Below are 99,945 nucleotides of genomic sequence, written 5' to 3'. Positions count from 1 at the left end.
AGTTACGGCGGTCATAGCGTGGGGGAAACGCCCGGTCCCATTCCGAACCCGGAAGCTAAGGCCCACAGCGCCGATGGTACTGCACTCGTGAGGGTGTGGGAGAGTAGGACACCGCCGGACAACCATTCAAAGGACCAGGCCCCGCACACCGTGCGGGGCCTGACCCCTTTAACACCCCACAACCACAACCAACCACCACCCTCCCACACCCCCTCGACGCCCTGCGGGAAAACGCCGCACGGCTAGGCTGAAACTATGACAGATCTTTTTTCTCATGCGGCCCCGACAGCTGGACCGCAGTCTCCTACGCAGGCTGTTATCTGCTGTGACGTGACAGTGCCGGTGGGTTTGAATGACGCCTTTCAAGGTTTCACCGACAACATTCATCTGTGGTGGCCGGTGGATGATTGCAGTGAATTTGGTGCGGAGTCCCACGTCGGATTCGATGACGGGGAGCTTTTGGAGGAATCCGTCAAAGGAGAGGAATGTCTCTGGGCCCGCGTCAGCGAATGGACCCCGCCGTCGTCGATCGGACTTGCCTGGCTTGTGGACCTCGCTCCGCTAAGCGCAGGCCGAGTAGGTATTACTTTTGACTCGCTGCCCGATGGAACGACTGTGGTCAGGCTTAGCCAGCAGGCATCAGTGCCACACAGTGCCGCAGGAGAAGCGGTTCCTGACGCCAGAGACAGTGATTCAGTGACGTGGAAACAGCTCCTGCAGCGGTACGCACGCTTCATGGGCTCGCGGCCGGACCTCGACTAGAATAGGTTATAGGGTCACTGGACCCGGAGGATTTGTGCGCATCTAGTAGATCAATAGTGAAGAGCGGCTGTTACTGTGCCAGTTGGTCAGCTCATGAACAGAGGAGTCCGGCATGGCTGAATTTAACGGCAGCAATCGTGGAGACAAGTCAGCCGGCGGGCGGTCCGGCGACGGCAATCGCGGCGGACATGCCGCCCGTGGCGAGATGAATCAGCGTCACGACGGCGGGGATACGCCGCGCGGGGCAACACCGTTCAGGGGAACCAGCAACTCCGGAGGCGAGCCGCGCGGCTTCCGATCCCGCGAAAATGGCGCCCCGCAGGATCGTCCGTACGGTGATCGTCCGTCGCGTGAGGGGGATCGTAAGCCCCATGGTGATCGTGCTCCGCGCAGTGACCGGCCCTCAAGTGAGCGTCCGTATGGTGATCGTCCGTCGCGTGAGGGGGATCGTAAGCCCTATGGTGATCGTGCTCCGCGCAGTGACCGGCCCTCGACTGAGCGTCCGTATGGTGATCGTCCGTCGCGTGAGGGGGATCGTAAGCCCTATGGTGACCGTGCTCCGCGCAGTGACCGGCCCTCAAGTGAGCGTCCCTATGGTGACCGGTCCGCACCGCGAAAGGAATGGCAGCCGCGCGGGGCGGGTTCACCGCGGAGTGACAGGCCCTCGACAGACCGATCCTACGGCGACCGTGGTGCCCGTGTGGAACGGCCCATGCCAAGCCACAATGCGCGCGATCTGAGGAGTTCTAATCGTCCCGATCGGGACCGTTCACCACAAATTGATGACGACGTGACCGGTACCGAGCTGGACAAGGTGACGCGTGCGCAACTGCGGACGTTGGAGGAAAAGAGTGGTGAGTGGGTGTCGCGCCATCTGGTGATGGCCGGCAGGCTAATGGACACGGATCCGGAATTGTCCTTCCAGCATGCTTTAGCCGCGAGTCGCCGCGGTGGCCGGCTGGCCGCGGTTCGGGAGGCAGTCGGATTGACCGCGTATGCCGCCGGACACTACGGCGAGGCCCTGCGGGAATTCCGCACCTACCGGCGGATCAGCGGGTCCAATGAGCATCTACCGGTGATGGCGGACTGCGAACGCGGGATGGGCAGACCAGACAGGGCTTTGGACTTGATCCGGTCAGAGGACGCGCAAACACTCGACACCGCGGGAAAGGTGGAATTGGCGATCGTAGCGTCCGGTGCGAGAGCGGATTTGGGGGAGCGGGAGGCAGCCGTGGCGGCGTTGGAGATTCCGCAGTTGGATATGAACCGCGCGTTTTCCTTCAGCCCCCGTTTGTTCCGCGCCTACGCGGACGCGCTGGACGCAGTGGGCCGCAGCACCGAGGCGGCCACCTGGCTGGGCCAGGCCGTTAAGGCCGAATCTGCGCTGGGGATAGACGACGACGCCGATCCGTTCATCGTCGACCTCGCCGAAGAGGACGAAGAGGAAGAACGCAAGCCGCGAAAGAAGCAGGACACCTCGATGTTCAATGCCGACGGCGAAGCGATCGTGCCCGAGCCGAAGGTGCCGGTAAAGCGCACACCCGCAGTGCCCGTCGAAATCGACGACGCCGAATCGGATTACTTCGAGTCCGACGACGCCGAATCGGACGAGTTCAGCGCCGATGACGCTGAGCCGGAAGGCACCGAAGCGGATGACGGAAATTCCACCGACGCCGGCTCTACGGACGAGCACGGTAACGACACCGAAAGTGACGACGAAAATGCCGTCCGGGATGCTGGCGCGATCACATCCGGCGGCAGCGCAGCCAACGGCGAAGGAGCTCCGCTGCATGACTGAACAGGCTCTGGTTGCACACTTTGATGCCGTGTTGGCGGACCTGGACGGTGTGGTCTATCTGGGGCCACATGCGATCCCCGGCGCGACCGATTCGCTGAAGCGGCTGGCGGACTTCGGCGTGGGGTTGGCCTATGTGACGAATAATGCGTCCCGTACGCCCGCCGCCGTCGCCTCCCATTTACGTGATTTAGGCGCCCCGGCCGAGGATCATCAGGTCGTCAGCTCGGCTCAGGCGGGGGCGGCATTGCTTGCGGAGAAGTATCCACCCGGTACCAAGGTGCTCGTTACCGGAAGCAAGGCGTTGGCCCGTGAGGTGGAGCTGGTGGGCATGGTGCCGGTGCGTTCGGCGCAGGAGGGTGCCGTCGTCGTCATTCAGGGATTTGAACCGGCCTTGAGCTGGAAAGAACTCGCCGAAGCCTCTTATGCCATCGCTGATGGCGCTGCCTGGGTGGCCACCAATACTGATATGACCATCCCGCAACCGGGCGGAATTGCGCCCGGGAATGGCACCTTGGTGGCTGCCGTCCAGACCGCCACGGGGAAGGAGCCGCTGGTGGCCGGAAAGCCGGAGGCGCTGCTGTTCCACACTGCGGCGGACAGGATTGGATCCACACATCCGTTAGTGGTCGGCGATCGGCTGGATACTGACATTCTGGGCGGCAATAACGCAGGCATGGCGACCGCCGTCGTATTGACCGGCGTTGATACGTTTATGACGATCCTTGCCGCGCGGACAGCCGAACGTCCCCGCTTTCTGCTGGCCACCTTGGCAGAGCTCTTCGAGTCATATCCGGAAATCCTGCGCGAGGGTACAGTCTTCAGCTGCGGTAAGGCGTCGGCGTCGGCCGCCGACGGTACGGTGACGATAACGGGAGCGCAGGAGGACACCGACAGCTGGCGCTGTGCTTGCGCGGCGTGGTGGAATGCACAGCCGCACGCCACTGTGGCCAAGGCTCCCGAGCTGCGCTGGCATAGTGGATCAAAAGGCTAGAGACAGTGGCCGAAATTGACGCCGATTCCAACGCTCAGCTGCGCTGGCCGGAAAAAGTCACGAAAACCACCGATCCGGCGGTAGATGCCGTTATCTCCCCGCTGGCCGGGCTGTCCCGGTTGCCAACGGCCGAACACGTTGTGGTCTACGACTCCATTCACGGGAAACTCAGGCAGGAACTTGATGCCGGGCCCGACGGCGACGCAGAATTTCCGGGCGGCACAAAGGAAGGCGGCGCTTGACTGTGGCACGGCTGGATCAGGAGCTGGTGCGCCGCGGGCTGGCGCGTTCGAGGACCCAGGCGGCGGCACTGATCGCTGCCGGCCTGGTCAGTTCCGGCGGCACCGCGTTGGTCAAAGCAGCAGTTCGGGTCTCACCGGATCGGGACCTGGTCGTCGAAGAAAACGAGGTTCCTGACTATGTTTCCCGGGCCGGGCACAAACTTGCCGGCGCTTTGGCGGCGTTCCCCGGCATCACTGTGGCGGGAAAGCGTTGCCTTGACGCCGGCGCTTCGACGGGCGGTTTTACCGACGTGTTGTTGCGCTGCGGGGCGTCGATGGTGGTGGCGGTGGACGTGGGGCACGATCAGTTGGTGCCGGCGCTGCGGGAGCACCCGCGTGTGCAGGTGCATGAGGGCCTGAATATCCGTTATCTCCAGGCGTCGGAGGTGGGGGGCCCGGTGGAACTGATTGTCTGTGATTTGTCCTTTATTTCCCTCACCCTCGTCATGGTTCCCCTGGCCTTGGCCGCAGCAGAAGGGGCCGATCTGCTGCTGATGGTCAAGCCGCAGTTTGAGGTGGGCCGGGAACGGTTGAGCCGGACCGGTGTTGTCGGTTCCGAACAGGAGCGACGGCGGGCGGTGGGCCAGGTTGCTGCAGCTGCGGCTGCCGCCGGGCTGGTGCTGCACGGTTTGGTAGTCAGCCCGCTCCCCGGGCAGGATGGCAATGTGGAATATTTCCTGTGGGCGGTCCGCCCCGTTGCCTCTGCGGTGCCTAAGATCGAGGAGCAGCAGGCGAACGTCCAGCAGCTGCTGGCGGAAGTCTGGCCTCCTACCACGAACAGCTGACCGGAAAGCGAAGCGATATGAGCAGGCGAGTGCTGATCCTGGCCCACACTGGGCGTGAGGAGGCGATGGCCGCTGCCCTTGAGGTCTGTCTGCAGTTGCAGGCATCCGGGCTGATTCCGGTGATGTCGCAAAATGAAATTGCGGACATGTCGTCCCATTTGGGTCTGATCGATGTGCACATTGAGATCCTCGACGTCGACGTCGCGCTGGCCGGGATTGAGCTTGTGATGGTCCTGGGCGGCGACGGCACCATTCTCCGTGCTGCTGAGGAGGTCCGTGGAGAGGATTTACCCCTGCTGGGAGTGAATCTGGGGCACGTCGGGTTTTTGGCCGAGAGCGAGCGTGCGGAGCTGGCCCGGACGGTGGAGTGGGTGGTCCAGCGCGAATATGTGGTTGAAGAGCGGATGACCATCGATGTCACCGTTTGGGCCCAGGGCCGGAAGATTCTGCATACATGGGCGTTGAATGAAGTGGCCATTGAAAAGGGAAACCGCGAACGAATGATCGAGGTTGTGACCGAGGTGGATGGCCGTCCCTTGAGCTCCTTTGGCTGCGACGGCGTGGTTATGGCCACCCCGACGGGATCCACGGCCTACGCGTTTTCCGCTGGCGGTCCCGTCGTCTGGCCGGAGGTCGAAGCACTTTTGATGGTCCCGATCAGTGCCCATGCGCTGTTTGCCAAGCCTCTGGTGGTCTCACCGAACTCGAAGCTTGCCGTCGAGGTCCTGACCCGTACCGAAGCGCACGGGGTGATGTGGTGCGACGGCCGGCGGACCATCGACCTTCCGCCCGGATCGCGGATTGAAGTGACCCGTTCGGACCGCCCCGTCCGGCTTGCCCGGATCTACCAGACGCCCTTCTCCGCGCGGCTGGTGCGCAAATTCGAACTTCCTATCGAAGGCTGGCGCGGCCGTCCCGGTGAGGAAGCCGCCGCGCGTACCTCGCAAATGCCAATCGTCAGCAGCCCGAAACCGAGGGCGCCGGTCCTGATGCAGCCGCGCAATCTTGGATCCGTGGGCAGCCAGCCGGAAAGTGGCCGGCCGTGGAATCACGAACGAAGTGCCGCCGACCGCACCGAGGCGCCCGGACCGCCCGGAGGAGCTCCAACACACCATGAGTGAAGCCATATGATCGAGGAAATTCGCATCCGGGACCTGGGCGTCATTGCCGAAGCGACGCTGCCGCTGGGCCCGGGGCTAAGTGTTGTCAGCGGCGAGACCGGCGCGGGCAAAACCATGGTGGTCACCGCCGTCGGCCTGTTGTTGGGTGCGCGCTCCGACGCCGGCGCCGTTCGTACCGGCGCAAAGTCAGCCTCTGCGGAGGCATCCGTCCGGCTGCCGCTCGGACACCGGGCCCTGGCGCGCGCGCTGGAAGCCGGCGCAGACATTGACGAGTTCGATGCCGGCGGCACGGGCAGCGGCGGCGAATCCGGCACCAGCGGCCAGGGGGGCAGCGGCGGATCTGATAGCGATGCCGGAAAGGCCTTTGCCGGTCTGGTGCTGGCCCGAACCGTCGGCGCAGACGGCCGCAGCCGCGCCCATGTGGGAGGCCGGCTGGCGCCGGTTGGCGTGCTTACCGAGCTGGGCGAACAGCTGGTCGCGGTGCACGGGCAATCGGACCAGATCCGGCTCAAGAGCAACGCAGCCCAACGCGATGCCCTGGACAGGTTTGCCGGGGATTTCCAGAAGACTTTTGCCGCCGGGCTGGAGCAGTACCGGACCTTGTTCCGCCGCTGGCAGCATGCTCAGACGGAGCTTGAGGAACTGCGGCACAACGGCAGGGAGCGGCTCCGGGAGGCCGAGGCCCTGCGGCTGGCCCTGGCGGAGATTGACGAGGTGGACCCGCAGGCCGGCGAGGACGACGTGCTGAAGGCGGAGTCCATCAAGCTGGCCAATCTGGAGGAACTGCGGCTCGCTTCGCAGCAGGCACGCGAGGCGCTGATCACGGACGATTTCGGCGCCGGCGCGGATGCCACCACCCTGGTCGATACGGCCAAACGATTGCTGGAGGGGGTCGCGGACCATGACGAGGAACTTGGATCGGCCGCCGCACGACTGACCGAAGCAGGCATCATTCTGGCGGACATTGCCCGTGACCTGGCGGGCTATTCCACATCCTTGGATTCAGACGGTCCGGGCAGGCTCGCCGAAGTGGAGGACCGCAGGGGCGCTCTCGCCGTGCTGGTGCGCAAGTACGCTCCATCCGTGGACGGCGTCTTGACCTGGGCCGAAGAATCACGCGTCCGGCTGGACGAACTGCAGGACGATTCCGGCCGGATCGAGGCGCTGGAGACGGAGGTGGCGGCGGCCGCGGTGGAGCTGGCGGCTCTCTCCGCACGGCTGACGGCATCGCGGACCAAGGCTGCAGCTGAATTGTCCCGCCGGGTCAGCGCCGAGCTGACGGCCCTTGCCATGCCTGACGCCAAACTCGTAATCGATATTTCCGCTGCGTCCGCACCGGGAATCAACGGTGCGGACGAGATCGTCTTCCTGCTGCAGCCGCACACGGGCGCAGCACCCCGGCCGCTGGGCAAGGGCGCCTCCGGCGGCGAACTGTCGCGGGTGATGCTGGCCATCGAGGTCGTGCTCGCTGCGGTGGACCCGGTGCCCACCTTTGTGTTCGACGAGGTCGACGCCGGGGTGGGCGGCAAGGCAGCCGTGGAGATCGGCCGCCGGCTGGCCATGCTGGCCAAGCATGTGCAGGTGCTGGTTGTTACGCATCTGCCGCAGGTTGCTGCCTTCGCAGATCAGCACATCCGGGTCATTAAGACCTCCGGGGGCGGGTTCACGTCCAGCGACGTAACCCTGCTCGACGACGCCGGCCGGGTCCGGGAGCTGGCCCGGATGCTGGCGGGGCAGGAAGATTCCGCCACGGCCCAGGCCCATGCCCGCGAACTGCTGGATGAGGCGCGCAGCGGCCGCTGAACCCATGGCCAACGGTGGCGGCTTCCCGTTCCCGGTGCGGAAACTTTCATCCTGTCGGTGAGCGGCCGTAGGATCATGGCATGACGGATTCCACGAAGGACAAGCTGGTTCTGGTCACCGGAGCCACCGGATATGTAGGCGGAAGGTTGGTGCCCCGGCTGCTCGCCGAGGGATACAAGGTGCGGGTCCTGGTGCGCTCGCCGCAAAAGCTGGATTCGGTGCCGTGGCGCGCAGATGTGGAGGTTGTCCAGGGAAACCTGACGTCGGAGGCGGACACCGCCGCGGCGTGTAAGGGCGTGCATACGCTGTTCTACCTGGTTCACGCGATGGGCTCGGGACCCGATTTTGTTAAGCAGGAATTGGAGACAGCACGTACGGTAGCGGCGGCTGCAGAGTCGGCAGATGTTAACCGCATTGTGTACCTCGGTGGACTGCACCCGGGGACCGGAAAATTATCCCCCCATATGCGGTCCCGCAGCGAGGTCGGCAAAACACTGCTCGCCGGTGCGGTACCGGCTGTGGTGTTCCAGGCAGGTGTGGTGATCGGATCGGGTTCGGCCTCGTTTGAAATGATCCGCCACCTCACGGACAACCTCCCTGCAATGCCGTCACCGAGCTGGGTGCAGAACCGCATTGAGCCCATTGCGATCCGGGATGTGCTGCATTATCTCGTGGCTGCTCCGGGCATGCCTTCCGGGATTAACCGGACGTTTGATATTGGCTCCCGGGAAGTGCTGACCTATGGAGCATTGATGTATGGCTATGCTCATGAAGCGGGGTTGAGCCGGCGCTACATCTATGCACTGCCGCTGCCGGCGCCGACGCTGGCCGGCTGGTGGGTGGCGCTGGTCACGCCCATTCCCCACTCCATGGCGGTTCCGCTGGTCGGATCCCTGCAGCACGAGGCCATTGCGCAGGAGCAGGACATCGACACATTCATCCCGTTGCCGTCGGATGGCCTCACGCGCTACCGCAAGGCCGTGCAGCTTGCACTGGGCAAACTCGCCAGTGATGAGGTCGTAACGAGCTGGGCCAGTGCCACCAACAGTCCGCCTTCGGATCCATTGCCCAGCGACCCCGATTGGGCGGGCCGCACCTTCTTCGTCGACCAGCGGGAGAAACCGACAGCGGTGGCACCACAGTATGTTTGGCGGGTCATTGAGGGTATCGGCGGGCAGAACGGCTGGTACTCGCTCCCCGCCGCGTGGGCCATCCGCGGTGTGTGGGACAAGCTGGTCGGCGGAGCCGGGCTGAACCGTGGACGTCGGAACGCACAGCGGCTTTTTGTCGGGGACGCCGTGGACTGGTGGCGGGTGGAGAAGATCGAGGACGGAAGGATGCTGCTGCTGCACGCGGAGATGCGCGTCCCCGGCGAGGCCTGGCTTGAATTTACCGCGGAGCCCGACGGCGCCGGGACCGTTTACCGGCAACGGGCCATTTATTTTCCGGCCGGACTGGCTGGAAAACTGTATTGGTGGGCGATTTTGCCGTTCCATGGTTTCATTTTTCCCTCGATGGCCAAGAACATCATCGGCCGGGCCGCCGATCTGGAACGGGAGGACAAACAGGTGGGAGCGGAACCGGAACAGCAGCCAGATCGGGTGCCGGGAAATGGTCACGGCCAGGACGCAAGCGCGGGCGGTGCGGCCGCAGCCGGGAGTCAAAGATGCTAGGCTCGAACCCCGTGGTGCATCGATCAAATTCCCGGTCCAGTGGTCAGTCCAAGACGACCAAACATATCTTCGTCACCGGTGGTGTGGCGTCTTCCCTGGGGAAGGGGCTGTCGGCCTCCAGCCTCGGTCATCTGCTGCGGGCCCGCGGGCTTTCGGTCACGATGCAGAAGCTCGATCCCTATCTGAACGTGGATCCCGGGACGATGAATCCCTTTCAGCACGGCGAAGTTTTCGTCACCGATGACGGTGCGGAAACGGACCTCGATATTGGCCACTATGAGCGTTTCCTGGACGAAAGTCTTGAAGGTTCGGCGAACGTGACCACCGGGCAGATCTACTCGACGGTGATCGCCAAGGAGCGCCGTGGTGAGTACCTGGGGGATACCGTCCAGGTCATCCCGCATATCACCGATGAGATCAAGCGCCGGATGCGCTTGGCTGCGGACGGCGGAAACGCACCGGATGTGATTATCACCGAAATCGGCGGCACCGTCGGGGACATCGAGTCCCAACCGTTCCTCGAATCGGCCCGGCAGGTCCGCCAGGATGTCGGCCGCAATAACGTTTTCTTCCTGCACGTTTCACTGGTGCCGTATATCGGGCCGTCGCAGGAGCTCAAGACCAAGCCCACGCAGCATTCCGTGGCAGCACTGCGGTCCCTGGGTATCCAGCCGGACGCGATCATTTTGCGTTCGGACCGTGAGCTGCCCGATTCCATGCGGGAGAAGATCGGCCGCGCCTGCGACGTTGATGTTGACGCCGTGATCGGCTGCCCGGACGCGGCCAGCATTTACGACATCCCCAAGACCCTGCACTCGCAAGGACTGGATTCCTATATCGTCCGGGCACTGGACCTGCCGTTCAAGGACGTGGACTGGACCAAGTGGGACGCGCTGCTGGAAGTGGTCCACAACCCGGCCCATGACGTCGAAATTGCCTTGGTAGGTAAGTATATTGACCTACCCGATGCCTACCTTTCCGTCACGGAGGCACTACGTGCCGGCGGCTTTGCAAACCAGACGCGGGTGAAAATCCGCTGGGTCCCTTCGGACATTTGTGCCACTCCCGCGGGAGCTGCGAAGGCGCTCGATGGCGTTGACGCCATCTGTGTTCCGGGTGGCTTTGGAATCCGCGGCCTGGAAGGGAAACTGGGTGCGCTGACCTTTGCGCGCGAAACACAGCTGCCTTCCCTGGGTCTCTGCCTGGGCCTGCAGTGCATGGTGATCGAATACGCCCGCAATGTGGTGGGCCTGGACGGGGCATCATCGAGCGAGTTCGAGCCGGACTCCAAATATCCGGTGATCGCGACCATGGAAGAGCAGCTGGACATCGTGGAAGGCCGGGGAGACCTGGGCGGAACCATGCGCCTGGGTCTGTATGAGGCCAAGCTGGACGAGGGCTCGGTCATCGCGCAGACCTACGGCAAGACCACCGTCAGCGAACGTCACCGTCACCGTTACGAGGTGAACAACAAATACCGCGACCAGATTGCGGCCAAGGGACTGGTGTTCTCCGGGACCTCACCGGATGGCAAGCTGGTTGAATTTGTGGAACTGCCCCGGGACGTGCACCCGTACTATGTTGCCACTCAGGCGCACCCCGAACTGAGCTCGCGCCCCACCCGCCCGCATCCGCTGTTCGCAGGCCTGGTGGCCGCTGCACTGGAACGCCAGCGCTCCACCCGGCTGCTCGAGGTCTGAGCATGATGGTCAATCCGGACGGTGCACTGGGTAGAACCGTGGACGATGGCGAGGACCTCGCGGACTCGCTGAGCCCGCGTGAACTTGTGTCTTCCGAAACGGTCTACCGCGGCCGGATCTGGGATGTAGTCAGTGATACTTTCGTTTTACAGGATGCCGGAAAGCAGCTGACGCGGGACTACATTACCCATCCCGGGGCAGTGGCTGTGCTGGTGATGAATACTGCCGGTGAAGTCTTGATGATCAGCCAATACCGGCATCCGGTGGGGATGACCCTGTGGGAGATCCCGGCCGGGCTCCTGGACGTTTCCGGCGAGGACCACGTTGCCGCCGCTGCCCGTGAGCTGGCCGAGGAAGCGGATTTGGTCGCTTCCGCGTGGCTGGTCCTGGCGGATGTTTTCAATTCGCCCGGTTCCTCCAGCGAAGCGATCAGGATTTATCTTGCTCGGGGGCTCACCGAAGTCGACGCGGGGAGCCGGCACACCCGCACCGAGGAGGAAGCGGAGATACGTTTCGCCTGGGTCCCGCTGGAGGACGCCGTCGCCGCGGTCCTGGACGGTTCCCTGCATAACCCCTCTGCCGTTGTCGGCATTCTCGCCGCAGCCGCCGCACGCGCCAGCGGTTTTTCCACGCTGCGTCCGGCTGATGCTCCCTGGCCGGCGCATCCGGACCAGCGCCAGTAACGTGAATCCACTCCCGCCGGCGTTGGAGCGGGCCGTGACCGACTACCTGCAGCATGTGGGCGTTGAGCGCGGTCTGGCGCCCAATACTCTCAGCGCCTACCGTCGGGATCTGGGAAGGTATCAGCGTTTCCTAACTGCATCCGGGGTGCAGGCACCGGGGGAGATTACCCGGCACCATGTCACGGGCTTCTCGCTGACCATTGCCGAGGGCACGGACGGCTCCGCAGCGCTGGGCGTTCGGTCTGCGGCGCGGACCATCGTCGCCGTCCGGGGCCTGCATAAATTCTGGGCGCTGGAAGGGATGACGGCGACGGATCCTGCCGCGGATGTACACCCGCCAATGGCGGGCCGGCGCCTGCCAAAGGCTATCAGCGTTGCCGAGGTCACCCGATTGCTTGAGGCCGCCGGAGCGGACACTGCCACCGGATTGCGGGACCGCGCATTGCTGGAGTTCCTCTACTCCACCGGTTCCCGGATCAGCGAGGCCGTAGGACTGGACGTGGACGACGTCGCGGTCGATGCGGGTAACGGCGGCGACGAATTGTCCGCGCTGGCTGGTGCGCCCGCGGTGGTGCGGCTCTTTGGCAAGGGCTCCAAGGAACGCATGGTGCCGCTGGGTTCCTACGGCGCGCGGGCCGTGCAGGCTTACTTGGTGCGCGGCCGGCCCCTGCTCGCGGCCAAGGGCAAGGGCAGCCCGGCGCTGTTCCTCAATGCCCGGGGCGGGCGAATCAGCAGGCAAAGTGCGTGGACCATTCTGAAGGTAGCGGCTGGGAAGGCGGACATTAGTGCCGACGTCTCACCGCACACTTTGCGGCATTCCTTCGCCACGCATCTGCTGGAGGGCGGGGCCGATGTACGCGTTGTCCAGGAACTGTTAGGCCACGCGTCGGTGACCACGACGCAGGTCTACACGCTGGTGACAGTGGAAACGCTGCGGGAGGTCTACGCCGCCGCGCACCCGCGGGCCCTGGGGTAACGTGGCTCTTCGAATCGACTGAGCCGTAGATGCTCCTTTGAGGCTCCTAAAGGACACCTGCGGCTCAGTTGATGAGCCGCAGGAGACGTAGGCTGGGACGATGACTGCTGCCGACGTAACCCTGTGCTTCCTGCTCCGTGATGTGGATGGGCGCCGGAATGTGCTGCTGGGGCTGAAAAAGATCGGCTTCGGCACCGGTAAAGTGGTGGGAATTGGCGGTCATCTGGAGCCCGGAGAGAGCGCCGCACAGGCGATCTGCCGCGAGGTGGCCGAAGAAGTACATGTTCACGTCGAGGAATCCAACCTACTCTATGCCGGGACGGTGGACTTTGTTTTCCCCGCAAAACCTGAGTGGGATATGCACACCACGGTGTTTCTCAGCAGGCAATGGGAGGGCGAGCCCACCGAAAGCTCAGAGATCGCCCCGCAGTGGTATCCGATCAGCGCACTGCCGCGCGAGTTGATGTGGGCTGACTCCCTCCGGTGGCTGCCGCCCATGTTGGCCGGGGAACGGCTGGCGGTGCGGGTAGTGCTCAATACGGACAACGAAACCGTGGCCGACTACCTGGCTGAGCCCGTGGTTTGACCGGTCGTCAGCCAGGGGCACCGTCAGCGGCTCTTGGCCACCGTCAGCAGCACGCAGGCCGCTTCGATGGCATGCAATGAATGCCTGGCCTCCGGCACGATCAGCAGGTCTCCGGGTGAGCCCTCCCACGTTGTCCCGCCGGATGCCAGCTCAACCCGGCCGCTGAGAACATAAACGGTGGCTTCGCCCGGATTATCGTGGTCATCGAGCCGCTGCCCCGTATCCAAGGCGATGACTGTCTGGCGCAGAATGTGCTCATGACCCCCGTAGACGGTCTTGGCGCTCCGACCGCTGGAGGATGCCTGCGCCGCGGCGAGCTGTTCTCTGGCCAGGGCCTTGAGTGAGGATTTTTCCATGCTGGTGCTCCAACTTCTAGTGGTTTTCAGGGGAACTGGTTTCTCAGGGCAGCTGGCGTTCGTCCACGCCGTTGTATTCGCTCAACGGACGGATCAGTGAATTCGCCTCCAGCTGCTCCATGACATGCGCGGTCCAGCCGGTGATGCGGCTGGCCACGAATAGTGGGGTGAACATCTCCGTGTCGAATCCCATCAGGTGATAGACCGGCCCGGTCGGGTAGTCCAGGTTCGGCTTGATGTTCTTTTCCTTGGCCATGGCCGCTTCCATGGCAGCATAAAGCTCACCCAGATCAGGTCGGTTGTAGTGTTCCACCATTTTGTCCAGCGAGGTCTTCATGGTGGGAACGCGGGAATCACCATTCTTATAGACACGGTGTCCAAAACCCATGATCTTCTTTTTGTTGGCCAGTGCGTCCTCGAGCCACTTTTGCGTCGCTTCGGTGACATCGCCGCCGTCGGGCAGGGCCTTGATGATCTCGTCAAAGGTGTGCATAACGGCCTCATTCGCGCCGCCGTGCAACGGACCCTTAAGCGCACCGATGGCTCCTGTCACGGCGGAATGCAGGTCCGCCAAGGTGGAAGCAATCACTCGGGCCGTGAAGGTGGAGGCATTGAAGGAGTGCTCCGCATAGAGGATCATCGAGACATTAAACGCCTCCACCACCTCCGGTGCGGCCTCCTCACCGAAGGTCATGTACAGGAAATTGGCGGAGTAACTCAGGTCCCCGCGGGCGGGCACTTCTTCCAGCGAGCGACGGCGACGCTGGTCATAGGCGACGACGGCGGGCATGGCCGCGAGCAGGTCAATGCCCTTCTTGAGGTTGGCTTCGCGGGAGTTGTCCGCCGCCTGCGGATGTGTGGCGCCGAGGATGCTCGCGGCGGTCCGGCAGACGTCCATCGGGTGCGTTGTGGTGGGCAGCAAATCAATGGCTTCCTTGACGATCCGCTCGAGCCCCCGACCGTCACGTTCGGCCTTCTCAAACTCGGCCAGCTGGTCCGCCGTCGGCAGTTCGCCGTACCACAGCAGGTAGGCGACCTGTTCGAAGCTGCATCTGGCTGCCAGCTCCTGGACGGGATAGCCGCGGTACAGCAGCGAGTTGGTCTCCGAGTTGACCTTGGAGATCTTCGTGGTGTCCGCCACCACGCCCGCAAGACCCTTGTGGATGGTGGTTTCAGATGTCGGTGTCATAGCCGTCCTTAGTGCTTGCCGGGTATCTGGAAGTTGAAGACTGAAGTATCGAAGTGATTGTAGGATTCATAATCCACCAATTCATACAAACGCGCACGAGTGAGCATCTGACCAACGGCGGATTCCTGCGTTCCGTTGGCTTTGATGGCATCCAGCGTCCGCTCCGCCGCGCCCATGGCGCTGCGCAGCAGGGTCACCGGGTAGATGACCATATTTACGCCCACGGCGGCCAGCTGATCCACGGTGAAAAGTTCACTCTTGCCAAACTCGGTCATGTTAGCCAGGACCGGCACGTCCACCGCCGCCCTGATGGCAGCGAATTCCGTGAGGTCTTTCATTGCCTCGGGGAAGATGGCGTCCGCGCCGGCATCCACGAGCGCCCGTGCGCGGTCCTGCGCAGCCTTCAGCCCGTCCACTGCACGGACGTCCGTGCGGGCCATGATCAGGAAGTTCGGATCCCGGCGGGCGTCGGCGGCGGCGCGGATCCGCTTGCTGGCCGTGTCAAGGTCGACGACGTTCTTGCCGTCCAGATGACCGCACCTTTTGGGATTGAACTGGTCTTCGATATGGCAGCCGGTCAGACCGGCGTTCTCCAGTTCCTGGATGCTGCGGGCGACGTTCATCGGTTCGCCGAAACCGGTATCGGCATCCACAATGCACGGCAGGTCCGTCATCCGGGCGATTTGCCCTGCACGGACGGCAACTTCGGTAAGGGTAGTCAGGCCGATATCCGGCAGACCCAAATCATTGGCGAGTACCGCGCCGGAGATGTAGACGCCGTCGAAGCCTTTTTCCTGGATGAGCCGCGCGGAGAGCGGGTTGAACGCGCCGGGGTATTGCTGAAGGGTGCCTGAGGACAGCCCGGCCCGAAAGGCAACGCGTTTCTGCTCGGGTGTGGTGGCGGAATACAGCATTAGAAGAGTCCCTTCGGTGTATTCGCCAGGTTGATGACACCGGCTGAGGCCCGGATGTTCAGGCCATCCAATTCTCCGGCGCCCAATTCGGGTAGTCGCTGGACGGTGTCCAGGAACCGGGTAATTTCCGCCTCGTCCACCAGCCGCTGGCCGTTTTCCCCGGCAGCCAGCGTGCGGAGTTTGTTGATGTACTGCGCACGGGCGAAGGGCCGCGCACCCAGCGGGTGGGCGTCGGCAACGGCGATCTGGTCGGTGATGGTCCGGCCGTCCGTAAGCGTGATTTCCACCGAGCCGCCAAAGGCCTTTTCCTGCGGGTCCAAGGAGTGGTAGCGCCGGGTCCATTCCGGGTCCTCTGCCGTGCTGACCTTGTGCCACAATTCCACCGTATCGGCACGACCGGCTCGCTCCGGGGCATAGGAATTCACATGGTGCCAGGCACCATCCTGCAGGGCAACGGTGAAAATATACGGAATGGAATGGTCCAGCGTCTCGCGGGACGCCGTGGGGTCATACTTCTGCGGATCATTGGCCCCGGAGCCGATCACAAAGTGTGTGTGGTGGCTGGTGTGGATGACAATTTTCTGCACCAGGTCATTCACCCTCGCCGGATCTGCCAGCTCCGGGTACTCGCCGTGCAGCTTCCGCGCCAGGTCAATCAAGGCCTGTGCCTGATATTCCGCGGAGTGTTCCTTGGTGTAAGTGTCCAGAATGGCCAGTTTCGCTTCACCCTCGGCCGGCAGCGGGACCTGGTAGGAAGCGTCCGGGCCGTCCAGCAGCCAGGCGATGACGCCGTCTTCGCCCTCGTAGATCGGGGTGGGGGACGTCTGCCCGCGCATCGCACGGTCCACCGCTTCAATGGCCATTTTTCCGGCAAACGCCGGTGCATAGGCCTTCCAGGTGGAGATTTCGCCCTTGCGCGACTGGCGCGTCGCCGTCGTCGTGTGCAGTGCCTGGCCCACCGCCTGGAAAATCGTTTCCGCATCCAGTCCGAGCAGCGTGCCGATGCCTGCCGCTGCGGACGGTCCGAGGTGGGCCACGTGATCAATTTTGTGTTCATGCAGGCAGATTGATTTCACCAGATCCACCTGAATCTCATAACCGGTGGCGATGCCTCGGATCAGATCCGCGCCGCTGCTGCCGACGTGCTGGCCCACGGCAAGGATCGGGGGGATATTGTCCCCGGGGTGGGAATATTCCGCGGCCAGAAACGTGTCGTGGTAGTCCAGCTCGCGCACTGCGACGCCATTGGCCCAGGCCGCCCACTCGGGGGAGACGCGGTCCGCAATACCATAAATGCAGGAGCCCTTACCGTTGCTGCTTGGTCCATGTGTCAGCGCCTGCGCCCGGGCTGCAACAATGGGGGCACGGTTCAGCGAGGCCACGGCCACGGAGGCGTTGTCGATGATTCGGTTGATGACCATGTCGGTGACTTCATCGGTGACTGCGACCGGATCCGCTGCCACCTTGGCGATCTTACAGGCGAGCTGTTCTTCGCGGGGGAGGTTTTCCTCGCTTTTATGGACGCGGACGTGATGGGTGAGCACCATGATTTCCTCTCGGGTTTGCCGGCTGCCGGCCGATTAGTGGTTGTTAGGGCGTGTTCGTTGAAAGTAGATGGTCGAGGCTGTTGTCCAAATGGACGGTGGTGGCGGCACTGGCGACTCCGGCATTACCTTTCGCGATCGCCGCCGCGATGGTGGCGTGTTCCTTGGCCGCCTCCAGCAGTCGTGCCGGGTTGTCCTGCGAGAGCCGACGGACCCGGACCAGGTGCACACGGAGGTTTCTGAGCGCCTGCGCCAGGTAACTATTGTCGACGGCGGCATCGATCGCGGCGTCGAGGCGCCCCACCAGTTCGTAGTACGCAGCGCGGGAGGGATCCGCTTCGTTCAGCAGTCCAGACGCGCCTACGAGTTCCTGATGCAATTGCCGGAATACGTCGCGGTCGCCGCGCTCGCAGGCAAGTTCGGCGGCTCGGCACTCCAGCGCGGCACGAAGTTCAAAGAGTTCCCGCACATCGGCCAGGGAAATATTGCTGACAACCACACCCCGGCCCCGCTGTGCCGCCGTCAGTCCCTCCGCCGTGAGCCTGGCCAAAGCTTCCCGCAGTGGCGTCCGGGAAACGCCCAGCCGTTCGGACTGCTCGACCTCGGCCAGCACGGATCCGGGCGGGAGACGCCATTCGACGATGTCGGATCGAAGGGCAGCATAAGCACGGTCGCTGGCGCGCATGTTGCCTCCTTGCCTGCGTTTACCTGATTAGCCCCGGCGGGCCGATGTTCTCGACCACGGCCAACCTTTTGATCAAGTGTATACAAAGACCGGTGAAAAAGAGCGCTGAAAGCAAATAATTTCTCAAATCTTAATTTTATGTATACATAACCATTGCTTTGCGATACGGCTTGCGGCTACTATGACAGACATCACAGCTTCGTGAATGGGAGAGTTGCCATGACAGAAGAGAGCTACAGGGCCGTTTATGCGCGCAGTCTGCAAGATCCGGAAGGGTTTTGGCTTGGCGCTGCCCAGGCCATCGATTGGGACAAGGAACCGTCGCGCGCGCTGGACAGTTCCGCCGCACCCGTCACCACTTGGTTTCCGGGCGCCCGGCTGAATACCTCATTCAATGCCTTGGATCGCCACGTGTTGGCTGGCCGTGGGGAGCAGGATGCGCTGATCTATGACTCGGCCATGCTCGGCATCAAACGGCACTACAGCTACGCGGAGCTGACTGATCTGGTGGCCCGCTTCGCCTCGGTGTTGCGTTCACAGGGTGTCGGGAAGGGTGATCGGGTAGTTATTTACCTGCCGATGATCCCCGAAGCCGTCATCGCGATGTTGGCAACGGCCCGCCTGGGCGCGGTGCACTCGGTCGTCTTCGGTGGCTTTGCCGCCGCCGAACTGGCGGCCCGTATTGCCGATGCCAAGCCGGCCGTCGTTGTGACCGCATCCGGAGGGTTGGAACCGAGCCGGAAAATTGAGTACCTGCCTGCCGTGGCGGAGGCCCTGCGGCTGGCGGACGCGGACCATACGCCCGTTATCGTCAAGGCGCGGGACGGCTTCGAGGCGGCCGTCGGCGGCCGCGGGACCGAATACGAGACCTGGCTCGACTGGGATGCCGAGCTGCGCGGTGCCGGGCGCGCGGAACCGGTGCCGGTCGCGGCTTCGGATCCGCTGTACATCCTGTACACCTCGGGAACCACCGGTGCGCCTAAGGGAGTTGTCCGCGACAACGGCGGCCATGCTACGGCGCTGATGTGGACCATGACCAACCTTTACAACATTCATCCCGGCGACGTGATGTGGACCGCCTCCGATGTGGGCTGGGTTGTCGGCCACTCCTACATCGTCTACGGACCACTGCTGGCCGGCGCCACCACCGTGCTTTACGAGGGTAAACCCGTCGGCACGCCGGACGCCGGAGCCTTCTGGCGCGTGGTCAGCGACCACCGGGTCCGAGTGCTCTTTACGGCGCCCACCGCGCTGCGGGCTATCCGCAAGGTGGATCCGGAAGCCACCGAACTGGCAAAATACGACGTCTCTTCCCTGACGACGCTTTTTGCGGCTGGGGAGCGGCTGGATCCGGAAACGTATCACTGGGCCGAAAGGGTGCTGAACGTTCCCGTGGTGGATCACTGGTGGCAGACCGAGACGGGCTGGGCCATCTGCGGCAATCCGCGCGGGCTTGAACCGCTGCCAATCAAGGCCGGTTCGCCGTCGATCCCGATGCCGGGGTTTGATCTGCGCATCGTCGACGGCATGGGCGATCCGGTACCGCCAGGCACCGAGGGGAACATTGTGCTCGGCCTGCCGCTTCCGCCCGGCACCCTAATGACGTTGTGGGGCAGTGACGAACGCTATGTCTCCTCTTATCTGAACGCTTTCCCGGGATATTACACAACTGGTGATTCCGGCTATGTGGACGCGGACGGATACGTCTTCGTGATGGGTCGTACCGATGATGTGATCAATGTGGCCGGTCACCGGCTCTCCACGGGCGCCATTGAACAGGTTCTGGCCCAGCACCCGGCAGTGGCCGAATGCGCCGTCATCGGGCTCGTCGACGCGCTCAAAGGTCAGCGGGCCAGCGCCTATGTTGTGCTCAAATCCGGCGCCGAGATGGACCAAGAGCAGCTGGTGAAGGAGTTGGTGGCACTGGTCCGCAGAAAAATCGGCCCGGTAGCGGACTTCAAGCAGGCGGTGGTGGTCGACTCGCTGCCCAAAACGCGGTCCGGGAAGATCCTGCGCAAGACCATGCGCCAGATCGCTGACGGCGAAGACTATAGTGTCCCATCGACAATTGAGGATGCCGGCGTCATTGACTCGCTGCTGCCTATTCTCCGTCCGGTACAACCGGGTTGATCCGGCCACACCTGGACATTGCCGCGCGCGGCCGGATAGCCGAAGGGGCTCGAATAGATGGAATAAGCGCAGGAAAGGCCCGGTTAGCCCACATATGAGAGCCATTACCTTTAGCAGCTATGGAAACCCCGACATTCTGGAACTGACGGACCAGCCGATGCCCAAGGTAGGCCCGGGCATGGTGTTGGTCAAGGTCAAAAGTGCTTCTGTGAATCCGGTGGATTGGAAGGTTCTCGCTGGCGGCCTTGACGCCATGATGGACATCCAATTTCCTGCCACTACCGGCTGGGATGTCGCTGGAGTGGTGGAGTCCGTCGGAGTTGACGCCCCGGAGTTCAAGACAGGTGATGAGGTGATTGCCTACGGCCGCAAGGACTACCTGCACGGGGGCAGCTTTGCTGACTACATCGCCCTGCCGGTGCGCGTGCTGGCACACAAACCGCAAGCCCTGAGCTGGGAGCAGGCCGGCGGGCTGCCACTGACGGGGCTGACGGCCTTCCAGGTACTTAACCGGCTCGAATTGGCAGCGGGGGAAACCATACTCATCCACGGCGGCTCCGGCGGTGTCGGCTCAGTGGCCATCCAGCTGGCGGCGCACCGCGGCGCACGGGTCATTGCCACGGCGTCGGAAAAGAACCATGATTACCTGCGTTCCCTCGGCGCCGAACCGGTCAGTTACGGGGACGGTCTTACCGAGCAGTTCCGTGCGCTGGCTCCCGATGGTGCCGACGTCGTTGTGGACTTTGTCGGCGGCGTCATGGATGTGACGCTGGCGGTGCTTAAATCCGGCGGCCGGCACGCATCCATCGCCGATCCCGAAGCCGAGCAGCACGGCGGAACCTGGATGTGGGTGCGTCCAGACGGGGATGACCTGCAGGCGCTCGCCGACCTTGCCGACGCGGGCAAACTCACGGTGGAGATTGCGAAGACGTTCCCGCTGGAGCAGGCGGCGGACGCCTACCGGCTCAGCATGGAGGGCCACACGCGCGGAAAAATCATAGTCAACATCAGCTAAACAGTTGGCTAACTCCGCCAGAGATATTCATTTTCGGGCCTGCCCGGCGTCCCGTAACGGGCTCTGCGGCGCACGGTCTGCTGATCCGCCAGATACTCCAAGTAGCGTCGGGCGGTGACGCGCGATACGCCCAATTGATCCATAACTTCGGACGCTGAAATCGGACCGGCGTGGGCTTTCAGCAGGACGACGACGGCGGTCAGTGTGCTCTCGGACAGGCCTTTAGGGAGTGCAGCCGCCGTGGGTGCCCGTAAACTCGCAAACGCCAGATCGACGTCGGTTTGTGAGGCATGAGCGGTCGGAGAGGCCAGCTGCTGCCGGAAGTCACGGTAGTTAACAAGCTTTTCCGCAAACATCGCATAACTGAACGGCTTGATGAGGTATCGGACCACGCCGCTTGAGATGGCAGTCCGGACCACTTTTAGATCCCGCACGGCGGTGATGGCGATAATGTCCACGGTCAGCCCCGCCGAGCGGACGCGACGGGCAATATCGAGCCCGTGCAGGTCGGGAAGATTCATGTCCAGCAGCATGAGATCGATCGGCGCGCCGGCCTCGGCGCCCTGCTGCAGGGCACGCAGCGCAGACTGACCGTCGTTGACGATGCCGCCGACAGAAAAACCGCCGACCCGTTGCAGATAGATGGCGTGCGCGTCAGCGGCAATCGGTTCGTCATCGACCACGAGGACGCGGATGGGCTGCGGGTCAACGCTCATCCGCGCTCACCGACGGGGTGTTCGCTAAAAGGGCGTCCGCCAACGGGGTGTTCGCCAACGGGCGCAAAAGAGTCCGGGTCCGGGGCTAAGGGAAGAACGACGGTGAATACAGCACCGGCTGTCCCGTCGGCACCGGCTGTCCCTGCTGCTCCTGCCGTGTCAGGCACGCCTGCGCGTCCGGCAATGATCAGCTGCCCGCCCAGGCGCTGGACCGTCTGCCGGACCAGCGCCAGCCCGATTCCGCGACCGGCGCCGCCGGACTGCTTGGTACTGAAACCCTTGGCGAGGATGCCGGCGGTCTGTACCGGATCCAGACCAGGCCCGCTGTCGGAGACCTCCAGCTGCAGTCCGTCCACGGTAGGCCCGAGGTGGAGGGCAACCCAGCGCGGCTCTTCCCCTTCAGCCGCCGCATCCATCGCATTGTCCAGCAGGTTACCCAGAATTGTGACGGCGTCGTGTGCGCGCAGACCGGAAAACCGGGTTCGCGTTTCGGTGCTGACCCGCAGCTCAATCCCACGTTCGTTGGCCTGGGCGATCTTGCCCATTAACAGGGCGCTGAGCACCGGCTCGTCCGCCGCATTCAGAACCTCGTCCGCGAGCCGCTGGCTTAACTGCAGATCCGCCGTGGCAAATTCCAGCGCTTGATCCGTCCGGCCCAGCTCCAGTAACGACACCAGCGTGTGGATTCGATTCGCATGCTCATGGGTCTGTGCGCGCAGCGCATCCGTTAGCGTCTGGGTCGAACGGAGCTCGTCGCCAAGCTCGGCGATGACGGTGTGGTCCTGCACCGTGGTCACGGTCCCGATGCTGGGCGCGCCGGAACCGGCGGATGTCCCGGATCCGGGAGCGCGTGCCGGTTCCTGGCTGACCACCAGCAGGCGCTCCTGCGTCAGGTGCAGCTCGTCTTTGGCCGTCCGTCCGCTATGAAGCAGTTCCGCCAGCGAGGGTGGCAAATCCAGTTCCGCCAGTCTTGGGGCCTGCCCGTTCCCGCCGGGCGCCGCAATCCCCAGCAGCTGCGCTGCCTGGTCGTTGTACATCACCAGTTCGCCCTGGTGATCCGTCAACACCAGCCCGTCACGGACCGAGTGCAGCACGGATTCGTAATAAACAAAAAGCTGTCCGAGCCGTTCGGGCCCCCATCCCAGAGTGACCTTGCGCAGATAGCGCCCGAGCAGCCAGGAAATCAATGAGCCGCCCAGCAGCAGGGCTGCGGCGATACCGATGACGGCCGGGAGTCTTGCCTCCAGCGCAACCTCCACGGTGGGAACGGTCACCCCGGATGCCACCAGTGCGCGGATCTTCCCGGTTGAGTCCTTGACCGGGACTATTGCGCGCACGGAGGGGCCCAGAGTCCCGGTGGTCACTTCCGTATACGTATTTCCGGCAAGCGCCTGATCGATCGAGCCGATGTAGCGACGGCCGATTTCTGCCGGGTCCGGATGGGTCCAGCGGGTGCGGTCCGGTGCCATGATGGTGACGAAATCCACCCCTGCGTCGGCCATTACCCGTAGCGCGTAGGGCTGCAGCAATCCGGCCGGATCGGCCGAATCGGCGGCCGTGAGGACCAGTGGGTTGTCTGCCACCGTTCCTGCTATGGACACCATTCGCTCCCGTGCCTGGCTGTATGACTGGTTGCGTGCTTCGGTGAACAGCAGCACGCCCAGCACCGCGGTGAGCAGCAGCACAAAAAGGACGTGCGCGGTAAAGAGCCGGCGTGCAAGGCTCCAACTACGGATCATGAGTATTGACTCCTCCCGGTGCGGGCACCTGCGCGGCTGACAACTGACAAATCGGAAACTGACATATTGAAAGCTGCCGGGATAAAAACTGTGAACAATATGAACGCAACGGTGATCACAATCACATCAGCGGCCATGCTGGTCAAGACGCGGTGCACACACCGCCCCTCAAGACTAGCTAAAGGAACACGCGATGAGCTCACGGCAGGAACATTCGTCTCGAGCAGGATCAGCTAGACCTGCGGTCCGCCGCAAGGGACTCGACAGGACCCACTGGTTGTACATTGCCGTCGTCGTTGCGGTGATCCTGGGCGTCGTTGTCGGATTGGTCTTCCCGGGCAAAACCGGCGTGGCGGCCCAGCTGAAGCCGCTGGGCGACGCTTTCATCGCATTGATCAAAATGATGATCGCGCCGATTATCTTCTGCACCATTGTGCTCGGGATTGGCTCGATAGCCAAGGCCGCAACGGTCGGCAAGGTGGGCGGCCTGGCACTGATCTACTTCATGGTGATGTCCACCTTCGCCCTGGCTATTGGCTTGTTGGTCGGAAACATCATCCAGCCCGGTGCCGGCCTGCACCTGCAGGATGCCGTCTACAAGGCACCCGCGGAAAGTGCTTCCAGCACCGAATTCCTGCTGGGTATCATTCCCACCTCGCTGCTTTCATCACTGACCGGCACTAACATTCTGCAGACGCTGCTGGTGGCGCTGCTGGTTGGGTTTGCGCTGCAGAAAATGGGCAAAGCAGGGAAGCCGATCCTCACCGGAATCGCGCATATCCAGGCCGTGGTGTTCCGCATTCTGATCATGGTCATGTGGCTGGCCCCGGTAGGCGCCTTCGGTGCCATTGCCGCCGTCGTCGGACTGACCGGCTGGCAGGCGGTGCTGAGCCTGCTGTCCCTGATGGGTGCGTTCTACCTGACCTGCGCAATCTTCATCGTGTTCATCCTGGGGACCATCCTAAAGCTCGCCACCGGCGTGAACATTTTCAAGCTGATGCGGTACCTGGGCCGGGAATACCTGCTGATCGTTTCCACCTCCTCCTCCGAGGTGGCGCTGCCAAGGCTGATCGCCAAGATGGAGCACCTGGGCGTTTCCAAGCCGGTTGTGGGCATCACCGTACCCACCGGCTACTCCTTCAATCTGGACGGCACAGCTATTTACCTCACCATGTCCGCGTTGTTCATCGCTTCGGCGATGGGTAAGCCGCTGGACATCGGTTCGCAGATCGGGCTGCTGGTTTTCATGATTATTGCGTCCAAGGGTGCGGCCGGGGTCAGTGGCGCCGGACTTGCCACGCTGGCCGGCGGGCTGGCCTCGCACCGGCCTGATCTGGTCGGCGGCGTCTCGTTCATCGTCGGCATTGACCGGTTTATGTCCGAGGCGCGTGCCCTGACAAACTTCACCGGCAACGCGGTGGCCACGGTGCTGATGGGCACCTGGGTCAAGGAAATCGACCGGGGCCGCGTTGACCGGGTCCTGGATCGGCTTGAGCCGTTCGATGAAGCGACAATGATTGCGCACGAGGACGGGGTACGGCAGCCTGCGCAGGTGGCGGAAGCCGCTGTGGAGCCCCTTCAGGAAGTCCCAGCGGGAGGGTCGCTGGCGCACAAAGAAAAAGTCGGCGTCTAGCGGATCGAGCGTGCGGTTCGGGCCCATGTTCGCGGGAGAACGTGGGCCTCAACTGTTGATCGGGGCCGACGGCGGCAACTGGCTATCACCGGACAGCAGGGTTTTCGCGGACCCGTACCGCGGGACGACGGTCCGGCGCCGGGCCCCGTTGCCCTCCTGGTACTCCAGGGTGCTGACGCCGACGCCGTAAAGGCCGCTCAGCTGGGCGGCGGTCAATAATTCCGCGGCACTCCCGGCCACTACGCCGTCCCGGTGCATCAGGACCACAGAATCGGCCAGGTACAGCGCATGATCCGGCTCGTGGGTACTGAGCAAAAGGGCCATCCCGTCCGCTTTCAAATCCCGCAGCAGGGTCAGCACACGCACCTGGTTCTTGAGGTCCAATCCGGTGGATGGTTCATCCAGGACAAGCAGCGGGCAGCCCGTGGCGATGGCGCGGGCAATGAAGACCAGCTGCTGTTCGCCTCCGCTGAGTGTGGGAAAGAGCCGGTCTGCCAGGTCCGCGATACCGACCCGCTCCATGGCCCGCAGCGCTGCGAACCGATCGGCCGCACCCGGGGAACGAAAAATGCGGACCTGGCGCGCCCTGCCCATGAGCACCATATCCAGCGCACGGTAGGCGAAGGAGCTGCTGTGGGCCTGCGGTACATAGCCCACCGTTTCCAGCCTGGTGATGGTGCCCTCGGTAGGCGCCAGAAGCCCGGCCGCACAGCGGACCAGCGTGGTCTTGCCGCTGCCGTTGGGCCCCAGGACCGCCGTCGCGGTACCCGCCGACACCCGGAAACTGACATCGCGGAAAATGTGTTCGGCCGCCCGGTATCCATAGGCAACGTGGTCCAGCTCAAGCACTGTCCCAAATCCTGTCCCGGTTATGGCGCAGCAACAAAAAGAAAACCGGCGCACCGATCAGTGCGGTCAGCACACCTAACGGGATCTCCCCGGCTGTGGCGGTGCGCGCCACAGTGTCTACTGCGATGAGGTAGCACCCGCCCAGCGCAAAGCACACCGGCAGCAGCACCCGGTGGTCGGGCCCCACCCACATGCGGGCCAGGTGCGGGATGACCAGTCCCACCCAGCTGATCACTCCGCTGACGGCCACCGCGCCGGCCACGATGAGTGCGACGGCGATCAGGACCACCACACGTAAGGTGCGGGGCCGCAGACCCAGTGCGGCGGCATCCTCATCACCGAGGGACAGCACATTGATCCGCCAGCGCAGGGCCAACAGCACACCGGTCCCGGCCAGAATCGGGATAACGGCGATCAGGACCTTTGCATAATTCGCCGTCGCTACACTTCCCAGCAGCCAGAAGACGATCGCAGGCAAGGTGGTGAACGGATCGGCGATGTAGGTGATCAGTGCCACCAGCGCGGAGAAGAACGATCCCACGACGACGCCGCCGAGCACGATCATGAGCATCGGTGTGCCGCCGCGACCGGAGGTAATCAGGAAGAGCAGGCCAAGCGCCGCTAACCCGAAGGCAAAGGATCCGCTCACCAGCACCAGGGAGCCCAGGCCAAACAGCAGGGCCAGTGCACCGCCAAAGGACGCCCCGGCCGATACGCCGATGATTTCCGGGCTGACCAGCGGATTACGAAAGATGGCCTGCAGCGCGGCGCCGCCAATGGCAAGGCCGCCGCCCACCAGCAGCGCCAGCAGAACCCGGGGGAGCCGGACCAAGAGCACTACGGTTTCTTCGGAACTGTTCATGGGCGTATCCAGCGGAAGTACCCGGGAGGCAAGGATCTGTACTACATGCCAGAACGGTACGTGGTAGCGGCCTACCGTCAGCGCGAGCACTGCCAAGGCGAGCAGCAAAAGTGCCGTGCCTGCCATCGGGCCGATTATCCGCGGAACAGACCGTACTGCCGGTGCACCGAGTCTCTTAGGCCTCAGCTCCCGGACCTCACGCGCCACGGAACTGTTCGTAGTCAGCTGACTGGCTGTTCACGCTCATCCACAACATGGTGTCTATTTCCGCCGAATCGGGAGCCCGGCCATACAGGAAGCGGTAATAGTCCGGGATGGCACCGCGCAGCGGGGAAGGGACCTGGCCTGGAAAGCTGATGTCCGTGAGCCACTGCCACATGAGCGGCGATTCCTGGCCCGGTGGGTCCCAGCGGTATCCGCCGAGGGGAACCTTATAGACCCTCCGATGACGCACCGCCGCAACGTTCTGCCAGACCGGGTCTGAATAGAGATCCTGAGGCAGGGCGCCATCGAAGTTGCCCAGCAGGATGACCTCGGGATTCCATGCCAGGACCTGCTCCACGTCCACGCCCACCATGCCGGAGCCCTTGACTCCGGTATCCGCGGTGGCGGGATTGCTGCCGCCCACCAGTTTGATATAGAAATCGTTGTAGCTCCCGTTCGCGGCTACCTTGAGACCTCCCGTGAAGCGGTTGAAATACAGAATCCCCGGTCCTGGGCGCGACCGGCCGGACGCCAGAGCCCGGATCCTGGTGAGCTCATGGTCGCTGCGGGATTTCATCGCACTGGCCCGCTCCGGCTTGCCCAGCATTTCCGAGAACAGGGTGACCCAGGTGTCAACGTCCGACTGTTGTCCGGTGTTGGTCAAGCCAAGAACCTTCAGCCCGGCGTTCTCCAGTGGTTCGGTGAGTTGGGAATCGCTCCACTGCACCACGACATCCGGGTTCAGCGCCCGGATGCTTTCCACATTCGGGGTAAAGTCCGCCGTGGCAATCTCGTGCGGGACCTTCAAGGCATTCGGAAATAATTTGCCCATGGTGCCGTCCCGCATGGCCAGCCACGAGGCATTATGCATCCCGCTCAGATGGTCAGCGCTCTGATCAACGGCGACCAGCAAAGACGCGGCGGGCATCGGAATGGTCACCACGCTGGTAACAGGCCTGTCGAACGTCAATGTCCTGCCCCGCTGGTCGGTGACACTGATGCGTTGGGCCAACGCCGGAGTGCTGCTTCGCGCAGTGGTGCCTTCCGGGGCCGCAGCGCTGTTATCCCCGCACGAGGACAGAAGAACCGCGCCGCCGCCGAGCATCATCATGGACAGAACCGAACGGCGGCTCATGTCGGGGTTGCTCACGGGCTGGCCTCCTTATGGGAAAGATCAGCAAAGTATGTTCTCTTCGATTGCTCACAGCATCCGCCCGAACGGCAGGGCTGTCAACGGCACTGCGAGATCTTCTCCGGCTCCGGCTCCGGTACTGATCCTTGTGGGCTGCGGGTGGTGGTGCTAGCGTCAAAATCACCTGTTGTGGAGCGAGGCCAAATCATGGTTATTAACGGTGCCCAGCTGTTTGTCCGTTACGCGTATCCGCCCAATTCGCGGGGTAGTTGCGGGCCCGAAGACAGCGATGCCCTTCTGCACTATGGTCAGTCCGGAGTGACGGACCGGGGATTGAAGGAGCTGGCAAAAGGATTCGCCGGCGCGTGGCCGTATCTTGAACTGATCGCCGGGGCCACCAAAATAGCCGATCCACTGGATTACCGGGTGGTGGAGGCCTACTGGGTCGGTAACACGCTGCTGGACACTGTCGGCGTGCGGAACATCGGCAACTCGATGGAGGACCGCTTCCGGGCCCGGACGGGAATGCAGTTCCCGCATCTGGTCGAGGGGGTGCTTGCCGGCGGGGTGCCGCACCACAGTTTCCACGTCTTCGAGATCTATCCATGGCTGGGGCTGCTCCGCGATGACCGCAGATACCCGACAGCGCTGAACGTGCTGGACCAGTGCCGGATCCGCTGGGGCGAGGTGTTGGCCGTGACCGGGGATGAGGCATTGGTGCGCTCGCAGCCGCTGGTCTGGGACGGTGCGGTGCTCAGCCTGGGCCCGGCAATCGTGGAGACCGCCAAGCATGCCGTTGCGGGCACCGGCTTTGTCACCGATCTGGCCGTCGGCGATGCGGTCTCGCTGCACTGGGATTGGGTCTGCGACAGGCTCACCCCGCTGCAGCTGCAGCGGCTGCAGCACTTTACCGTCCGGCATCTGAAGATCGCCAACACCGGCGTCGAACACCGCGGCACTGCCGTAGCGCTGGAACATTAGCCTGGGGCTGACGCGTCCTCGTCCGGACCGGAACCCATGAGTTTCAGGCCCCCCATCGCCTGCTCGGCGCCGGCAGCGTCCACCCGCTCCAACGCGAAGCCCATGTGGATAATCACCCAGCTTCCGGCCTTCAACGGGCCCTCATCCAGCAGGCCGATGTTGATTTTCCGCCGTACACCGGCGACGTCCACCAGAGCCAGCTGATCACCGTAGCCGGCGAGCAGCTCAATCACCCGGCCAGGGATTCCCAGGCACATGATCCATTTCTCCTTATCGCTGGAAGACGTTCAGTAATTTCCTCGATTAGCTGCCCGATTGCGCTCAGCGCTTCCGGGATGGCGGCTGCCACGGCAGCGGAAAGTCCGATTCCTTCCGCCAAGTCACCGGGCACGCAACCCACAACAAATGTCAGGGGAACACCGCCGCCCAGTGACGTCAGCCTGTCCAGCACAGCCACCGGGTCCATTCCGTGCGGGTCCAGGGCCGCTGGCCCGCCGCCGTGATTGTTCTGCAGATCCTCGGAGCGGACCTGCAGAACACGGATGGCTCCGTACGTTTCCGCCGCCGGACTTGAACTCCCGGATCCGTTGCCGCCACTTGCCCGCCGTGCCGGCACGGTGTCGACCAGGATCAGGGCATCCACGCCGTCAAGCAGATCATAGGCCAGATGCATTCCGCGGATGCCATAGTCCACCGCACGGACGCCGGGCAGGAGCATCGCCGCATCTGTTGCCATCAGACGCGCGACCTCCGGACCGAACCCGTCATCGCGCAGGAACATATTGCCGACTCCGGCCACGAGTATGCAGGCGGGGGCAGGATCGATGCCGCTCACATCCGGCTGATTTTCACGTAGCGGACAATGTCCGGAATCGAGCGCACCATCACCGCGATTCCTGTCAGGGCGGTCAGTGCCAGCATCACGGCGGACAGCTTTCCCAGGGTTTTCATGTTCAGGTTTCCTTTCCATTTCCCGTAGCGGGTACCGGGTCGAGAGGCTCCAGCTCGTCCGGAGAGAAGTAGAGGTACCGTCCGTACCACTCCTGCAGTTCCGCGGCCGGATCCGCTTCAATGACGACCGCGACGTGAGTGCTGCCGTCGACGTCGAAATGAACGCCAGTGACGCGCGCGCTCTGCCCGGCCGAAAACAGGTCCTGCGCATCCGCCCGGCGGCGCGGCATGACCACAACGCGGCTGCCCCTGGCAACGGGCACCCCTTTGATCACGACAGCGTCGGTTTCCGGCCTGACACTGGAATCTGCCGCAGGATCCCACCAGGGAGCCTCCGTGAGGGGACTATCGCCGAGGGCCGGGAACGCAGGGGTAAGGGCAGCGCCGTCCCGGGGTCCGCCCAGGATTCCTGCCCCCCGTTCGAAATCAGGCTCAAGTGCTACCTCCGCATGGGGGTTGCGGAGGATGCCATGCAGGGCCTGCAATTGGTCATCGCTCATAGCCTCGCAGCGGTCAATGATCGCCGCAGCCCGCGGATCCGTGGCCCTTGCCTCGGCTTTTTCATCCTCGGTGAGCGTCAGCACCCGCAGCGTGAGGATCTCATCAATTTCGGTTGAATCGTAGAGCGCCACCGAGCTTTCCGGCGCCACAGCGGGATGGTCATAAAGAATGATCGGGGAGATCAGCAGAACGTCGCTTTGCCCCTCTGGCCCGGCCAGGACGGGCCAGCAGCGGTGCTGGCTGCAGGCTGCCGCTGCGGCACGTGCGTTCTCCGGCGGGTCCAGCAGCGAGATGAAGTCCGCGTCCTGCACGCTCAGCAACAGGTGCGTGCCGATGAACGACAGCGCGATTGCTTCCTGCTTCTGAACCGTTCGGCCCGCTGCGGTATTTACCGCACTCACCCGAAGGCGCAGCAGCCCGGAGACGGATTCGCCGCCGTCGGCAGAGTCGTGGAGAGCGCTGGCGCCCAGCCGGACTTCGCCCAAAAGGGGCTGCCGTCTGCGCACGAGCCGTCCTGCCGCCGCCCCTGCCGCATCGTAGAGCAGCTCGGTCTCTTCGGCGCCGGGAACCCGGACGGCCGTTATTAATCCACCGGCCAGTTGATCGAGCGTGAACGGGCCCAGGGTGATCTCCTGTTCGGTCGCCTCGTCCCATGTCAGCCATCGTGCAGCGCCGATCTGCAGCGCAGGCACCGGGCTGAAGGTCCCGTCGTCGAACTTTTCACAGGTCCGGGACTGCAGCTGCAGGAAACGCAGATGCACCTCCAGCCGGGCATCCGGGCCGGAACGCAGCAGGGTGTCCGCGAACATGGTTGACTCTTCGCCTGCTCCCGCGGCGGCCGCACCGGGCGGGCCCAGGATGCCGAACTGCCAGCGTGACTGATTTTTCTGCGACGAGGCACGATAGGGATAGAGGAGGTAGCCCTCGTAAAGGACCGCATCCGCGATGGCCCTGGCCAGGCTTAGGGTCGGATTCATCATCGGACCGGGTCACCGGCCGCCGCCAGTAATCCTTCGACAGCCGCTTCCCAGGTGGTCAGTCCGAGACTTGATTTATAGTGTGCCAGCGCTTTGATGACATCCCGGTCAAGCCGGAGCCAGCCGCTGTTGGGGAAATGCTGGTCCATTAGTTCGGTCCAGGTAGCAACCGGCAGTTGGAACGACGCCTCGCGGTCCCACGGCACCGGTTCGACGCCGAACCCGGTGACTCCTTTGGTGAAGACGGTTCCGGAGAACAGCAGTTCCACCGGAATGCTGCGCTCACGGAGCGCATGCAGGTATTTCGCCGCGGCGACCTCGAAATCGAACGTACAGGGAAGGGCGAGATCCACCGTGGTCGTACCGCGGAAGCCCTGCACCGTGGTGCTGCACTGCATCCAGAGGAAGGGCTTCAGCGTCGAGGGCCAGCGCACGCGGGTGCCGAAGAGATCCAGGAGACCGGCTTCCTCCTCCGGAGTGTAGCCCCGGCGCTGCGGCTGAATCCGCACCTGGCAGCGCAACGCTATCGCGTGGATGGCCGTACCCGTGGATTCTGTGAGGCACAGCCGGGCAGTCAGCTGTGGGGAGGCGGCGTAGCGTTCGGGAATAATGTCCACAATGCTGAAGCCAAGTTCCGTCATGGCCAGGGCCCGCTTCCGGTCCGGGCCGCTGAAGAGGAGGTGCCGACGTAGGGCCTGCTGCGATTGACTACCCGCTCAAAGAAAGCGGCTAGTTGGGCACGCGCGTCCTGGCCGCCGTCGAAGCCCCGCCAGACTTTGCGCAGCTGACCGACCAGTTCGTAACAGGCATCAATCGGTACCAGATGGCAATCGGCCTGCAGACGCTCCCGCCCAGGAGCACGGATCAGCAAAGCCTCCGTGTCCGGCACGGCAGTGCCAACGGCAGGGTTGCGTGCCAGCACCGGTTCCCACGCACCCAGCGGCAGCTCCGACTCGGTGGCACCGGCGGGGCCGGGATAAAACGCCACGGTCCGCGCCATCCGGGAATTGGTGAAGAAGAATGCCAGCCCAACTGGTATCTCCAGTTCATCCCACACCCCGGTCCCCAGCTCGAATGCCGGAAAGGAGAGGTAACGCTCGGGCACGGAACGGTACCGCAGGTGTGCCGTTGAATCGGTAAAGAGCAAATAGCACGGGCGGCAGGTGCACATCAGGGCGCGGCTTTCCACATCCACCACGTGCTGGTGCTTTTCTGCAAGAGGCTCAGCGCACATCTCGCAGCGCTCGCCGTCGGCCGCGGCGGAACGGCTGACAGCGATGCGCCGGAGCATGGCTACCGGCCCCGCGGCCGAGGTGCTGCCTGTTCGGGGGGTCATGAAACAGTCCCGACGGGAATGGCAACGGAAATCACGCCGCCGCGCACGAGCAAGGGAAGCGGATCCAGATGCAGTGACTTGTCTTCCAGGCACGCACCGGCCAGCCGTACATCAAAATGGGCCCGGCAGGTGGGGCAGCGCAGCAGACCGCCACCGGTCGGGGCCGCGAGGGCGCGCTGCAATGACGCCCCCGCCATAGACTTCGCGCACCGCGGACAGTAGTCCAGGTAAGCGAAAATATCCTCGCCGATCCGGCAGGTCAGCAGCCGGGCCCCGCCGACCAGGAAGCCTGCCACCTCGCCTGGCTGAAGTCCGCCAAGCTCCGCCGCTGGCTCCCAGGACCCACCCGCTGGGCCGGGAACAGCGGGTTTGGCCTGCTGATCCCGATCAGTTTGCTGATCCAGGCGCAGCCGCAGCGCATTCACGGGAATGACTGCTGCGGAATGGATCGGCTCCTGCTCCACCACCTGGATGGATGTCACCTCGGGGGCCGCCGTTTCAATGGCATCCTCGACGGCGAGCTTGAGAGTGACGGACGATGACGGGCAGCCATGGCAGCTCCCCAATAAACGCAAACTCACGATCCCGTTCGCGCTGATGCCCAGCAGCTCGACGTCGCCGCCATGGGAGCCAAGGTACGGCCGCACACTATCGAGTGCGGCGGCGACTCTGGTCGGCACGTCCTGTGGATGCAGGCCGTGGACCAGCAGCAAACCGGAGATCAGCTCGTCCTTGACCAGGGCCTCCAAGGTGCCATTGGTGCCACCTCCCCGGGCCGAAATAACGCCGAGCATGCGCTCCAGTCCGGCACCGTAGAGGTCCGTGACCTGCCGGACCAGCTCCTCGGCACGCTCACGGGCCACCGCACCGTTGGAGGACAGCGCATCCAGCAGTGTTCCGATCCGTGTCCCCGAATTCCGCAGCTGGTCGGCGCCGGATCCGGCCGCTGCTGCCTGCTGCGCTGCTGCCCACGGCGCAGCAGCTACAGGCGCAGCAGCTACAGGCGCAGCGGCCCCGCTTTCCTCCAGCAAACCGTTCTGCGCGTTCATGGCGGGTTATTCTCCGGTGAGTGACTGCGTGGGGGAGTGCAGCATATCCAACGTTTTACCCTCGCCCAGATACATGTGCACGCCGCAGGGCAAACAGGGATCAAAACTGCGGACCGTGCGCATAATATCGATCCCCTTGAAATGCTCCCGGTCGTTTTCTTCGAAGATGGGCTGCCCCTGCACGGCGTCCTCGTAGGGTCCGGGAGTTCCGGAGGCGTCACGTGGGCTGGCATTCCACGGGGTTGGCGGATACGGATGGTAGTTGGCGATCTTGCCGTCGCGGATCACCATATGGTGTGAAAGAACGCCGCGGACCGCTTCGGTAAAGCCACAACTGACCGCCTCGTCCGGGACCTCAAACGATTCCCAGGTCTTGGTCCGTCCGGCCCGGATTTCCTCGAGCGCCTTCTCCGCGAAATGCAGGGCCGCTGCCGCCGCATAGGCCTGGAAATAGGTGCGGGCCCGGTTGCGTTCGATCGTATTGCTCCACTGCGGAATCTTCCATTCGAGTGAGACTGGTCCCTTGAGGGCCGTCTTGGGCAGGTTGATCTCCACGCTGTGTCCGGTGGATTTGACGTAGTCGATATCGACCAGTCCGGCCAGTGCCGTCGACCAGAGCCGCGCCAGCGGGCCGCCGCCGGTATCCAGCGCCAGATTGTCCTGTCCGTCAAACCAGCGCGGCGACATCACCCAGCTGTATTTGTCCGCGAGATCACGCTTTTGCGGGCGGGGATTGGTGTGCTGGTTCCACGGATGACGGCGGTCCACCGGGTTCCCGAGCGGGTCGTTCGTGACGAACATTTCCTGATCGTTCCAGTCCTCGTAGTAGGAGGAGCCCAGCATGATCCGGATGCCGAGGTTGATCCGCACCAGATCTGTGGTCACTAGTTTTCCGTCGACGACGACGCCCGGGGTGACGAACATCTTCCGGCCCCAGTCGGTCATGTCCTTATAGGCGAAGTTGCAGAATTCCGGATCCTGGAAGGAGCCCCAACACCCCAGCAGCGTCCGCCGCAGCCCGACCTGCTCATAGCCCGGTAGCGCGTCGTAGAAGAAATCGAAGAGATCATCGTGCATGGGCACGACCTTCTTCATGAACTCCACATAACGCATCAGCCGCGTGAGGTAATCCGTCATCAGCTGGATCGTGGCGACGGTGCCGACCCCGCCGGGATAAAGCGTGGAGGGGTGCACATGGCGACCCTCCATCAGGCAGAACATCTCCCGGGTGAGCCGGCTGACCTGCAGCGCTTCGCGGTAGAACTCGCCGGTAAAAGGATTCAGCGAACGCATGATGTCCGCGATGGTCCGGTAGCCGTGTTCGCCTTCATGCGGGGCCCGGGTGTTTTCCGCCCTGGCCAGTACCGCCGGGTTGGTCTCGGAGACCATTTTCTCGCAGTAGTCCACGCCCACCAGATTCTCCTGGAAGATATTGTGATCGAACATGTACTCCGCGGCTTCACCGAGATTGACGATCCATTCGCCCAAATGCGGTGGCTTCACCCCGTAGGCCATGTTTTGCGCATAACAGGAACACGTGGCGTGATTGTCGCCGCAGATCCCGCAGATCCGGCTGGTGATGAAGTGCGCGTCGCGCGGGTCCTTGCCGCGCATGAAGATCGAGTAGCCGCGGAAAATCGAGGAAGTGCTGTTGCACTGCACCACCTCTTTGTTTTTGAAATCTATTTTGGTATAGATGCCAAGGCTGCCGACAATCCGGGTGATGGGATCCCACGCCATCTCCACCAGTGAGTCGTCTGCGGCGTTGCCCGATGCGGGTAACGGAATCGTGGAGGTCATTGCCTTGCCTCTTTCTCGTGCCGTTCTTACCAGGTGCGGGTGGCGCCGGTGAGCAGTTCGGGGCCGGTCCTGCGCCAGCGTGGTTCCTTGTCGAGGGTGTTCATGGTGATGTGCCGCAGCGTCCGCACGGCAGCGCCGTAGGGCCGCACGGCATTCGTGGAGAGAATGCTGCCCGGAGGCTCATCCATGAACGGCATGAACTTATCGGGGAATCCCGGCATGGTGCAGCCGATGCAGATACCTCCAACGTTCGGGCACCCGCCAATTCCATTCATCCAGCCGCGCTTGGGCACATTGCATTTAACCACCGGGCCCCAACATCCCAGTTTCACAATGCACTTCGGGGAGCCGTATTCGGTGGCGAAATCGCCCTGCTCGTAGTACCCCGCCCGGTCGCATCCCTCATGCACCGTCTGGCCGAAAAGCCACGTCGGCCGCAGCGCGTCGTCCAATGGAATCATGGGTGCCTGCCCGGTCGCCTGATAGAGCAGGTAGGTGATGGTTTCGGAGAGATTGTCCGGTTGGATCGGGCAGCCCGGAACACAGACAATCGGTATTCCGGCCTTGGACCTCCAGTCATATCCGAGGTAATCGGGAACGCCCATCGCACCGGTGGGATTGCCGGCCATGGCATGGATACCGCCATAGGCCGCGCAGGTTCCGGCGGCAATAATCGCAGTTGCCTTCGGTGCAAGCCGGTCCAGCCACTCGCTTGTCGTGATGGGCTGCCCCGTTTCCAGATCGTTGCCGAACCCCGACCAGTATCCGCCGGCGTCATGCAATTTCTCGTTGGGAATGGAACCCTCAACCACGAGGACAAAAGGCTCCAGTTCCCCACGGTCCGCCCTCCGGAACCACTCGAGGAAGTCATCTGCTCCCTCCTGCGGGCCGCATTCAAAATCAATGAGCGGCCAATGCATGGCAACCTGCGGCAGACCGGGCAGGGCACCGAGCGCTATTTCCTCTACGCTGGGCTGCGTAGCCGCGGTCAGCGACACCGAGTCGCCGTCGCAGCTGAGGCCCGCGTTGATCCACAGGACATGAATAAGGGTTTCTTCGGCTTTAATCGAAGCTTCTGTAGGCATCGTTGCCTCCTTTGGGAGTCCTGCTCACCGAGCCGGGCCCATTATGCGTTTGTCTACACCTGCGACGCGGACGTCATCGGATGCGGTTGGGCGCCCGCGTGCGACGCCGGCGTTTGAGTGTTCTTGATCAGCCAGTCGTACCAGCTGTCCAGACCAGCACCGCCCGTGGCGGAAATGGCGAGCATCTCGACGTGCGGATTCAGCTGTCGTGCCTGGCGGAAGCATTCATCCACGTCGAATTCAACATAAGGGAGCAGATCCGACTTATTGATAATCACCAGATCTGCGGCCATAAACATGTGCGGATACTTTTGCGGCTTATCATCACCTTCCGTGACCGAAATAATCACTACCTTGGCTGTTTCTCCGAGATCAAAAAGTGCCGGACAGACCAGATTCCCGACATTTTCAATGAAGAGCGTTGATCCCGGATCCGGGTTCAGGGCATCGAGCCCCCGTCGGAGCATATCGGCGTCCAAATGGCAGCCGGCTCCGGTATTAATCTGAACAGCTGGACGCCCGGCCCTTCTAATGCGGTCGGCATCCAGCGACGTCTCCTGGTCACCTTCGATGACCGCGATGCTCAGCCTTTCTCCCAGCTCTTCAATGGTGCGGACCAGCAAAGTCGTCTTGCCTGCTCCGGGGGAACTCATCACATTGAATGCCTGGATGGCACGCCCGGCCAGCCAACCCCGGTTTCGCGCGGCCGACAGGTCGTTCCTGGCGAGCAGACTCTGCTCCAGCGTGATAGTGGTCACCGGAGTATGGCTGTGCTCCTGACCGCCGTCGTGCGCGCCGTCGTGCGAGTGCGCCTGGCCACCGCCGTGGTCGTGATCGTGCGGGTGCTGGCGGCCGTCGTCGTCGTGCTCATGTTCGTGCTGGTGCCCGTCGTGGTGTTCACCGTCGTGTAGATGCCGATGCTGATCTCCGTGGACCGGCTCCGGAACGGCAACACTGCCGTCAACGCTTGACACCCGGACTCCGCCGTCGTCGCTGCAACCGCAGGTGGAGCACATTTTTTACCCCACTTCCACGGACGCAAGCATCAGCTCGCGGCCGCCTGTGATTTCGACGTCGGCGCTGCCGCAGGTGCACAGCGGGATCGTATCCGGGAGAATGAAACTCTGCCGGCACGTGTGACAGGTGGCCCGGCCCGCCGGCTCGTCGATGCGCAGATCGGCTCCGGCCAGCGGTGTTCCCTCGGCCAGCAGCTGGAAACAGAACCGCAAGGCATCCGGCAGAACACCACTTAGCCGTCCGATCCGCAGATTGACGCCGGTGACAGTGCGATCGCCGGTGCAGTCAAGCACCGCGTCGACCAGGCTTTGGGTAATAGAGAGTTCGTGCATGGGCTATGCCACCTCGTGAGATCAATGTAGGCTTACCGCCCGTGATCCGCAAGAGGTCGCGGGCGGTCAAGATCCGGCGCTGTCCGCTGCTCCCGGACGCTGCATCTCCGTGGTCCACTTTTCTTCGATCCGGCCAAACTTCCAGATGCCGACGGCGATGATCCAGGCGAGCACGAAAATGGCCACAATAGCGTAACCGACGTTGTTCAGATCCAAACCACCGATGGCCGCCAGCGGACCGGTCCGGATCCCGGTTTTGTCCACAAGGATCGAGATGAGCTCGATGGAACCAATAATCAGGGCCACGGCCACAGAGAGTCCGGTGATCACGAGGTTGTAGTAGATCTTTCGGACGGGCTTGGAGAACGCCCACCCGTACGCGAAGTTCATAAAGCATCCGTCCAGCGCGTCGAGCAGACTCATTCCGGCGGCGAAGAGCACCGGCAGGGTCAGAATGGCGTACCAGGGCAGCGAAAACGCAGCCGCACCGCCGGCCAGCACCAGTAGGGAGACCTCCGTGGCCGTATCGAAACCCAGGCCGAAGAGCAGACCGACGACGTACATCTGCCAGGGACGGGTGACTAGCCGGTTCACGCTGCCGAACAGCCGGTTCATCAGGCCGCGCTTGTTCAGCTGTTCCTCCAGCGCCGGCTCGTCGAGCTGGCCGTGCCGCATCCCGCGGAAGATTTTCACAATGCCCAGCAGGATCACCAGGTTGATGATTCCGATGATGTAGAGAAAGATTCCTGAGACACCGGTCCCGATAAGTGCCAGCACCGCGGGCACGGTGGAGGAATCGCTCTCCATCTGGGCCGCCAAAGCCCGCACGCCCATGGCCAGCAGCAGACAAAGGCCGAAGACGATGCTGGAATGCCCCAGGGAGAACCAGAACCCGACGGATAGCGGCCTTTTCCCGTCGTTCATCAACTTGCGGGTGGTGTTGTCAATGGCGGCAATGTGATCGGCGTCGAAGGCATGCCGCAGGCCCAGGGTATAGGCGGTGATGCCCAGGCCGAGCCCGAAAACGGCGGCCGGCCCCGTCTGCAGATGTTCCGGTTCCACTATGCCCGCCAATACGCCCCATCCCACCAGGTGCAGGAAGGCCACGAAACCAGCCATTGCGGCGATCGACGCCCATTCCCGGGGAGTCAGGGCCCGCCGGATACGACCGATCCGGGACCCTGCAGCCCGTTCCATGGTGCTCATCTGCGTGTTTTCATCAGGTGGCCAAACCAAGCGCCGGCCGGTTGATGATGCTGCGTTCGAACATGCTGCAACTGTGCTCCTGCCACGGGTCAAGGCGCAATGCTCTTTGCCGAGAACTTGGCGACGTTGCTGGTGTAACAACGACGCATCATCGACGTTGCCATCGGCATGAAGCCAAGAAGCGTCGGTGTCAGTGCCCATCTGTTGCCCCCCGGGTGCCGGGGATAGAGTGAAATGCGCACACCCGGCATCGAGGGAACGAGTTTTACATGAGTCAGCAGCAAGCCCGGCAACAACCTGCGGACAAGGAGGGATCCCGCGCACTGGTCTACGCGGTCAGTATTATTGCGGCGCTGGGCGGTCTGCTCTTCGGCTACGACACCGGCGTCATTTCCGGTGCGCTGCTGTTCATCGGCGACGAATTCCACCTGGATCCGCTTTCCGAGGGCGTCGTGGTGAGCTCGCTGCTGATCGGCGCCATGGTCGGCGCCATCGCGTGCGGACCGCTGGCGGACAAAATCGGCCGTCGTTTATGCATCACCGGGGCTGCAGCGGTCTTTGCCATCGGCGCCATCGTGGCGGCGCTTTCCCCGAACGTGGAAACGCTCATCACCGCCCGCGTGATCCTGGGCATCGCCGTGGGCGCCGCCTCCGTCCTGGTGCCGCTGTTCATTGCCGAGGCGGCGCCACCGGCCATCCGAGGCAAGCTGGTTTCGTTTAACCAACTGATGATCACCATTGGCATCCTGGTCGCATACCTGACGAACGCGGCCTTCGCCTACGACGGCGGCTGGCGCTGGATGTTCGGCCTGGCACTGATTCCGTCGGCTGCATTGGGCATCGGCATGCTGTTCCTGCCGGAAACTCCGCGCTGGCTAGTGGAAAAAGGCCGGATCGAGGAGGCCAAGGCCGTGCTGCTGCGGCTGCGCGGTCCCCGCATTGCGGCCGCGGAGCTGGGGGATATCCGACGGACCAAATCCGAGCAACAGCATAAGTCCACGCTCCGTGACCTGGCCAAACCCTGGGTGCGCCCGGCGCTCATCGCCGGCATCGGTGTCTCGGTGATCGGCCAGGCCAGCGGCATCAACACCGTTATCTACTATGCTCCCACGATCTTCAATGCCACGGGTCTGGGGCCATCAGCGGCCATTCTGGCAACCGCCGGAGTGGGAGCCGTGAACGTGGTGATGACGCTGGTAGGGATGTCTCTGGTGGACAGGGTGGGCCGTCGGCTGCTGCTGATGATCGGCTTTGCCATCATGACGTTAAGCCTTCTGGTTTTGGGACTGGTTTTGCTGCCGGATCCGCTGCCGGCCTCCGCGGGCTGGATCGCCATCATCTGCGTGGCCGTCTACATCGCCGCTTTCGCGGTGAGCGTCGGCGTCGTCGTCTTTGTCCTGCCATCGGAGCTGTACCCGCTAAGCATCAGAGGCTCGGCGATGAGTACCACCTTGCTGTGCAACTGGGGGATGAACTTCATCGTTTCGCTGACGTTCCTGTCCCTGTTCCACAGTCTCGGGAAATCTCCGGTGTTCTGGCTGTACGCGGTGATCTGTGCCCTGGGCTGGTTCTTCGCCGTTAAGCTGGTACCCGAAACGAAAGGCCGCAGCCTGGAGGAAATCGAGAGCTGGCTGCGCAGCAGGGAAAAAACCGCGCCCTAAAAACGGCAGCGCACTAATGAAGACCCCGACCCCGACCCCGGCTGGCCGGCACTGGTGGCGCCAAGAGGGGCATAGCGGTGCCACCAATGCTGACCGGTGGGGGCGTGCGAACGTACTTCAGTTCCCGGCAGGCGCCTGGGCGTCTGCGAGGGCGTTCTTGTCCGACTGCAGCTGCTCCTGGAAGCGCGCGTACCGTGCCAGGTGACCGGGCCGGCGCCGGATAATCAACCACGCCACAGCCAGGAGCGCAAACCAGATGGGTGTCACCAGCAGAGCCTGCAGCGTATCCGCCTGCTGCGTCAGGGCCCAGATTATGAACGCGAAGAAGGCCAGCACCACGTAGCACATGACAACACCGCCGGGCATCTTAAATTTGGACGCGGTATGCAGGTGCGGCCGCCGTTTGCGGAAGACCAGATAACTGAGAAGGATGATGGTCCAGACGAACATGAACAGCAGGGCCGAGATGGTCGTCACTACCGTGAACGCCTCGATGATGGATTGACCCGCGTAAAGCAGCGCCACCCCAGCGAGCAGGAACATGCAGGAGAAGATGAGGGCGTTGGCCGGCACATGGTTGCGGGTGAGTCTGCCGAACTTCCGCGGGGCGTCCCCCTCCTGCGCAAGCCCGAACACCATCCGCGACGTGGAGTAGATACCGGAATTTGCCGATGAGGCCGCACTGGTAAGGACCACGAAGTTGATCATACCTGCGGCAATGAGCAGTCCCGCCAGCGAAAACATGGCCACGAACGGGCTCTTGTCCGCCGTAATTTCCCGCCACGGTGTCACCGAGATAATGACAATCAGCGCCACGACATAGAAGAGCATGACGCGGACCGGAATGGAGTTAATGGCCTTGGGCAGATTCTTTTCCGGGTCCTTGGCCTCGGCTGCGGTGGTGCCCACCAGTTCAATGCCGACAAAGGCAAACACGGCAATCTGGAACCCTGCCACAAAACCCATCGGCCCGGTGGGGAAGAGACCACCGTCGCTCCACAGATTCGTAAAGCCGGCCTGCTCACCGCTGGGCGCGTGGAAAGCGGTGAAGATCATTACCAGACCCACGATGATCAACGTGACGATGGCGACGATCTTGACCAGAGCGAACCAGAATTCCGTCTCCCCGAAGGCTTTAACCGTAGGGAGATTCAGCCCCAGCAACACAGCGATGGCGGCAAGCGCCGGAATCCACAGTGGAACAGCGGGCCACCAAAACCGCACGTAACCGGCGATCGCTATGATGTCCGCGATGCCCGTGACAATCCAGCAGAACCAGTATGTCCAGCCGGTGAAGAATCCCACCCACGGGCCGAGCAGATCAGCCGAGAAATCGCTGAAGGACTTGTATTTGAGGTTGGAGAGCAGCAGTTCCCCCATGGCGCGCATGACGAAAAAGAGCATGAAGCCAATAATCATATAGACGAAAATGACCGAGGGGCCCGCAAGGCTGATGGTTTTCCCGGACCCCATGAACAGGCCGGTGCCGATAGCGCCGCCGATGGCGATCAGTTGGATGTGCCGGTTGGACAATGAGCGGGTCAGATGCGGGCCTTCCGCGGCCGGCTCTGGGGTGCGGACCGGCGGTTGAACCGTCGTGCTTTCAGACATGGAACTTCCCTTGAAAATGGATAAAGCGCGCCAAAAAGGGCGGCGGTGGCGGGGCTTGCCCGGAGTTGATGTTGCCGCTTTGGCCGCGGCTGCCTGGGTTTTCAGTGTGCTGTCGCTCACGCAATAAAGTCAAACGCGCACCGCTTTGCGAGCCGCACTGCATCCGGTAGACTGGTGAGCCGAATCACCACAATTTAATAGCCTTTGAACTGCGGCGGGAGAGTCCTGCCGGTGTAACACCCAGCAGGCGCCGTAGGAGCAAATCCTCCCCAGGAATCTCTCAGGCACCTGTACCGCTGCGGCAAGGCAACTCTGGAAAGCAGTCAGGCGAAAGCCCCGGCTCACCGACGGTGCAAGCGGAAGATTCCCGCGGAAACTCTCAGGTCCAATACAGAGCGGGGAGGAACTCGGTCCGCATCCGGCGTCTTTTGGCGTCGGCCAACCTTGGAGTTCCTCATGACGGTTCAGTCTTCGCCCACCAATTTCGCCGACCGCCACATTGGCGCGCGCCGGCAATCCGACATCAACACGATGCTCAAAGCCATCGGGTACGACAGCCTCGAGGGCCTGGTGGATGTGGCGCTGCCGGAGAGCATCCGGGCGCCAAAGCCGCTCGCTCTGCAGCCGGCCATGACCGAGGCACAAACGCTCGCCGCGCTGCGCGGGATTGCGGGCAAGAATAAGACCGCCGTACAGATGATTGGCCAGGGCTACTACGACACACTGACCCCTGCAGTGATTCGCCGCAATATTCTGGAAAACCCGGCCTGGTACACCGCCTACACGCCGTACCAGCCGGAGATCTCGCAGGGCCGGCTGGAGGCTCTGCTGAATTTCCAGACCATGGTCGCTGATCTCACCGCGCTGCCTGTGGCAAACGCGTCGTTGCTCGACGAAGCCACCGCTGTGGCCGAGGCGGTGCTGCTGATGCGCCGGGCCAATAAGGCACCGGGTGCCGGAGCCGGCAAAACGGTGCTGGATGCGGACCTGCTGCCGCAGACGCTGGCCATCGTGCTGGGCCGCGCACAGGCTCTGGATTTCGAGGTTGAGGTAGCAGACCTGTCGGCCGGATTGCCGGCGGGTGCCATCAACGGGATCGTGCTGCAGCAGCCGGGTGTCTCCGGTCGCGTTTTCGATCACGCCCCGGTCATCGCCGCCGCGAAGGAACGTGGTGCCATGGTCACCGTCGCCGCTGACCTGCTGGCTTTGACCCTGATTGTTGCGCCGGGGGAGCAGGGTGCAGACATCGCCGTCGGTACGGCCCAGCGTTTTGGCGTTCCGCTGTTTTACGGTGGACCGCACGCGGCATACATGGCGGTCCGCAAGGGTCTGGAGCGTTCGCTTCCGGGTCGCCTCGTGGGCGTATCCAAGGACGACGCCGGTCTGCCGGCCTACCGCTTGGCGCTGCAGACCCGCGAGCAGCACATCCGCAGGGAAAAGGCGACCTCCAACATCTGCACTGCGCAGGCTCTGCTGGCCATCGTCGCAAGCATGTATGCGGTTTATCATGGCCCGGACGGCCTGAAAGCGATTGCCGAGCGCGCCCACGCCCACGCCCGCACCTTGGCTGCGGCGCTGACGTCCGCCGGCCTGGAACTGGTCAGCGGGTCATTCTTCGACACGCTCACCGTCCGCGTCCCAGGCAAAGCGGCAGAAATCATTGCCGACGCGGAGGGCCGCGGCATCAATCTGCGCGTCATTGATGCGGACACCGTGGGCGTCTCGACGGATGAAACGACGACGGCGGACACCATCGCCGCGGTAGTGGCCGCCTTCGGCGCCACTGCAACAGCCACAACCGAAACCGGAGCCGACGCCGGAACCAACGACGGCACCGCAGAGCCTGGCTTCGAGCTGCCCGCCGACGTCGTCCGTTCCTCCGGTTACCTGACCCACCCCGTTTTCCACAGCCACCGTTCCGAAACCGCGCTGCTGCGCTACATGCGTCGGCTCAGCGACCGGGACCTGGCGCTGGACCGCACCATGATCCCGCTGGGTTCGTGCACCATGAAGCTGAACGCGACGGTGGAGATGGAGCCCATTTCGTGGCCGGAATTCGCCTCCATCCACCCGTTCGCGCCCGATTCGCAGACCGAGGGCTGGCGGGAGCTGATCGCCGATCTGGAACAGAACCTGGCGGAGATCACCGGCTACGATCAGGTTTCGATTCAGCCCAACGCCGGCTCCCAGGGCGAACTCGCAGGCCTGCTCGCCATCCGGGGCTACCATCGGTCCCGCGGGGATGAGCAGCGCCGCATTTGCCTGATTCCGGCCTCCGCGCACGGCACCAACGCGGCCTCAGCTGTGCTCGCCGGAATGAAGGTCGTCGTCGTCGCCACCGCTCCCGACGGCAGCATCGACCATGCGGACCTGCAGGGCAAAATCGACGCCAACAAGGATACGCTGGCGGCGATCATGATCACCTACCCGTCCACGCACGGGGTATTTGACGACGACGTCCGGCTGGTCTGCGACGCTGTACACGCCGCGGGCGGCCAGGTCTACATCGACGGCGCCAACCTTAACGCTCTTGTGGGACTGGCGCAGCCAGGCCAGTTCGGCGGCGACGTCTCGCACCTGAATCTGCACAAGACGTTCTGCATTCCGCACGGCGGCGGCGGTCCCGGTGTTGGACCGGTGGCGGCCAAGGCGCACCTGGCACCCTTCATGCCCGGCGACGCCGCAGCCGCCCTGGATTCTGCGCAGAGCGGGTTGAACGGCGCTGGCAGCGCTGATTCCGCAAGTGCGGGGGTGCCGATCTCGGCGTCCCGCTTTGGCTCCGCCGGTGTGCTGCCGATCTCGTGGGCCTATGTGAAGCTGATGGGCGGGGACGGTCTGACCGAGGCGACCAAGTCGGCGCTGCTGGCGGCGAACTATGTGGCATCCCGGCTGAACGAGCACTTTCCGATTCTTTATACCGGCACCGGCGGCCTAGTGGCGCACGAATGCATCCTGGATCTGCGGGAGCTGACCGCCCGTACCGGCGTGAGCGCCGAAGATGTGGCCAAACGCCTGATTGACTACGGTTTCCATGCGCCCACCCTCGCCTTCCCCGTTGCCGGAACCCTGATGGTCGAGCCCACCGAGTCGGAGGATCTGGCCGAAATGGACCGATTCATCGATGCGATGATCGCCGTCAAGGGTGAGATTGATCAGGTGGCCGCCGGTGATTTCACCGCGGAGGAAAGTCCTTTGCGCAAGGCTCCGCACACAGCGGCCGCTGTTGTTACCAGCAACTGGGACCGCCGCTATAGCCGCGAGCAGGCCGCCTTCCCGCTGGCTTCGCTCCGGACGGATAAATACTTCCCGCCGGTCGGCCGGATTGACGGCGCCAATGGCGACCGCAACCTGATCTGCTCCTGCCCGCCGATCGAAGCGTTCGAAGACGCACCCGCCGCGTCGGTGGAAAAGTCCAACACAGCGGTCCCCGCTGCAGCAGCCACTTCCACACAGAACCGGTGACCGTCATGACTGAACCAACTGTTTCGCGGCACACCGCACTCTACGCCGAGCATGCAAAGCTGGGCGCGTCCTTTACCGACTTTGGCGGCTGGCAGATGCCGCTCAAATACAGCAGCGAACTTGCCGAGCACCACGCCGTGCGGAAATCGGCCGGGCTCTTTGATCTCTCCCACATGGGCGAAGTCCAGGTTACCGGCCCGGATACCGGAGCGTTTCTGGATTTTGCCCTGGTGGGGAAGCTCTCCGCCGTTGTGGACGGGAAGGCCAAATACTCGCTGATCTGCAATGCCGATGGCGGCATCATTGACGATCTGATCAGCTACCGCCGTTCCGCGGACAACTACCTGGTGGTGCCGAACGCGGGGAACGCCGAGGTGGTGGCCCGGGAACTGGCACAGCGCTCGGCCGGATTCGACGTCCTCGTGCAGGACCAGTCCGCAGCGACCTCACTGATTGCATTGCAGGGCCCGGACGCCGAGGCGATTCTGTTGACACTGGTCCCGGCCGAACAAGCCGATACCGTGCGCGGTCTTAAGTACTATGCCAGCACCAACGTGCAGGTACAGGCAGGTGGCGGCACAGAAGGCGGCAGCGGCCTCATGGATGTACTTCTTGCCCGCACCGGCTACACCGGCGAGGATGGCTTCGAGCTGTACATTCCCAATGCCCAGGCCCCGGCATTGTGGAAGGCACTGCTCGCGGCCGGCGGCGAAAAGCTGATTCCGGCCGGCCTCGCCTGCCGTGATTCGCTGCGTCTGGAGGCCGGAATGCCGCTCTACGGCAACGAGCTCAGTATCGACGGTGACCCGTATTCGGCCGGCCTCGGACCGGTCGTCGCGCTCTCCAAGGAATCGGACTTTGTCGGCCGCCCGGCGCTGGAGGCAAAGAAAGCCAGCGGCGCCGGTAAAACCACCGGGCGCAGGCTGGTCGGGCTGCAGGGAATGGGCCGCCGCGCGGGACGCTCGCATTACCCCGTCACACTGGACGGGGCCGTCGTCGGAGAAGTCACGTCCGGAGCCCTGAGCCCCACGCTCGGCTACCCGGTGGCTCTGGCCTATGTCGACGTCGAACACATAATGCCCGGCACCGAGCTGAGCGTGGATCTGCGCGGCAAAGCCGAACCCTTCAAAGTTGTGGACCTGCCCTTCTACAAGCGGGAAAAGTAAACCATCGCCGGCGGGCCCGGTTCTGCCGTAGCTGCGCACTTTTAGCGAAAGAAGACATCATGAGCAAGGTAGTACCAGGGCTGCAGTACTCCGCAGAACACGAATGGATTGCGCGCAATGGATCAGCGCACGCCACGGTCGGCGTGAGCGCCGTGGCCACAGACGCACTCGGAGACATCGTCTACGTCGACCTGCCCGAGGTTGGCGCCACCATCACCGCGGGCGAGCCGTGTGGTGAAATTGAATCCACTAAATCCGTCTCGGAACTGTTCGCGCCCGTCAGCGGGGAGATCACGGAAGTCAATAGCGCCGTCATCGACGATCCCGCGCTGGTCAATGGAGACCCGTACGGCCTCGGCTGGCTTTTCAAGGTGGACGTCAGCGCCGACGGCCCGCTGCTGAGCGCCGAGGACTACGCAGCAGCCAACGGCGGCGCGTTGTGAGCGCGCCAGCCGGAGCCGAGCCAATTACGGCGTCCCTGTCCCCGGCCGTCGTGGAAATGATCGCCGTCGAAAACCACCCGGCAGAACTCCTGGCCTAGGCCCACGGGCCAGACCCGCACGCATGTTTATCCCGCAATAGATAAGGACCAGTCATGGCAGTAGGAGTTTTCGACCTATTCTCGGTCGGCATCGGACCTTCCAGTTCACACACAGTAGGCCCGATGCGGGCAGCGGCTGTTTTCGCCGCCGAACTCGCATCGCAGGGCATCGTCGATGCTGTCACGGGTTTGCGGGTGGACCTCTACGGTTCGCTGGCGGCAACCGGCAGGGGACACGGAACCATGACAGCGGTTTTGCTGGGGTTGGAGGGCCGGGAGCCTGAACTCATCCTCCCGCAGGAAGTTCAGGACCGATTGGCCTTCTTTGAGAGCAACGGCGAGTTGGACCTCTGCGGAGCGAAGACGCTCAGCTACCGCGTGGAAGATATGATTCTGCACCCGCTGACCGTGCTCGAAAGACACACCAACGGCATGAAGTTCCAGGTCACCGATCAGGCCGGCGGTGTGCTCCACGAAGCCACCTTCTTCTCCGTTGGCGGCGGCTTCATTGTCCGCGAGGGAGAGCAAGACGCAGCGCAGCAGGAGCTGGCGGATTCCAAGCAGCAGCTACCGTACCCGTTTCGCACGGCAGCTGGACTACTCCAGCACTGCACCGCATCGGGGATGGGCATCAGCGGCGTTATGTTCGCCAATGAGTTGGTCAGCCGCTCCAAATCGGAGGTCCGCGATGGCCTGCTTCACATTCGCGACGTGATGGAGGAATCCAAAAACTCCAGCCTACAGCGCACAGGTTTGCTGCCCGGCGGACTCAAGGTCCGCCGTCGGGCACCCGACTGGCACGCCAGACTGCGGCTCGAAGACACGGACAGGGACCCGAAGTTCTGGCAGGAGTGGGTTAACCTGGTGGCCTTGGCCGTGAACGAGGAAAACGCTTCCGGTGGGCGGGTCGTCACCGCACCCACCAACGGCGCGGCGGGGATTATTCCGGCCGTCATGTTCTATGCAACCCATTACACCGACGGTATGCGTGACGGCACGCAGGAAGCCAAGGACGACGTAGTAGTGAAGTTCCTGCTTACCGCCGGCGCCATCGGGGTGCTGTACAAGGAACAGGCCTCAATCTCGGGAGCCGAAGTGGGGTGCCAGGGCGAGGTCGGCTCGGCATCCTCAATGGCTGCCGGCGCACTTGCCGAGGTCATGGGCGGGACACCTGAGCAGGTCGAAAATGCTGCCGAAATTGCGATGGAACATAACCTTGGTTTGACCTGTGATCCAATTGGCGGACTGGTCCAGGTTCCCTGCATAGAGCGCAACGCCATCGCCGCCGCGAAAGCAATCAACGCCGCCAAGATGGCCCTGTGGGGGGACGGACAGCATCGTGTTTCGTTGGATGAAGTCATCATAACCATGCGCGAAACGGGCAAAGACATGAGTTCGAAGTATAAGGAAACGGCAATGGGTGGTCTGGCGGTCAACGTCGTCGAATGCTGAGCTGACCCGTCGCACGTAAGCTCTGCTTCCCGGGGCGCCCCGAGGGCGGGGCCCTGGTTCGCAGTGCGGGCGGTTAGCGGGTGGCTTTGGGGCGGATGGTGTAGGTCTGGGCGCAGTGTGCTGTACAGGTGCGGATGCCGTTTTCCGGTTTGGACCTGGCACGCGGGGAACACGGTACGCGGTGAAGTCAGCGGCTCGTCATGGACGGGGTTTTCTCAGGTTGTATGACAAGCAGCCACCGGCGTTGACCATTTTCGGCGGCAACCGTAGCGTGGGGAATAGCCCAGCGGGTCTGAGGAATGCTGACCCGGCGCGGCTGGGTGTCGCCGGGAGTGGTTGAGCATGCAGGGATGGTTCGGATGGCTTGGTGCCGGCGGATATGAGTTCTCCCGCCAGGTGCTGCAGCGCGGAATCGCCGCGATCTTCGTTATCGCGTTTCTCTGCGCAGTGGCCCAGTTCCCTGCTCTGCTCGGTGAGCACGGCCTGCTGCCGGCTCCGAAGTTTCTGGCCCGCGCTCCCCGCCGCAGCTATCCGTCACTTTTCCACTGGCGCTACTCGGATAACCTGCTCCTCGTCGTTGCCTGGACGGGGGCCGTCCTGGCCTTTGCGCTGGTCCTTGGGCTGCCGCAGGCCGGCCCGCCGTGGGTACCGCTGGTGGTTTTCCTCTTCATCTGGGCGATGTATCTGTCGATCGTCAGCATTGGCCAGACGTTCTACGGCTTCGGCTGGGAGAGCTTGCTGCTGGAGTCGGGGTTCATCGCAGCCTTCCTCGGTTCGGACTCCGTTGCCCCGCCGGTGACCATCCTTTGGCTGCTGAGGTGGCTGGTCTTTCGGCTGGAGTTCGGTGCCGGCATGATCAAAATCCGGGGCGACACGGCATGGCGCGACCTGACTGCGCTCTATTACCACCACCAGACGCAGCCGATGCCTAATCCGCTGAGCAGATACTTCCATCACCTCCCCAAGCCGCTGCACCGCTTTGAAGTCGTGGGGAACCACTTCGCCCAGCTGATCGTGCCGTTTTTCCTCTTCGCCCCGCAGCCGCTGGCCAACATCGCCGCAGCGATCATTGTTCTCACCCAGGCGTGGCTGGTCCTGTCCGGGAATTTTGCCTGGCTCAATGTGCTCACCATGCTCCTGGCTTTCTCCGCGATCAGCAACGACGCGGTGCGCCTGGTCATTCCGGCGGTTCCGGCGGGGGCGGTCGAGTCCGCGCAACTGCCCGCCTGGTTCGCCGTCGTCGTACTGGCAGCGACAGCGTGGCTGATCGTACTCAGCTACAAGCCGCTCCGCAATCTTTTTTCGCGTCACCAGCTAATGAACGCCAGTTTTAACCGCTGGCATCTGGTGAACGCCTATGGCGCGTTCGGCAGCATTACCCGGGAACGGCATGAGGTGGTTGTGGAGGGGACGGACGACGACGATCCGGCTCAGGCGCGCTGGCGGGAGTATGAGTTTCGAGGCAAACCGGGGGATCCGCAGCGCCGGCCGCGTCAATACGCGCCCTATCATCTGCGTCTGGGCTGGATGCTGTGGTTCATGGCGTTGGGCTCGCCAAGCGATCACTGGTTTGTTCCCTTGCTCGGCAAATTGTTGGTGGCGGACCGCAGGACACTGAAACTGCTGCGCAGCGATCCCTTTGACGGTACGGCTCCGCGCTGGATCCGCGTGCGGTTGTTCTCCTACCGCTTCTCCACGCGGGTGGAGCGAAAGGCCACGGGGCTGGAGTGGATCAGGGAGCCCGCAGCCATACTGGTGGCGCCGGTGTCCCTGCGCAGAAGTTAATCCCTGCCGGGCACTCGGGCTGCCGTCTGGTGCTCCGGTTCATGCTCTGCCACACCCCTAACGCCCACTGCGCCCGCCCCTGCGCAGTGGGCGGCTGGCTTGGTGTGCACGGGCCGCGGCGGCTGGATGTCCATATTGGGGTGTGGCCAGCAGCCGGTTGGCTGCCGGCCACACCTAGAGCGTCACTTGTTGTTCGCCCTCGGCGCCCCGATGCCGGGATCGATCTGGTGCGGACCGGCGGCCGAAGGCCGGACATCAAAGTCGAAGATCGACGTCGGAATGTAGACGGTGGAACACGAGTTGGGAATATCGACGACGCCGGAGAGCCTGCCTTCGATCGGCGCGGCACCGAGCATCAGATAAACCTGCTCGGGGCTATAACCGAATTTCGTCAGGTAATCGATGGCGTGCAGACATGCCCGCTGGTAGGAGAGGTGGGAGTCCAGGTACTTCTGTTCACCATCTAGGGTGACGGAGGTTCCCGAGAACGCCAGCCACTGGCTGAATTGCGGCTCCACATTGCCCGGCAGGAAGATCGCATTTTCACTCACGCCATAGGTGTCCATTCCACCCTTGATAATGTCCACCCTCAGGTCGATAAACCCGCCCATCTCGATGGCACCGCAGAACGTGATCTCGCCGTCGCCCTGGGAGAAGTGCAGATCCCCGACCGACAAGTTCGCGCCGTCAACAAAGACCGGGTAGAAGATCCGGGAGCCCTTGGACAGGTTCTTGATGTCCTGGTTGCCGCCGTTTTCCCGCGGGGGAGCGGTACGGGCAGCCTCCCCGGCAACCCTGTCAAAGTCCGCGGATGGCAGGCTGCCGAGCACCGCGTGCCCCGCTTCCGGGGGAAGCGCCAGTGGCGGCATTCGGTTCGGATCAGTGGCGATCAAATCACCCTCGCGTTTGTTCCACTTCGCCAGCAGCGCCGCTGATGGCGCGGTACCCATCAGACCGGGGTGAATCAGGCCCGGGAAGGAAACATGGGGTACATGCCGTGAGGTGGCGATCTGGCCATTGAAGTCCCAGATTGCCTTATAGGCATCCGGGAACTGATCCACCAGGAAGCTGCCGCCGTTGTTTTTGGCAAAAATACCGGTGTATCCCCACCCCTGGCCGGCCAGGGCGCCGGTGTCTTCCTGCGGAATCGGCCCAACATCGAGGATGTCCACAATCAGGAGGTCGCCGGGCTTGGCGCCCTCGACGGCGAACGGCCCGCTGAGCTTATGCACCGTCAGCAACGGTGCGTTGAGCATATCCTCGGCGGAGTCATCGTTGACGATTGCACCGTCAAACCATTCCCGGCAATCCACCCGGAATGACTGGCCCGGTTTGACCGTGGCTACCGGCGGAATTTCAGGGTGCCATCTGTTATGGCCGATCTTCTCCTGGTCTTCGAACTTCTTACTGGAATCCAGTGGAAACAGTACTTCGGGCATTTCATCTCCTGTGACTCGTTGCTGCGTACGTTACGGGCGCGGCAGTTTCTGATGCAATGGATTAGATGTAATACGACCAGTGGTACGGGAAGGGGATCCGGGCAAACGCGAATCGATAACCTGCGGCTCGGCAGCGCTGCGTTTGGTGGAGTCAATTAATTTAAATGCGGACGAACCGGTCCTGGACAGATTCGGTGCGCTTATCCGGCGGCGCCCAGGGCTCTGACAGGTGGGGCAGAGTGCAGAATCCGGCGCATCAGTCATGGGATAGAAGGCGTCAAAGGACGAACAGTTCGGACACCGGAACTCATAAAGCGGCATAGACGCGCCTTTCGCGGTTGTGGTGGGAGGTTTAGACGGTCTGCAGAGCTCCTTCCGCTTCGGCGGGCTCCATATCCCGCGGCGGACGGCGGCCCAGATACAACGCCGCGCCGAGGGCAATTATGGAGATGACCGCGAGTCCAACGGCCAGCCCGGCATTTGTTTCGTATTTGCCGACCAGCAGGAAGAACGCCGGGATTGTGGCCGTCAGATGGCTGATAAAAATGGTGAACCACCCGGTGGCACGGGTCAGTGAGTCCTTCCCGAGTCCCATCAGAAGGAAGAACATGAACCAGAGAACGGCCCAGACAAACCAGATGACACCGAAGACCGGATCGTTCACCATGGTGAACTGCAAAGTGCCGATGACGACGGCGCTGGCGGCCACGAAGAGCGAGAACCAGCCCAGCCCCTCTGCGGTTATGCCGGTGAACTGCAGAATTCCGACATAGAGGTAGGTGAAGCCAAACAGATAGAGTCCTGCGGCGGCGAAAATCATCGCTAGGTCATTATTTGCCTGCAGGATGATGATGGTAGGAAAAATTACCTGCATACCGCCGACAAATAAATTCAAAATACCCGCCGATTTCCCGGGGATACGTCCAATAAGCATCAGGCCATTGATGAAGAGAACGGCCCCTACGTACAGCAAACCGACACTACTCATGACGCTCCAGAGTTCAAAAAATAATGGAACATGACGGCTGTGAAAAATATCCGTCACGGCAATAAAAGCAGCACCGCGGAGAAATTGTGCGGTGCAAATAAAATTGCTGTACGGTGAATTATCGATAGCCTAACCCGGCCGCATTTTTATGTCAACGGATCATTCTTAATGATTGACGGAGGCGCACGGAACCCCGGCCGTCAGCTGTTCTGCTCCGGATTTTCCGTATGCGGCACAAACCGTACGGCCATGGCCTTATACCCGGGAGTATTTGATTCACGGGCCACGAGCTCCCGGTGCATCAGCGCATTGGCTTCCGGGAAATAGGCCGCCGCGCAGCCCTGCGGCGTCGGGTAGGCCACCAGGTGGAATTTATTGGCCCGGCGTTCTGCACCCTGAAACGTGCTGATGACGTCCACCAGGTCACGGTCCCGGAAGCCCAGGGCTTTGATGTCCTCCGCATGGACCAGGATGACGCGCCGGCCGTTGGAAATACCGCGGTAACGGTCGTCCAGTCCGTAAAACGTCGTGTTGTACTGGTCGTGGCTGCGGAGGGTCTGCAGAATAAGGTGCCCGGCCGGCGGAGTCAGGTATTCCAACTCACTGACGGTGAACCGCGCCCGGCCGATGTCCGTGGCAAAGCTGCGCGTATCGCGCGGTGGATTCGGCAGGACAAAGCCGTTTTTACTCCGCAGCCGGCGGTTGAAGTCCTCGAAGCCGGGCAGGACCTTGGAAATGTGGTCGCGAATGACGTCGTAATCCTCCGCCATCGCCTTCCAGCCGACACAATGATCCTCGCCCAGGGTGGCAGTGGCCATCCGGGCAACGATGACCGGCTCGGCCAGCAGATGGTCGGAGACGGGAGTCAGCCTGCCCTGGGTGGAACGGACCACCGACATTGAGTCCTCCACGGAGAGGATCTGACGTCCGTCCGGGTGCTTGTCATCGGTGTCGGTGCGGCCCAGCGTCGGCAGGATCAAAGATGTCATCCCGTGCATAACATGCGAGCGGTTGGGCTTGGTCGAAATATGCACCGTCAGCCCCACCCGCTGCATGGCGGCCTCCAGAACCTCCGTGTCGGAGCAGGCCAGCGCAAAGTTACCGCCCATCGAGACGAAGACGTCGACGTCGTCATTCTCAAACGCCGCCACAGTGTCCACTGAGTCCAGTCCATGCCGGCGCGGGGCTTGGATGCCGAACTCCTTATCCAGGGCCGCAAGCATCCACTCGTGCGGCTTCTCCCACACTCCCATGGTGCGGTCGCCCTGCACATTGGAGTGACCGCGGACCGGGCAGGCGCCGGCTCCTGGTTTTCCGAAGTTCCCCTGCAGCAGCAGGAGGTTAATGATTTCTTTGAGCGTGTTCACCGAATGCGGCTGCTGGGTTAGTCCCAGGGCCCAGCAGATGATGGTCGCTTTGGACTCCACCAGCATTTTGGCAACGCTGGAAATCTCCAGCCGGGAGAGCCCGGTGGCCTGTTCCGTTTCGGCCCAGTCGATGGACTTGCGGGCCGCCCGGTAGGCATCGATTCCATCGGTATTGGCGGCAATAAATTCATGGTCGACGACGGAGCCTGGGACCCGCTCCTCCTCCTGAAGAAGAAGGTGACCGAGGGCCTGGAACAGCGCCAGATCGGCCCCCACCTTGATCTGCAGGAACTCATCGGCGAGCGGTGTTCCACCGCCGAGCAGCCCCGCTGGGGTTTGCGGATCCTTGAAATTGAACAGCCCGGCCTCCGGCAGAGGATTGACCGCCACGATCCGGCCGCCGTTGTCCTTGCATTCCTTCAGTGCCGACAACATGCGCGGATGATTGGTCCCGGGATTCTGGCCCACGACGAAGATCAGCTCGGCGCGGTGAATATCCTCCAGGGACACCGTGCCCTTGCCGATTCCAATGGTGGGGTTCAGCGCCGATCCGGACGACTCGTGGCACATATTGGAGCAGTCGGGGAGGTTATTTGTCCCAAGTGAGCGGGCAAACAGCTGATACATGAACGCCGTCTCGTTGGCCGTGCGGCCGGAGGTGTAAAACACGGTGCGCTCCGGGGTGGAGGCGCGGATATGCCCGCCGATTAGTTCAAAGGCCTCGCTCCATGGAATGGGCTCATAGTGTGTACCGCCTGGGCGAATCACCATTGGATGGGTGATCCGTCCTTGGTTGCCCAGCCAGTATTCCGTGCGCCCGGCCAGCTCTTCGACGGAGTGCTGAGCCCAGAAATCCGGGGTAACGGTGCGTAACGTGCTTTCTTCGGCCACCGCCTTGGCTCCATTTTCGCAGAACTCGGCCGTTTTCCGGTGGCCCTGGGATTCCGGCCACGCACAACCGGGGCAGTCCGTACCGTCGCGTTGGTTCAGCCGCAGCAGTGCCCTGGCCGTTCGTGATACGCCTGCCTGGGCTATGCCGCGGTCCAGGGCGACACCCACAGCGGTCAGTCCGGCTGCGCTCGTCTTGGGCTTTGTAACGGTCAGTTTGGTTTCGTCGATGTCCTCGACGGGGGCTCCGCGTGTCATTGACCAATAGTGCCGGTTTCCGGCCCGTAAAGCGAAGCGGCGCGGTCCGGTTGGGGCGCGGTCCGGTTGGGGCGCAGGGCCCGGTGCGGGACCCCGTGCGGGGTCTGGTGCTCCGTGGGCATACGGGACTTGGCGGCTTTAGCTGCGTTCGGGCACCAGCATCAGCGCTTCGGTGCCGCAGCAGGCAGGCCGAAGATGCCGCCGTCGCCCTTCTTTTTCGGCTTGCGTACCTTGGTGCCCCAAGCGTAGGCAATCAGGGTCAGAGCCAGCTGGATGGGGAAGGCCAGCAGCGGTACGACGCCGGAAATCAGGCAAATCAGCACCGGAAGCAACGAAATGAGGGTCAGGTCGGGGCCGATCAGGAAACTGCGGATGGCACCTGTCGGTATTGGACCCATCGCGGTGGCCACAGCGGGCATGTTCCAATCCGGTGTGGGGCGGAAGGCAGCGCGCAAGGTGGCCCCACCCAGGCCGGGCCCGGCGAGCACGGCAAGGATGATCAGCGGCCACGAACCAACGCCCAAAACATGCAGCAGTGCAAAACAGATGATCACCCAGAGCGTCATGCCTACCGCCGGGATCACATAGTGCACTCGCCGCACCGTCTTGGCAGGCAACGGCATCAGCGCATCCACGCTGGGATTACCGGCGGCGAAGCGTGCCACCGAGCCCAGGCCGGTGACGGCAAAGTGGGCGCAGAAGTACAGCACCACGGCGATCAGCGTGGCATTGCCGAGGAACTGCACGGACGCCAGGCTCGCAGGAATAGCGGCGAGGACCAGCACCCGAACCAGGGTGGCAGGCTGACGTAATTGCATCGTCAGGTGAGCGCTGAGCATCGTCAGTACGGACCGTCTGGTCAACGTGCCGCGGTGAAAAACCAGCGGCAATCTGATCCACGAATGCCCGCTGCGCGAACCGTTGCTCAGCGAGCGGGACAGCTCGCTGGCGTCCATGGACAGCACCGAGCCGGCCACGTAAGCACTCGCCACCGCACTGGATTTCAAGCTGGCGGAGCTGAGCCGCTCCAAATTGGCGTAGACGACCGCGAGCATGGCCACGGCCACGGCGGTCACCAGCAGCGGCCACAGCTGCCCATCGGCCACAAGCAGGGGCCAGCTGGTGGGCAAGTACTGCAGCCAGGACATGTCGACGCGGGTTTTTTCCGCATTGTTAATCAGCGCGGTCGCTACCAGCGACAGCGGTGCGATGACGGTGACGGCGCCGGTCAACGGGCGCAGCCAGCGTTCGCCGCCAACGATCTGCACCCAGCCGGCGATTCCGTAGAGCAGGAGCGCCAGAGCCGCCCCGCAGAGGGTGGCGAGGGCTACCAGTGCAGGGGAGCTGTCCGCGCCGATACCCAAGGACAACGGAACGACGACGGCGACGGCGCCCGCCGCCGGCCAGATCATGGACCGGAAGAATCCCGGTTGAATAAAACCTCGTCGGCGCACCGGTAGGCCGAGCCACCAGAAAGTCTGCGGCACCGTCATGGCGATGGGGCCGATATTCATTTGCACGCTCAGCAGCGCTGCCGCCAGCGTCAGCATCAGCGTAGCGCTTGCCTGCAGCGGTTCCAGACTGGCGAAACCGGGGGCCAGGGCGCTGGCTGACCATGCCGGTTCAGATCCGAGTCCCAGTGAGTGCCGCAGCCCGACGATGATGGCCCCGGACATGACAATCAGGACGACGGCGCCGAAAACGTAGGTGTAGATCTCCGAGATGAGCTCCATGATGCCACCCTCGGAACGGGCCAGGCCGACCTTAAAGGTATAGCGGCGGATCTCCTTGGCGCTGAGCGTTGGCCCGTGCGCGGCTGCCGGCTCTGAGGTGGACGTCGAATAAGACATAGCGGCCGTTCAGCCCGCGTGCGGGTTCTCGGAGGAGATGGCCAGGGCAGCCTGGTCCGGAGTCATTTTCTTTACCACGTCGTCCACAAAAATCGCCCGGGTGGCCACGATGGACAAGAACTCAGGGTCATGGGTCACCAGCAGCAATCCCAGACCGGCGTCGACCTCGCTGCGCAACCGCTCGGCCAGCCGTGCCCGCATTCCGGTGTCCAGGCGCTGCTCGGGCTCGTCCAGAACGAGCAGGGAGCGCGGCCGGACGAAGGCCGCAGCGAGGAGCATCCTCCGCCGCTGTCCGGAGGAAAGGTTGTGCGGCAGCGCGGCACGCTCGCCGGTGAGACCGAAGAACTCCAGCTCCGTGTCGATGAGGTCTTCGACCACGGTGGATCCGTGGCCCGCGGCCACAATGGCCAGGTGCTCCTCCACCGTCAACGCAGGAAAGAAGGCGTCGTCGTCGAAGACCATCGCTACCTCCCGGCGGAAGTCCAGCCGGCGGTCATCGGCCTCCTGGCCGCGAATATGCGTCGTACCGCTGATCGCTTCCAACTGGCCGACGACGGTCTTGAGAACCGTCGACTTTCCGGCCCCATTAGGGCCGACCAACGCGATAGCCTCGGCCTCCCGGAGGGTGAAGGCGATCTCACCGCAGACAGGTTTTGTGCCATAGCCGACCCGCAGCCTGTCGGCGCGGACCAGCTCGGGGCGCACGGCGGTGGCGGAACCACCACCGGCGGCAGGCTTGGCGGGTTTATGCGGTTTACTCATGTCTTTGAAAGTATAGAGGTGCGGAGCCTGGCCTTCCGTGCCGGAATGTCAAAGAAAGCACAAGGATGGCGAAACAGGGAACTTTCAGCCTCAACTTGAGGTTCAAGGCTCAAAACCCTCCGCGCGTCAATGTGCCGAATCCTACCGGTAGCGGGCGGTAACCTAGTAGAGGCGGACCGGCGACCTTCGCCAGGAATTACACGGACGAGAAAGCGTGGACTAATACGTGAGCAACGATCAGAGTTCAACAACTCTGGAAGGCACAGACCGGACGGGTAGTGCCTCCAGCGGTACGGAACCGGAGCCCACGGACCTGGACCTTAGCGGCACCGTAATGGGTCCCACCGGCCGTCCGCTGAGGGAATTCCCGGAGCCACCCGTCCTTTCCTCGCACGGCCCCGCCCGTGTTATCGCCATGGTCAACCAGAAGGGCGGGGTGGGTAAGACCACCTCCACCATTAATCTCGGTGCCGCGCTGGCGGAGGCCGGCCGGCGCGTGCTGCTGGTGGACTTCGACCCGCAGGGCGCGCTGAGCGCTGGCCTCGGGACGAATCCGCATGAGCTCGACCTCACCGTCTATAACGTGCTGATGGACCGCAAAGTGGATATCCGCGATGCCATCCGGCACACCGGGATCGAGAATATCGATCTGCTTCCTGCCAACATCGACCTTTCCGCCGCCGAGGTGCAGCTGGTCAATGAAGTAGCGCGGGAACAGGTACTCGACCGTGCGCTGAAAAAGGTCGAAGATGACTACGATGTGGTCTTGATCGACTGCCAGCCGTCGCTGGGCCTGCTCACGGTCAATGCCCTCACCGCGGCGCACGGCGTGATCATTCCGCTGATCTGTGAATTCTTTGCCCTACGGGCGGTGGCCCTGCTGGTGGAGACCATTGAAAAAATCCAGGACAGGATCAATCCGGGGCTGCAGATCGACGGTGTACTCGCGACGATGTACGACGCCCGGACGCTGCACGGCCGGGAGGTCATTTCCCGTCTGGTCGAGGCCTTCGGCGACAAGGTCTTCGAAACCGTCATTAAGCGCACCATCAAGTTTGCCGATGCCACGGTCGCGGCGGAGCCCATCACCAGTTACGCCGGAAACCATCAGGGTGCGGACGCCTACCGCCGGCTGGCCAAGGAACTCGTGGCCCGTGGCGGCTCGCCCTAAACCGGCAGAGTCTGCGGGTTTTGAAGTCAGACTGGAGAACTTCAGTGGACCATTCGACCTGTTGCTGGGCCTGATTTCCAAGCACGAAATGGACATCACCGATGTGGCGCTGGCCCAGGTGACGGATGAGTTCATCGGATATCTTCGACGTCTGCGTGAGGCCGGCGCGGATTGGGCACTGGATGAGGCCAGCGAATTCGTGGTCCTGGCCGCCACCTTGCTCGAGCTCAAGGCGGCGCGGCTGCTGCCGGCCGGTGAGGCGGAGAATGACGACGACCTGGCGTTGCTGGAGACGCGTGATCTGCTCTTTGCGCGGCTGCTTCAGTACAAGGCCTTTAAGGAAATCGCAGCCATCATCGGGGACCGGCTGGAGAGCGAGGCCGAACGCTTTCCGCGGCTGACTGCCCTGGAGCCGCACTTCGCAGCTCTGCTTCCTGAGCTGCTGTGGCGGCACACGCCGGAAAAGTTCGCCGCCCTGGCGCGGGCAGCGCTCACACCCCGGGTTCCGGCGCCGACGGCGGTCGGCCTGGGCCATCTGCATGCTCCTACGGTGGATGTGAAGGAGCAGTCAGAGATCATCGCAGCGATGCTGGCGGTTGGTCATGCGATGTCATTTCGCGTGCTGATAGCGGATGCAGCGACTACTTTGGTGGTGGTTGCACGGTTCCTGGCTTTGCTGGACATGTTCCGCGATGCCGTGGTGGCCTTCGAGCAGGCCGGTCCGCTGGGCGAACTGCAGGTGCACTGGACGGGCGCCTTCGCATACAAGGAATTGGACAGTGAGTCTGGAATGGATCGGGAATGAGCCGGGAGAATGAGTTGATGGATACCGGGTCGATGGACATTGTGAACTTGCCTGGCGGTGCCAAGGCGGCACTGGAAGCGGTCCTGATGGTCACGGACGAGCCGGTCGCCGAAGCACAGCTTGCCGCCGTCGTCGGACTTGGGGTTGATCAGGTGGGCGCACTGCTCGTCGCTCTGCAGCGGGAGTATGACGGCTATACTAGTACGTGCAATGATGCATGCCCGGTCTCTGCAGCACCTGCAACGGCAGCACCACGGGGATTCGAGCTGCGCAAGGTCGCGGGCGGCTGGCGCATTTATTCGCGCACGGATTTTGCCCACATTGTTTCGCGTTTTGTGATGGACGGCCAAACGGCCAAGCTCACACAAGCCGCACTGGAGACTTTGGCCGTTATCGCGTACCGGCAGCCCGTATCGCGTGCGCGGGTTTCCGCCATTCGCGGGGTCAACGTCGACTCCGTGGTCCGCTCCCTTGCTCAACGAGGTCTGATCGAGGAATCGGGAACCGATGCCGAGTCGGGCGCGGTGCTCTACCAGAGCACACATTACTTTCTGGAACGGATGGGAATCAGCAGCGCGGAGGATCTTCCGCAGCTCGCTCCACACCTGCCCGGACTGGAAAATCTCCAGGATTTTGAAGATTCATCGTACTGACCAGCTATTCGATTATTAATATCGATTTTTATGAGGAAACGCAATGACACCGTCGCACCGCTCAGATGATTCCGGACGCGGCCCTTCCGGCCAAGGACGGGACCAGGACCGGAACCAGCCGCGCAACGGGGGACCGCGCGGCGGCGCGCCCCGATCGGTTGGCTCCCGGACAGGTGGCTCCGGGACGGGTAGCTCCCGGTCAGATCGGTCCGGATCCGATGCACCACGTTCACAGGGCGCGCGCGGCGGAGAACGGCGCACCAGCACTCCATGGTCCGGGGATCGAGAGTCGGCAGCTCCGCGCTCGGATGATCGCCGCGCCGGTGCTCCGCGGTCGGACGACCGCCGGTCTGCTCCGCGCTCGGATGATCGCCGCGCGGGTGCGCCGCGGTCGGATGATCGTCGGTCTGCGCCGCGGTCCGATGACCGCCGCGCGGGTGCTCCGCGGTCGGATGATCGCTGGTCTGCTCCTCGTTCCGATGATCGTCAAGCCGGCGCGCCGCGCTCGAATGCACCCTATGCGCGCGCTCCCGGCTCCGGTGCACCGCGGATCGGCAATGGCACCGGCGGACCTTCCAAATTCGGTGCTGCGCGCAACTCAACCAGCCCCGGTCCGGGAAAATCAGGTGCGGCGAAATCTGCCGGCGTAAAATCCGGGGCGCCAAAGTCAGGTGCGCCAAGGGGGCCACGTGCTTTCGGCAACGAACGATTTGGCGGGAATCTCGGTCCGGTTAAGAACCGTCCCACCGAGCAGAATCGGCGTCGGGAGGATCAGGGCCCGTATGTGGATATGCATGACCCTGACGGCATCCGGCTGCAGAAGCTGATGGCATCGGCCGGTGTTGCCTCCCGTCGCGTCTGCGAAGACATGATCGAAGCGGGCCGCGTCGAGGTGGACGGGCAGATCATCAACGAAGTCGGGCTGCGCGTCGATCCTAAAAAGGTTGCTATCACCGTGGACGGTATTCGACTGCAGCTGGACGAATCCCAGGTCTATATGGTGTTCAACAAGCCCAAGGGTGTCGTTTCAACGATGGACGATCCCGAGGGCCGTCCTTGCATTAGTGACTTCCTGAAAAACCGACATGGCAACGAACGCCTTTTCCACGTCGGACGCCTGGATACGGCTACCGAAGGGCTGCTGCTGCTCACTAACGACGGTGAGCTGGCCAACCGCCTGTCGCATCCGAAGTATGAGGTTCCCAAGACCTACATGGCGCAGGTTCGCGGGCCGATGGGCCAGGGAGTCGGTGCCCGGATGCGCGACGGGATCGAGCTGGAGGACGGCGTTGCACGGGTGGATTCGTTCAAGCTGGTGGACTCTACCCCTGGACACATCCTTGTCGAGGTTGTCCTGCACTCCGGCAAGAACCGCATTGTCCGCCGTCTCTTTGACGCGGTGGGATACCCAGTTGAGCGCCTTGTCCGCGTCCAGGTGGGGCCGATCCGAATGAACGATCAGCGCCAGGGCAGCATCCGGGTCCTGGGCCGGCAGGAAGTAGGGCACCTGCTCGCTTCTGTGGGGCTCTAACAGAGGATGAATCCGTCGCATCTGACTGGACCGGTGCTGGTCATTGGCACAGGTCTTCTGGGCGCCAGCATTGGGCTCGGGCTGCGTGCCCGGGGCATTGACGTTGTTTTAAGCGACACATCACCTTCGGCCCAGGCCGTAGCGGTGGATATCGGCGCCGGACGCGGGCTCGTGCACAGTGAGGCTCTGGAGCCTGAGCTGATTGTAGTGGCCGCACCGCCGGACGTCACGGCGGACGTCGTGGCAGCGGCACTGGCAGAGTACCCGGGCGCCGTCGTCGTCGATATTGCCAGTGTCAAAGCCGGAATTCTAGCCAGGCTGCGGCGGCTTCCCGGTGTCTCTGCAGCTGAATTAAGTCGCTACGTTGGTACACACCCGATGGCCGGCAGCGAACGTTCCGGCCCGGTGGCAGCACGTGCGGAACTGTTTTCCAGCACGCCATGGGTGCTTTGCCCGTCGGAGGAGAGCTCGGCAGCGGCCATCAAAGTGGCCCATTCGCTGGCCATTGACCTGGGATCAGTGGTCTTTCGGTTCACCCCGGACGACCACGACGAAGCGGTGGCGTTGGTCTCCCACCTGCCGCAGATCATGGCGTCCCTGGTGGCCTCGCGTTTGCAGGACAGCCCCGCCCACGCGCTCTCACTTGCAGGAAACGGCCTGCGCGATGTCACCCGGATTGCCGCCAGTAACCCCGCTATGTGGGTTCAGATCCTCGGTGCGAACGCGGCGAAACTGGTCGAGATTATGCGCGGCGTTCGGGCCGATGTGAACCGTTTGATCAGCACCCTGGAGGCTCCTACCGCTCCTGGCGCCCATTTGGATCTGGCCCGACTGATCAGTGAGGGCAATGCCGGCCAGACACGAATTCCCGGTAAACACGGTGGTCCCGCGCAGGCATACGCATGGCTGACCATACTGGTGGAGGACAAACCCGGTCAGATTGCGCGGCTGCTGACAGAAATCGGGGACATTGGGATCAACGTCGAAGACTTACGGCTGGATCATTCGGCCGGCAGGGAAGTGGGCATGGTGGAACTCTCCGTAGTACCCAATAAGCGGGTAGCTCTGGTGCAGGAACTGACGGATCGCGGCTGGAAGGTCATATTGTGATGGAAACCCAGGACCGTGCCGGTGGACAGACGCCGGACTCGGCGGCACCGGATCTGCGCCATCTGCGCCTGGGCAAGCCCCTGGTGGTGGCGATCGACGGTCCGTCCGGATCCGGGAAATCCAGTGTCAGCCGGGAGGTCGCCCGACGGTTAGGGCTGGCCTATCTTGATACCGGCGCAATGTACCGGGCCCTCACCTGGCACTGCCTGGCTTCGGGTGTGGAGCTTGACGACGCCGTTGCCGTGGAGGCATCTGCCCGGGCCTTGAAATTGGAGCAAAGCACCAGCGTTGAGCACGAATTTGTCAAAGTTGGTGACTTGGACATCACAGAGCAGATCCGCGAACCGGCGATCTCTTCCGCGGTCAGCGCAGTGGCAACCACGTTGGGCGCCCGTACCGAGCTCGTGCGACGGCAGCGCGAAGCAATCACGCACGCTGCCAAGAGAATGGTGGTGGAAGGCCGCGACATCACAACGGTGGTTGCGCCGACCGCGGAGGTCCGGCTGCTGCTGACCGCCAGTGAAGAGGCCAGAATGGCACGCCGCGGGATGCAGTTGGGCGGAACGCAGACGGCGGAGCAGCTCACGTCCCAGGTGCTGGCCCGCGATGCCCAGGATTCCACCGTCGTGGAATTTCAACGTGCGGCCGATGGCGTGGTAACGGTGGATTCCTCCGACCTCGACTTCGAACAAACTGTGGCCGTAGTCCTGCGCGTGGTGCTCGAGGCGGTGGAGGGAAAACACTTCCGAAGCTCCGCTGCCGAAGGTTAGGCCAAACCCGGCACACGACAGACGTGTTTCAATGGATAAACGTGTTTAAAATAATCCAAGCAGCCGGTCACCCAGATATCCGGCCATCCGCACACGTCCAGGCCGCGTTTGCCGCCGGGGGAAACATATTTTTTGCGGACGATGACCTTACAAATCAGCATGAAGGAAAGCAACCATGAGCGACTCTCAGTCCACCGGCCGAAACGATGCAGGTGACTTTGGCCACGGTGACGAAGAATATACGCCCACCGGCACTGACCGGGTTGCTGAGCACCTGGCCACCCTCAATGACGAGGACGCGGAGGTTCGGGCGGCATCACTGCGTGCCGGGTTGTCCGACTACGAGCTCGACGACGAGGATGCCGCACTGCTGGACGGTACCTTCGAAGACGCTGACGACGACGGACTAGTCCGCCAGGATCCGGTGCTCGCCATTGTCGGACGGCCCAACGTAGGGAAATCCACACTGGTGAACCGCATCCTTGGGCGCCGTGAAGCCGTGGTGGAAGACACCCCCGGAGTCACCCGCGACCGCGTTAGCTATGCCGCGAACTGGAGCGGACGCAAATTCACCCTGGTGGACACCGGCGGCTGGGAGCACGACGCACGCGGAATCCACGCCCGGGTGGCGGACCAGGCCGAGGTAGCGGTCGGAATGGCCGATGCAGTGCTGCTGGTGGTCGACTCCACCGTGGGCATTACAGCCACCGACGAAGCCGTTGTCAAGATGCTCCGCCGGTCCAAAAAGCCGGTCATCCTGATCGGCAATAAGGTAGACGATATTGTGCAGGAATCCGACGCCGCCATGCTGTGGGGTCTTGGCTTGGGGCAGCCGTGGCCGGTCTCGGCTGTGCACGGCCGAGGTGTTGCGGACATGCTCGACCGGGTCATGGAAGTACTCCCGGAATTCTCCGCCGTTGAAGGACTGGAACGCTCAGGCGGTCCGCGCAGGGTGGCCCTGATTGGCCGTCCCAACGTCGGCAAGTCCTCGCTGCTGAACAAGCTGGCCGGGAGCGAGCGCGTGGTGGTGGACCCGATGGCCGGCACCACCCGCGACCCGGTGGATGAATTCATCGAGCTGGGGGATCGTACCTGGCGCTTTGTGGACACCGCCGGCATCCGCCGCCGTGTGCACATGGCGCAGGGCGCGGATTTCTACGCCTCGCTGCGGACCCAATCCGCACTGGAGAAGGCAGAGGTCGCCGTCGTCCTGCTGGCCGTCGATGAAGTGCTTAGCGAGCAGGACGTACGCATCCTGCAGCTGGCCGTCGAATCCGGCCGTGCACTGGTGCTGGCATTCAATAAATGGGACCTGCTGGACGACGAACGCCGCCGCTACCTGGAGCGTGAAATCGAGCAGGACCTGGCCCATGTGGAATGGGCGCCGCGGGTCAACATCTCCGCCAAAACCGGCTGGCACAAGGACCGACTGGTGCCGGCGCTGGACCTGGCGCTGGAGAACTGGGACCGGCGTATCCCGACCGGCCGGCTAAACGCGTTCCTTGGCGAGCTCGTCGCCGCACACCCGCACCCCGTGCGCGGCGGTAAGCAGCCCCGCATCCTCTTCGGCACACAGGCCTCCAGCCGGCCGCCCAAGTTCGTCCTCTTCACTACCGGTTTCCTCGATGCCGGCTACCGCCGCTTTATCACGCGCCGGCTGCGGGAAACCTTCGGCTTCGAAGGCACCCCGATTGAGGTCAGCATGCGGGTGCGCGAAAAGCGTGGAAAGACCGCCCGGAAGTAGCGCACGCAGCAGGTACGACGACGACCGGCAGGTGGCGCCGTCGTCGTACCGTTCGCCCAGCGTTCCACGCTCGATTCCGCGCAAATCCTGCGCAGCGTTCCGCGCAAATCCTGCGCAGCGATGCTCCCTGCGCAACGCAGCGGGCCAACGCTGCGCAGAAGTGACCGCCCATGACGTCTGCTGGTCGGCACGTCACGGTTTTTACGGTAAGCTTTTTGAGGTGGTTCGCCCGGCCGTATTTTGGCCGAAGCGGAACTTTCGGGCTGTAGCGCAGCTTGGTAGCGCACTTGACTGGGGGTCAAGGGGTCGCAGGTTCAAATCCTGTCAGCCCGACAGAAATAAGGTACCTGATCAGAAGGTATTTTTGTAAAGTCGTCAGATCGGTCTTTGCACCGATTTTGGACCCAATTTCGTACCCACTGGACCCCTTGACTCGACATGGTCAAGGGGTCCAAACGTCTCTAGCTGTCCATCGTGGCCTCCAGCAGGTGTTCGTTAATTCGTACTGCCGCGTTCTGCAGCGTTGTGTTGTCAGTGTGTAGGTACGCCCGCGTCGTCTCGACGGACGCGTGTCCAAGGATGTCGCTCACGACGTGAATCGGGACGCCCGCATTTGCGAACCAGGTTGCACCCGCATAGCGGAGATCGCGACGACGCAACCCCGGCAACCCCAGCGATGCAACCAGTGCGTCCCAGTCGGTTGCATTTCGCAACGCTGCACTCGTAATGACGCCGCCGCGAGGCCCGCGCAACAGCGGCAGGTTGCGCGCGCGTCGCATCGTGAGCCTGCGCAGCAGTGGCTCGAGTGGCTCAATGATCGGTACGCGGCGTGCTCGATGACCCTCGGAGGTTTGGTGCTCAGGCCACCAGCACCGGGGAAGCACTGGCGTTCGATCGTGACGATCCTGTTCGTCCAATCGATGTCGCCAACAATGAGCCCGGCCACTTCTGAAGTGCGCGCCGCAAGAAACTCGCTGAGCATGACGTGGTCGTCGTAGCTCTGGTGGGCCTCGGCGCATGCGGCAGCGATCAGTTTGACACCGGTGAGTGAAGGAATGCGTATTTAAAGTTGCGGTGCCTCCCGCGTCCGATTCCGCCGATGAGCTCGGTCTCTCACCGGATTTCGGATGATGATTTCGTCGCGAACGGCCTCGTCGAGAACTCGTGTGAGTGCAGCGATCGTGTTCTTCAGCGTCGAGCGGGAGTGCTCGACCTCCCAGCGGTCGATGCTTCGGTCCACGATCCCGGCCGTGATGTCCCGAATGCGTAGACGCCCGAGCGCCGGTAGGACTCGGAGCCAAAGACCCGCCCGGTATCCGGAGGCAGTGGAGGTCATATCCACTCCCCGGAGGAACCGATCTCCGATCCGATCTGCGCAGCCCGTCAGCGTGATGAACGGGTCGAGGTCCGCGCCGACGTGGGTCCCCAACGCGCTGAAGAACTCGCGTGCGGACGGTTCGCTGTCAACGGTGAACGATCGACTTTTGCGAAAACCTGACATCGGGTCAGTCCACCTCGCTCGTGCGCGAATACGTTCTCCGCGGGGCAAGGTGTCGGTGTTGATGCGGACTCCGACAGGAGGGATGAGGGCAAGGGGACTTTTCATCCTTTGAGCCTCCTCGTTGTCTTCCTAACTCATTACAGATAGCCTTCATGTGTAGAGAGTTGGGAGGTGAACGTGTTGGTAGCAGATCTCGCACCAGTGTTCACGCTCGGCGACGCTCGCCACGCAGGCCTGCGGAAAGACCAGGTTTACGACCTTCTCGCGAACGGGGAGATCGAACGCGTAGGCCGCGGCGTATATCTGCGTCCTGACAGGATCGAGCCCGCCTTCGCCTCGCTCGCCGCAGCAACGGCTGTGCGTGAAGAGGCGACGTTGTGTCTGACTAGTGCGCTCGTACACCACGACCTGAGCGACGCCATCCCGTTCGAGTCTGATATCGCCCTCCCGCGAGGCACCCATCATCCCGTTGGACTCGCTCACGTTGCATGGCACAGCTTCGACCCGACGACCTTCCACGTCGGACGCGACCACATCGATGCCGGAAATGGATTAACGCTTGCCGCCTACTCGGCCGAGAGAACGATCGTGGACTGCTTCCGGCTCATGCATCAGGAAGGCAGCGACGTCGCCTACGAAGCACTCCGACGGTGGTTGCGTCGCCGAGGGAACTCGCCGGCAGCCCTGTTGAAGGTTGCATCATCGTTCCCGAAGGCACAGCCGCGGATCCGCCAGGCGCTCGAGGCGCTCCTATGACTCCGCCAATACCGACACGAGACACGCCTGCCGGGCAGGCATACAACGATCTGCGCAACCTCGCTCGCCGCGATGGACGCGATCCTGCCGAGTACATCACCTTGTACGCGCTCGAAGGTTTTCTCGCCCGGTTGGCCGTCTCTGAGCACGCTGGAAAGTTCGTGCTCAAGGGTGGTGTGCTCATGGCAGCATTCGCTGCGCGCCGACCGACCCGCGACATCGACTTCGCAGCGACTGGATTCGCCAACGACACCGCCGATGTCGAGCAACGGGTGCGCAGCATCATCGAGGTGCATCTCGACGATGGGTTGGAGTTTGATCCGGACTCCGCTGTGGGGGAGCCGATCCGGGACGACGCCGACTACAACGGCGTCCGCGTCAAGGTCACGGCGCAACTCGCGACAGCGCGAGTAGCTCTGCACGTCGACGTGAACTTTGGCGATCCGATCTGGCCGGCCCCAACCGAAGCGGTGCTCCCACTCCTGCTCGGCGGAACACTTCGATTGAGGGGATATCCCGACCACATGGTGCTTGCCGAGAAGATCGTCACCGCGATCGAACGAGGTGAGCAGAACACCCGGTGGCGCGACTTCACCGACATCGCGGCCATTGCCCGCACCCGGAGAATTCGCGGCACGGACCTGCGTTCGGCGATGGACACCGTTGCGCGCTACCGCCAAGTCGAGATCGAACCGCTTGGTCCATTGATCGCAAACATGCCCGACCTCGCGCAACGCAAGTGGGAGGTCTGGCGACGGAAGCAACGGCTCGAAGGGACGACGCCCGTCCGCTTTGGTGAGCTTCTCGACACATGTTTTGCACTTACCGAACCGATCCTTTCTGAGAGCGCCACCAACCTGTCATGGGACCCGCGAACCGGGTTATGGAAAGTGCCCACTTTCGAACCGGGAGAAAGCCCTTGGTGACTTCGACGGGCAGGAATTCGAAACCGATCCAAGCATCGTGGATGGACATTGACTCTACGGAAACTCCAGCGAGCAACGGTTCAGCCTCGGGGAGAACAGCTAGCTGTGGAATCATGCGAAAAGCAGGTCTACTGATAGTTTCGGGACTTCTGGGTGCGTCACAGGTCGTCAATACCATCGAGATATGACCCGTCGAGACTCAGAGGGCACGACAGCCGAAGCGCGCCGACGGCGTGCCGCGCAAGAACGCCGCGGTAAGCAAAGGGAGACTTTGCCATCTCCCAGCCCAGCGTCTTTGCCTACGGAGCCACAGGCTGCGTTGTGGGTCGCATCTCGAGCCGGTGCGCGCGCGGGGCGAGGTTTTCGTTTTCAGAATCTGGTCGCCACGCTCGTTGTATTGAGTCTGTGGAGCGAAGGTGACGCGACAGCGGTGGTGACACCGGAAGGGTACGACGACATTTCGGTGCAGTCGTCGAGCGGGTCATTATTCATCCAGGTCAAGTCGCGACGCGAGAGCGTGGGCGATTTCGAGGCTACAGACCTGCGAAGGGACTTGCGTTCCGTCGCGAAGGCTTGGGTGAAGCGCAGGGACGCCGGACTCTCAGCCGCGACAATCCTCTTGCTAGAGCGCCCGGTCGCCCGAATTCCAGTACCCGAGTGGGGGAGCGTGGCCGCACAGCCTGCCTCCAGCGGCCGTGTGTACCCAGGTAGGAGAGGCTAGCGATGCCAATGCCGACCCGGATGTAGCGAGTCGCGCAGCCGTGGATATTGCAGGCATCGATGTCCTCAATGACCAGGTCCTTGCGACCGTTGACCTCGAGTTGCTCGATGAGGCAAGGTCGGTAGGGATCTGCGAGGCAATCGACTGGAGATCGCCTGCTGATGACTCGGACATACGTCAGGGCGTGCATGTGGGGGCTCCTCATGTCGCTGCCGGATTGCTCGTGCCCCGTGTTGAACTCACCCAGCAGGTGATCGAAGTCGCGGCGACCCGGCGGCTGGCGGTCATCGCCGGACCTAGCGGCAGTGGCAAGAGCGCACTCGCCTACGCAGCTTTGTACGAGACCCGGAGGCTGTATCGCTGGCAGCAGGTTCACTCGCTGACACCAACGGGGCGCACCGGACGTGATGCCGTCGCGCTGCTCTCCGCACGCATCGAGTCTTTACATCCGAGTGCATATGCCCCGGTGGGAGTCCTCATCGACGACTCTGGGCGCCACGACCCGGATCTGCTCGATCGACTGCTGAGACGGCTCGCGGATCTGTCGAATGTGATCACCATTGTTTCGATCCGGGAGGAAGATCGCTTCCCTGTCCCGCTACTATCGACCGTCGCCACGATAACGCCCATGCTTGACGACACCTTCGCAGAGCAACTCTGGCGCGACTACCGGGCTGACAATCTCACCGAATGGGCTGGATGGCGGGAGCCAGCCGAGCGAGCAGGCAGCCTCCTACTGGAGTACATCACTCTGCTTACCGAAGGCGTGAATCTCGACACCGTCGTCAGTGCGCAAGTCCGCGCACGCGAAGCGGACCCGAGTCGACACCTTGAGCTTGATATCCTGCGGCTGGCGTCGTGCGCCAACCAATACGGCGTCGCCATACCTGCGCACGCGATCCAAACCGCCCTGGACGCCGACCGCGGCGCATTCATCGCCGCCAGCCGCCGCCTCATCGACGAGCACCTCATCGTTGAGGACTCGGGCAATCTCATACGAGTGCTGCACGATATCCGCTCCGCCGCACTCGCCCGGGCAGCCCACCCCTTCGGACAGCAAGAGACCCTTGAGCGCCTTGTTCCACTGGTGACCAGCGGCGAACTCGCACGATTCCTCCGACGCGCACTCGAGTCCGGGGCTGACCCGACCGTAATGATCCCGGCCGCAACCGAGCGCATCACACGCGATCGCACCCTCCAGACGCTCATCGCAGTCGCATCCGCATTCCGCGCCGATGGACTGCGACGGCGGGCCGACGACTGGAAGCTTATCCTCGATGAATGTGACGTTGATGCTGGCAACGCTGTAACTGCGTTCACGATGTCCCGCACAAAGCCACGCCCCGACACAGAACAGCTCTTCAAACCCGAGATTGTGGCAGCCGTCGAGCGACTCCGCAGTGCGGTCCCCGACGATAACGCAACTCGACTCCTTTTGCAGGCCATCACGGTACTCCGCGGCTTTGATGTCACCGGCCTGGAGTCCACGGCGGTCGCAATCGGCGCACGCCTGACAGTATGGCCGCTGCGCGACGCAGCCGACATGACGGAAGCGTTGCGCCGCGCGGCGCCCGAACTTGCGGAACGCGCCGTCATCACAGCCGGCGGCGAGCAGCTCCTCCTGCGCAGGATCGCGACAGAAACACCGTGGCTAGCCTCGCTGGAACGCGTAGACGACGGGGTGGACGGCAGGTGGATCTTCATCGACGAGAAGATACAACCGAACCAGAACGAGGCTGTCGTTGAGGTCTGCCGACTGGCCCTCGCTCTTGCGCCGACAGCGGTGATCGCCAGAGTAGGCGCGGTCGATGCCCTGGGGCGTTTGGTAAAGCTGGGCGACTACCCGCTCGTTGACAAAGCGATCCCGCGGGAGAATCTGCCCCATGCGCTCGAAGTCTCCGAAAACAGAGCCCAGGCGCGAGCCTTGTCCCGTAAGTACGGGGCGGGCACGCTGACCTCCAAGCTTGCGGCTGAGGCTAAAGCGCTCGGGGCAATCATCGACCTGCTCCCCGAAATCACGATCGCCCACCTCGGCGATCGGGCTCTGTCACAAGCTACTGTTCGTCGGTTCGAATCGGTGAACGCGCTGCTTTCCAAGATGGACTCTCCGACAGATGAGGCCTACACGGACGAAGTGCCTGGCGCGCTCGGTGACTATCCCGTCGAGAGCGATGCCGTAACTGTCGTGCGACTGCTGCTCCAGCAGGTCATTCCGAACCTTGCACAGGCAGACGTCGTCGAGCGGCGTCCCATCCCGACAGTCGGAACGCTCGACAGCCTCATCCCCAAGGTCGGGGCCTTGATCGAACTCGACCGATACCGCTTTCTGCCCAACCCGCCGGATTGCGCTCAGCTACTTGACTGTCTCCGCCAATTGCGAATGGTCGCGTCCGCCAGCGCAGGATCGGACGCATCAATCCGCGTATCGATGCGAGCCGCTGCTGGGCGACACGCGGGAACCGCTCGGGTTGCCGCTGCAGCCACCGTCGCGACCGAACGCTCCTCCGCAGCCCTGCAGAAAGAGGCCGAAAAAATGCGACTTGCACTCGCTGACTCGGGGTACGCCGTCACCGTAGTGCCAAGCTCCTCCGACCAAACGATGATGAGTTGGCTGCCCGGAGACCTAGCGATCAGTGTAGAAGGAGAGAGCGTCCTCACTCATCTGAACGCTCTCGCGGCTCTCGCGGATGCCGCGCGAGATGCTGCTGAACAGCCAGCCCGGCGCGTATGGATTGGACTGCGCTCAGCCGGCGGTTACTTGCCCGCCTCGATCTTCCAAGTCGCACATCAAGGGGCGCTCCCACTTGGCGATCGCAGAGCGCCTTCCGCATTCGCAGGGTCGATTGCTGCGACACCAATTTCCGGTCCCTATGGGGCCTATCTTCAGCAAGCTCGTCGTCTCTCGTCGATCGCGGCGATCATCGCGGTCCGCGGGAGCACTCTGATCTCCGACGAGAAAGGCCGGGTACTTGAAGAATCGTGGGACCGCCTTGTCGGCCTCAAAGCGCAACTCGATGAACTGACCTCCGCTCACGCTGGAACCGAGTATGTTTCCACGCTCAGCAACATTCTGACGGTCATCGGCTCGGCGATCACTGATGATCTGTCTATCGCAAAGGACTTGGCGGAGAAGGGGCGATCTGGATGGGACGAGATCGCGAGCTTGCAAAGCCCGCTGATGCTCGACGCCGACCAAGCGGCTAAACCTGGCGCCGATGCTGCGGTCGTCTACGGCACGGCCGTTGTCATCACGGACATCGAGGACGATTTTGAGGATGCGGATGACCGCGTTGCACACATGCAGGAGCACGGTCCGAGTTCCTAAGAGGGCAGTAGTCAGTTATTGGATGACTGGCAAAGCCTCGGTAACGTGTCCTTGGCGTACCGCAGGAGGGGGACCAAAAGGGGACCAGAATCATGCAAACCGTGTATCTTATGACGTGCCCTGCATGATCTGGCCCGCGGAACTATGCAGTTGCTAACTCGAATCGAACGGTTCGGACGCCTGGGGGTCAAGGGGTCGCAGGTTCAAATCCTGTCAGCCCGACAGAAAAATGCCTGATGAGGCTCAAAGTTTCATCAGGCATTTGTCGTCTCCGGATGCTTCGATTATCGCCGCGGGCTGCCTCACCGTCTCATGCGCGACGGACCCCGACGGCGGCCCGGGCGGGCGCGCTGCTGGCCGCGGGCTTGTTCGCGGGCGAGATCCCAGAGGTAGTGATCGAAGTCCACCTCCATGGTGTGTCGCGGGGAGGCGTAGAACTGCCGCTTATTGCGTTCGTGTTCCTTGGCCATCTGCCTGCGGACTTCCCCTTGGGGCGGGAGCGCGTAGCGCCCGCTCAGTGTCTGGGCGATCCACGCTCCCTGCGCTTCGGCCAGCGGCATCACCGCGCCGATCGGTTGCATCAACCCGACAAAGAACAGACCGGGCAGGTCCGGATGCACCGTCCGCTTCCAGAGCGGCAAATCGTTATCATCCGTGGCGGCCAAGGCGGGGTCAAGGAACGGGAACGTCACCTTATATCCCGTCGCCCACACGATCAGATCGGCCTTCGCACGGTTGCCGTCGACGAACACCACCCCATCGCCGTCGAAACGTTCGATGCCCGGGCGCACGGTGACTCGGCCCGCGGCGATGCGTGCGCGGATCTGGTCCGATTGAACCGGATGCGATTGGCCCGGCTTGTGCGCCGGCTTCGGCAGACCGTACTTGTGCAGACCTCCGGCGGTCATCGCGCCGATGCGCAGCCGCAACGCCGTCGCCCACCACGGCAGCCAGGCTGGCAATGTGATCTGGTCGCTGGGGTGCCCGAACAGGTATTTCTGCAGCACCCTTTGGCCGCGGCGAATTGACAGGGCGACGCTCTTCGCGCGGTAGGAGCCCTCGACCGCGATATCCATGGCAGAGTTGCCGGCACCGATGACGAGAACGTCGTGGCCCGCAAGCTGATCTCCGGATCGGTAGTCGTGGGCGTGAATCTGCCCGCCGTCGAATGAGCCGGGGTAGGCGCAATCAGGCCATCGTGGATCCCAGTGATGTCCGTTGGCGACCAGCACCGCATCGTACCTGCCCACCCGTTCGCGATCCGGCCCGCGAGTGCGCACCAGCCAGCCACCACCGAGATCTCGGGTGACCTCTTCAACAACGGTGTCGAAGGTTATCTTGTCCCGGAAGCCAAAGTAGTCCACGTACTTCTCGAAGTAGGCGTGCACCTGGTCGTGCCGGGCATATGGCGGATAGTCATCCGGCATCGGAAAATCTGAAAATGCCATCCGCGGGCAGGAGGTGTTGATCTCCAGCGTCTCGTAGCACGCAGATAAGCCGTTCGGGTTATCGAAGAGCCAGTTGCCTCCGATAGCGCTGCCGCGTTCGAAGCAGTCGAACGGTACACCGGCCAGGTACAGCGCCTTGGCGGCGGCGATCCCGGAGGAGCCGGCACCGATGACGCAGGTGCGGGGTAAGGACTCGTTCACGGGGATGGCGGCCGTCACTGCAGCACCTAGATGTTCGGGCTTCACCAAGTAGGACATGGAGGGAAGTATCACAGTACACATAGGTATTTTCAATGGCGGGATGGCGGGATGGCGGGATAGCAAGATCGCGGGGTGGTGAGATGGTGACCTGCGATGCCGGAGATTTGCTGGACCGTCCGGCTGGACCCTCCTGCTGTCGGTGGCCGGCGTCCGGTATGCCTATACTTTCTGCGGCGGCTTGTAATGCCGGCCACCGCCCGAAAGACTGGACGAAAGCAAGTCCCACCCGCGAAAGGCACCAAATGAGCAACATCCCAGCAGACCTCTCCTACACGGCCGAGCACGAGTGGATTACCGCGCCGGACGCGGACGGCGTTGTCCGGGTGGGTATCACCGATTTCGCCCAGGACGCGCTAGGCGATGTTGTCTACGTGCAGATGCCGGAGGCCGGCACGCAGGTCGGTGCCGCGGCCGTCGTCGGAGAGGTGGAGTCCACCAAGAGCGTAAGCGACATTTACGCTCCGCTTTCCGGTGCGGTATTCGCCCGTAATGAAGCCCTGGATGCTGATCCTGCGCTGATTAACTCCGATCCGTACGGTGCCGGCTGGCTGCTGGAAATCAAGCTCGACGACGTCGCCTCGGTGGACGCCTTGCTCAGTGCCGGTGAGTACGAACAACAGGTAGGCTAGAGACACGCGTGCGGCTTGGTTGCGCGTCCGGCTGATCCAGCCCGTAAACAACATAGACGAGAAGGAGTACCGATGGTTGAGAACTCAAGCAACGCCGTGCCCAGTGGTCAGGCGGAGTTTGCGGATCAGCCCGGCGCTTCAGAGACCACGTCCATCCACCTGCCGCCGTCCAGTACGGAACCGGCGGTTGAATACAAGCTGGCCCCCGGGGAGCGCGTTGCTGTTGAGGCCCTGCCCGCCGGATCGGCGCTGCTGATTGCGCACAGCGGCCCAAATCGTGGAGCCCGGTTCCTGGTGGATGCCGATACCACGACGGCGGGACGTCACCCGGGTGCCGATGTGTTCCTTGACGACGTCACCGTGTCCCGCCGGCATGTACAGTTCCGCCGCCTGCCGGGCGGTTTCGAGGTCGTCGATTCCGGCAGTCTTAACGGCACATATGTCAATGGGGACCGGGTGGATTCGGTTCGGCTGCGCTCCGGCGACGAGGTTCAGATCGGGAAGTTCCGGCTTACCTATTACTACAGCCCTGCGGTTCCCGTCGGGCCCGCCGTTCCCGTTCAGACGCAATCCTGAGGGCGGCGATGGCAAGCAGCGCAGCGTCGGCGCGCAGATCCCTGCCGGACGTCCGCGTCCACCGGGGGAGAACTGCGCCGCAGGTCATCTTTAATATCGGCGAGGTATTGGCGCAGTTGACCGAGGATTTCCCGTCAGTTACCGCGTCCAAGATCCGCTTCTATGAAGAGAAGGGGCTGATCACACCGCAGCGCACTCCGGCGGGCTACCGGCAGTTCCGGGAGCCCGACGTCGAGCGCCTGCGCTTTGTGCTCGCGCTGCAGCGTGACCATTATCTTCCGCTGAAGGTGATCCGCGGTTATCTGGACGCCATTGATCGAGGCGAGGGGCCCGAAAACCTGCCTCCGGGGGTATCCATTGCGCCCCGGATGGTCTCCGATGAACTCGCGTTGGAGCTTAAGAGCCGGGCGCGCAGACTCACTCCGGAGCAGCTGCGTGTCGAATCCGGTGCCAGTGCTGAGCTGCTGTCCTCGCTGGTCAGTTTTGGGCTGATCGCGGCCCAGGAAGACCATTTTGATGATCACGCGCTGCGGGTCGCGAAGGCATGCACTGCGTTATCCGCGCACGGTTTGGAGCCGCGTCACCTGCGTCCGTTCCAGGCCGCAGCAGAGCGGGAGTTCGGGCTGGTGGAAAGGGTGGTGGCGCCGCTGAGCTCCCGGCGGGACGGGGCCTCTCAGGCCAGGGCCGCGGAAACGGCCCGGGAGATCAGCGAGCTCTGCCTCGGTCTGCACAGTGCGCTGGTGCAGGACCGGATCGCGCGGATGGACCGCTGATGCCGGCTGAGCAACCTATGCCTGCGAAGGATGACTGACCGGACATGATTGAGCTGGAGATCGTCGGGGTGCGGGTGGAGATGCCCTCCAATCAGCCGCTGGTGCTGCTCAAAGAGATTGCAGGGGTCCGCCACTTGCCGATTTGGATTGGTACAGCGGAAGCGACCGCGATTGCGTTGGCGCAGCAAGGCGTCGTCCCCCCGCGGCCGCTGACTCACGACCTGCTCTGCAGCGTGGTGACCGCTTTGGGCCGCAGGGTCGCGAGCGTGACATTGACAGCTGTGGAGGACGGTGTTTTTTATGCCCAGCTGACGTTCGATGACGGAACGGTGGTGGGCTCGCGGGCATCGGATGCGCTGGCGATCGCGTTGCGCGCCGGCTGCACCATCTGGTGTGCACCCGAGGTGCTGGAGGATGCTGGCGTGCAGGTCACGGACCACGATGAAAATGATCCCGATGCGATTGATTCGCCGGAGGCAGAAGAACGCGAGTTGCGGCGGTTTCGGGAATTTCTCAATGAGGTCGAACCCGAGGATTTTGATAAATAACGACGACGGTCCGGTGCGGTTGGGTACGGCTAAGGTTAAACCTGAACCTTAAAGTTCCGACACGGTCAAATTCATAGGTCCCGCGTCTTTGACCAAAAGCCTGTGCGGCTCTAACGTCGATACTGACAGCCCCCATTGCCGGTGGGGAATCCTGCGGGCAGAATGAGGGGTAGGCGCAGAGCTGAAGACTATACCCCGGTCTTTTCAACGAATTTCCCAAAATGAATTTCCGGTCTGAATCTTATGCCGTATTTTTTGCCGTTTTTGCCGTAGGTGAGAGCTGCAGCAGCTGATATTGGTTCCGATGAAGGAACAACGATAAGGAGGGTCCACGTGAGTCCGAAAGGCGACGCCGGCGAACTAAGGCAGGCTCCCGTCCCGGGTGCCGTCATGGCGGCCGGGGCACAGGGGCTGCTGTTCACCGAGGATCTGCCGGTCCTGGACGTCGATGCCGGTTACCGCGGGCCCACTGCCTGTAAGGCCGCGGGCATCACTTACCGCCAGCTGGACTATTGGGCCCGGACCGGACTGGTGGAACCGGCGGTGCGCGGCGCTGCCGGCTCCGGGTCGCAGCGCCTGTATGGTTTCCGGGACATCCTGGTGCTGAAGGTGGTCAAGCGACTGCTGGATACCGGAGTATCCCTGCAGCAGATCCGTTCTGCTGTGGAGCACCTGCGCGAACGCGGGGTCGAAGATCTGGCACAGATTACCTTAATGAGCGATGGAGCTTCGGTCTACGAATGCACCTCCGCTGACGAGGTAATTGACTTGGTCCAGGGCGGTCAGGGCGTCTTTGGCATTGCCGTGGGCCGGGTCTGGCGCGAGGTGGAGGGAACTCTCGCAGCGCTGCCCAGCGAACACGCCGAGCAGTCTTTTCCGGACGACGAGCTGACCAAGCGGCGGGACGCGCGTAAAATATCCTGACCGGGACTAATGCAGACCTTCTGGAGCAGGCCTATACTCTCGAAGAGGATAGGCCTGAACCGGGTCGCTGCCTGCGCTGGGCCGTTAAACAGTGCCCGTTAGCGACGGACCCGATTTCGCACGGAACCCTGCGCCAGCAGGCCGCTGAGCAGCTGGTCGAAGAGCCCTGAGGCGTTCTTGGCGGATTCGCCCGGCCACTGATGAATCGGATGTGCCGCGCCCTGGATCTGCTGCCAGTTGGCCTGCTCGGGGATTGTCGGGGAGAGCAGCAGGGGGCCGAACATCGTTTTCATTTCAGCCAGGCGGTAGGTATGTTCATTGGATCCGCTGCGCACACGGTTCGCGACAATGCCGGCGGCGGTCAACGCGGGGGCGAACTCGGCGCGGAACAGCTCGAGCGCGCGAAGGGTGCGCTGCGTTCCGGCGACTGAAAACAGCGCCGGTTCGGCAACTAACAGCACCCGGTTGCTGGCGGTCCAGGCGATTCGGGTCAGGCCGTTCAGCGACGGGGGGCAGTCGATGAGAACCAGTTGATAGTTACCGGCACTGCTGCCGGCTGAATTGGCGGAGTTGTTGAGCAGGGTGACCAGCCGCCGCAGGTCTCTGCGGCCAAGATCCGGCCGGTCGTAGATGCCGGCGAACGCCGAACCGATAGCTACGTCCAAAACGGCTGTGCCGCCGTCGGCCCTGGCATTTTCGACCCAGCCGCTCGGCAGCACATTAGCCGCGAGCCGGGCCTTGCGTGCATGTTTCAGCATCCGGCCAATGTCCAGCTGACCGTCGGCGCGCACGCCCAGACCGGTGGTGGCATCCGCATGTGGATCAAGATCGATCACCAAGGTCCGGATGCCGGCAGCGAGGGCCGCAGAGGCAAGGCCCAAGGTGACGGATGTCTTGCCGACGCCTCCTTTGAGGCTGCTGATGCTTACTACTTGCACGGGGTGAACCAATACCCTTTCGTCGCGTCGTCGTTTGCGTGGTGTGGCTGCGTAGCCTGCTCCTGCCGGCCATTCGTCCGGTAAGTATGTGGCGCCGCCAGTTGTCCGGACGCAAATAGGCTCCGGATTCATCATATGTTGATGGCCCGCGGTTTCAGCCCTCGGGCTGGCGTCGGTCCGATGTGTGCCCCATTACGACGTAAAAACGTGATTTGAAACACGTCGACTTGTCCAGACCTCACACCGTCGCACAGACTGGGCACTAATAGACTCAGCAACAGACCGGCACTGCTTTGAGGTAGGACTTCGAGGTGCGGCCGGGCGCTGACCGGTAATGCCGGGCATGGCTGGGCTGTCCCGCTTTCACGACCAGTTCCCCAGGAGCACAATGTTTTCAAAGATTCTGGTAGCCAACCGCGGCGAAATCGCGATCCGGGCTTTTCGCGCCAGCTACGAACTCGGTGCCAAGACAGTGGCGCTCTTTCCGTATGAAGACCGTAATTCCATTCACCGGCAAAAAGCCGATGAGGCGTATCTGATCGGGGAGGAGGGTCACCCGGTCCGGGCCTACCTTGATGTCGCTGAGGTAATCAGGGTCGCCAAGGAAGCGGGAGCGGACGCGATCTACCCCGGTTACGGTTTCCTGTCGGAGAACCCTGGGCTGGCGGCCGCGGCCGAAGAAGCCGGAATCACCTTTGTTGGGCCGCCGGCGGATGTGCTGGAACTGGCCGGCCACAAGGTCCACGCGCTTGACGCCGCCCGCCGGGCGGGTATCCCGGTCCTGAAGTCCAGCCAGCCGTCCTCGGACGTTGCTGAGCTGATTGCCGCCGCCGATGAGGTGGGGTTCCCCATTTTCGCCAAAGCCGTGGCCGGCGGCGGCGGGCGCGGAATGCGCCGGGTGGAGAAGCGGGAGGACCTGCCCGAGGCGCTTAAAGCGGCCATGCGTGAGGCCGATGCCGCCTTCGGCGACGACTCCATGTTTCTGGAACAGGCGGTGCTGCGTCCGCGTCACATCGAGGTGCAGATTCTGGCCGACGCCGCCGGCAATGTTATGCACCTGTTCGAGCGCGACTGCTCCATCCAGCGCCGGCATCAGAAAGTGGTGGAGATCGCGCCCGCTCCGAATCTTGACGAAAATATCCGGCAGGCGCTGTACCGCGATGCCGTGAAGTTCGCGAAGGCCCTGGGGTACGTCAACGCCGGCACGGTGGAGTTCCTGGTGGATACCGTGGGTGAACGGGCCGGCCAGCATTTCTTTATTGAAATGAACCCGAGAATCCAGGTTGAGCACACCGTCACGGAGGAAATCACCGACGTCGACTTGGTACAGTCGCAGCTGCGGATCGCTGCGGGGGAGACGCTGGCGGATCTGGGTTTGAGCCAGGACTCCGTGATGGTCAAGGGTGCCGCGCTGCAGTGCCGCATTACAACGGAGGATCCGGCCAATGGGTTCCGGCCCGACGTCGGAAAGATTTCCGCCTACCGTTCGGCCGGCGGTGCCGGTGTCCGGCTCGACGGCGGAACCGTTTACGCGGGCGCGGAGATCAGCCCGCACTTTGACTCCATGCTGGTGAAACTGACCTGCCGGGGACGCAGCTATCCCAGCGCCGTGGCCAGGGCCCGCCGTGCGCTGGCGGAATTCCGCATCCGTGGCGTCTCCACGAATATTTCGTTCCTGCAGGCGGTGCTCGATGACCCGGACTTTGTGGCCGGCAATGTCGCCACGTCCTTTATCGATGAGCGCCCCGAGCTGCTCAAAGCCCGCGTCTCCGCCGACCGAGGTACGAAACTTCTGACCTGGCTGGCGGATGTCACGGTGAACAAGCCCCATGGTGAGCTGACTGTGCACGCAGACCCGGCACGGAAGCTTCCCTCCGTCAGCATTGAGGACCTGCAGCCCGGTTCGCGCCAGCGGCTCCAGGAGCTGGGTCCGGAGGGCTTCGCCGCCGCGTTACGGGCGCAGACTGCGCTGGCTGTCACAGATACCACCTTCCGCGACGCACATCAGTCGCTGCTGGCCACCCGAGTGCGTACCCGGGACCTGGCGGCAGCCGGACCGGCGGTCTCCGCGCTGACGCCGCAGCTGCTGTCCGTCGAAGCATGGGGTGGTGCCACGTACGACGTTTCGCTGCGCTTTCTGGGCGAGGACCCCTGGGATCGGCTGACCGCGCTGCGCAGTGCCTTGCCGAATATTTGTCTGCAGATGCTGCTGCGCGGCCGGAACACCGTGGGTTATACCCCCTATCCCGCAGAGGTTACGGAGGCCTTTGTCACCGAAGCGGCACGCAGTGGGATCGACATCTTCCGGATTTTCGATGCGCTCAATGACGTGGCTCAAATGGCACCGGCCATCAAGGCCGTCCGGGCCACCGGAACGGCCGTGGCCGAGGTGGCGCTCTGTTACACCGGCGACATGCTGGATCCGGCGGAGACGCTTTACACGCTCGACTATTACCTTGCACTGGCCCGGCAAATCGTTGCAGCCGGCGCTCATATCCTGGCCATCAAGGACATGGCGGGCCTGCTCCGCCCGGCGGCCGCAGCCAAGCTGGTCGCGGCCCTGCGGTCCGAATTCGACCTTCCGGTGCACCTGCACACGCATGACACGACCGGTGGGCAAATGGCCACCCTAGTCGCCGCCGCTAATGCAGGTGTGGACGCTGTGGACGTGGCATCCGCCGCGCTGGCCGGAACCACCAGCCAGCCTTCGGCCTCGGCGCTGGTGGCAGCGCTGGCGCACACCGAGCGGGACACCGGAATTTCACTGCCGAATGTCTGCGCGCTGGAGCCGTATTGGGAAGCCGTCCGACGCGTTTACGCTCCTTTTGAGTCCGGGCTGGCCGGACCCACCGGGCGTGTCTACCGGCACGAAATTCCCGGCGGACAGCTCTCAAATCTCCGGCAGCAGGCCATAGCGCTGGGCTTGGGTGAACGCTTTGAGGAAATCGAAGACATGTACACCGCCGCTGACCGCATCCTGGGCCATTTGGTCAAGGTGACGCCGTCGTCCAAGGTCGTTGGCGATCTGGCCCTGCATCTGGTCGGCATCAAGGCGGACCCGAAGGATTTTGAAGAAAATCCGCAAAACTATGACGTCCCGGATTCAGTCATCGGTTTCCTTTCCGGCGAGCTGGGGAATCCGCCGGGCGGCTGGCCGGAGCCGTTCCGGACCAAGGCGCTGCAGGGACGGGAAATCAAGGTCCGCGATGCGCAACTGACCGCCGAGGACAGCGCGGCCCTGACATCAGAACCAGGCACGGTCCGCGAAACTTTAAACCGGTTGCTCTTTGCCGGTCCCACCAAGGACTATTTGAAGGTTAGAGACACCTACGGGGACGTGTCTGTATTGGACACCCGCGATTATCTCTATGGTCTGCAGCGCGGTCAGGAACATGTCATAGCGCTGGAGAAGGGCGTGCGGCTGATTGCCTCGTTGGAAGCCGTTTCAGAGGTTGATGAGAAGGGCATGCGCACCGTAATGTGCACGCTCAATGGGCAATCCCGCCCGGTGCTGATCCGCGACAATAGCGTCATCAGCGACGTTAAAACCGCGGAGAAGGCCGATCCCGCGGTGGCGGGCCAGATTGCCGCTCCATTCGCAGGTGCGGTGACGGTGACGGTCGCTGTCGGAGACACCGTCGAAGCCGGCGGGACAATCGCGACCATCGAAGCGATGAAGATGGAGGCGTCCATTACCAGCGCGGTCGCCGGCACGGTTTCCCGAGTGGCCGTCTCCGCTATCGAACAGGTGCAAGGCGGTGACCTGCTGGTAGTGGTGGGGTAGCAGCTTTTTCGGTGGCAGCGGCACGCCTGCGCTTGTCCGACTGCGCTAAAATGAGGGTTGATCGGCGGGCCGTAGCTGCAAAAAGTGGCTGCGGCCCGCTTTTGACGAGCGGGAGTTATGACGCAGGAGAATGAAAACCGGACGAATATATCCTCCGGAAGTAATGCCGCCAACAACGGGCCAGGGGGCGGAACGGACGCCCGGATGAGCGCTATGCCAACCAGCGCCATTCCGACGGGGACACTTCCGGCGACTGTGCCTGCCCGGTCGGTCCCCAGCGCCGCGCCGGTTGAACCCGCCGCTGTGCTGGTCGACGAAGTGCAGGTGGGCTAAGGGATGGTGCATTACGATCTGGCAATCCTGGGTTCGGGCTCCGGCAATTCCCTGCCGGGGCCACAATGGGCGGGCAGAAAAATTGCCATCATTGACGGCGGAACCTTTGGCGGCACCTGCCTTAACGTCGGGTGCATTCCAACTAAAATGTTTGTCTATCCTGCCGATCTTGCTGCGGGCGCACGCGAGGCGGGAAGGCTCGGCGTGCACGCGGAGGTCAACGACGTGCACTGGCGTGCCATTCGGGACCGGATCTTCAGCCGGATCGATGCGATCTCCGCCGGCGGGATGGAGTACCGTGCGCATGGGGAACCGAACATCACACTATACGCAGAGCACGCGGAATTCACCGACCCTAAAGCGCTGCTGACCTCCGGCGGTACCGAAATAACTGCTGATCAGATCGTGGTCGCTGCCGGTTCCCGCCCCGTGGTCCCGGACTTCCCCGGCAACGATCACCCACGGGTGCACACGTCCGACACGGTCATGCGGGTCGACGAGTTGCCGGCCAAAGTTCTCATTGTCGGCGGCGGTTTCATCGCGGCGGAGTTCGGCCATGTTTTTTCCGCACTTGGTTCAGAAGTGGTCATGCTGACCCGCTCACCGGGGTTGTTGAAGACTCAGGATGCTGAAATTTCGCGGCGTTTCGAAGAGCAGGTGAGCGGCCACTGGGACATCCGGCACGGCTATCAGGTGGCGTCCGTCCGGTCGGTCGAGAGCACGCCTGAGACGCACGGGCGCGAACGGGTTTGTGTGGAGCTTGCCCCGGTATCGGGATCGGCCAATGCGCGGGCGTCTATTGAGGTGGACTTGGTGCTGATGGCCACCGGGCGCCGACCGAACACCGATTTGCTCAATATTAAGGCCACCGGGTTCGACCTGGCGGTGAACGGACGGCTGCGGGTGGATAAATATCAGCGGGTGCTTACCGGTGGCCGTCCAACGACCGGCGTCTGGGCGCTGGGCGACATCAGCAGTGACTTCCAGCTCAAACATGTGGCAAATCACGAGGCCCGGACGGTGTCGCACAACCTGCTGAATCCGGAGCAGCTGCGCGCCAGTGACCAAAGATTTGTCCCGGAGGCAGTTTTCACCCGCCCGCAGATTGCCAAGGTCGGCATGACGGAGGCGCAGGCGCTGGCCGATGGGGCGCGCCGCGGAATCGAGGTCGTCACGGCCATCCAGGACTACGGGTCGACGGCGTACGGCTGGGCCATGGAGGACACCTCCGGCGTCGTGAAACTCATCGCCGAAAAAGACAGTGGATTGCTCCTGGGGGCCCATATCATGGGCCACGAAGCGTCACTGTTGATTCAGCCGCTCATCCAGGCCATGAGTTTCGGCCTCGATGCCCGTACCATGGCACGCGGCCAGTACTGGATCCATCCGGCGCTGACGGAGGTAGTGGAAAATGCCCTGCTGTCGTTGAAAGTGAGCTGACGTTGGGCGGGCCTTCGGTACCTAAACAGGTTTCTTCGCGGCGTAGATCTCCTCTACCAGCGCGTCGAAATCCTTGAGCACCTGGGACCGCTTAATTTTCATAGACGGCGTCAGATGCCCGGAGGACTCGGTAAAATCGGTCGGCACAATACGAAAGGCCTTGATGGATTCGGCATGTGAGACGGATTCATTGGCCTTGTCCACTGCTCGCTGGACTGCACCAACGACCGTATCGTGGACAATTGCGTTCTGCATGCTGATTCCGGCGGGGAGGCCGTGGGCTGCGGCCCATTTGGGCAGCGCTTCTTCGTCGAGCGTTACCAGAGCTGAAATGAACGGGCGCTGGTCCCCGAGCACCACACACTGTGAAATCAGGGCATCGGCACGTATCTGGTCTTCCAGCATCGCCGGAACCACGTTTTTGCCGCCGGCGGTAACAATGATTTCTTTTTTGCGCCCGGTGATCCGCAGGAAACCGTCAGCATCGAGTTCGCCAATGTCGCCGGTGTGCAGCCAGCCGTCGGCGAACGCTTCCGCCGTCAGGTCATTCCGGCCCCAGTAGCCGCGCATGACGCTGACACCCTTGGCGAGGATTTCGCCGTCGTCGGCAATTTTCACCGCATTCCCCGGCAGCGGCGCGCCGACGGTACCGATCCTGATCAGCGCCGGGTGGTTCACGGTCACGGGAGCTGTGGTTTCCGTCAGGCCGTAGCCTTCCAGGATCTGCAGACCGATTCCCTGGAAGAAGTGGCCCAGCCGTTCACCGAGGGGTCCGCCGCCGGAAACAGCGTGCTTGATGTGTCCGCCCATGGCCGTGCGGAGCTTCACATAGACCAACCTGTCAAAGACCGCATGCGAAACCTTGAGCAGGAATGGCACGCTCCCATTTTGCCTGGCACGGGAGTACGCGATGGCGGTGTCCGCGGCCCGGGCGAAGATCTTGCCTTTCCCCTCGGATTCGGCCTTGAGCGCAGCCGAGTTGTAAATTTTCTCGAACACCCGCGGCACGGCCAGGATAAACGTCGGCTGGAAGCTCTGCAGGTCCGAAAGGAGGTTTTTGATGTCAGGAGTGTGCGCCACCTTGGCACCGGCTGCCACGGCCAGCACGGAGATGAAACGCGCGAAAACGTGGGCCAGAGGAAGGAACATGATGGTCTGGGAACCTTCCGGAACAACGTCGGAGAGCACGCCCAAAGCGTTGTCCGAGAGTTCCACGAAGTTTCCGTGCGTCAGTTCGCAGCCCTTGGGACGGCCTGTTGTACCGGAGGTGTAGATGATGGTGGCGAGGTCACTGAGTCCGCTGGAGGTACGGCGCTCCTCCAGCTGGGCATCTGGAATGTCCCGACCGGCGGTGCGCAGTTCGTCCAGCCCGGCGCCCTCCAGTCGCCAGACATGGGCCAGGGCAGTGAGGGATTCAGCGGTTACTGCCTGCCGGACCATGTTTTCATGATGGGCGGTCTCGGCGAAGACCGCGACCGCGCCGGAGTCCCCAAGATTCCATGCCACCTGGCTGGGGGAGGAGGTTTCATAGATGGGTACCGAGACTGCGCCGGCAAACCAAATGGCGAAGTCCACCAGGGACCATTCATATCGCGTCCGGGCCATGATTCCCACCCGGTCTCCGGCGTTGATACCGAAGGCCATAAGCCCCTTAGCCAGAGCGCTCACATCGTCGCGGAACGCCGTCGCGGTGATGTCCACCCAGTGCTTCTGCGCGTCCAGCCGGGCAAAGAGAGCCGGGTTGGATGCCTTGTTGGCCTGCCGCAGGACCAAGTCCGTGGTGTTGGTGTTCCGGGGAACGTCGACCACTGCCGCAACGGAAAATTCTCGCACTGTAGCTCCTTCGATGCCTGAGGACCACTGGGGTTTGCCCTTACTCTATCCGGCAGCACGTGCCGGCTGGGCCACGAATTGTTACTCGTCAGTAACTTTATGGCGGCTTGCCGGGTTTTCCAAGCCGAGCGGCGTCTGCCCGGGCCCTTAGGCCGTTGAGCTGCGGGGCAAAGCCAAGGCAAACAGCGCCGGCATGCGGACACTAGAATGGCCGTGATGGTTGAATATCTGCCCCGTGAGTCCAAAGCTGTTCCGGTGCCCGAAAACGTTGCCGCGCTTGGCGGGACCGGTACGTCCGCGCTGAAGTCGAGCTGGCACCGGCGTGTCCCGGTGGCTGTTCCACGCGGTCGGGAACGACGAGCGGAACGGTTCCCCCAGCGCTTGGGCCGCCGCGGTCTGGCGATTGGTATTGACATCGGCGGCACGAAAGTTGCGGCAGGGGTGGTCGACCCGCGGGGAGTGGTCCTGGATCAACGTCGCCGGCTGACCCCTGGAAATGATCCGCGGGCCGTTGAGGCAACCATTGTGGAACTCGTCCAAGAGCTCTCCGCCGGGCACCGCGTGCTGTCAGTGGGGATCGGGGCCGCCGGCTGGATGGACCTGAGCTCAAGTACGGTGCTCTTCAGCCCCCACTTGGCGTGGCGCAACGAGCCGTTACGGGCAAACCTGGAGAGGCTGCTCCGACGACCCGTGGTGCTCAGCAACGATGCCGACGCTGCCGGATGGGCAGAATGGCGTTTCGGTGCCGGCCGTGGACAAAGCAGGCTGGTCTGCGTCACTTTGGGCACCGGAATCGGCGGTGCCATGGTGATGGACTCCAGACTGGAACGCGGCCGTTTTGGGCTTGCCGGCGAATTCGGGCACCAGGTGATTATGCCGCAGGGCCACCGTTGCGAGTGCGGAAACCGTGGATGCTGGGAACAGTACGCCTCCGGGAATGCACTCGGGCGCGAAGCCCGCGAACTGGCGCGGGCAAAGTCCCCGGTGGCGCAGGAGCTGCTGCGTCGTGTCGACGGCGACGTGGATGCGATTACCGGAACCGTGGTCACAGAGCTGGCCCTGGCCGGGGACGCGGCCTGCCGTGAATTGGTGGAGGAGGTCGGTGAGTGGCTCGGCCTTGGCCTGGCGAATCTGGCCGCAGCCCTGGACCCGGGCCTATTCGTCATCGGCGGGGGCCTCTGCGAGGCGGGGGAGATGCTCCTGGCACCGGCCCGCCGGTCGTTTGCGAGGAATCTGACCGGCCGTGGTTTCCGTCCGGCGGCGCCCATCAGCTTGGCTGCGCTGGGGCCAGGGGCAGGAATGATCGGTGCCGCCGATCTGTCCCGGGTCAGCAGCCGTTCGCGGCCCTGAGCATCATCAGCAGCGGGGCCGGCTCAGACCACCGCGCCGTCGTCGCCGTCGTCGTCCCGCTGTGCAGGCAACCGAAACATCAGGTAACCCGCTGAGACGACGAAGGCCGCAATCATGGCGAGGATGGCCGTCAGCGGCGCGCCCCGCCACAAGAGGGCGGTGAACAGCAGCGCGATAGGGCCACCCACAGCCCCCGTCCAGGCGAGCATCAGGGCCGGCTCGACGGCGGACAGCGGCGGCGGATCTTCAGGTACGAAGTCATCACCGTCCGGCCAGGGAACTTCCGCCGCGTAGTCCCGTGGCCCGGGCGGGCCCGTACCGGGAGCGGGCCCGGTATCCTCGTCCGCTCCGTTGCCCCGAGGGCTCGAGTGCGGCGCTCGGGAGATACCCAAGGGGTCAAAATCGTCAAAAGACGTAGGCTTCCCGATCGGTGCAGCACTGTCGGAATCAATGCCGGCCCCGGCCGGGGATGAGGGCTCATCGAATCCATCGAGGGAGTAACCCGCCGCCGATGGGCCTTCCAAACGCGCCACCAGATCCCGCCAGATCGCGTCGTCGTCATCGTTGGCATTGGTTTCGGATGGATCCTGCTCTGGTTTACTGACCACCGGAGTGCTCCCGGAAGAATGCTGCGGAACGCTCAAAAATCAGCGCCGCATCGTTGTCCATGGTGGCCACATGGTAACTGTTCTCCAGCCGGACGACCTCGAAATCAGTGCTGCCGATCCCGTGTGCAAGGACCTCCATGCTGCTCTCCGGCACTACTCTGTCCACGGCGGAACGGAACACGATCGTTGGCGCTTTGACCCGGTCCAGCCCTGCAACAGTGTCCTTGAAAAGTCCTGCCAGCTGTTGGACGGCCGCAACTGGTGTCCTCTGGTAGGCACCCTCACTGACTCCTGCGAGCTTAATGTCGTCGCCGATCGCGGGGACGCTTTTGAGCACATATTTGAGAAATCGCGAATAGCGTGCCCGCTTGTCCGAAAAGGTCAGACCGGGGTTGACGACGGCGACCCCGGCTACGCCGTGATGTTCTGCTACCCGCAACGCCAGTGCACCGCCCATGGACAATCCGGCGGTGAAGACTACGTCGCAACGTTCCGTCAGTTCCAGATACGCCCGCTCGAAATCCTGATACCACCGGATCCAAGGGGTGCGGGCGAGCTCCTGCCAGCTGGTACCGTGGCCCGACAGTAAGGGAAGGCTGACGGCGAATCCCTGGGCAGCCAGATATTCCGCCCAGCCCTGTATGCTCACCGGGGAACCGGTAAAGCCATGGCTCAGTGCAACCCCGACCCTGGCCATGGGCCCGTGGCCGCTGCTGGAAAATGTCATTGCCGACGGTATCCGCTCAGGATTTCAACGTCCCGGGCGGGATTTGTGAAGATCATAGGGCAATCGTGCCACTCCTTGGCGGTTTTCTCACTAGCGGGGACTTACTGGCCGTACTCTCATTAGAGTAACGTCTTAGCAAAAGTGCAGGGCGAAAAAGCAGCATCGGGTGTGTCCCGTGTGTGAAGACACCAGAAGGGAAACACTGCGTGTTCTATTGGATAATGAAGCGGATCTTCATAGGCCCCGTCCTGAAGCTGCTGTTCCGTCCCTGGATCAAGGGGCTGGATAACATTCCAGCGGACGGCGCCGCCGTCTTGGCGAGCAATCATCTGTCCTTTTCCGACTCGATTTTCATGCCGTTAATGGTTCCCAGGCCGGTCGTCTTCCTGGCGAAATCCGAGTACTTCACGGGCAAAGGCATCAAGGGTAAGCTCACGGCTGCTTTCTTTAGGCTGACCAATCAGTTGCCGATGGACCGTTCCGGCGGTGCGGCATCGGCGAATTCCCTGGAGTCCGGTCGGCAGATTCTGAACCATGGCGGACTGCTGGGGATCTATCCGGAAGGCACGCGAAGCCCCGACGGGAAGCTATACCGGGGCAAAGTCGGTGTTGCCAAACTGGTGCTCAGCGCCGGTGTTCCGGTAATTCCCGTGGCCATGATTGGTACCGATAAGGTGCAGCCGATTGGCCGCAGGATCCCGAATATCCGGCGGATTGGCGTGATTTTTGGCGAACCCTTGGACTTCAGCCGGTATCAGGGCCTGGGGAACGACAGATTTGTACAGCGCTCGGTCACGGACGAAATAATGTATGAGCTCATGCGGCTGTCCGGTCAGGAATATGTGGACGCCTACGCCAGCACCGTCAAGGAGAAGCTGGCCGCTAGAAAGGCCGGTAAGGAAGCTGCGAACCCAAAGGCAGCTGCGGCCGTGCGGCTGGCGGCGGCGGAAAACAACATCAAGCCGGGTGCCGTCACTGTAATTGGCGGAACCGCCTCCGCCGCGGCAGCAGGTGTGGCCCCCGCTGCCGCAGCGGAAGCCGGGCCGGGTAGGTCAGCGGCAGACAGATTGCATTCCGGCGATAGACCGGAAGTGATAGTTGCGGTTCCCCCGGACGTCGCAGAGGCGATCCTTCTCCCGGAAGGTGAGCACTTTGACGACACAAGCCCCGCCGGCCCATCCGACGGCACCGACCATAACTCCGGGGCGGGTTCGACCAGCACAGTGGCAGCCCACGGATCACCGGCCTCCGGTGTCGGGCCCGCGGAGGCGACGGTCCCGAGGGAACGCACCGGTGGCAGGAAAAACACTAAACCGTAGGCAATCGCTGCCTACGGTTGGTGCCGTGCTGACTTCGCTATATGACGGCGGCGGACTCGTCATGACCGCGGCCACAGCCGGAGGCGGCAAAAGCAACTAGGCTAAAGCTGTGACTGATCTTTCAACACCTGCTCCGATCCTCCCGCCAGACTTCGCTGCCGCCCCTACGGCTGCCCCCGCGCCCGGCGCTGTCTCCGCGGCTGCCGCGGCCCCCGTGCCCGGCGCTGCCACCGGAGGCGCCGTCGCTTACCCTGGTCTGGACGATTGGCGGAAACTGCCGATTTCCCAGCAACCGGTCTGGTCGGATGTGTCCGTCTATGAGTCCTCGGTCAAGGAACTGTCGATGCTGCCGCCACTGGTATTTGCCGGTGAAGTGGACGACCTGCGTGATCGCTTGGCCTTGGCTGCCCAAGGGAAGGCCTTCCTGCTGCAGGGGGGAGACTGCGCGGAAACCTTCGCAGGTGCCACCGCGGACAAAATCAGCGCCAGGGTAAAAACAATTCTGCAGATGGCTGTGGTGCTCACCTATGGCGCTTCCATGCCGGTCATCAAAATGGGGCGGATGGCGGGACAGTTCGCCAAACCGCGTTCGTCCAATGATGAAACGCGCGACGGCGTTACCCTTCCGGCCTTCCGTGGAGACATCGTCAATGGGTTCGAATTCACCCCTCAGTCACGCGCGCACGACGCCTCCAGAATGCTCAAGGCGTACCACACCTCCGCTTCCACGCTGAACCTGATACGTGCCTTCACGCAGGGCGGCTTCGCCGACCTGCGCCTGGTGCACCAGTGGAACCGTGGCTTCACGCAGAATCCCGCCCATGCGCGCTATGAGTCCCTGGCGAAGGACATTGACCGGGCCATCAAGTTCATGGCCTCCTGCGGAGCGGACTTCGAAGCGCTCAAACGAGTCGAATTCTTCGCCAGCCACGAGGCGCTGCTGCTGGATTATGAACGGGCACTGACGCGCATCGACTCCCGCACGGGCCTGCCTTACGACACTTCGGGACATTTTCTGTGGATCGGCGAGCGGACCCGTGAACTGGATCAGGCCCACATCGACTTTCTCTCCCGCGTCCGTAACCCCATCGGCGTCAAATTGGGCCCGGGCACCACGGGGGAGGACGCATTGCGGTTGATCGATAAGCTCGATCCGGACCGGGAACCGGGCCGTTTGACCTTCATTACGCGGATGGGTGCACGGAATATCCGCGAGAAACTGCCTCAGCTGGTCCGGAAGGTCACGGACTCCGGGGCTCAGGTCCTCTGGGTCACGGATCCCATGCACGGGAACACCGTCACGTCCCCCAACGGGTACAAGACGCGCAACTTCGATGATGTCATCGACGAAGTCAGGGGTTTTTTCGAGGTGCACAAGTCGCTCGGAACATTCCCCGGCGGCCTGCACGTGGAGATGACGGGCGACGACGTTGCTGAATGTCTGGGCGGTGCTGATCCCATCGATCAGGAAGCCTTCCTGGAGGGCTACGAGTCGGTCTGCGACCCGCGGCTAAATCATAAGCAGTCCCTGGAAATGGCATTCCTGGTTGCTGGAGCCCTGTCCAACCGGTCCTAGTCGCTCCAAGGGTTGCTCCAGATTTCGGTACCGGGGTCAGACTACGGTCAAAATAATGACGGATCCTTCGGGCACATCCTTGTTGACCGGGTTCTGGTCACGAACGGTGCCGAAAAACCCGCCCAGAATATTGTTGACCTTGACCTGAAAACCGAGCTGCTGGAGTTCCTGGACCGCCTTGTCCACCTGCTTGCCGATGAAGCTGGGGACGGTGATCAGCTTGGGGCCCTTGGAAACGGTCAGCGTAACCGCAGAACCCTTGGACAGCGTCCCGCTGGCCGGATCCTGCGAGACTACGGAACCGGCGGGAACTTGTTTGTCGAAGACCGTATCCGGCGCCAGCTGCGGGACGAGTCCAACGTCATTCATGGCCTTACGCGCAGCGTCCTTGTCCTTACCGACCACGTTGGGCACCGGGATAGGCGTCGGGCCCTTGGAGACGGTTAGGTCCACGGGCGTGGTCCCGCGCTGCTGCGTGTTCGACGTCGGGCTCTGACTTAGGACAACGCCAGCGGCCCTTTCTTCGTCATATTGTCCGGTGACGTTGCCCAGGGCGAGCTTGGCGTTGTTCAGCGCCGTCTTTGCGGCGTCCAGAGTACCGCCGGTTACGGCTGGAACCGTGTACAGGACCGGCCCCTTGGAAACCAGCAGGGTTACCGGGAGAAACCGACGTCGCTGCGTCCCCGGCTCTGGGTCGCTCGTCACCACCAGGCCCTGTTGCACGGTCTCATCATTGACGTCTTTGCTCATGGAACCGAAACCCTGATCCTGCAGCAATGCCTGGGCCTGTGCCACCGTTTTGTCCTGGACGTTCGGGACGGCTGCCAGTGCGCCGGGACCGAGGCCGAAAAACCAGCCTGCACCGCCGCCGAGCAGCGCCAGCACCAGCAGCACGATCAGCCAGATCAGGAAACGGCGGCGGGGCCGGCCGCGGCGCAGAGTCTGCAGGGGATGTTCGGCCGCTCGAATCCGGGCGTGCTCCGCGCTGCGGACCGCACGTTTAGCCTCGCGCCGGCTGGGTCGCAGAACCGGGGCTGGTTCTTCGGGTGGGGAGAGCGGTCCGGCATATCCCTGCCGGGCTGCCGGGTTGCTCCCCGCCGGTAGTACCGTCGTGTGATGTATACGTCCCATCATTTTGGTCTGCTGGGTTCTGTCATCCGGTAACAGAGAGTTGTCGATCAGCACGGTCTGCTGCGCCTCGGTGCGGATTGCCTCAGTAGCCAAGTGCACGACCTCGGTCCGGCCGTTCCCTGTGCGTCCCCACGGTGCCCCCGTTTCCGGCGTCCCTGTTTCCGGGGTCCCGGCGATGTGAGAGGGAGCTTGGAAATCTAATTCCGCGTCGCTGAGCGTCGTTCGGATGTGGCGCAGGTCTTCCAGCAGTGCGTAGCCGTCCGCGGGTCTGGACTCCGGGTCTTTCTCGGTGCAGCAGCGGACCAGCTCATCGAGGTCTGCAGACAGCCCCGGCAACTCGGTCGAAGGTGCGGGGACGGGAGTCGTTAGATGCTGCAGGGCCACTCGGACCGGCAGCTCGCCGCGGAATGGTTGGTGTCCGGTCAACAGCTCGAAAAGCATGATGCCAATGGAATAGATGTCGCTGCGCGCGTCCGCCGGAGCGCCATCGACGAGTTCTGGTGAGAGGTACCCGACGGTCCCGATCAGCATTCCCGTGTTCGTCGTCGTCGTCACAGCTCGGGCCAGACCGAAGTCGCCGACCTTGATGCGGCCGTCGTCGGCAATGAGCACGTTTTCGGGCTTGATATCCCGATGGACAAGGTCCGCGGCGTGGGCAGCCCCAAGGCCCTCCACGACGGCGTCCAGGTAAGCCAGCGCGAGCCGCGGCGGGAGCGCCCCGCGCTCGTTAAGCACATCCCGCAAGGTGTGGCCGGGAATGTATTCCATCACCAGGTAGGCCAGCGGGCCGTCATTGCCGGTGTCAAACATTCCAACCACATGCGGATGCGACAGACGCGCCGCCGCCTTGGCCTCCCGGCCCAGCCGATCGAGAAAACTATTGTCTGTGGCCAGATGCGGGTGCAGGACCTTCAGGGCGACGTTGCGGTCCAGACGCAGGTCCGTTGCCAGGTAGACGGTGGACATGCCGCCGCGCGCCACCTTCGACAGAACGAGGTAGCGCTCCCCAACCGTGGTCCCTACCAATGGGTCTACCGAAAGTTCTTGCACCCTTCGATCCTAGGCGCTCAAAGGAACAGGGCCGCGAACAACACTCGTTCCGGCCCTGTTCGTTTATGGCGGCAACATCCGGCCAAAGGTAGGTACTAGCCGAATGTCAGCTGATTCTCCTTGACCGAAGCGACGTAATTGGCGGTGTCAGGGTACATCCCGTACAACGAGACCGAGTACTGCCCCTGGTAGTAGCCCGCGATCGCGTTGTCCAGGGAATCGCTGGTGGAGACCAAAGCGCGGATTATGGCCACCCCGGCCGTAACATTGTCCTGCGGGTCGAGGAGGTTCAGATGCCGCCCCACAAGCTCTGAGGCCCATTCGCCGGCCTGCGGGATGATCTGCATGGTGCCGATCGCATTTGCGGGGGACACCGACTGGTGGTTGAAGCCGGATTCCTGCAGAGCAAACGCCAGGGCCAACGAGGGCGGCACGCCCATCCGGGCCGCGGTCGTGGCAACGAGGTCCTTGATCTGGTCCTGAGAGGGGATGGGCGCAGCCAGCAGCGCGGCCTTGTTGACATTGGCCTGGCTTACGACGGCTTCCGGGTAGGTGTAATGCAGGAAGGTGTTGGGAACCAGCTGCGTCGGTGCTTCGCTGGAAGCCACCGAGATGGACCCCGGCAGGGTGAGACTTTGGCCGGGATGAATGAGAGTGTTCGCAGTGAGGCCGTTGGCCGATGCCAGAGCCTGCACAGTGACATCGTTGGCCGCGGCGATGGCGGATAAGGTGTCGCCGACCTTGATGACGTAACCAGCTGCAGCGGCGACTGCCTGCGTGGCACCCTCTGTTGCGGCGGCCGGCGCGTCAGCCGTTGAGCCGCCTGCGGCCAGCTTAATCGGCTGGCCCGGGCGGATAATGGAGACGGCCGAGAGGCTATTGAGCGTCAGCAGATGACCAACCGATAAGGAATGAGCGGCAGCAATGGCGCTGATCGTGTCCCCGGCCTGCACCGTATAGTCGGACGCTGCAGACGCAGCCGGGGCGGCAGACGCAGCCGGGGCGGAACCGGAGTCCGTCAGGCGCAGTGTTTGTCCCGGATGGATCAACGATGTCGCGCCCAGATTATTCAGGTCCAGGACCTGCCGAACGTCCAGACCGAAGCGTCCCGCAATGGCACTGACAGTGTCCCCGGTCAGCACGGTGTAGTCCGCCGGCGCGGCGAACATGGTTGCTGCAAAGCCGGCCGGGAACGCGGTGGCGACATTGCTGGTCGGCATTTGCGCATAGCTGGCGGTACTCATGCCTGCGGTACTCATGCCTGCGGTGATCGCCGCGCTGCGCCCCGCAAGCTGGCCGGTCAGGGAAAATGAAACAGGGATGCTCTTTGCCGGAGCCGAGGCAGGCTGTGCGGCAGTTGCCGGCAGTGCCAGGGCCAGAGACGAGAGCATGACCACAGGAAGCGCGGCAGTGGACACTAGAGCCAGCTGCCTAACTGATTTCCGGCCGGGTCGTGGCGGGATTGCGGGAGTCATGGAGATAATTCCTCAACGTAGATGGGGTGATACCGGTGTTTTTTGTACTGCCGTTGTTAGTCATGATGCAGAGTACCCAAAGACAACAAATGTTAATCCTGTGACGTATGTGACTCATGTGACTCATGTGAATTTACACGAGAATTTCCATAGCACAGTCATTTACAAAATCCATTAGCCTGCTTGCCTGGAGTGTCGCAACGTTTTAGGCGGACGGGGTGTTGTGCGAAGTCGGCAAGCGTCGGAGCGAGCTGATGCTGGGAGTAGGACGGCGGCTACAAGGTGTGGCAGGCTTACCGGGTGAATAACGTGGAGAATCTTGTCAGTGAATGGTTGCCCTTGCCCGATGTCAGCGAGCTTCTAGGTGTTTCGGTCACCAAGGTTCACAGCCTTCTGGAGGGTCGCGCGCTGCTCGCCCTGCGGATCGGGGAGCGTAAAATCCGCTCCGTGCCTGCAGCCTTTTTTATGGACGGCAAGATTCTGGACAGCCTTAAAGGCACTCTTGTGGTCCTTGGCGATGCGGCATTCAGCGATGAGGAAGCAATCGCCTGGTTGTTCACCGAAGATGATTCCCTGCCCGGCCGGCCGGTGGACGCTCTGCGGGAGGGCCGCAAGACAGAAATCCGCCGCCGCGCACAGGCCCTCGGCTGGTAGCCCGGCCCTCTGGCCGGCCCTGGCCGGATCAAGACTTTCTGCGGACGGCGGCCGTGGCCAGCGCGCGCAGTGATGCCGCGGCCTCGTCGGGCACGTCCAACGAGTCCAAGGCTGCAAAGGATTTTGCGCTGTAGGCCTCTATGAGTGTTTCCGCTTCCGCCAAGGCTCCGGATTCAACGATGATCGCCCGGATGCGCTCAATCTCTGCATCGCCAAGCTCCTGGCACCCCAGCCGCTCATCGACGAACCGTGCTTCCCGTTCGCCCGCGGCTGCCAGCGTGAGCCCCACGAGGACCGTGCGCTTTCCCTCTCGCAGATCATCCCCGGCAGGCTTTCCGGTAGTGGCCGGGTCGCCGAAAACCCCCAGTAGATCGTCACGCAACTGAAAGGCCTCGCCCAGCGGCAAGGCGAACGCCGAGTAGCCTGCCAGCAGTTCTTCGTCGGCGCCGGCAAGGGCGCCGCCTAGGACAAGAGGATGTTCGGTCGAATATTTGGCACTCTTGTAACGGATGATGTCCTGTGCCCGCTGCACGGCTGTTTCGACCGGCCGGGCAGGCCCGGAGACTTCCTCGAGAATGTCCAGATACTGCCCGGCCATGACCTCCGTCCGCATGAGATCGAAAACCTTGCGCGCCCTGGTGCCTGCCGCCGTCGGCCGTCCTATCGAGGCGAGGACTTCTTCGCTGAAGGACAAACAGAGATCTCCGGTCAGGATGGCTGCCGCATGACCGAACCGCTCGGCGTCCAAGGACCAGCGGTTCGTGGTGTGAAGTAGGCTGAATCGGCGGTGCACACTGGGACCGCCGCGGCGGATGTCCGATCCATCAATGATGTCATCGTGGATGAGGGCTGCCGCTTGGAAGAGTTCCAGCGCGACGCCCGCGCTTACAATTTCTGAGCTGTCCGCCTTGCCACCGGCACCGCGCCAACCCCAGTAACACATTAGGGCACGGAGCCGCTTTCCCCCGGTCACCAGTGTGCGAACGGAGTCCAGCAGCACCAGCGTATCCGGGGAGATGGCCGTGAGTACGTCACGTTTGGAATCGAGGAAGACTGCGAGCTCGCGGGCAACGCCGGCAATGAACAGCTCCTGCTCTGTGAGGACGTTATCCGTTTGCGGGATCACCAGACGCTCATCGGCGCGGCTGCTGTTGGTGCTCACTTGAGGGAGGCCGGAAGGACATTGGCGCTTACCGTGAAGGTGACGCCGGGTTCGGACGGGACCACCGAAACCTGGACGGTTTCTGTCCCGTTCGCACGGCTGAAATCCTTGGCGGCGACCGAGCCGACTGCGTCTCCTGGAAGCGCCGTGAAGCCCTGATCCTGGAAAACCTTGGTGTAGTAGGCCAGCACATCGGTACTCGTCGCGCTGATGGCTGCGGTGAAAGAGGCCGTGGCGGGCGTCTTGGTTTTATCGAAGCTTGACGCTTTTACGTTGGCGCCGGGCATGACGGGGAGCAAGGTGGCGGGAAAGTCCGCGACCAGCGCGCCGACCGTCGAGGTGGTGCTCGACGTCGGACTAGCGGACGAAGTCGACGACGGCGACGGCGACGGCGACGTTGTACCCGACGTTGTATTACTTGAAGTGCTGGATGCTGCTGGTCCCGCCGATTGCTGAGCCTCTGAAGCGCCGGCCACGCTGCTTGGCACCGCGCTGGTAGTTTCCCCGGAGCCGTTCGACGATGTGCAACCGGTCAGGAAAAGCGCCGCGGCCAGAACCGCTGTCACGACGACAGGGGCACGGTCTCCGTGCGTCCCTGTAGTGGCCCGTTGGACTGTCGGAAAGATTCCCCGAGGTCGGTTCGGGCGTACGTGTCCGTTCAACATCACTAGCTTCCTTACATGCGGCGGGGTCTCCAACAAGTCGTTCCAGTTTAGCGGGGTGCGGCGTAGCGCAGTCCACGGGGATCCGGGCGAGTGCTTTTAGCCCGGTCGGCGCACGGAGCCTGGAATGTTTTTCAAAATACTTTTCCACAGGGGCCGTTTTTGGGGTCTTTTTGTCCTGGTGATGTCGGTGTCTCTTCGTAGCCTTGGAGTAGTTGGAGATCAGGAGGATTTCCAGGTTTTCTTGCCAGGTTTTCTTTCGGTGAGGGTTGCCGGGTTCGGGTGTTGAGGGGTGGTGGGTGGTGTGGAGATTGATCGGGAGAATCTGGCTCGGGTGCTGGCTGCGGTCACGGCGAAGTATCCGCATCGGCTCGAGCGCGCGGGCCTAAGCACCGGCCCCGGTCCTGGCACTGGTCCCCGGACCGGCCCTGCCACCGGCTCCGGTCCTGTTCCCGTCCCTGGCACTGTTCCCGGGACCGGCCGGCCCGACGACGGCGCCGCCAGTACCGGCGGATCAGACGCCGGCGGTGCCGCCGGCCCGGGTGTTCCCGCTGGTTTGCCGGTTTCTGGGGTACCGGTTGATGGTCCGGTTGGGGAGGCTCTGTTTGTGGTGGGGCCGTCGGCGGGGATCGTGGGACGGTTGGAGCAGGTGAATGTGTTGTTGGCGGAGGTTTTGGGGACGGATCCGCAGGCTGTGTCGCAGGAGGCGTGGCTGTCGATTATTGGTGCGGCTGAGAGTACGCGGCGTCGGTTGGACGCGGTGTATCTGCACAGTGTCGCGGCCGCGGATCAGTGCGGGGCTGCGGGGTTGTCCGGGATCGGGACGAAGAATATGCGTGAGTATCTGGTGCATGGGGTGGGGGTTGAACCGGGGCGGGCGAAAGCCGATGTGGAAGCGGCCCGCGCCATCCACACCAACAGCAACGGCAAGGGTAAGGGTAGGGGTTCTGGTTTTTTGGTCCGTGAGGTGGTGTTGGGGGCGGGGCCGTTGGCGTCGTTGGGTTCCCGGTTAGCGGTGGGGGATGTTACGGCCGGGCATGTGCGGACCGGGGTGCGGGTGTTGGAGAAGGTCCCGGCCCGGATCGTTACGGTGGAGACGTCGGAGCGGATCGGGGAGTATCTGGCGCGGCAGGCTCCGA

General features: G+C 63.0%; 86 protein-coding genes, 1 tRNA gene, 1 rRNA gene, 2 pseudogenes and 2 riboswitches. Of the genes and pseudogenes, 49 read left to right on the top strand and 41 right to left on the bottom strand.

The window, feature by feature from the left end; genetic code table 11:
- Positions 1–3: 3 nt before the first annotated feature.
- Positions 4–120: ribosomal RNA gene (gene rrf, locus IV500_RS14475) — 5S ribosomal RNA — on the top strand.
- 135 nt (positions 121–255) lie between these two features.
- Entirely contained in the window at positions 256–762 is a 507-nt protein-coding gene (locus IV500_RS14470; RefSeq protein ID WP_230854995.1) for an SRPBCC family protein, read from the top strand.
- Positions 763–910: 148 nt separating this feature from the next.
- Here IV500_RS14470 and IV500_RS14465 read toward each other — a convergent pair whose 3' ends face one another.
- Positions 911–1,135: a hypothetical protein gene (locus IV500_RS14465; protein ID WP_196397516.1), complete on the bottom strand. Its 225-nt coding sequence runs from the start codon at positions 1,133–1,135 to the stop codon at positions 911–913.
- Between the two features lie 339 nt (positions 1,136–1,474).
- On the opposite strand from IV500_RS14465, the gene IV500_RS14460 reads away from it, so the two are divergent.
- The 11 genes from IV500_RS14460 (at position 1,475) to IV500_RS14410 (ending at position 13,159) form a co-directional block, all read left to right on the top strand.
- Positions 1,475–2,560 carry a hypothetical protein gene (locus tag IV500_RS14460; protein ID WP_196397515.1) on the top strand — a complete coding sequence of 362 codons (1,086 nt, stop codon included), beginning with the start codon at positions 1,475–1,477 and terminating at the stop codon, positions 2,558–2,560.
- On the top strand, positions 2,553–3,551 hold the full coding sequence (locus tag IV500_RS14455) for an HAD-IIA family hydrolase (protein WP_196397514.1): 999 nt from the start codon (positions 2,553–2,555) through the stop codon (positions 3,549–3,551). The genes IV500_RS14460 and IV500_RS14455 overlap by 8 nt, the downstream gene beginning before the upstream one ends.
- A gap of 5 nt (positions 3,552–3,556) precedes the next feature.
- Entirely contained in the window at positions 3,557–3,793 is a 237-nt protein-coding gene (locus IV500_RS14450) for a hypothetical protein (RefSeq protein WP_196397513.1), read from the top strand.
- 2 nt (positions 3,794–3,795) lie between these two features.
- Positions 3,796–4,617, top strand: a complete 822-nt coding sequence (locus IV500_RS14445) for a TlyA family RNA methyltransferase (RefSeq protein WP_196397526.1) — start codon at positions 3,796–3,798, stop codon at positions 4,615–4,617.
- 17 nt (positions 4,618–4,634) lie between these two features.
- On the top strand, positions 4,635–5,738 hold the full coding sequence (locus IV500_RS14440; protein WP_196397512.1) for an NAD kinase: 1,104 nt from the start codon (positions 4,635–4,637) through the stop codon (positions 5,736–5,738).
- A 6-nt stretch (positions 5,739–5,744) separates the two neighbouring features.
- Complete coding sequence (gene recN / locus IV500_RS14435; protein WP_196397511.1) at positions 5,745–7,541, top strand: DNA repair protein RecN; 1,797 nt, start codon at positions 5,745–5,747, stop codon at positions 7,539–7,541.
- Positions 7,542–7,621: 80 nt separating this feature from the next.
- Positions 7,622–9,214 (top strand): SDR family oxidoreductase, encoded by a 1,593-nt coding sequence (locus IV500_RS14430; protein WP_196397510.1) that lies wholly within the window; start codon positions 7,622–7,624, stop codon positions 9,212–9,214.
- Positions 9,208–10,914, top strand: coding sequence for a CTP synthase (gene pyrG / locus IV500_RS14425; protein WP_196397509.1), 1,707 nt, complete (start codon positions 9,208–9,210; stop codon positions 10,912–10,914). Before IV500_RS14430 ends, pyrG begins: the two co-directional genes overlap by 7 nt.
- Before the next feature lie 5 nt (positions 10,915–10,919).
- Positions 10,920–11,597 carry an NUDIX domain-containing protein gene (locus IV500_RS14420; RefSeq protein ID WP_196397525.1) on the top strand — a complete coding sequence of 226 codons (678 nt, stop codon included), beginning with the start codon at positions 10,920–10,922 and terminating at the stop codon, positions 11,595–11,597.
- Positions 11,560–12,573, top strand: coding sequence for a site-specific tyrosine recombinase XerD (xerD, locus tag IV500_RS14415; RefSeq protein WP_196397508.1), 1,014 nt, complete (start codon positions 11,560–11,562; stop codon positions 12,571–12,573). The genes IV500_RS14420 and xerD overlap by 38 nt, the downstream gene beginning before the upstream one ends.
- Positions 12,574–12,673: 100 nt before the next feature.
- Positions 12,674–13,159 (top strand): 8-oxo-dGTP diphosphatase, encoded by a 486-nt coding sequence (locus IV500_RS14410; protein WP_196397507.1) that lies wholly within the window; start codon positions 12,674–12,676, stop codon positions 13,157–13,159.
- Between the two features lie 23 nt (positions 13,160–13,182).
- On the opposite strand, the gene IV500_RS14405 is transcribed toward IV500_RS14410, so the two are convergent.
- From IV500_RS14405 to IV500_RS14385, 5 genes are read right to left on the bottom strand one after another with little or no spacing between them, the layout of a single operon-like run.
- A complete protein-coding gene (locus IV500_RS14405) occupies positions 13,183–13,515 on the bottom strand; it encodes a cupin domain-containing protein (protein ID WP_196397506.1) in 333 nt (110 codons plus the stop codon).
- A gap of 43 nt (positions 13,516–13,558) precedes the next feature.
- Positions 13,559–14,704, bottom strand: coding sequence for a bifunctional 2-methylcitrate synthase/citrate synthase (locus tag IV500_RS14400; protein WP_196397505.1), 1,146 nt, complete (start codon positions 14,702–14,704; stop codon positions 13,559–13,561).
- Positions 14,705–14,712: 8 nt separating this feature from the next.
- Entirely contained in the window at positions 14,713–15,618 is a 906-nt protein-coding gene (gene prpB / locus IV500_RS14395) for a methylisocitrate lyase (protein ID WP_196397504.1), read from the bottom strand.
- Positions 15,618–17,165 (bottom strand): MmgE/PrpD family protein, encoded by a 1,548-nt coding sequence (locus IV500_RS14390; protein WP_196397503.1) that lies wholly within the window; start codon positions 17,163–17,165, stop codon positions 15,618–15,620. Before IV500_RS14390 ends, prpB begins: the two co-directional genes overlap by 1 nt.
- 43 nt (positions 17,166–17,208) lie before the next feature.
- On the bottom strand, positions 17,209–17,847 hold the full coding sequence (locus IV500_RS14385; RefSeq protein WP_196397502.1) for a GntR family transcriptional regulator: 639 nt from the start codon (positions 17,845–17,847) through the stop codon (positions 17,209–17,211).
- Positions 17,848–18,066: 219 nt separating this feature from the next.
- On the opposite strand from IV500_RS14385, the gene IV500_RS14380 reads away from it, so the two are divergent.
- Both IV500_RS14380 and IV500_RS14375 read left to right on the top strand, forming a co-directional pair.
- A complete protein-coding gene (locus IV500_RS14380; RefSeq protein WP_196397501.1) occupies positions 18,067–19,977 on the top strand; it encodes an AMP-binding protein in 1,911 nt (636 codons plus the stop codon).
- A 94-nt stretch (positions 19,978–20,071) separates the two neighbouring features.
- Entirely contained in the window at positions 20,072–20,992 is a 921-nt protein-coding gene (locus IV500_RS14375) for an NADP-dependent oxidoreductase (RefSeq protein WP_196397500.1), read from the top strand.
- A gap of 8 nt (positions 20,993–21,000) precedes the next feature.
- On the opposite strand, the gene IV500_RS14370 is transcribed toward IV500_RS14375, so the two are convergent.
- Positions 21,001–21,708 carry a response regulator gene (locus tag IV500_RS14370; protein ID WP_196397499.1) on the bottom strand — a complete coding sequence of 236 codons (708 nt, stop codon included), beginning with the start codon at positions 21,706–21,708 and terminating at the stop codon, positions 21,001–21,003.
- Positions 21,705–23,447, bottom strand: coding sequence for a sensor histidine kinase (locus IV500_RS14365; protein WP_196397498.1), 1,743 nt, complete (start codon positions 23,445–23,447; stop codon positions 21,705–21,707). Before IV500_RS14365 ends, IV500_RS14370 begins: the two co-directional genes overlap by 4 nt.
- Positions 23,448–23,640: 193 nt before the next feature.
- Here IV500_RS14365 and IV500_RS14360 point away from each other — a divergent pair, with 193 nt between their 5' ends.
- Positions 23,641–25,080: a cation:dicarboxylate symporter family transporter gene (locus IV500_RS14360; protein ID WP_196397497.1), complete on the top strand. Its 1,440-nt coding sequence runs from the start codon at positions 23,641–23,643 to the stop codon at positions 25,078–25,080.
- 48 nt (positions 25,081–25,128) lie between these two features.
- Here the strand turns inward: IV500_RS14360 and IV500_RS14355 are convergent, their stop codons facing one another.
- From IV500_RS14355 to IV500_RS14345, 3 genes are all read right to left on the bottom strand, one after another.
- Positions 25,129–25,929 (bottom strand): ABC transporter ATP-binding protein, encoded by an 801-nt coding sequence (locus IV500_RS14355; protein WP_196397496.1) that lies wholly within the window; start codon positions 25,927–25,929, stop codon positions 25,129–25,131.
- Positions 25,922–26,917, bottom strand: a complete 996-nt coding sequence (locus IV500_RS14350) for a FecCD family ABC transporter permease (RefSeq protein ID WP_196397495.1) — start codon at positions 26,915–26,917, stop codon at positions 25,922–25,924. Before IV500_RS14350 ends, IV500_RS14355 begins: the two co-directional genes overlap by 8 nt.
- Positions 26,918–26,987: 70 nt before the next feature.
- Entirely contained in the window at positions 26,988–28,145 is a 1,158-nt protein-coding gene (locus tag IV500_RS14345; RefSeq protein ID WP_312875939.1) for an ABC transporter substrate-binding protein, read from the bottom strand.
- Between the two features lie 189 nt (positions 28,146–28,334).
- Here IV500_RS14345 and IV500_RS14340 point away from each other — a divergent pair, with 189 nt between their 5' ends.
- The gene (locus IV500_RS14340) at positions 28,335–29,108 is read left to right on the top strand and encodes a DUF6390 family protein (protein WP_196397494.1); all 774 of its coding nucleotides are present in this window, start codon (positions 28,335–28,337) and stop codon (positions 29,106–29,108) included.
- Here IV500_RS14340 and IV500_RS14335 read toward each other — a convergent pair.
- The 12 genes from IV500_RS14335 to nicT all read right to left on the bottom strand — a co-directional run bounded on the left by IV500_RS14335 (position 29,105) and on the right by nicT (position 39,362).
- Positions 29,105–29,365 carry a HypC/HybG/HupF family hydrogenase formation chaperone gene (locus IV500_RS14335; RefSeq protein ID WP_196397493.1) on the bottom strand — a complete coding sequence of 87 codons (261 nt, stop codon included), beginning with the start codon at positions 29,363–29,365 and terminating at the stop codon, positions 29,105–29,107. The two genes, IV500_RS14340 and IV500_RS14335, sit on opposite strands and share 4 nt — an antisense overlap.
- Positions 29,338–29,943 (bottom strand): hydrogenase maturation protease, encoded by a 606-nt coding sequence (locus IV500_RS14330; protein ID WP_312875938.1) that lies wholly within the window; start codon positions 29,941–29,943, stop codon positions 29,338–29,340. The genes IV500_RS14335 and IV500_RS14330 overlap by 28 nt, the downstream gene beginning before the upstream one ends.
- Positions 29,940–30,059 (bottom strand): DUF6893 family small protein, encoded by a 120-nt coding sequence (locus IV500_RS22285; RefSeq protein ID WP_376770213.1) that lies wholly within the window; start codon positions 30,057–30,059, stop codon positions 29,940–29,942. The genes IV500_RS14330 and IV500_RS22285 overlap by 4 nt, the downstream gene beginning before the upstream one ends.
- A 2-nt stretch (positions 30,060–30,061) precedes the next feature.
- Complete coding sequence (locus IV500_RS14325) at positions 30,062–31,540, bottom strand: hypothetical protein (protein ID WP_196397491.1); 1,479 nt, start codon at positions 31,538–31,540, stop codon at positions 30,062–30,064.
- Complete coding sequence (locus tag IV500_RS14320) at positions 31,537–32,178, bottom strand: DUF6084 family protein (protein WP_196397490.1); 642 nt, start codon at positions 32,176–32,178, stop codon at positions 31,537–31,539. Before IV500_RS14320 ends, IV500_RS14325 begins: the two co-directional genes overlap by 4 nt.
- The gene (locus tag IV500_RS14315; RefSeq protein WP_196397489.1) at positions 32,175–32,873 is read right to left on the bottom strand and encodes a DUF5947 family protein; all 699 of its coding nucleotides are present in this window, start codon (positions 32,871–32,873) and stop codon (positions 32,175–32,177) included. Before IV500_RS14315 ends, IV500_RS14320 begins: the two co-directional genes overlap by 4 nt.
- A complete protein-coding gene (locus IV500_RS14310; RefSeq protein ID WP_196397488.1) occupies positions 32,870–33,922 on the bottom strand; it encodes a NifU family protein in 1,053 nt (350 codons plus the stop codon). The genes IV500_RS14315 and IV500_RS14310 overlap by 4 nt, the downstream gene beginning before the upstream one ends.
- 6 nt (positions 33,923–33,928) lie before the next feature.
- Entirely contained in the window at positions 33,929–35,722 is a 1,794-nt protein-coding gene (locus tag IV500_RS14305) for a nickel-dependent hydrogenase large subunit (RefSeq protein ID WP_196397487.1), read from the bottom strand.
- A 26-nt stretch (positions 35,723–35,748) separates the two neighbouring features.
- Positions 35,749–36,807, bottom strand: a complete 1,059-nt coding sequence (locus IV500_RS14300; RefSeq protein WP_196397486.1) for an NADH-quinone oxidoreductase subunit B family protein — start codon at positions 36,805–36,807, stop codon at positions 35,749–35,751.
- Positions 36,808–36,860: 53 nt separating this feature from the next.
- A complete protein-coding gene (gene hypB / locus IV500_RS14295) occupies positions 36,861–37,781 on the bottom strand; it encodes a hydrogenase nickel incorporation protein HypB (protein ID WP_312875937.1) in 921 nt (306 codons plus the stop codon).
- A gap of 45 nt (positions 37,782–37,826) precedes the next feature.
- On the bottom strand, positions 37,827–38,156 hold the full coding sequence (locus IV500_RS14290) for a hydrogenase maturation nickel metallochaperone HypA/HybF (RefSeq protein ID WP_196397484.1): 330 nt from the start codon (positions 38,154–38,156) through the stop codon (positions 37,827–37,829).
- 66 nt (positions 38,157–38,222) lie between these two features.
- A complete protein-coding gene (gene nicT / locus IV500_RS14285; RefSeq protein ID WP_230854992.1) occupies positions 38,223–39,362 on the bottom strand; it encodes a Nickel transporter NicT in 1,140 nt (379 codons plus the stop codon).
- Between the two features lie 269 nt (positions 39,363–39,631).
- Between nicT and IV500_RS14280 the strand changes: the two genes are divergently transcribed.
- Positions 39,632–41,023, top strand: coding sequence for a sugar porter family MFS transporter (locus IV500_RS14280; protein ID WP_196397483.1), 1,392 nt, complete (start codon positions 39,632–39,634; stop codon positions 41,021–41,023).
- Between the two features lie 117 nt (positions 41,024–41,140).
- On the opposite strand, the gene cycA is transcribed toward IV500_RS14280, so the two are convergent.
- Complete coding sequence (gene cycA / locus IV500_RS14275) at positions 41,141–42,634, bottom strand: D-serine/D-alanine/glycine transporter (protein ID WP_196397482.1); 1,494 nt, start codon at positions 42,632–42,634, stop codon at positions 41,141–41,143.
- Between the two features lie 205 nt (positions 42,635–42,839).
- A riboswitch (glycine riboswitch) is annotated at positions 42,840–42,940 on the top strand.
- A gap of 1 nt (position 42,941) precedes the next feature.
- Positions 42,942–43,038, top strand: a riboswitch (glycine riboswitch).
- A gap of 52 nt (positions 43,039–43,090) precedes the next feature.
- Between cycA and gcvP the strand changes: the two genes are divergently transcribed.
- The 5 genes from gcvP (at position 43,091) to IV500_RS14250 (ending at position 51,040) form a co-directional block, all read left to right on the top strand.
- Positions 43,091–46,096: an aminomethyl-transferring glycine dehydrogenase gene (gene gcvP, locus IV500_RS14270; protein WP_196397481.1), complete on the top strand. Its 3,006-nt coding sequence runs from the start codon at positions 43,091–43,093 to the stop codon at positions 46,094–46,096.
- Positions 46,097–46,101: 5 nt separating this feature from the next.
- Positions 46,102–47,262, top strand: a complete 1,161-nt coding sequence (gene gcvT, locus IV500_RS14265; protein ID WP_196397480.1) for a glycine cleavage system aminomethyltransferase GcvT — start codon at positions 46,102–46,104, stop codon at positions 47,260–47,262.
- Positions 47,263–47,321: 59 nt separating this feature from the next.
- Entirely contained in the window at positions 47,322–47,705 is a 384-nt protein-coding gene (gene gcvH, locus IV500_RS14260; protein ID WP_196397479.1) for a glycine cleavage system protein GcvH, read from the top strand.
- 152 nt (positions 47,706–47,857) lie between these two features.
- The gene (locus IV500_RS14255) at positions 47,858–49,255 is read left to right on the top strand and encodes an L-serine ammonia-lyase (protein WP_196397478.1); all 1,398 of its coding nucleotides are present in this window, start codon (positions 47,858–47,860) and stop codon (positions 49,253–49,255) included.
- Between the two features lie 342 nt (positions 49,256–49,597).
- Positions 49,598–51,040, top strand: a complete 1,443-nt coding sequence (locus tag IV500_RS14250; protein ID WP_196397477.1) for a lipase maturation factor family protein — start codon at positions 49,598–49,600, stop codon at positions 51,038–51,040.
- Positions 51,041–51,222: 182 nt separating this feature from the next.
- Here the strand turns inward: IV500_RS14250 and fmdA are convergent, their stop codons facing one another.
- From fmdA to IV500_RS14220, 6 genes are all read right to left on the bottom strand, one after another.
- Positions 51,223–52,479 carry a formamidase gene (gene fmdA / locus IV500_RS14245; protein ID WP_196397476.1) on the bottom strand — a complete coding sequence of 419 codons (1,257 nt, stop codon included), beginning with the start codon at positions 52,477–52,479 and terminating at the stop codon, positions 51,223–51,225.
- A gap of 30 nt (positions 52,480–52,509) precedes the next feature.
- Positions 52,510–52,800, bottom strand: a complete 291-nt coding sequence (locus tag IV500_RS14240; RefSeq protein WP_196397475.1) for an FmdB family zinc ribbon protein — start codon at positions 52,798–52,800, stop codon at positions 52,510–52,512.
- 31 nt (positions 52,801–52,831) lie between these two features.
- On the bottom strand, positions 52,832–53,467 hold the full coding sequence (locus IV500_RS14235; protein WP_196397474.1) for an AmiS/UreI family transporter: 636 nt from the start codon (positions 53,465–53,467) through the stop codon (positions 52,832–52,834).
- A gap of 200 nt (positions 53,468–53,667) precedes the next feature.
- On the bottom strand, positions 53,668–55,980 hold the full coding sequence (locus tag IV500_RS14230; protein WP_196397473.1) for an FdhF/YdeP family oxidoreductase: 2,313 nt from the start codon (positions 55,978–55,980) through the stop codon (positions 53,668–53,670).
- A 161-nt stretch (positions 55,981–56,141) separates the two neighbouring features.
- Positions 56,142–57,830, bottom strand: coding sequence for a DUF6297 family protein (locus IV500_RS14225; protein ID WP_196397472.1), 1,689 nt, complete (start codon positions 57,828–57,830; stop codon positions 56,142–56,144).
- Positions 57,831–57,839: 9 nt separating this feature from the next.
- On the bottom strand, positions 57,840–58,592 hold the full coding sequence (locus tag IV500_RS14220) for an ABC transporter ATP-binding protein (protein ID WP_196397471.1): 753 nt from the start codon (positions 58,590–58,592) through the stop codon (positions 57,840–57,842).
- A 226-nt stretch (positions 58,593–58,818) separates the two neighbouring features.
- Here IV500_RS14220 and IV500_RS14215 point away from each other — a divergent pair, with 226 nt between their 5' ends.
- The 8 genes and pseudogenes from IV500_RS14215 to IV500_RS14180 all read left to right on the top strand — a co-directional run bounded on the left by IV500_RS14215 (position 58,819) and on the right by IV500_RS14180 (position 66,709).
- The gene (locus IV500_RS14215; protein ID WP_376770212.1) at positions 58,819–59,763 is read left to right on the top strand and encodes a ParA family protein; all 945 of its coding nucleotides are present in this window, start codon (positions 58,819–58,821) and stop codon (positions 59,761–59,763) included.
- A complete protein-coding gene (locus IV500_RS14210) occupies positions 59,747–60,568 on the top strand; it encodes a segregation and condensation protein A (RefSeq protein ID WP_312875936.1) in 822 nt (273 codons plus the stop codon). Before IV500_RS14215 ends, IV500_RS14210 begins: the two co-directional genes overlap by 17 nt.
- On the top strand, positions 60,565–61,221 hold the full coding sequence (gene scpB / locus IV500_RS14205; RefSeq protein WP_196397469.1) for an SMC-Scp complex subunit ScpB: 657 nt from the start codon (positions 60,565–60,567) through the stop codon (positions 61,219–61,221). Before IV500_RS14210 ends, scpB begins: the two co-directional genes overlap by 4 nt.
- Before the next feature lie 343 nt (positions 61,222–61,564).
- Positions 61,565–62,752 (top strand): annotated as a pseudogene (locus tag IV500_RS21555) (pseudouridine synthase); the annotation flags it as partial.
- Between the two features lie 6 nt (positions 62,753–62,758).
- Positions 62,759–63,862, top strand: coding sequence for a prephenate dehydrogenase (locus tag IV500_RS14195; protein WP_196397467.1), 1,104 nt, complete (start codon positions 62,759–62,761; stop codon positions 63,860–63,862).
- A complete protein-coding gene (gene cmk, locus IV500_RS14190) occupies positions 63,862–64,632 on the top strand; it encodes a (d)CMP kinase (protein WP_196397521.1) in 771 nt (256 codons plus the stop codon). The genes IV500_RS14195 and cmk overlap by 1 nt, the downstream gene beginning before the upstream one ends.
- 175 nt (positions 64,633–64,807) lie before the next feature.
- On the top strand, positions 64,808–66,376 hold the full coding sequence (gene der, locus IV500_RS14185; RefSeq protein ID WP_196397466.1) for a ribosome biogenesis GTPase Der: 1,569 nt from the start codon (positions 64,808–64,810) through the stop codon (positions 66,374–66,376).
- 259 nt (positions 66,377–66,635) lie between these two features.
- Positions 66,636–66,709 (top strand) — tRNA-Pro (locus IV500_RS14180).
- 128 nt (positions 66,710–66,837) lie between these two features.
- Here the strand turns inward: IV500_RS14180 and IV500_RS21550 are convergent.
- Together IV500_RS21550 and IV500_RS21545 are read right to left on the bottom strand one after the other, a co-directional pair.
- The gene (locus tag IV500_RS21550) at positions 66,838–67,155 is read right to left on the bottom strand and encodes a tyrosine-type recombinase/integrase (protein WP_230854991.1); all 318 of its coding nucleotides are present in this window, start codon (positions 67,153–67,155) and stop codon (positions 66,838–66,840) included.
- A gap of 284 nt (positions 67,156–67,439) precedes the next feature.
- Positions 67,440–67,877 carry a hypothetical protein gene (locus tag IV500_RS21545; RefSeq protein WP_230854990.1) on the bottom strand — a complete coding sequence of 146 codons (438 nt, stop codon included), beginning with the start codon at positions 67,875–67,877 and terminating at the stop codon, positions 67,440–67,442.
- A gap of 171 nt (positions 67,878–68,048) precedes the next feature.
- Here IV500_RS21545 and IV500_RS14170 point away from each other — a divergent pair, with 171 nt between their 5' ends.
- The 4 genes from IV500_RS14170 (at position 68,049) to IV500_RS14155 (ending at position 73,605) form a co-directional block, all read left to right on the top strand.
- Positions 68,049–68,633, top strand: a complete 585-nt coding sequence (locus IV500_RS14170) for a type IV toxin-antitoxin system AbiEi family antitoxin domain-containing protein (protein WP_196397465.1) — start codon at positions 68,049–68,051, stop codon at positions 68,631–68,633.
- Positions 68,630–69,559 carry a nucleotidyl transferase AbiEii/AbiGii toxin family protein gene (locus IV500_RS14165; RefSeq protein WP_196397464.1) on the top strand — a complete coding sequence of 310 codons (930 nt, stop codon included), beginning with the start codon at positions 68,630–68,632 and terminating at the stop codon, positions 69,557–69,559. The genes IV500_RS14170 and IV500_RS14165 overlap by 4 nt, the downstream gene beginning before the upstream one ends.
- A 184-nt stretch (positions 69,560–69,743) precedes the next feature.
- Complete coding sequence (locus IV500_RS22280) at positions 69,744–70,280, top strand: dsDNA nuclease domain-containing protein (RefSeq protein WP_376770211.1); 537 nt, start codon at positions 69,744–69,746, stop codon at positions 70,278–70,280.
- Entirely contained in the window at positions 70,255–73,605 is a 3,351-nt protein-coding gene (locus IV500_RS14155; protein WP_196397462.1) for a hypothetical protein, read from the top strand. The genes IV500_RS22280 and IV500_RS14155 overlap by 26 nt, the downstream gene beginning before the upstream one ends.
- A 302-nt stretch (positions 73,606–73,907) precedes the next feature.
- Here IV500_RS14155 and IV500_RS14150 read toward each other — a convergent pair whose 3' ends face one another.
- The gene (locus IV500_RS14150) at positions 73,908–75,272 is read right to left on the bottom strand and encodes a flavin-containing monooxygenase (RefSeq protein WP_312875935.1); all 1,365 of its coding nucleotides are present in this window, start codon (positions 75,270–75,272) and stop codon (positions 73,908–73,910) included.
- A 284-nt stretch (positions 75,273–75,556) separates the two neighbouring features.
- Between IV500_RS14150 and gcvH (IV500_RS14145) the strand changes: the two genes are divergently transcribed.
- The 5 genes from gcvH (IV500_RS14145) (at position 75,557) to IV500_RS14125 (ending at position 78,764) form a co-directional block, all read left to right on the top strand.
- Entirely contained in the window at positions 75,557–75,943 is a 387-nt protein-coding gene (gene gcvH / locus IV500_RS14145; RefSeq protein WP_196397460.1) for a glycine cleavage system protein GcvH, read from the top strand.
- Between the two features lie 72 nt (positions 75,944–76,015).
- Positions 76,016–76,519 carry an FHA domain-containing protein gene (locus IV500_RS14140; protein ID WP_196397459.1) on the top strand — a complete coding sequence of 168 codons (504 nt, stop codon included), beginning with the start codon at positions 76,016–76,018 and terminating at the stop codon, positions 76,517–76,519.
- Between the two features lie 8 nt (positions 76,520–76,527).
- Positions 76,528–77,292: a transcriptional regulator FtsR gene (gene ftsR, locus IV500_RS14135; RefSeq protein ID WP_196397458.1), complete on the top strand. Its 765-nt coding sequence runs from the start codon at positions 76,528–76,530 to the stop codon at positions 77,290–77,292.
- Positions 77,293–77,336: 44 nt separating this feature from the next.
- The gene (locus tag IV500_RS14130; RefSeq protein WP_196397457.1) at positions 77,337–77,840 is read left to right on the top strand and encodes a bifunctional nuclease family protein; all 504 of its coding nucleotides are present in this window, start codon (positions 77,337–77,339) and stop codon (positions 77,838–77,840) included.
- A gap of 333 nt (positions 77,841–78,173) precedes the next feature.
- The gene (locus IV500_RS14125) at positions 78,174–78,764 is read left to right on the top strand and encodes a MerR family transcriptional regulator (RefSeq protein WP_196397456.1); all 591 of its coding nucleotides are present in this window, start codon (positions 78,174–78,176) and stop codon (positions 78,762–78,764) included.
- 98 nt (positions 78,765–78,862) lie between these two features.
- Here the strand turns inward: IV500_RS14125 and IV500_RS14120 are convergent, their stop codons facing one another.
- A complete protein-coding gene (locus IV500_RS14120; protein ID WP_196397455.1) occupies positions 78,863–79,702 on the bottom strand; it encodes a ParA family protein in 840 nt (279 codons plus the stop codon).
- Positions 79,703–80,090: 388 nt separating this feature from the next.
- Between IV500_RS14120 and IV500_RS14115 the strand changes: the two genes are divergently transcribed.
- From IV500_RS14115 to IV500_RS14105, 3 genes are all read left to right on the top strand, one after another.
- The gene (locus IV500_RS14115; RefSeq protein ID WP_196397454.1) at positions 80,091–83,486 is read left to right on the top strand and encodes a pyruvate carboxylase; all 3,396 of its coding nucleotides are present in this window, start codon (positions 80,091–80,093) and stop codon (positions 83,484–83,486) included.
- A gap of 117 nt (positions 83,487–83,603) precedes the next feature.
- Positions 83,604–83,819, top strand: coding sequence for a hypothetical protein (locus IV500_RS14110; RefSeq protein WP_196397453.1), 216 nt, complete (start codon positions 83,604–83,606; stop codon positions 83,817–83,819).
- Between the two features lie 3 nt (positions 83,820–83,822).
- A complete protein-coding gene (locus tag IV500_RS14105) occupies positions 83,823–85,259 on the top strand; it encodes a mycothione reductase (RefSeq protein ID WP_196397452.1) in 1,437 nt (478 codons plus the stop codon).
- A gap of 21 nt (positions 85,260–85,280) precedes the next feature.
- Here the strand turns inward: IV500_RS14105 and IV500_RS14100 are convergent, their stop codons facing one another.
- On the bottom strand, positions 85,281–87,092 hold the full coding sequence (locus IV500_RS14100) for an AMP-dependent synthetase/ligase (RefSeq protein WP_196397451.1): 1,812 nt from the start codon (positions 87,090–87,092) through the stop codon (positions 85,281–85,283).
- A gap of 216 nt (positions 87,093–87,308) precedes the next feature.
- Here IV500_RS14100 and IV500_RS14095 point away from each other — a divergent pair, with 216 nt between their 5' ends.
- On the top strand, positions 87,309–88,442 hold the full coding sequence (locus IV500_RS14095) for an ROK family glucokinase (protein WP_196397450.1): 1,134 nt from the start codon (positions 87,309–87,311) through the stop codon (positions 88,440–88,442).
- A 23-nt stretch (positions 88,443–88,465) separates the two neighbouring features.
- On the opposite strand, the gene IV500_RS14090 is transcribed toward IV500_RS14095, so the two are convergent.
- Positions 88,466–89,050: a hypothetical protein gene (locus tag IV500_RS14090; RefSeq protein WP_196397449.1), complete on the bottom strand. Its 585-nt coding sequence runs from the start codon at positions 89,048–89,050 to the stop codon at positions 88,466–88,468.
- Positions 89,040–89,777: an alpha/beta hydrolase gene (locus IV500_RS14085; RefSeq protein WP_196397448.1), complete on the bottom strand. Its 738-nt coding sequence runs from the start codon at positions 89,775–89,777 to the stop codon at positions 89,040–89,042. The genes IV500_RS14090 and IV500_RS14085 overlap by 11 nt, the downstream gene beginning before the upstream one ends.
- Before the next feature lie 206 nt (positions 89,778–89,983).
- Here IV500_RS14085 and IV500_RS14080 point away from each other — a divergent pair.
- Both IV500_RS14080 and IV500_RS14075 read left to right on the top strand, forming a co-directional pair.
- Positions 89,984–90,664 (top strand): annotated as a pseudogene (locus IV500_RS14080) (lysophospholipid acyltransferase family protein); the annotation flags it as partial.
- A 646-nt stretch (positions 90,665–91,310) separates the two neighbouring features.
- Entirely contained in the window at positions 91,311–92,672 is a 1,362-nt protein-coding gene (locus IV500_RS14075) for a class II 3-deoxy-7-phosphoheptulonate synthase (RefSeq protein WP_196397520.1), read from the top strand.
- A gap of 36 nt (positions 92,673–92,708) precedes the next feature.
- On the opposite strand, the gene IV500_RS14070 is transcribed toward IV500_RS14075, so the two are convergent.
- Positions 92,709–94,853: a Stk1 family PASTA domain-containing Ser/Thr kinase gene (locus IV500_RS14070; protein WP_196397447.1), complete on the bottom strand. Its 2,145-nt coding sequence runs from the start codon at positions 94,851–94,853 to the stop codon at positions 92,709–92,711.
- A 95-nt stretch (positions 94,854–94,948) separates the two neighbouring features.
- Entirely contained in the window at positions 94,949–96,328 is a 1,380-nt protein-coding gene (locus IV500_RS14065) for a LysM peptidoglycan-binding domain-containing protein (protein ID WP_196397446.1), read from the bottom strand.
- Between the two features lie 300 nt (positions 96,329–96,628).
- On the opposite strand from IV500_RS14065, the gene IV500_RS14060 reads away from it, so the two are divergent.
- A complete protein-coding gene (locus tag IV500_RS14060; RefSeq protein WP_196397445.1) occupies positions 96,629–96,982 on the top strand; it encodes an Rv2175c family DNA-binding protein in 354 nt (117 codons plus the stop codon).
- A gap of 28 nt (positions 96,983–97,010) precedes the next feature.
- Here IV500_RS14060 and IV500_RS14055 read toward each other — a convergent pair whose 3' ends face one another.
- Both IV500_RS14055 and IV500_RS21540 read right to left on the bottom strand, forming a co-directional pair.
- A complete protein-coding gene (locus tag IV500_RS14055; RefSeq protein ID WP_196397519.1) occupies positions 97,011–98,105 on the bottom strand; it encodes a polyprenyl synthetase family protein in 1,095 nt (364 codons plus the stop codon).
- Positions 98,106–98,140: 35 nt separating this feature from the next.
- Positions 98,141–98,431: a hypothetical protein gene (locus tag IV500_RS21540; protein WP_230854988.1), complete on the bottom strand. Its 291-nt coding sequence runs from the start codon at positions 98,429–98,431 to the stop codon at positions 98,141–98,143.
- Between IV500_RS21540 and IV500_RS21535 the strand changes: the two genes are divergently transcribed.
- The gene (locus tag IV500_RS21535) at positions 98,430–98,600 is read left to right on the top strand and encodes a hypothetical protein (RefSeq protein ID WP_230854987.1); all 171 of its coding nucleotides are present in this window, start codon (positions 98,430–98,432) and stop codon (positions 98,598–98,600) included. The genes IV500_RS21540 and IV500_RS21535 overlap by 2 nt on opposite strands.
- A 510-nt stretch (positions 98,601–99,110) precedes the next feature.
- Positions 99,111–99,945 (top strand): hypothetical protein (locus IV500_RS14045; RefSeq protein ID WP_446680232.1); only part of this gene is annotated, 835 nt, incomplete at its 3' end.

Origin of the sequence: Arthrobacter terrae, assembly GCF_015708085.1 — a bacterium.
In the GTDB taxonomy this organism is placed as follows: domain Bacteria; phylum Actinomycetota; class Actinomycetes; order Actinomycetales; family Micrococcaceae; genus Arthrobacter_M; species Arthrobacter_M terrae.
This window is presented reverse-complemented; position numbering and strand designations above follow the sequence as displayed.

Coding starts and splice junctions, on each gene's coding strand:
- IV500_RS14470 (WP_230854995.1), top strand. CDS start 256: ATGACAGATCTTTTTTCTCATGCGGCCCCGACAGCTGGACCGCAGTCT.
- IV500_RS14465 (WP_196397516.1), bottom strand. CDS start 1,135: ATGGGGCTTACGATCCCCCTCACGCGACGGACGATCACCGTACGGACG.
- IV500_RS14460 (WP_196397515.1), top strand. CDS start 1,475: ATGCCAAGCCACAATGCGCGCGATCTGAGGAGTTCTAATCGTCCCGAT.
- IV500_RS14455 (WP_196397514.1), top strand. CDS start 2,553: ATGACTGAACAGGCTCTGGTTGCACACTTTGATGCCGTGTTGGCGGAC.
- IV500_RS14440 (WP_196397512.1), top strand. CDS start 4,635: ATGAGCAGGCGAGTGCTGATCCTGGCCCACACTGGGCGTGAGGAGGCG.
- recN (WP_196397511.1), top strand. CDS start 5,745: ATGATCGAGGAAATTCGCATCCGGGACCTGGGCGTCATTGCCGAAGCG.
- IV500_RS14430 (WP_196397510.1), top strand. CDS start 7,622: ATGACGGATTCCACGAAGGACAAGCTGGTTCTGGTCACCGGAGCCACC.
- pyrG (WP_196397509.1), top strand. CDS start 9,208: ATGCTAGGCTCGAACCCCGTGGTGCATCGATCAAATTCCCGGTCCAGT.
- IV500_RS14420 (WP_196397525.1), top strand. CDS start 10,920: ATGGTCAATCCGGACGGTGCACTGGGTAGAACCGTGGACGATGGCGAG.
- xerD (WP_196397508.1), top strand. CDS start 11,560: ATGCTCCCTGGCCGGCGCATCCGGACCAGCGCCAGTAACGTGAATCCA.
- IV500_RS14410 (WP_196397507.1), top strand. CDS start 12,674: ATGACTGCTGCCGACGTAACCCTGTGCTTCCTGCTCCGTGATGTGGAT.
- IV500_RS14405 (WP_196397506.1), bottom strand. CDS start 13,515: ATGGAAAAATCCTCACTCAAGGCCCTGGCCAGAGAACAGCTCGCCGCG.
- IV500_RS14400 (WP_196397505.1), bottom strand. CDS start 14,704: ATGACACCGACATCTGAAACCACCATCCACAAGGGTCTTGCGGGCGTG.
- prpB (WP_196397504.1), bottom strand. CDS start 15,618: ATGCTGTATTCCGCCACCACACCCGAGCAGAAACGCGTTGCCTTTCGG.
- IV500_RS14390 (WP_196397503.1), bottom strand. CDS start 17,165: ATGGTGCTCACCCATCACGTCCGCGTCCATAAAAGCGAGGAAAACCTC.
- IV500_RS14385 (WP_196397502.1), bottom strand. CDS start 17,847: ATGCGCGCCAGCGACCGTGCTTATGCTGCCCTTCGATCCGACATCGTC.
- IV500_RS14380 (WP_196397501.1), top strand. CDS start 18,067: ATGACAGAAGAGAGCTACAGGGCCGTTTATGCGCGCAGTCTGCAAGAT.
- IV500_RS14375 (WP_196397500.1), top strand. CDS start 20,072: ATGAGAGCCATTACCTTTAGCAGCTATGGAAACCCCGACATTCTGGAA.
- IV500_RS14370 (WP_196397499.1), bottom strand. CDS start 21,708: ATGAGCGTTGACCCGCAGCCCATCCGCGTCCTCGTGGTCGATGACGAA.
- IV500_RS14365 (WP_196397498.1), bottom strand. CDS start 23,447: ATGATCCGTAGTTGGAGCCTTGCACGCCGGCTCTTTACCGCGCACGTC.
- IV500_RS14360 (WP_196397497.1), top strand. CDS start 23,641: ATGAGCTCACGGCAGGAACATTCGTCTCGAGCAGGATCAGCTAGACCT.
- IV500_RS14350 (WP_196397495.1), bottom strand. CDS start 26,917: ATGGCAGGCACGGCACTTTTGCTGCTCGCCTTGGCAGTGCTCGCGCTG.
- IV500_RS14340 (WP_196397494.1), top strand. CDS start 28,335: ATGGTTATTAACGGTGCCCAGCTGTTTGTCCGTTACGCGTATCCGCCC.
- IV500_RS14335 (WP_196397493.1), bottom strand. CDS start 29,365: ATGTGCCTGGGAATCCCTGGCCGGGTGATTGAGCTGCTCGCCGGCTAC.
- IV500_RS22285 (WP_376770213.1), bottom strand. CDS start 30,059: ATGAAAACCCTGGGAAAGCTGTCCGCCGTGATGCTGGCACTGACCGCC.
- IV500_RS14325 (WP_196397491.1), bottom strand. CDS start 31,540: ATGATGAATCCGACCCTAAGCCTGGCCAGGGCCATCGCGGATGCGGTC.
- IV500_RS14320 (WP_196397490.1), bottom strand. CDS start 32,178: ATGACGGAACTTGGCTTCAGCATTGTGGACATTATTCCCGAACGCTAC.
- IV500_RS14315 (WP_196397489.1), bottom strand. CDS start 32,873: ATGACCCCCCGAACAGGCAGCACCTCGGCCGCGGGGCCGGTAGCCATG.
- IV500_RS14310 (WP_196397488.1), bottom strand. CDS start 33,922: ATGAACGCGCAGAACGGTTTGCTGGAGGAAAGCGGGGCCGCTGCGCCT.
- IV500_RS14305 (WP_196397487.1), bottom strand. CDS start 35,722: ATGACCTCCACGATTCCGTTACCCGCATCGGGCAACGCCGCAGACGAC.
- IV500_RS14300 (WP_196397486.1), bottom strand. CDS start 36,807: ATGCCTACAGAAGCTTCGATTAAAGCCGAAGAAACCCTTATTCATGTC.
- IV500_RS14290 (WP_196397484.1), bottom strand. CDS start 38,156: ATGCACGAACTCTCTATTACCCAAAGCCTGGTCGACGCGGTGCTTGAC.
- nicT (WP_230854992.1), bottom strand. CDS start 39,362: ATGAGCACCATGGAACGGGCTGCAGGGTCCCGGATCGGTCGTATCCGG.
- IV500_RS14280 (WP_196397483.1), top strand. CDS start 39,632: ATGAGTCAGCAGCAAGCCCGGCAACAACCTGCGGACAAGGAGGGATCC.
- cycA (WP_196397482.1), bottom strand. CDS start 42,634: ATGTCTGAAAGCACGACGGTTCAACCGCCGGTCCGCACCCCAGAGCCG.
- gcvP (WP_196397481.1), top strand. CDS start 43,091: ATGACGGTTCAGTCTTCGCCCACCAATTTCGCCGACCGCCACATTGGC.
- gcvT (WP_196397480.1), top strand. CDS start 46,102: ATGACTGAACCAACTGTTTCGCGGCACACCGCACTCTACGCCGAGCAT.
- gcvH (WP_196397479.1), top strand. CDS start 47,322: ATGAGCAAGGTAGTACCAGGGCTGCAGTACTCCGCAGAACACGAATGG.
- IV500_RS14255 (WP_196397478.1), top strand. CDS start 47,858: ATGGCAGTAGGAGTTTTCGACCTATTCTCGGTCGGCATCGGACCTTCC.
- IV500_RS14250 (WP_196397477.1), top strand. CDS start 49,598: ATGCAGGGATGGTTCGGATGGCTTGGTGCCGGCGGATATGAGTTCTCC.
- fmdA (WP_196397476.1), bottom strand. CDS start 52,479: ATGCCCGAAGTACTGTTTCCACTGGATTCCAGTAAGAAGTTCGAAGAC.
- IV500_RS14240 (WP_196397475.1), bottom strand. CDS start 52,800: ATGCCGCTTTATGAGTTCCGGTGTCCGAACTGTTCGTCCTTTGACGCC.
- IV500_RS14235 (WP_196397474.1), bottom strand. CDS start 53,467: ATGAGTAGTGTCGGTTTGCTGTACGTAGGGGCCGTTCTCTTCATCAAT.
- IV500_RS14230 (WP_196397473.1), bottom strand. CDS start 55,980: ATGACACGCGGAGCCCCCGTCGAGGACATCGACGAAACCAAACTGACC.
- IV500_RS14225 (WP_196397472.1), bottom strand. CDS start 57,830: ATGTCTTATTCGACGTCCACCTCAGAGCCGGCAGCCGCGCACGGGCCA.
- IV500_RS14220 (WP_196397471.1), bottom strand. CDS start 58,592: ATGAGTAAACCGCATAAACCCGCCAAGCCTGCCGCCGGTGGTGGTTCC.
- scpB (WP_196397469.1), top strand. CDS start 60,565: ATGAGCCGGGAGAATGAGTTGATGGATACCGGGTCGATGGACATTGTG.
- IV500_RS14195 (WP_196397467.1), top strand. CDS start 62,759: ATGAATCCGTCGCATCTGACTGGACCGGTGCTGGTCATTGGCACAGGT.
- cmk (WP_196397521.1), top strand. CDS start 63,862: ATGGAAACCCAGGACCGTGCCGGTGGACAGACGCCGGACTCGGCGGCA.
- der (WP_196397466.1), top strand. CDS start 64,808: ATGAGCGACTCTCAGTCCACCGGCCGAAACGATGCAGGTGACTTTGGC.
- IV500_RS21550 (WP_230854991.1), bottom strand. CDS start 67,155: ATGCGACGCGCGCGCAACCTGCCGCTGTTGCGCGGGCCTCGCGGCGGC.
- IV500_RS21545 (WP_230854990.1), bottom strand. CDS start 67,877: ATGTCAGGTTTTCGCAAAAGTCGATCGTTCACCGTTGACAGCGAACCG.
- IV500_RS14165 (WP_196397464.1), top strand. CDS start 68,630: ATGACTCCGCCAATACCGACACGAGACACGCCTGCCGGGCAGGCATAC.
- IV500_RS22280 (WP_376770211.1), top strand. CDS start 69,744: ATGACCCGTCGAGACTCAGAGGGCACGACAGCCGAAGCGCGCCGACGG.
- gcvH (WP_196397460.1), top strand. CDS start 75,557: ATGAGCAACATCCCAGCAGACCTCTCCTACACGGCCGAGCACGAGTGG.
- IV500_RS14140 (WP_196397459.1), top strand. CDS start 76,016: ATGGTTGAGAACTCAAGCAACGCCGTGCCCAGTGGTCAGGCGGAGTTT.
- ftsR (WP_196397458.1), top strand. CDS start 76,528: ATGGCAAGCAGCGCAGCGTCGGCGCGCAGATCCCTGCCGGACGTCCGC.
- IV500_RS14130 (WP_196397457.1), top strand. CDS start 77,337: ATGATTGAGCTGGAGATCGTCGGGGTGCGGGTGGAGATGCCCTCCAAT.
- IV500_RS14115 (WP_196397454.1), top strand. CDS start 80,091: ATGTTTTCAAAGATTCTGGTAGCCAACCGCGGCGAAATCGCGATCCGG.
- IV500_RS14110 (WP_196397453.1), top strand. CDS start 83,604: ATGACGCAGGAGAATGAAAACCGGACGAATATATCCTCCGGAAGTAAT.
- IV500_RS14105 (WP_196397452.1), top strand. CDS start 83,823: ATGGTGCATTACGATCTGGCAATCCTGGGTTCGGGCTCCGGCAATTCC.
- IV500_RS14095 (WP_196397450.1), top strand. CDS start 87,309: ATGGTTGAATATCTGCCCCGTGAGTCCAAAGCTGTTCCGGTGCCCGAA.
- IV500_RS14085 (WP_196397448.1), bottom strand. CDS start 89,777: ATGACATTTTCCAGCAGCGGCCACGGGCCCATGGCCAGGGTCGGGGTT.
- IV500_RS14065 (WP_196397446.1), bottom strand. CDS start 96,328: ATGACTCCCGCAATCCCGCCACGACCCGGCCGGAAATCAGTTAGGCAG.
- IV500_RS21535 (WP_230854987.1), top strand. CDS start 98,430: ATGACGGGGAGCAAGGTGGCGGGAAAGTCCGCGACCAGCGCGCCGACC.
- IV500_RS21540 (WP_230854988.1), bottom strand. CDS start 98,431: ATGCCCGGCGCCAACGTAAAAGCGTCAAGCTTCGATAAAACCAAGACG.